The 115,343-nt window shown below is 41.0% G+C and carries 99 protein-coding genes, 12 tRNA genes and 3 pseudogenes (1 of these 114 running past the window's edge); 69 read left to right on the top strand and 45 right to left on the bottom strand.

The window, feature by feature from the left end:
* The coding region (locus MF4642_RS17320; RefSeq protein ID WP_413772799.1) for an IS3 family transposase at positions 1-115 on the top strand (115 nt) is incomplete at its 5' end.
* 1 nt (position 116) lies between these two features.
* Here MF4642_RS17320 and MF4642_RS17325 read toward each other — a convergent pair.
* Both MF4642_RS17325 and metG read right to left on the bottom strand, forming a co-directional pair.
* Positions 117-422 carry an AAA family ATPase gene (locus MF4642_RS17325; RefSeq protein WP_078425382.1) on the bottom strand — a complete coding sequence of 102 codons (306 nt, stop codon included), beginning with the start codon at positions 420-422 and terminating at the stop codon, positions 117-119.
* Positions 423-512: 90 nt separating this feature from the next.
* Positions 513-2,570: a methionine--tRNA ligase gene (gene metG / locus MF4642_RS04040; RefSeq protein WP_078425383.1), complete on the bottom strand. Its 2,058-nt coding sequence runs from the start codon at positions 2,568-2,570 to the stop codon at positions 513-515.
* A 148-nt stretch (positions 2,571-2,718) separates the two neighbouring features.
* On the opposite strand from metG, the gene MF4642_RS04045 reads away from it, so the two are divergent.
* The 3 genes from MF4642_RS04045 (at position 2,719) to MF4642_RS04055 (ending at position 4,890) form a co-directional block, all read left to right on the top strand.
* Positions 2,719-3,423, top strand: a complete 705-nt coding sequence (locus tag MF4642_RS04045) for a hypothetical protein (RefSeq protein WP_078425384.1) — start codon at positions 2,719-2,721, stop codon at positions 3,421-3,423.
* Positions 3,424-3,475: 52 nt separating this feature from the next.
* Positions 3,476-4,276 (top strand): hypothetical protein, encoded by an 801-nt coding sequence (locus MF4642_RS04050; RefSeq protein ID WP_078425385.1) that lies wholly within the window; start codon positions 3,476-3,478, stop codon positions 4,274-4,276.
* A gap of 149 nt (positions 4,277-4,425) precedes the next feature.
* Entirely contained in the window at positions 4,426-4,890 is a 465-nt protein-coding gene (locus MF4642_RS04055) for a hypothetical protein (RefSeq protein WP_004981189.1), read from the top strand.
* 43 nt (positions 4,891-4,933) lie between these two features.
* On the opposite strand, the gene MF4642_RS04060 is transcribed toward MF4642_RS04055, so the two are convergent.
* Positions 4,934-5,263 (bottom strand): hypothetical protein, encoded by a 330-nt coding sequence (locus tag MF4642_RS04060; protein ID WP_078425386.1) that lies wholly within the window; start codon positions 5,261-5,263, stop codon positions 4,934-4,936.
* Between the two features lie 317 nt (positions 5,264-5,580).
* Between MF4642_RS04060 and apbC the strand changes: the two genes are divergently transcribed.
* Positions 5,581-6,858 (top strand): iron-sulfur cluster carrier protein ApbC, encoded by a 1,278-nt coding sequence (gene apbC, locus MF4642_RS04065; protein WP_078425387.1) that lies wholly within the window; start codon positions 5,581-5,583, stop codon positions 6,856-6,858.
* Positions 6,859-6,916: 58 nt separating this feature from the next.
* Here apbC and MF4642_RS04070 read toward each other — a convergent pair whose 3' ends face one another.
* The 3 genes from MF4642_RS04070 to MF4642_RS04080 are packed head-to-tail and all read right to left on the bottom strand — an operon-like array spanning position 6,917 to position 10,406.
* Positions 6,917-8,929 carry a TRAP transporter permease gene (locus MF4642_RS04070; protein ID WP_078425388.1) on the bottom strand — a complete coding sequence of 671 codons (2,013 nt, stop codon included), beginning with the start codon at positions 8,927-8,929 and terminating at the stop codon, positions 6,917-6,919.
* Positions 8,926-9,399, bottom strand: coding sequence for a DUF1850 domain-containing protein (locus MF4642_RS04075; RefSeq protein WP_078425389.1), 474 nt, complete (start codon positions 9,397-9,399; stop codon positions 8,926-8,928). The genes MF4642_RS04070 and MF4642_RS04075 overlap by 4 nt, the downstream gene beginning before the upstream one ends.
* Positions 9,396-10,406, bottom strand: a complete 1,011-nt coding sequence (locus MF4642_RS04080) for a TAXI family TRAP transporter solute-binding subunit (protein WP_005399933.1) — start codon at positions 10,404-10,406, stop codon at positions 9,396-9,398. The genes MF4642_RS04075 and MF4642_RS04080 overlap by 4 nt, the downstream gene beginning before the upstream one ends.
* A 361-nt stretch (positions 10,407-10,767) precedes the next feature.
* Between MF4642_RS04080 and MF4642_RS04085 the strand changes: the two genes are divergently transcribed.
* The 6 genes from MF4642_RS04085 to MF4642_RS04110 all read left to right on the top strand — a co-directional run bounded on the left by MF4642_RS04085 (position 10,768) and on the right by MF4642_RS04110 (position 18,107).
* A complete protein-coding gene (locus MF4642_RS04085; RefSeq protein ID WP_078425390.1) occupies positions 10,768-11,361 on the top strand; it encodes a LysE family translocator in 594 nt (197 codons plus the stop codon).
* A 114-nt stretch (positions 11,362-11,475) separates the two neighbouring features.
* Positions 11,476-12,045 carry a dCTP deaminase gene (gene dcd / locus MF4642_RS04090; RefSeq protein WP_004694514.1) on the top strand — a complete coding sequence of 190 codons (570 nt, stop codon included), beginning with the start codon at positions 11,476-11,478 and terminating at the stop codon, positions 12,043-12,045.
* A gap of 237 nt (positions 12,046-12,282) precedes the next feature.
* Entirely contained in the window at positions 12,283-13,725 is a 1,443-nt protein-coding gene (locus MF4642_RS04095; RefSeq protein WP_078425391.1) for a hypothetical protein, read from the top strand.
* A gap of 9 nt (positions 13,726-13,734) precedes the next feature.
* A complete protein-coding gene (locus MF4642_RS04100) occupies positions 13,735-14,418 on the top strand; it encodes a hypothetical protein (RefSeq protein WP_078425392.1) in 684 nt (227 codons plus the stop codon).
* Positions 14,419-14,444: 26 nt separating this feature from the next.
* A complete protein-coding gene (locus MF4642_RS04105; RefSeq protein ID WP_078425393.1) occupies positions 14,445-16,730 on the top strand; it encodes a DUF6160 family protein in 2,286 nt (761 codons plus the stop codon).
* A gap of 24 nt (positions 16,731-16,754) precedes the next feature.
* A complete protein-coding gene (locus MF4642_RS04110) occupies positions 16,755-18,107 on the top strand; it encodes a hypothetical protein (RefSeq protein WP_078425394.1) in 1,353 nt (450 codons plus the stop codon).
* Between the two features lie 57 nt (positions 18,108-18,164).
* Here the strand turns inward: MF4642_RS04110 and MF4642_RS04115 are convergent, their stop codons facing one another.
* The 4 genes from MF4642_RS04115 to MF4642_RS04130 all read right to left on the bottom strand — a co-directional run bounded on the left by MF4642_RS04115 (position 18,165) and on the right by MF4642_RS04130 (position 24,927).
* Positions 18,165-19,883, bottom strand: coding sequence for a proline--tRNA ligase (locus MF4642_RS04115; protein WP_078425395.1), 1,719 nt, complete (start codon positions 19,881-19,883; stop codon positions 18,165-18,167).
* Between the two features lie 95 nt (positions 19,884-19,978).
* On the bottom strand, positions 19,979-23,083 hold the full coding sequence (locus MF4642_RS04120) for an efflux RND transporter permease subunit (RefSeq protein WP_078425396.1): 3,105 nt from the start codon (positions 23,081-23,083) through the stop codon (positions 19,979-19,981).
* A gap of 20 nt (positions 23,084-23,103) precedes the next feature.
* Entirely contained in the window at positions 23,104-24,231 is a 1,128-nt protein-coding gene (locus MF4642_RS04125) for an efflux RND transporter periplasmic adaptor subunit (RefSeq protein WP_078425397.1), read from the bottom strand.
* Positions 24,232-24,288: 57 nt separating this feature from the next.
* Positions 24,289-24,927 carry a hypothetical protein gene (locus tag MF4642_RS04130; RefSeq protein WP_078425398.1) on the bottom strand — a complete coding sequence of 213 codons (639 nt, stop codon included), beginning with the start codon at positions 24,925-24,927 and terminating at the stop codon, positions 24,289-24,291.
* A 280-nt stretch (positions 24,928-25,207) separates the two neighbouring features.
* Here MF4642_RS04130 and pilG point away from each other — a divergent pair, with 280 nt between their 5' ends.
* From pilG to MF4642_RS04160, 6 genes are all read left to right on the top strand, one after another.
* Complete coding sequence (gene pilG, locus MF4642_RS04135; protein WP_004694493.1) at positions 25,208-25,591, top strand: twitching motility response regulator PilG; 384 nt, start codon at positions 25,208-25,210, stop codon at positions 25,589-25,591.
* A gap of 30 nt (positions 25,592-25,621) precedes the next feature.
* Positions 25,622-25,990, top strand: a complete 369-nt coding sequence (locus tag MF4642_RS04140; protein ID WP_004694491.1) for a response regulator — start codon at positions 25,622-25,624, stop codon at positions 25,988-25,990.
* A gap of 5 nt (positions 25,991-25,995) precedes the next feature.
* The gene (locus tag MF4642_RS04145; RefSeq protein WP_004694490.1) at positions 25,996-26,532 is read left to right on the top strand and encodes a chemotaxis protein CheW; all 537 of its coding nucleotides are present in this window, start codon (positions 25,996-25,998) and stop codon (positions 26,530-26,532) included.
* Positions 26,533-26,582: 50 nt separating this feature from the next.
* Entirely contained in the window at positions 26,583-28,655 is a 2,073-nt protein-coding gene (locus MF4642_RS04150) for a methyl-accepting chemotaxis protein (RefSeq protein WP_005399922.1), read from the top strand.
* 165 nt (positions 28,656-28,820) lie between these two features.
* Positions 28,821-33,299: an Hpt domain-containing protein gene (locus MF4642_RS04155; protein WP_078425399.1), complete on the top strand. Its 4,479-nt coding sequence runs from the start codon at positions 28,821-28,823 to the stop codon at positions 33,297-33,299.
* 4 nt (positions 33,300-33,303) lie between these two features.
* Positions 33,304-33,765 carry a hypothetical protein gene (locus tag MF4642_RS04160; protein WP_078425400.1) on the top strand — a complete coding sequence of 154 codons (462 nt, stop codon included), beginning with the start codon at positions 33,304-33,306 and terminating at the stop codon, positions 33,763-33,765.
* A 59-nt stretch (positions 33,766-33,824) separates the two neighbouring features.
* Here MF4642_RS04160 and dapE read toward each other — a convergent pair whose 3' ends face one another.
* The 3 genes from dapE to MF4642_RS04175 form a co-directional block, all read right to left on the bottom strand.
* Entirely contained in the window at positions 33,825-34,958 is a 1,134-nt protein-coding gene (dapE, locus tag MF4642_RS04165; protein WP_026056444.1) for a succinyl-diaminopimelate desuccinylase, read from the bottom strand.
* A 116-nt stretch (positions 34,959-35,074) separates the two neighbouring features.
* Positions 35,075-35,221, bottom strand: a complete 147-nt coding sequence (locus MF4642_RS04170; RefSeq protein ID WP_010326244.1) for an entericidin A/B family lipoprotein — start codon at positions 35,219-35,221, stop codon at positions 35,075-35,077.
* A gap of 157 nt (positions 35,222-35,378) precedes the next feature.
* Positions 35,379-36,257 carry a DUF1853 family protein gene (locus MF4642_RS04175; RefSeq protein WP_078425401.1) on the bottom strand — a complete coding sequence of 293 codons (879 nt, stop codon included), beginning with the start codon at positions 36,255-36,257 and terminating at the stop codon, positions 35,379-35,381.
* Positions 36,258-36,354: 97 nt separating this feature from the next.
* Here MF4642_RS04175 and MF4642_RS04180 point away from each other — a divergent pair, with 97 nt between their 5' ends.
* The 13 genes from MF4642_RS04180 (at position 36,355) to MF4642_RS04240 (ending at position 39,257) form a co-directional block, all read left to right on the top strand.
* Entirely contained in the window at positions 36,355-36,747 is a 393-nt protein-coding gene (locus tag MF4642_RS04180) for a YbaN family protein (RefSeq protein WP_078425402.1), read from the top strand.
* A complete protein-coding gene (gene elsL, locus MF4642_RS04185) occupies positions 36,747-37,250 on the top strand; it encodes a cell wall-recycling L,D-carboxypeptidase ElsL (RefSeq protein WP_078425403.1) in 504 nt (167 codons plus the stop codon). Before MF4642_RS04180 ends, elsL begins: the two co-directional genes overlap by 1 nt.
* Positions 37,251-37,556: 306 nt before the next feature.
* Positions 37,557-37,632 (top strand) — tRNA-Val (locus tag MF4642_RS04190).
* A 25-nt stretch (positions 37,633-37,657) separates the two neighbouring features.
* Positions 37,658-37,734: transfer RNA gene (locus MF4642_RS04195), tRNA-Asp, on the top strand.
* Between the two features lie 49 nt (positions 37,735-37,783).
* Positions 37,784-37,860: transfer RNA gene (locus MF4642_RS04200), tRNA-Asp, on the top strand.
* A gap of 21 nt (positions 37,861-37,881) precedes the next feature.
* Positions 37,882-37,957: transfer RNA gene (locus MF4642_RS04205), tRNA-Val, on the top strand.
* A 13-nt stretch (positions 37,958-37,970) separates the two neighbouring features.
* Positions 37,971-38,047, top strand: a tRNA-Asp gene (locus MF4642_RS04210).
* A gap of 68 nt (positions 38,048-38,115) precedes the next feature.
* Positions 38,116-38,191 (top strand) — tRNA-Val (locus tag MF4642_RS04215).
* A gap of 11 nt (positions 38,192-38,202) precedes the next feature.
* Positions 38,203-38,279, top strand: a tRNA-Asp gene (locus MF4642_RS04220).
* Positions 38,280-38,343: 64 nt separating this feature from the next.
* Positions 38,344-38,419: transfer RNA gene (locus tag MF4642_RS04225), tRNA-Val, on the top strand.
* Between the two features lie 50 nt (positions 38,420-38,469).
* Positions 38,470-38,546 (top strand) — tRNA-Asp (locus tag MF4642_RS04230).
* 88 nt (positions 38,547-38,634) lie between these two features.
* Positions 38,635-38,710, top strand: a tRNA-Val gene (locus MF4642_RS04235).
* A gap of 85 nt (positions 38,711-38,795) precedes the next feature.
* The gene (locus MF4642_RS04240; protein WP_058952127.1) at positions 38,796-39,257 is read left to right on the top strand and encodes a DUF2750 domain-containing protein; all 462 of its coding nucleotides are present in this window, start codon (positions 38,796-38,798) and stop codon (positions 39,255-39,257) included.
* A gap of 17 nt (positions 39,258-39,274) precedes the next feature.
* Here the strand turns inward: MF4642_RS04240 and MF4642_RS04245 are convergent, their stop codons facing one another.
* The 4 genes from MF4642_RS04245 to yccS all read right to left on the bottom strand — a co-directional run bounded on the left by MF4642_RS04245 (position 39,275) and on the right by yccS (position 45,802).
* Entirely contained in the window at positions 39,275-40,054 is a 780-nt protein-coding gene (locus MF4642_RS04245; protein WP_078425474.1) for a YdcF family protein, read from the bottom strand.
* Positions 40,055-40,149: 95 nt separating this feature from the next.
* Positions 40,150-42,807 carry a PepSY domain-containing protein gene (locus MF4642_RS04250; RefSeq protein ID WP_078425404.1) on the bottom strand — a complete coding sequence of 886 codons (2,658 nt, stop codon included), beginning with the start codon at positions 42,805-42,807 and terminating at the stop codon, positions 40,150-40,152.
* A gap of 174 nt (positions 42,808-42,981) precedes the next feature.
* The gene (locus MF4642_RS04255; protein WP_004981126.1) at positions 42,982-43,542 is read right to left on the bottom strand and encodes a YcxB family protein; all 561 of its coding nucleotides are present in this window, start codon (positions 43,540-43,542) and stop codon (positions 42,982-42,984) included.
* An 85-nt stretch (positions 43,543-43,627) separates the two neighbouring features.
* Positions 43,628-45,802 carry a YccS family putative transporter gene (gene yccS, locus MF4642_RS04260; protein WP_078425475.1) on the bottom strand — a complete coding sequence of 725 codons (2,175 nt, stop codon included), beginning with the start codon at positions 45,800-45,802 and terminating at the stop codon, positions 43,628-43,630.
* 141 nt (positions 45,803-45,943) lie between these two features.
* Here yccS and MF4642_RS04265 point away from each other — a divergent pair.
* Positions 45,944-47,142 (top strand): annotated as a pseudogene (locus MF4642_RS04265) (multidrug effflux MFS transporter).
* A 100-nt stretch (positions 47,143-47,242) separates the two neighbouring features.
* Here MF4642_RS04265 and MF4642_RS17330 read toward each other — a convergent pair.
* Positions 47,243-47,533 (bottom strand): hypothetical protein, encoded by a 291-nt coding sequence (locus MF4642_RS17330; protein WP_153041787.1) that lies wholly within the window; start codon positions 47,531-47,533, stop codon positions 47,243-47,245.
* A 200-nt stretch (positions 47,534-47,733) separates the two neighbouring features.
* Here MF4642_RS17330 and MF4642_RS16855 point away from each other — a divergent pair, with 200 nt between their 5' ends.
* From MF4642_RS16855 to MF4642_RS04285, 4 genes are all read left to right on the top strand, one after another.
* Positions 47,734-47,883, top strand: coding sequence for a hypothetical protein (locus MF4642_RS16855; RefSeq protein ID WP_161489506.1), 150 nt, complete (start codon positions 47,734-47,736; stop codon positions 47,881-47,883).
* Positions 47,884-48,233: 350 nt separating this feature from the next.
* Positions 48,234-49,508, top strand: a complete 1,275-nt coding sequence (locus tag MF4642_RS04275; RefSeq protein WP_078425406.1) for a DcaP family trimeric outer membrane transporter — start codon at positions 48,234-48,236, stop codon at positions 49,506-49,508.
* A 505-nt stretch (positions 49,509-50,013) separates the two neighbouring features.
* Positions 50,014-51,255, top strand: coding sequence for a sodium/glutamate symporter (gene gltS / locus MF4642_RS04280; protein ID WP_078425407.1), 1,242 nt, complete (start codon positions 50,014-50,016; stop codon positions 51,253-51,255).
* 74 nt (positions 51,256-51,329) lie between these two features.
* Entirely contained in the window at positions 51,330-52,805 is a 1,476-nt protein-coding gene (locus tag MF4642_RS04285; protein WP_078388425.1) for an alanine/glycine:cation symporter family protein, read from the top strand.
* 53 nt (positions 52,806-52,858) lie between these two features.
* On the opposite strand, the gene chrA is transcribed toward MF4642_RS04285, so the two are convergent.
* Positions 52,859-54,046 (bottom strand): chromate efflux transporter, encoded by a 1,188-nt coding sequence (chrA, locus tag MF4642_RS04290; protein ID WP_078425408.1) that lies wholly within the window; start codon positions 54,044-54,046, stop codon positions 52,859-52,861.
* A 138-nt stretch (positions 54,047-54,184) separates the two neighbouring features.
* Between chrA and MF4642_RS04295 the strand changes: the two genes are divergently transcribed.
* On the top strand, positions 54,185-55,183 hold the full coding sequence (locus tag MF4642_RS04295) for a patatin-like phospholipase family protein (RefSeq protein WP_078425409.1): 999 nt from the start codon (positions 54,185-54,187) through the stop codon (positions 55,181-55,183).
* Between the two features lie 308 nt (positions 55,184-55,491).
* Positions 55,492-56,013: an acyl-CoA thioesterase gene (locus MF4642_RS04300; RefSeq protein WP_078425410.1), complete on the top strand. Its 522-nt coding sequence runs from the start codon at positions 55,492-55,494 to the stop codon at positions 56,011-56,013.
* Positions 56,014-56,258: 245 nt separating this feature from the next.
* Here MF4642_RS04300 and MF4642_RS04305 read toward each other — a convergent pair whose 3' ends face one another.
* Positions 56,259-56,462, bottom strand: a complete 204-nt coding sequence (locus tag MF4642_RS04305; protein WP_078425411.1) for a hypothetical protein — start codon at positions 56,460-56,462, stop codon at positions 56,259-56,261.
* Positions 56,463-56,937: 475 nt separating this feature from the next.
* Here MF4642_RS04305 and MF4642_RS04310 point away from each other — a divergent pair, with 475 nt between their 5' ends.
* From MF4642_RS04310 to MF4642_RS04325, 4 genes are all read left to right on the top strand, one after another.
* Positions 56,938-57,939, top strand: a complete 1,002-nt coding sequence (locus tag MF4642_RS04310; protein WP_193791707.1) for a CobW family GTP-binding protein — start codon at positions 56,938-56,940, stop codon at positions 57,937-57,939.
* A 71-nt stretch (positions 57,940-58,010) separates the two neighbouring features.
* Positions 58,011-58,571, top strand: a complete 561-nt coding sequence (locus MF4642_RS04315) for a YaeQ family protein (RefSeq protein ID WP_078425413.1) — start codon at positions 58,011-58,013, stop codon at positions 58,569-58,571.
* 19 nt (positions 58,572-58,590) lie between these two features.
* Positions 58,591-58,929, top strand: coding sequence for an FKBP-type peptidyl-prolyl cis-trans isomerase (locus MF4642_RS04320; protein ID WP_078425476.1), 339 nt, complete (start codon positions 58,591-58,593; stop codon positions 58,927-58,929).
* 125 nt (positions 58,930-59,054) lie between these two features.
* Positions 59,055-60,929, top strand: a complete 1,875-nt coding sequence (locus tag MF4642_RS04325) for a diguanylate cyclase (RefSeq protein ID WP_078425414.1) — start codon at positions 59,055-59,057, stop codon at positions 60,927-60,929.
* Between the two features lie 32 nt (positions 60,930-60,961).
* Here MF4642_RS04325 and MF4642_RS04330 read toward each other — a convergent pair whose 3' ends face one another.
* Positions 60,962-61,408: a GNAT family N-acetyltransferase gene (locus MF4642_RS04330; RefSeq protein ID WP_078425415.1), complete on the bottom strand. Its 447-nt coding sequence runs from the start codon at positions 61,406-61,408 to the stop codon at positions 60,962-60,964.
* Between the two features lie 444 nt (positions 61,409-61,852).
* Here MF4642_RS04330 and MF4642_RS04335 point away from each other — a divergent pair, with 444 nt between their 5' ends.
* On the top strand, positions 61,853-62,221 hold the full coding sequence (locus MF4642_RS04335) for a hypothetical protein (RefSeq protein WP_227518514.1): 369 nt from the start codon (positions 61,853-61,855) through the stop codon (positions 62,219-62,221).
* 8 nt (positions 62,222-62,229) lie between these two features.
* On the opposite strand, the gene MF4642_RS04340 is transcribed toward MF4642_RS04335, so the two are convergent.
* The 3 genes from MF4642_RS04340 to MF4642_RS04350 are packed head-to-tail and all read right to left on the bottom strand — an operon-like array spanning position 62,230 to position 64,580.
* Positions 62,230-62,814 carry a TetR/AcrR family transcriptional regulator gene (locus MF4642_RS04340; RefSeq protein WP_078425416.1) on the bottom strand — a complete coding sequence of 195 codons (585 nt, stop codon included), beginning with the start codon at positions 62,812-62,814 and terminating at the stop codon, positions 62,230-62,232.
* 6 nt (positions 62,815-62,820) lie between these two features.
* Positions 62,821-63,729, bottom strand: a complete 909-nt coding sequence (locus MF4642_RS04345) for an alpha/beta fold hydrolase (protein WP_078425417.1) — start codon at positions 63,727-63,729, stop codon at positions 62,821-62,823.
* A gap of 53 nt (positions 63,730-63,782) precedes the next feature.
* Positions 63,783-64,580 (bottom strand): crotonase/enoyl-CoA hydratase family protein, encoded by a 798-nt coding sequence (locus tag MF4642_RS04350; RefSeq protein ID WP_078425418.1) that lies wholly within the window; start codon positions 64,578-64,580, stop codon positions 63,783-63,785.
* A gap of 199 nt (positions 64,581-64,779) precedes the next feature.
* Between MF4642_RS04350 and pnuC the strand changes: the two genes are divergently transcribed.
* From pnuC to MF4642_RS04365, 3 genes are all read left to right on the top strand, one after another.
* The gene (pnuC, locus tag MF4642_RS04355) at positions 64,780-65,355 is read left to right on the top strand and encodes a nicotinamide riboside transporter PnuC (RefSeq protein WP_078425419.1); all 576 of its coding nucleotides are present in this window, start codon (positions 64,780-64,782) and stop codon (positions 65,353-65,355) included.
* Positions 65,356-65,363: 8 nt separating this feature from the next.
* Positions 65,364-65,633 carry a hypothetical protein gene (locus tag MF4642_RS04360; protein ID WP_078425420.1) on the top strand — a complete coding sequence of 90 codons (270 nt, stop codon included), beginning with the start codon at positions 65,364-65,366 and terminating at the stop codon, positions 65,631-65,633.
* Positions 65,634-65,766: 133 nt separating this feature from the next.
* Positions 65,767-66,276, top strand: coding sequence for a DUF2505 family protein (locus MF4642_RS04365; protein WP_078425421.1), 510 nt, complete (start codon positions 65,767-65,769; stop codon positions 66,274-66,276).
* 70 nt (positions 66,277-66,346) lie between these two features.
* Here the strand turns inward: MF4642_RS04365 and MF4642_RS04370 are convergent, their stop codons facing one another.
* Complete coding sequence (locus MF4642_RS04370; protein WP_078425422.1) at positions 66,347-67,624, bottom strand: MFS transporter; 1,278 nt, start codon at positions 67,622-67,624, stop codon at positions 66,347-66,349.
* 214 nt (positions 67,625-67,838) lie between these two features.
* Between MF4642_RS04370 and def the strand changes: the two genes are divergently transcribed.
* Both def and MF4642_RS04380 read left to right on the top strand, forming a co-directional pair.
* The gene (gene def / locus MF4642_RS04375) at positions 67,839-68,324 is read left to right on the top strand and encodes a peptide deformylase (RefSeq protein ID WP_078425423.1); all 486 of its coding nucleotides are present in this window, start codon (positions 67,839-67,841) and stop codon (positions 68,322-68,324) included.
* 144 nt (positions 68,325-68,468) lie between these two features.
* Positions 68,469-68,837 carry a hypothetical protein gene (locus MF4642_RS04380; RefSeq protein WP_078425424.1) on the top strand — a complete coding sequence of 123 codons (369 nt, stop codon included), beginning with the start codon at positions 68,469-68,471 and terminating at the stop codon, positions 68,835-68,837.
* A gap of 170 nt (positions 68,838-69,007) precedes the next feature.
* On the opposite strand, the gene MF4642_RS04385 is transcribed toward MF4642_RS04380, so the two are convergent.
* The 3 genes from MF4642_RS04385 to metH all read right to left on the bottom strand — a co-directional run bounded on the left by MF4642_RS04385 (position 69,008) and on the right by metH (position 74,869).
* Positions 69,008-69,949, bottom strand: coding sequence for a retron St85 family RNA-directed DNA polymerase (locus MF4642_RS04385; protein ID WP_078425425.1), 942 nt, complete (start codon positions 69,947-69,949; stop codon positions 69,008-69,010).
* Complete coding sequence (locus tag MF4642_RS04390) at positions 69,946-70,935, bottom strand: retron St85 family effector protein (RefSeq protein WP_078425426.1); 990 nt, start codon at positions 70,933-70,935, stop codon at positions 69,946-69,948. Before MF4642_RS04390 ends, MF4642_RS04385 begins: the two co-directional genes overlap by 4 nt.
* Positions 70,936-71,182: 247 nt before the next feature.
* Positions 71,183-74,869 (bottom strand): methionine synthase, encoded by a 3,687-nt coding sequence (gene metH / locus MF4642_RS04395; RefSeq protein ID WP_078425427.1) that lies wholly within the window; start codon positions 74,867-74,869, stop codon positions 71,183-71,185.
* 426 nt (positions 74,870-75,295) lie between these two features.
* On the opposite strand from metH, the gene MF4642_RS04400 reads away from it, so the two are divergent.
* Positions 75,296-76,915 carry an inorganic phosphate transporter gene (locus MF4642_RS04400; RefSeq protein ID WP_005399885.1) on the top strand — a complete coding sequence of 540 codons (1,620 nt, stop codon included), beginning with the start codon at positions 75,296-75,298 and terminating at the stop codon, positions 76,913-76,915.
* Positions 76,916-77,002: 87 nt separating this feature from the next.
* Here the strand turns inward: MF4642_RS04400 and MF4642_RS04405 are convergent, their stop codons facing one another.
* The 3 genes and pseudogenes from MF4642_RS04405 to MF4642_RS04415 form a co-directional block, all read right to left on the bottom strand.
* The gene (locus tag MF4642_RS04405) at positions 77,003-78,550 is read right to left on the bottom strand and encodes a hypothetical protein (protein ID WP_078425428.1); all 1,548 of its coding nucleotides are present in this window, start codon (positions 78,548-78,550) and stop codon (positions 77,003-77,005) included.
* A gap of 155 nt (positions 78,551-78,705) precedes the next feature.
* A pseudogene (locus tag MF4642_RS17335) lies at positions 78,706-78,858 on the bottom strand (hypothetical protein); the annotation flags it as partial.
* 139 nt (positions 78,859-78,997) lie between these two features.
* Positions 78,998-79,615, bottom strand: a complete 618-nt coding sequence (locus MF4642_RS04415; protein WP_058869197.1) for a rhomboid family intramembrane serine protease — start codon at positions 79,613-79,615, stop codon at positions 78,998-79,000.
* A 160-nt stretch (positions 79,616-79,775) separates the two neighbouring features.
* Between MF4642_RS04415 and nfuA the strand changes: the two genes are divergently transcribed.
* Entirely contained in the window at positions 79,776-80,414 is a 639-nt protein-coding gene (gene nfuA / locus MF4642_RS04420) for a Fe-S biogenesis protein NfuA (RefSeq protein ID WP_004981041.1), read from the top strand.
* A 174-nt stretch (positions 80,415-80,588) separates the two neighbouring features.
* Positions 80,589-82,658, top strand: a pseudogene (locus MF4642_RS04425) (TonB-dependent receptor domain-containing protein).
* Between the two features lie 49 nt (positions 82,659-82,707).
* Here MF4642_RS04425 and MF4642_RS04430 read toward each other — a convergent pair.
* Positions 82,708-83,709 carry a hypothetical protein gene (locus MF4642_RS04430; RefSeq protein WP_078425430.1) on the bottom strand — a complete coding sequence of 334 codons (1,002 nt, stop codon included), beginning with the start codon at positions 83,707-83,709 and terminating at the stop codon, positions 82,708-82,710.
* 15 nt (positions 83,710-83,724) lie between these two features.
* The gene (locus tag MF4642_RS04435; protein ID WP_078425431.1) at positions 83,725-84,756 is read right to left on the bottom strand and encodes an alpha/beta fold hydrolase; all 1,032 of its coding nucleotides are present in this window, start codon (positions 84,754-84,756) and stop codon (positions 83,725-83,727) included.
* 310 nt (positions 84,757-85,066) lie between these two features.
* On the opposite strand from MF4642_RS04435, the gene MF4642_RS04440 reads away from it, so the two are divergent.
* A complete protein-coding gene (locus MF4642_RS04440) occupies positions 85,067-85,681 on the top strand; it encodes a carbonic anhydrase (protein WP_078425432.1) in 615 nt (204 codons plus the stop codon).
* Between the two features lie 30 nt (positions 85,682-85,711).
* Here MF4642_RS04440 and MF4642_RS04445 read toward each other — a convergent pair whose 3' ends face one another.
* The gene (locus tag MF4642_RS04445; RefSeq protein ID WP_078425433.1) at positions 85,712-86,341 is read right to left on the bottom strand and encodes an arylesterase; all 630 of its coding nucleotides are present in this window, start codon (positions 86,339-86,341) and stop codon (positions 85,712-85,714) included.
* A gap of 23 nt (positions 86,342-86,364) precedes the next feature.
* Here MF4642_RS04445 and MF4642_RS04450 point away from each other — a divergent pair, with 23 nt between their 5' ends.
* On the top strand, positions 86,365-87,093 hold the full coding sequence (locus tag MF4642_RS04450) for an ABC transporter ATP-binding protein (RefSeq protein WP_078425434.1): 729 nt from the start codon (positions 86,365-86,367) through the stop codon (positions 87,091-87,093).
* A 1-nt stretch (position 87,094) separates the two neighbouring features.
* Positions 87,095-89,584: an ABC transporter permease gene (locus tag MF4642_RS04455; protein WP_078425435.1), complete on the top strand. Its 2,490-nt coding sequence runs from the start codon at positions 87,095-87,097 to the stop codon at positions 89,582-89,584.
* Between the two features lie 30 nt (positions 89,585-89,614).
* On the opposite strand, the gene MF4642_RS04460 is transcribed toward MF4642_RS04455, so the two are convergent.
* The gene (locus tag MF4642_RS04460; RefSeq protein WP_078425436.1) at positions 89,615-90,430 is read right to left on the bottom strand and encodes a rhomboid family intramembrane serine protease; all 816 of its coding nucleotides are present in this window, start codon (positions 90,428-90,430) and stop codon (positions 89,615-89,617) included.
* 77 nt (positions 90,431-90,507) lie between these two features.
* Here MF4642_RS04460 and mtgA point away from each other — a divergent pair, with 77 nt between their 5' ends.
* Complete coding sequence (gene mtgA, locus MF4642_RS04465; RefSeq protein ID WP_004694386.1) at positions 90,508-91,182, top strand: monofunctional biosynthetic peptidoglycan transglycosylase; 675 nt, start codon at positions 90,508-90,510, stop codon at positions 91,180-91,182.
* Positions 91,183-91,291: 109 nt separating this feature from the next.
* Complete coding sequence (ppk1, locus tag MF4642_RS04470) at positions 91,292-93,376, top strand: polyphosphate kinase 1 (RefSeq protein WP_078425437.1); 2,085 nt, start codon at positions 91,292-91,294, stop codon at positions 93,374-93,376.
* 87 nt (positions 93,377-93,463) lie between these two features.
* Here the strand turns inward: ppk1 and oxyR are convergent, their stop codons facing one another.
* The 4 genes from oxyR to rubA all read right to left on the bottom strand — a co-directional run bounded on the left by oxyR (position 93,464) and on the right by rubA (position 96,787).
* Entirely contained in the window at positions 93,464-94,366 is a 903-nt protein-coding gene (gene oxyR / locus MF4642_RS04475; RefSeq protein WP_078425438.1) for a LysR family transcriptional regulator OxyR, read from the bottom strand.
* 13 nt (positions 94,367-94,379) lie between these two features.
* Positions 94,380-95,318 (bottom strand): alpha/beta fold hydrolase, encoded by a 939-nt coding sequence (locus MF4642_RS04480; RefSeq protein WP_004694383.1) that lies wholly within the window; start codon positions 95,316-95,318, stop codon positions 94,380-94,382.
* A 57-nt stretch (positions 95,319-95,375) separates the two neighbouring features.
* Positions 95,376-96,554, bottom strand: a complete 1,179-nt coding sequence (locus tag MF4642_RS04485; protein ID WP_005399871.1) for an NAD(P)/FAD-dependent oxidoreductase — start codon at positions 96,552-96,554, stop codon at positions 95,376-95,378.
* A gap of 68 nt (positions 96,555-96,622) precedes the next feature.
* A complete protein-coding gene (rubA, locus tag MF4642_RS04490) occupies positions 96,623-96,787 on the bottom strand; it encodes a rubredoxin RubA (RefSeq protein WP_004694381.1) in 165 nt (54 codons plus the stop codon).
* A gap of 515 nt (positions 96,788-97,302) precedes the next feature.
* Here rubA and MF4642_RS04495 point away from each other — a divergent pair.
* Positions 97,303-97,845, top strand: a complete 543-nt coding sequence (locus MF4642_RS04495) for an adenine phosphoribosyltransferase (protein ID WP_005399870.1) — start codon at positions 97,303-97,305, stop codon at positions 97,843-97,845.
* A 36-nt stretch (positions 97,846-97,881) separates the two neighbouring features.
* Here the strand turns inward: MF4642_RS04495 and MF4642_RS04500 are convergent, their stop codons facing one another.
* A complete protein-coding gene (locus MF4642_RS04500) occupies positions 97,882-98,388 on the bottom strand; it encodes a YqiA/YcfP family alpha/beta fold hydrolase (protein WP_010326266.1) in 507 nt (168 codons plus the stop codon).
* Positions 98,389-98,665: 277 nt separating this feature from the next.
* On the opposite strand from MF4642_RS04500, the gene lysS reads away from it, so the two are divergent.
* The 4 genes from lysS (at position 98,666) to MF4642_RS04520 (ending at position 103,765) form a co-directional block, all read left to right on the top strand.
* The gene (lysS, locus tag MF4642_RS04505; protein ID WP_078425439.1) at positions 98,666-100,192 is read left to right on the top strand and encodes a lysine--tRNA ligase; all 1,527 of its coding nucleotides are present in this window, start codon (positions 98,666-98,668) and stop codon (positions 100,190-100,192) included.
* Positions 100,193-100,678: 486 nt separating this feature from the next.
* On the top strand, positions 100,679-101,593 hold the full coding sequence (gene cysD / locus MF4642_RS04510) for a sulfate adenylyltransferase subunit CysD (protein WP_004694369.1): 915 nt from the start codon (positions 100,679-100,681) through the stop codon (positions 101,591-101,593).
* Between the two features lie 140 nt (positions 101,594-101,733).
* Entirely contained in the window at positions 101,734-103,350 is a 1,617-nt protein-coding gene (cysN, locus tag MF4642_RS04515) for a sulfate adenylyltransferase subunit CysN (RefSeq protein ID WP_078425440.1), read from the top strand.
* Positions 103,351-103,492: 142 nt separating this feature from the next.
* A complete protein-coding gene (locus MF4642_RS04520; protein WP_078425441.1) occupies positions 103,493-103,765 on the top strand; it encodes a hypothetical protein in 273 nt (90 codons plus the stop codon).
* A gap of 119 nt (positions 103,766-103,884) precedes the next feature.
* Here MF4642_RS04520 and MF4642_RS04525 read toward each other — a convergent pair whose 3' ends face one another.
* Positions 103,885-105,048, bottom strand: a complete 1,164-nt coding sequence (locus tag MF4642_RS04525) for a sterol desaturase family protein (protein WP_078425442.1) — start codon at positions 105,046-105,048, stop codon at positions 103,885-103,887.
* Between the two features lie 243 nt (positions 105,049-105,291).
* On the opposite strand from MF4642_RS04525, the gene MF4642_RS04530 reads away from it, so the two are divergent.
* The 6 genes from MF4642_RS04530 to MF4642_RS04555 all read left to right on the top strand — a co-directional run bounded on the left by MF4642_RS04530 (position 105,292) and on the right by MF4642_RS04555 (position 109,112).
* Positions 105,292-105,813, top strand: coding sequence for a PadR family transcriptional regulator (locus MF4642_RS04530; RefSeq protein WP_078425443.1), 522 nt, complete (start codon positions 105,292-105,294; stop codon positions 105,811-105,813).
* Positions 105,814-105,822: 9 nt separating this feature from the next.
* Positions 105,823-106,131, top strand: a complete 309-nt coding sequence (locus tag MF4642_RS04535; RefSeq protein ID WP_078425444.1) for a DUF3861 domain-containing protein — start codon at positions 105,823-105,825, stop codon at positions 106,129-106,131.
* A 22-nt stretch (positions 106,132-106,153) separates the two neighbouring features.
* Positions 106,154-106,414 carry a DUF2798 domain-containing protein gene (locus MF4642_RS04540; protein WP_004694355.1) on the top strand — a complete coding sequence of 87 codons (261 nt, stop codon included), beginning with the start codon at positions 106,154-106,156 and terminating at the stop codon, positions 106,412-106,414.
* A gap of 219 nt (positions 106,415-106,633) precedes the next feature.
* Positions 106,634-107,626, top strand: coding sequence for an NAD(P)H-quinone oxidoreductase (locus tag MF4642_RS04545; protein ID WP_078425445.1), 993 nt, complete (start codon positions 106,634-106,636; stop codon positions 107,624-107,626).
* 233 nt (positions 107,627-107,859) lie between these two features.
* Positions 107,860-108,060, top strand: coding sequence for a hypothetical protein (locus MF4642_RS04550; protein WP_078425446.1), 201 nt, complete (start codon positions 107,860-107,862; stop codon positions 108,058-108,060).
* A gap of 146 nt (positions 108,061-108,206) precedes the next feature.
* A complete protein-coding gene (locus tag MF4642_RS04555; RefSeq protein ID WP_078425447.1) occupies positions 108,207-109,112 on the top strand; it encodes a helix-turn-helix transcriptional regulator in 906 nt (301 codons plus the stop codon).
* A gap of 139 nt (positions 109,113-109,251) precedes the next feature.
* Here the strand turns inward: MF4642_RS04555 and MF4642_RS04560 are convergent.
* Together MF4642_RS04560 and MF4642_RS04565 are read right to left on the bottom strand one after the other, a co-directional pair.
* Positions 109,252-109,337: transfer RNA gene (locus tag MF4642_RS04560), tRNA-Leu, on the bottom strand.
* A 10-nt stretch (positions 109,338-109,347) separates the two neighbouring features.
* Positions 109,348-109,421: transfer RNA gene (locus MF4642_RS04565), tRNA-Cys, on the bottom strand.
* Between the two features lie 152 nt (positions 109,422-109,573).
* Between MF4642_RS04565 and folD the strand changes: the two genes are divergently transcribed.
* A complete protein-coding gene (gene folD, locus MF4642_RS04570) occupies positions 109,574-110,422 on the top strand; it encodes a bifunctional methylenetetrahydrofolate dehydrogenase/methenyltetrahydrofolate cyclohydrolase FolD (RefSeq protein ID WP_010326278.1) in 849 nt (282 codons plus the stop codon).
* Between the two features lie 250 nt (positions 110,423-110,672).
* Positions 110,673-111,359, top strand: a complete 687-nt coding sequence (locus tag MF4642_RS04575; RefSeq protein WP_078425448.1) for a class I SAM-dependent methyltransferase — start codon at positions 110,673-110,675, stop codon at positions 111,357-111,359.
* 25 nt (positions 111,360-111,384) lie between these two features.
* Here the strand turns inward: MF4642_RS04575 and MF4642_RS04580 are convergent, their stop codons facing one another.
* Together MF4642_RS04580 and MF4642_RS04585 are read right to left on the bottom strand one after the other, a co-directional pair.
* On the bottom strand, positions 111,385-111,813 hold the full coding sequence (locus MF4642_RS04580; RefSeq protein ID WP_078425449.1) for a hypothetical protein: 429 nt from the start codon (positions 111,811-111,813) through the stop codon (positions 111,385-111,387).
* A 171-nt stretch (positions 111,814-111,984) separates the two neighbouring features.
* Entirely contained in the window at positions 111,985-113,304 is a 1,320-nt protein-coding gene (locus MF4642_RS04585; protein WP_004694344.1) for an MFS transporter, read from the bottom strand.
* 537 nt (positions 113,305-113,841) lie between these two features.
* Here MF4642_RS04585 and glpD point away from each other — a divergent pair.
* On the top strand, positions 113,842-115,343 hold the 5' portion of the coding sequence (gene glpD, locus MF4642_RS04590; RefSeq protein WP_078425450.1) for a glycerol-3-phosphate dehydrogenase. 16 nt of this gene lie beyond the right edge of the window; 1,502 of the gene's 1,518 nt are visible here — the first part of the coding sequence; its start codon is at positions 113,842-113,844; its stop codon lies beyond the right edge, outside the window.

Raw genomic sequence — 115,343 nt, forward strand, 5'->3', positions numbered from 1 at the left:
CTGGGTATATTGGTTCAATAAAAAGCGTGTACACAGTGCACTGGGTTATGTATCGCCTTTTGAGTTTGAAGCAATGTACTATGATAAGATTAACCCGTTAGGTCAGGTGGCCTAACTTAAATAAAAAAGCCTCCGACAAACCCGGTACGGTTCAGAGAGCTCCAAGTATTTCTCTCTAAATTTCCATTGTTAGGATTTCTACGCATAAAGTTCAAGTGACTACATGCTAGAGCCATTAAAATGGTTGTTTTTCCTGAGCGATTTGTACCAGAGATAATAGAAATGGGATGTTGAAAATCTATTTTTAAATGGGGTATATGTCTGAATCTTTGAAACTCTAAGTTTTTTAAGAAAAATGGATATAAGTTATGATCATCAATATTTATGTTAGAAAAAAAATCAAGATTGGAATTAGTATTCATTTTAAAATGGACAAACAGAATTTTTGTATAGATTACTTTAATTTTAATAAAAACATAAGCCCTAACAGCTAGTTAGGGCTCATTTACGTCTTAAGACACTTTATCGCCAGCTTTAGCACCTGATTCAGGTGAAATCACCCAAACACCTTCGCCATTACCTGCGGCAAGTACCATACCATTTGAAATACCAAAACGCATTTTACGAGGTGCAAGGTTAGCCACCATCACCACTAATTTACCTTTTAAGTCTTCTGGTTGGTAAAACTCACGAATACCACTGAATACATTACGCGGTTCAGCTTCACCGACATTTAAAGTCAATTGAAGAAGTTTGTCCGAGCCTTCAACGTGACCTGCATCTAAAACCTCAGCAACACGAAGGTCAACTTTCATAAAGTCTTCAATGCCGATCACTTCTGCCTCGCCAACTTTTGGCTCAGGCTTAGTCGAAGCTTTCTTTTCTTTCTTCTTCTCAACTTTTACAGGTTCAGCCGCAGCCGCTAAAGAGTCTTTAGAAGCATCGACCATTGCAGCAACAGCTTTCGGGTCTACACGTTGCATTAAAGGTTGGAACAATGCAATTTCATGATCAACCAATGCAGTTTGAGCAGAAGCAAAGTCAAAGCGGTCTAGTTTTAAGAACGCTTGCACTTGAGCCGCTAAGGTTGGAAGGACTGGTGCTAAATACACTGCCAATTGACGGAATAGGTTAATTCCTACCGAACAAACATTGTGTACTTGTTGTTCTTCGCCTTCAACTTTTGCTAAAGCCCAAGGTTTTTTCTCATCGATATATTGATTCGCTTTATCTGCAAGCGCCATGATTTCACGAATAGCTGCAGAAAATTCGCGTGCTTCATAGGCTTTCGCAATTGAGTCGCCTGCATCAATAAAGCTTTGAACTAATTCAGGCTCTGCACAAGTTGCTGATAATTTATTATCAAACTTGGTGTTGATGAATTTTGCACAACGGCTGGCAATATTCACTACTTTACCAACCAAATCTGAGTTTACTTTCTGAACGAAATCATCCAAGTTTAGATCAGAGTCTTCAACTTTATCAGACAGTTTAGACGCGAAGTAGTAACGTAAATATTCAGGGTTTAAGTGCTCTAAATAGGTTTCAGCTTTGATGAATGTACCGCGAGACTTCGACATCTTCTGACCATTCACCGTCAAGAAACCGTTGACGAATAAACCTGATGGCGTACGGTAGTTTGCACCTTCAAGCATTGCAGGCCAGAACAGCGCGTGGAAGTAAACGATGTCTTTACCAATGAAGTGATAGACTTCTTTGTCAGAGTCTTTTTTCCAAAAGTCGTCAAAACTTAAATCAGGACGTTTAGCTTTGATGTAGTTTTCAAAACTCGACATATAACCAATCGGTGCGTCTACCCAAACATAGAAATACTTGTTTGGCGCATCTGGAATTTCAAAACCGAAATACGGCGCATCACGTGAAATATCCCAGTCTGATAAACCCGCTTCAAACCATTCATCCAGTTTGTTGGCAATTGAGACAGGTAAGCGACCTTGGTCACGTGTCCATTTTTGCAAATATTCTGAGAAATTCGGTAGTTTAAAGAAGTAATGATCTGAAGATTTTTCTACAGGCGTCGCACCACTTAAAGTTGATTTTGGGTTTAAAAGCTCAGTTGCATTGTATGTTGTACCGCAGACTTCACACGCATCGCCATATTGATCTTCCGACTTACATTTCGGGCACGTGCCTTTAATGAAACGATCCGATAAGAACATGCCTTTTTCAGGGTCAAAAAGCTGGTTGACAGGACGAATTGCAATATTGCCTGCTTCACGGTTTTTCACATAAATTTCAGAAGCACGAGAGCGGTTTTCATCACTATGCGTTGAATCATAATGGTCGAAATGCACACCGAAACCATCAAAATCACGGATGTGTTCTTTTTGTACGTTGGCAATTTGATCTTCAGGTGAAATACCATTGGCTTCGGCACGTAGCATGATGGCTGTACCGTGAGCATCATCCGCACATACATAAGTCACATCGTGTCCCATTGCACGCATGGCACGAACCCAAATATCTGCTTGGATATAACCGAGTAAGTGTCCCATATGGATGGGACCATTGGCGTATGGTAGGGCGTTAGTGACTAAAATATTACGCACGGATATGACTCTCTCATTCGTATTTTATATAAGGTCAACGATTTTACCTTAGATAGCCGCGACTTGCACAAGTGAATCGGTGAAAAGTTTTCAAACTTATAAGATTGTTGGCTACAATCACGAGAGTTTAATCTTTTGAATAGTCCTTATGCGTATACAAGAAATAAAACAATATAGAAATAATCGAGTAGAAAGAGGGGCAGAACCCATAAAAAATTTCTGTAATGTATGTATAGAATGTTCTACCGCCAGTGAGCAATTATTAGAAAGTAATTATGAAAACGAATTTAGTCATTTAATTGAAAGATCAATTGTCATATCGTTTATAAGTGCAGTAGAGGTCTACTATAAGGATATAGTGGATACAATTTTTAGACTTTGCCATTCTGAATTTATCAAAGAGCCATTGAAGCACATTCATCAAAATAAATATGATATTAATGAATTGGTTGATATGCATGTGAATATGATTCATCCATGTGAACTTGTAACAAATGGTTTGTCTTTTCAAAATATTGAAAGTATAGAGAGAGTTTTTTCTAAATTTTTAAAAAAAGGTTTTTGGAGTTCTTTAAATGGTATGCAATTTAGATTCAAAAATATGCCTGAAAAAATAGCCATTTACGAAGATAAGTACCTCCAATCTCTAAAATTTTTATTTAATTTACGACATGAGCTTGTACATGACGCAGCTAAACGAAAGTTTATAGATTTTAATTTGATTGAACATATTGATAATGCAAGTTTTTGTATTATGTTTTCTAATATAGTTTTACTAAATATGATTAATGAAAATATAGATCCTGAATTAGAGCTTGATAAATTAAAAAACAATAAATTAAATAGTCTATGATTTCAAAAGTTTTCTTTTTTAACCTCTTAAGAATATTAAAGAGTATCAATTTATGATCGATGATGATTTTGATTTCGACCAACCCGTGACCCGAATTCCGCAAAATCCACAAGCGACTAAACTACTGGGCAATCGACTTTTACAACAAGCTGAACAATACCTTGCTTCAATGGGTAGTCGACCACATGCACAATTGGTCGAGTCGCTCCGTCAGCTTGAGTCTGAAGATCCGTACTTTGCAGTCATGGCCGATCAGCTTGAGTATGAAAGTGATGAACCAATGGCCAATGACGTGCTCAATCTGTTGTATTTCTGGCAAATAGCCCATGAAAAAGAGGCGAATATTGCTGAGTTTCAATTGCCTAATTTAATCCAAACAGACTATTTCCAAACGACTTTGCTTGACGCTTACGACGCGATGGATTTGGGGACGTTCCAAGCCCAGCGCCGTTCTGTGATGGAAGAAACCTTAAAGCTATATCAACAGCAGTGTTATGCAGGTTGTATTACGGTGCTCTATGGTCAAATTGAAGGCATTCTTACGGATACTTTGATTGAGCATGGCTATTTACAACACAATCAAACCAAGTTTATTGATGTCTACAAAATAGTGCCCGGACTCAAAGGCCATGAAGTGAAAAGCCTATGGCATAAGGTCAAAATTGCCAGTGAAATCAATCCGTATTTTCTGAGCCTTGAAGCATTGAAAATGGATGCGAGTTCTAGTGTCACCGCCACTCGTCATAATATGGTACACGGTGCGGACGTGATCCATTTCACGCAAGCACGCAGTTTCATTTTGTTTATTTGGCTGTTTGCAGTTATCAGTTTTATCAGTACGTTAAAGCGTTAGTCACTGCCGTTGAGTGGTACAGGATGGTGTTTAAATTGATGCATCCTGTACAGCTATTGTTTCCAAATGATGCAAATGACGTCAGCACTTAAAAAGCAAGGTATAACTCTTAGTTAAGCAAAATTTTAAATACGAAAGAGGGCTGTGACATGACGAATGACAATAAACTCGATGATTTAAAAACCAAAGCGACTGAGTTGGGCGAAGACTTGAAGTTGAAAGCTCAAGCGGCAAAACTTGAAGGCGAGAAAGTGCTGGAAGATGTCAAACATCAGGCTACTGAAGCCAAGCTTGATGCTGAAAAGCAGCTGACTGACTTAAAGCAGAACGCAGCAGAAAGTAAAGCCGAAGGCGATGCAGCTTTTGAGCAAAAGTTGGAGTCTGCACAAGCCAAAGCCGAGCATGCGAAACAAGTCGCACAGGAGAAATTGGATCACTTTAAAGTTGAAGCAGGGCATAAACTGGATGAGGCAAAACTTAAAGCTACTGAGTTAAAGCATGAGGCTGAAATTAAACTGGAAGAATTTAAGGTGCAAGCCACTGAAAAGTTTGACGAGTTGAAAAAGAAAGCCACAGAAACACTGCAAAAGTTTAAAAAAGACGACCAAGCTTAATCCGTCTGAAATGGCGAATGTTGGCCTTAAATGTTCGCTAATACTATGGCGTAGACTGTGTACTGAGTGCAGGGTCTGCGTCCAAGTTAAACCACATGATGCTCTGAATTTGATTGTTTACGGTGCGGATGGTGTAACGATAGTTTGCAATTTCATATACATATACCGTCTCTAGTGGGCTATTCGGCACACTGCTGATTGGGGTAGAGGACATAGAAATTGGCGATAAATCGATTTTTTTCTGCATGTCTTGAACTTGATCACCGATAGTCACCGTTTGACCCGTAGGGGTTTTAAATGAATTGGTTGATGTATCTGCAAAACTAAAGCTAGATATGGTGCAAGCTAAAACAACCACGGCCCAAAGTTTCATTTTTTTCTCCCCCAAATCGCGTCAAGATAGAACAATAGAATATAGATATTTTGCTATGCAATAACATCACCTTAAATGGGGAGATTGGATTTTATTTACAATTCTTTACGTTCAAATTTGATCCAATTCACCGATTTTATTTTTTCAGTTAGCTTAAGCGACTAAGCTTCGCCCTTTGATATTCAGCGTATAAAACCAACTAAAAAGCTAGGAATACTAAATTTCATGGCATAATCCATAAATACTGAACTTAACCTAAGTTCGTTTTGTGGTTAAACTATAGCATTCAGCTGAATACTCGAATTTGGAGTACATATATGTCGTGGCTTTCTTCTCTTAAATCAGTTTTTTCTCCTGCGCAGGAGGTAAAGGAAGAAGAAATCCAAACAGTACTGCAAAACTATATCTTGCCCAATTCAAACCATGCGTTGAAAGACCGCATTACTCAAGTGAATGTGCAGGGCAATATTCTGCAAATTACCATCAATACTTTTCCTGCCGAAGCCGATGATTTACAAAAGATTCATGATGATTTGGCGGTTGCGCTTGAAGCATGCGGTATCAAAGAATTAAACATGCATGTGATTCAACAAAAAACGGGACATAAAGAAAAGTCCGGTGGCTGTGGACATCAGCATGCTGAAGGTGAGAGCTGTTCAAGCCAAGCAAAAGAGGCTGCACCGAAAAGCAATTTACCCCCAGTGATTGATGCTTCAGGCTCAGCAGCCCAAGCTGCTGCACAACCCGTTGAAACTGATCCAAACAATCCACCCATTCAAAAAGCAGCGCCACAACAACGTGATGTGCCGAAGCATCCGCGTATTCAAAATGTGATTTTGGTGTCCTCGGGTAAGGGCGGCGTGGGCAAATCCACCACTACGGTAAACCTTGCACTTGCTTTGCAAAAGCTCGGCTTAAAAGTTGGGGTCTTAGATGCGGACATTTATGGTCCAAGTATTCCGACCATGTTGGGCAATGCGGGCAAAACGCCGATGATTGAAGCGGAAAATTTTGTACCCTTAGATGCCTATGGTTTGGCAGTGTTATCGATTGGGCATTTAACAGGTGATCATAATACTCCTGTGGCTTGGCGTGGGCCGAAAGCGACAGGGGCGTTGATGCAACTGTTCAATCAAACCTTATGGCCTGATTTAGATGTCTTGATGATTGATATGCCACCGGGTACAGGTGATATTCAGTTGACCCTTGCGCAGCGTATTCCTGTGACAGGTGCGGTGATTGTAACCACCCCGCAAAATGTGGCACTTATGGATGCGACCAAAGGCATTGAGCTATTTAACCGCGTACACATTCCAGTCATGGGAGTTGTGGAAAATATGTCGACCCATATTTGCTCAAATTGTGGATTTGAAGAGCAAATTTTTGGTACGGGTGGCGGTGATAAACTGTCGGAGCAATATGCTATTCCGCTTTTGGGACGTTTGCCTTTAAATGTCCAAATCCGTGAAAATGCAGATGCGGGTAAGCCTTCTGTTTTAGTGGAAGACAGTGCAGCAGACAGCTATATGCAAATTGCTGAAAAAATTGCAGCCGCACTGCCTCAGGCTGAAAAAGACCAGACCCGTATTTTCTAAATCAGCCATAAATGAAAAAAAGCCCAACACATTAAGCTGGGCTTTTTTTTTTGCTTTTTTAGGACAGTGAATAGGACTGATTTTGTTTTTTGGCTTGCATAATATTAATGCTGATGGCGATCACCACCATCACAATCCCAATAATATCAGTCACAGTTTCAGGGATAATCATACATAAAGCACCTGCACCTAAGAAAATTCGCCAGAACCAGTTCAAACCAACTTTAAAGTAACCTTCAACTGCAGCACCCAGCGCCAAAATACCGACTACTGAGGTAAAGACAATACTCACAATAGTTGTCCATGCAGGAAAAGCAAATTCACGTGCGTTGACTGCGACATTGGCTGTATCAATCATCAGCATGGCAGGGTTATAGACGAACAGGAACGGGACAATGAAACCCGCTAAAGAAAGTTTCAAGGCTTGGAAGCCCGTACGCATTGGGTCGCCCCCTGCGATTCCCGCACCTGCAAAGGCGGCTAAGGCGACAGGGGGAGTAATATTGGCAAAAAGACCAAAGTAGAACACAAACATATGCGCCACCAGCGTGGGAATATCAAAGTTTGCCAAAGCAGGTGCAGCCATAGTCGCGGTAATGATATAGGCTGGAATCGAAGGAAGTCCCATACCTAAAATCATCGATGCAATCATGGTAAAGAACAGCGTTAAAAATAGGCTGCCTGCACCGATGCTCATAATCGAGGAGGTCATGACAGAGCCAAAGCTGGTCAGGCTCACTACACCAATAATAATCCCCACCACAGCACAGGCTGCCATGACTGAAAGGGATTGTTTTGCACCATCGGCGAGCGCTTCTAATATTTCTTTGAAGCCCATACGGGTCGATTTTCGGAAACTCGCTACAATCACAGTTAAGACAATGGTGTAGACCGCGGCATAACTGACAGGAATGGATTGAAAGAGGAAAAATACCAAAGCCACGATCGGAATAAGCAAGTGCCCTCGCTGCTTTAGTACATCTTTAACCCGTGGCAAATCCGCTTTCGGTACACCTTTTAAATTGTCTTTACCAGCACGGAAATGAACCTGCGCCATCACGCCTAAATAGTACAGCAAAGCTGGAAGGGTGGCTGCAAGGGCAATGGTGCCATAACTGACACCCGTGGTTTCAGCCATAATGAAGGCACTGGCTCCCATCACAGGGGGTAAAATTTGTCCACCTACAGAAGCGCTGGCTTCAACAGCACCTGCAAAATTTTTGTGGTAGCCAATTTTTTTCATCAGGGGAATGGTGAATGAACCAGTACCTACGACATTGGCCACCGCTGTGCCATTAATACTGCCCATAAATCCACTGGAAATGACAGCAACTTTTGCAGGGCCACCTTGTTTATGTCCCGCAAGTGCCATCGCAAGATCATTAAACAATTTGCCCATGCCTGATTTCGCCAGAAAAGCACCAAACAAAATAAACAGAAAAATGAAAGTGACTGAAGCACCGATTGCGGAAGAATAAAGTCCTTCGGTTTTTAAATACATTTGCCCGAAAATATCACTAATACTATATGGACGCGTCAATAAACGATCAGGGACCCAGTCATAGTGGCTAAAAAACGGGTAAGACAGAAAAGCTAAACCTAAAATAGGCAGCATCCATCCCATAACCCGCCGAGCGCCTTCAACCACCAGCACCACGGCTAAAATGGCAAAAACAATATCTAAAGTGTTTGGAATACCCCCACGCGTGGTCATAATGGCTTGATATTCTTTCCAAAGGTATAAAAAGGTTGCTAAAGAGGCTAAGGCAAGTAACCAATCCAACCAAGGGATGCTTTGTCGTGAACTGGACTGACGCGCAGGATAAAGTAGAAAGATCAAAACCAAACCAATAGCGACATGGGCGGAACGTTGAATCAGTTCGGGTAGTGGATTAAAGGTAATAAATAAATGAAATAAGGAATAGAAAATAGCAATCGCCGCTATGAACCATGCTACAGATTTGTTGCTTGGGGAACGAGTCACTGACTCACGATCAAATTTTTCTAAAATGGCTTGTTGTTGCTGCTCATCTAATTGTTCCGGGACAACTTTTTCTTCATTTTGAGTCATCGGCATTCTCCGATCTGCCATGCTTTCCACAAGGGCTGTTGTTGTGCTGTAATTTGCACCAAGGTGTAATCTGGATATTGTTGAAAAATGGGCCAGACGCTCTGGTGAATGATGATACTGCCTTGCATATTCTTGGAAATGATCCAGTTGATTTGATCAATGCGCCGATTAACTTTCATTCTGACCATACCGTCTTTTTGAAAGATGATGGGGTAGTCATTCGGTGTGCCTGCACCGAAAGAAATCAGGTCGGTGTAGCGCAATATAAAGTGCTGTTGCTCCCGTTGATAGTTTTCAATCCAACGGGTTTTTTCAACTGAATGTTTCCACTGCAAATTAAATTGTGCTGTTGAAATTCGACACTGCATTTGAGCAACAGTCACTTCGCTATAGCGAACAGGCAAGAACAGCAGCCCGCATAAACCGAGTAGAAAAAGTGCAGTAAACACTGCACTTTTTTTCAGCTTCATTTTTTCGCTGCGAGTTCGTCGTAATAACGTTTAGCCCCAGGGTGTAGCGGAGCAACCACGCCTTTTTGAGCCGTTTCCAGATTAATTTCTGTCGCTGCCTGATGTGAGTTGGCCAATTGTCCTAAACTATCAAAGAAGGTTTTGGTCAGTTTATAGACATCATCCTCAGAAAGATCGGAACGTACCACTAAAGCATTCATAATGGCCGCAGTTGGAATATCTTCTGCATTGCCATAAGTGCCTTTCGGAATATTCAGAGATAGGAAATAGGTTTGGTTTTTGGCGATTTGTTTCACTTTCGCAGGATCGATCCCAACCAGTTGTAAATCGAAACCTTGTTGCAGTTCCATCAAGGATGAGTTGGGGATACCACTGGTTAAGAATGCAGCGTCAATTTTTCCACCCTTTAAAGCATCCGCGGCTTCTGCATAGCCTAGATAATCGACCTTCACGTCATTATAAGTAATACCAAAACCATTTAAGAGGGTGCGCGCATTAACTTCAACCCCTGAGTTTTGGGCACCGACAGCAATACGCTTACCTTTTAAGTCTTCAAGCTTTTTAATGCCTGATTTTTTTGAGGCCACAATTTGCACATAGTTGGGATAGAGTGCCGCAATTTGTTGGACATTATCAATTTTCCCACTGGCAAAACTGCCAGTGCCATTTAGTGCTTCGGTTAAGCTGTCACTCATGACAAAAGCCATTTCAACTTTTTTCTGTTTGAGTAAGTTAAGATTTTCTACCGATGCGCCTGTGGTTTGGGTTTTTGAATTTACACCGTAGGTTTTATTATAAATTTCAGCCAAACTGGTGCCAATCACGTTGTATGGGCCAGATGCACCACCTGTCGCTATGTTGACAAATTTACTTTGGAGTTTGTTGGATGCTTGTGCACTGGTTTCAGTTTGAGCATCGCCTGAAGTCGTGGTTTTATTGTCACTTGAGCATGCTCCTAGACCCGCAAGTGCAATTGAAAGTAGCGTGAGTTGAGTCCATTTTTTCATATACTTTTCCTCGTTTTATTATCTTCAAAGCCATTCACTTGGCTCTTTTATCCTTGACTTAGCGTGATCAGATTGATGAATAAAAATACGCATGTTTTAAAAAGTAACTGATTAAAAATCATTTGAATAGTTTTTTTTCATTAGGCATGTCTATTTGATTTATAAAATCATTGATTTGAAAAAAGAATAAAGCATGTGGCGTCATTTTTATGAATGCTAGATTGGGTAAGGGTCTTATACGTTATTTATGTTAAGTATTGAATGAAAATTAAAAAAACTGTTATCACGGTTCACTAAATTTGATTGCTTTCAGCATGGCAAGTCATTACGCTTATAGTTATATATATGTGGGTCTGTGAATATGGTCACTTGGTTTTTTATTGGTTTAGTGATAACCATTCTTTTAACTCCAGGACCGACCAATACCTTACTTGCCTCTTCGGGCATTCAAGTCGGTATTCGTAAATCATTGCGTCTCATTCCTGCAGAAGCTTTTGGTTATCTCATTTCAATCACGGCATGGGGCTTCCTCATTGGAAAAGTGTCGACACACTTACCTTTATTGCCGATCATTTTAAAATTATTCAGCGCTAGCTACATCCTTTATTTGGCCATCAAATTATGGCGTACAGCCGATGCTGAAGTGAGTTTTAATCAACCGACTATTCGGGCGCGTGAACTGTTTTTGGCAACATTGTTGAACCCTAAAGCATTATTGTTTGCTTCAGCTATTTTCCCGACTATTGCGTGGACAAAACTGGATTATTATCTGTCACATATGTCGCTGTTTTTGGTTTTGATTGTTCCAATTGCTTTCTTTTGGACTTTTATCGGGTCAATTTTAGCGAGCAATAAAATTCGTTGGCTGAACCAATCTAACCTGCAAAAAACAGCATCACTGGTTTTGATGAGTTTTTCGATTCCACTGAGCTATTCTGCGATTTTAAGCTTTTAATTTAGTAATTAAAGACAGAAATTTTGCGAACTTAAACGCGCTTATTTTCATTGAAAGCGATTTCAGTTAAAGTACAACGCAATTATTGAAATTAAGCTTTTTTGGAAAGAATAAATGGCTATTAAGTCCGATCGTTGGATTCGCGAAATGAGCGAAAAACACGGCATGATCGAACCGTATGCAGAAAACCAAGTTCGTTTAGATGAAAATGGTCAAAAACTCATTTCTTATGGCGTGTCGAGCTATGGTTATGACGTTCGTTGTGCACGTGAGTTTAAAGTTTTTACCAATGTTCACTCGGCAATTGTAGATCCAAAAAACTTTGATGATAAAAGTTTTATCGACATTGAAGCTGATGTTTGTATTATTCCGCCAAACTCATTTGCTTTAGCACGTACCGTTGAATATTTCCGTATTCCACGTAATGTGTTGACTGTGTGTTTGGGTAAATCGACCTATGCACGTTGCGGTATTATCGTAAACGTCACACCACTTGAGCCTGAGTGGGAAGGTCATGTTACTTTAGAGTTCTCGAACACAACCAATCTTCCTGCACGTATTTATGCAGGTGAGGGTGTTGCACAAATGTTGTTCTTCGAATCTGACGAAGTGTGTGAAACATCGTATAAAGACCGTGGTGGTAAGTACCAAGGTCAAACAGGTGTAACTTTACCGAAGACCTAAGTTTTTGATATTTAAGAAAGCGGATCATTGATCCGCTTTTTTTATGTCAATTCATTCATCGGAAAATAAATATTATCGGACAGTTGGTTTTGCATTTGTGCTGAGTTTCAGCATAATAAATTGTGAATTAGAGTGCTTTGGTTGACGCAAATAAAAATTATAGTGCGCAGAGTAGAATGCCAAGCAAAGGATGCAGTACATAAAGATGCGGAGCATCAAATAATAAGGATGGTCGAGATGACGAATCGTATATATCCCGCAGGATTGAAAAAATCCTGTTTAGCTAGTCTTGTCGGACTCATGCTTGCGCAGTCTACATTTGCCCTTGAGTCACTTTCCGATGAATATCTAGCGGATACTACAGGTGAAGGCATTGCTTTACTTCCTGAAAACTTCAAGATGGTGTTCCAAGGGGTCAATGATCTCTCCACGGCATCTAGCTACAACCGTGGCGTGGCCAATCCACAACAATACGACACGGGTTTCATTCGTATTATTCCTGTGGGTGAGAACTATTCCAAGTATACCGACGCAGATGATCTGAGCACGAAACGAACCAAAGCAGACATCTTTATTTATGGTTTAGCGCTTTCGCGGTCTGATAATAATGCCAATAGCCGTTTCAGTAATCAGGGCTTCACATGGGGAAGCGATGTTAATCCTTGGTTATTTCGCGCTGGCACAGCCACGGGGATTAAACAGTTTCATCAGTCGAATGCAAGTTCAGATGTAAGTTTTCTAGGGCTGGAAGCGCCTTTAGCAACGGTTGTAGCGAGTGACACAGATAATAATATTAAATTAGGTCTATGGTGGGATGCTTTTTCGCGTAGCTGGAATTCCCAAAATAAAGTGGACCCTATCACTGGTGCACCAACAACAACCAACGCGGCAGCAGATCCTGATTTAAGTTTAAATCAAAGAATACGTTTACAGGCGGTTGCCAATGGATTGAGTTTAAATGGCTCACAGGTGCGTATGTTTCAAACTCAAGCATCTACCTTAGACCAGCAAAATAAAACCTTTGGGATGGCAGCCTTACTTCGGATCAATACCAATGATGATCCATCTGGATTGGTCTATGCCAACAACGACGCAAATAAAGCGCTATTGAATGCTAAAGTCCTTCGACTGAGCACAGCTGCGACCAACGACGGTACGGCAGTCACACCCGCATTAGATCGTTCATTGGCTCCAATTTTTGATGCTAGCGAGGGACTTTATTTATACAGCCCAAATATTAACTTGGTCTTGGGTAATATGTATCAGCCTTTTGTTGTAGGTTCGGAAGGACGCAATATTATTCTTGAAGTCACGCGTATTCCGAATGTGCCTGAGATTTATAAGCAGATTTATACCTACTATCCAGATGTACAAGGTGGAAACAATGCTGACTATAAAGGATCAACTTGTAATGTGGCCTATTGTGGTTCGAATTTTGTTCAAACTGGGACAGGGAGTACCGCAATTCAGTACCAAGGGAATAACGCAACACATAGCAGTATTTCGATTGGTAGCGTGACACGAGACCCGACCACCAATACGCTCAAAGCCAATACGGCAACACAATCTACTGGTGTGGTATTCCGGGGAACTGGGACAGCTGTTCCTGTGAATCTCGGTTCAGTTGCTATAGATGGTGTATTGATCCAACACTTAAAAATTAAGACCACAGGGTTATAGGATACTGACATGATAAAAAAATTATGTGTAACCATGTTGATGTCGGTATCCATGTTGTCTCAAGCGGGTTTGGTAGATTTGGATAATAAGGAACTGGTCGGTGTGACTGGACAGGGTGGTGCAGATTTGAGCTTAACCCTATCGATCAACCACCAATATGCCAATGATATGAGTTTAAATACGATTTCTAGGACCAATGGTGTAGATGCAAATGGGCGAGCTATTGTCACTGAAGCCTATTATCAAATGCGTGCAAATCAAGATTGCGCTTTATTAGAACTGTGTCGTATCGCCATTTCCCCAAATAATCATAAGGAAAATGGGCAAAGAAAATGGCTGGTGTTTAAACAGTTCCAAGGCACCATGCAAATTGATAAATTTTCGCTGGAAGGTACCACAATTCTGAATAAAGAAGGTAAGCCACAAACTGCGATGCTGTTAAAATTTTTCGATGATAAACCCCTTAAAATTCGTAACTTAGGTTTTGCCAGCCTTTCAGTAGAAAGTGGTGAAAATGGATATTTCAATACCTCAACGTATAACAATTATGGTACGAGTAAAACTGTACCCACTTTTGATAAAGGTCAAGAACAAGGTTTTATGGGCTTAAATGTTCACGGAAACTTACATCTGGATGGAAATCTAAAAATCTTTAGCTATAACTGCTCGGGCACTGCGGGTAGCCGCTGTTAGACACATAGTTTCAAAAGGATATTGAGATGCATAAAATAATAAAACTAAACCTTCTGACACTGTGTATCTGCGCAGCGAATCAAAGTTATGCATTACAAGCTTTGAATGATCAGATTTTAAGTGATGTAACGGGTCAAGATGGTATTTCAATTACCCATGAAGCTTCAAAAGTTGACATTAAACAATTGAATTGGGTCGATCCAGCGGAAGTCGGAAAAACACCGATTAAACTGGGTTTACATAATATTGACGTTAAAACGGCGACTGGTTATAACAACATTAAAACCAAACTCGATTTTGATGTGGGAACAACACAATTAGCCAATGGTACGCAAGGGGTTGGCATTCAGCTCTCTGCCAGTGTGTCACCTTTTACCGCAACGGCTGCCCAAATCATGCTGATGTGTTCACCAAATTGTGCAACGGGTGAAACGGATCAAAATTTAGGAAGTTTTAAGCTTTCAACTATTTCACCTTTTGAAGTGTATTTGGCAACGACGAATGGGCTGTTCAACCGCGACTCAAAGGTGCATTTAGATTTTAAATTGCAGAATGCGAGCATTAGCTATGGACAAAATAATCAAGATTTAACATTAAAAGATTTCAATTTCAATTTATCTGCTGATGGATACCTCTATATCGATGAAACGGAAGGTGTAGTTCTCACCTCAAAGGGTAGTGTTGGCGATAATATTGTTGTTTTAGGTCGAGTGGAAGATAAGACAGATGTACATGACAGCCGTGTAGGCAATGCCACAAATCCGGGGTTAAACGTCGATTTACGTTATGGCTCAGCAAACTCGACTCACCGGAACTTAATTCGGATAGGGGCATCGGGTGCATTAACCAATGGCAAGATCGCGTTAAATGCTGACCAGACTGGTGTTGCTAAGTTTAATACGGTCAACCGTGTTAACGGTAATGTTCAAGAAAATGAGGTGGTTGCATCTGCAGGTTATGGTTTTAAGAATGCTGGCGGCTTACATTTAAATGTATCGGCTGACTTTACCCGTGCAGGGAATAGTTTGCTTGGTGCTAGCACACCAACAACGTTTGAATTAGGACACACTGGTACAGGCAGTTACGCCATCGAGTTTTCAAATTTATCACCGCTCAATGTACGTACTTCCACTGACCCCAATTCAGCAATAAACAGTCAAAATGCCTATATTGATTTTGGCCAGATTTATATCAATAACATTCGCACTAACTCAATGGGTTTTGTGGTCAATGACCAAATTAAGACGATATTGGGTGCACAAAACTATGAGCTGATTTATAACCCATCACCAACGGGCAATGCTTCAAATATGGCTTTTATTGCTGTACGTGGGCTCGATTTTCAAGCCATTGCACGCAAAGCCCGCTTTATTTCAGATAATTCGATTGCAGTAAACAATACTAACGAAGGGACATGGGGCTTAGGTATTCCGATTTATAACCTGAATGCCAATGCTGCATTTTTTGCCAAGAAATACACCAATACCGCTGGAACGGTGAAGGATGGCTTGGGCTATGATATCGCGGTATCAACCGATGGTTATGGTGAAGATAGTCAAGGCAACCCGAAAACAACGTCGATTATCGTCATTGATGGTGCGATGAGTAAGCATGGCGAAGAAGTTAACTACTATACAGGCTTACGTAATATTGACTCATATTTTAAAGCCAATGGTGTGATTGGCTTTAATGAAAATGAAATCTATATCAAAGCCGATAGCTTATTGTTTGCTGCGAATGCGGAAATCGCAATCGGGCAGCTTCCAGGTGCACTGTATAATTGTCCAGCAGGGGTAAATAGTTGTGCCAAAGAAGTCGTGCCGATTAATAACTTTGCCAAAAAAGATGATGTTCTCGCATCGATTGCTTTTATGTTAGATGGTAAAGGCGAACTCTTTATTATTCCTGGGCTTGAGGCTGTAGGCGGGACACCACAAAGCAACTATTTGTCATTTAAATCCAATTTTGAGTTTAATACGTTGAGTAGCACAGACCTGAGTAATGAAAGTAAAAAAGGAAGTTTTATTAGCTTAAGTAATACCGATAGCAATGGAACCACAACAAAAACCTCAAGTTTTAACTTGAACAAAATGCAAGGTCACTTAGGTTTGAATGGGAAAATTCATATGCAAAAGGACTCAGTTGTCATAGACAATCAAGTGCAATTTAACCATAAGGCATTAGCAGGGGGACAAGGGACTGCTTTTAGAACGGAGGTTGCATTGTCTCCAACGGGTACCATGCAGAAGGTTGCAGATATTGCCATTACGGGTGGGGCTATGCGTAGCACATTAGGGATTACGCCGCGTTAAAAAGAATGACAAGGAATAAATAAAATGAATAAGTCTTTAATTTCAATTCTAATCACAGCAACATTAGGCTTGAGTCAAAGTTATGCGATGACCGCTTTAAATGACGAGGAGTTGTCAGAAGTTGAAGGTCAGTCTTTGATGAACCTAGAGTTCCAGCAGGGGACAAATACAACCGATGCACAAGGGAAAACATATAACCAATCAAACATTGGTTTTTATAAGTTGGCCCTAAGTGCAGAATTGGAGCTGAATGCCAATATTAAAAAGCTTCAATTGGGATGTGGTGGCGACAACAATTCCATTCGAGCCAACAGTTGTGATATTGATATTGATCATATTGGTTTAAGTGGACTACCTGATGATCCGAACTATACATCGGATCAGCGTGCAGCAACTTCAGCATTAATCACAAACCCGTTCATTCAGTTTGCTATTAAAAATCCGACTTCAGCCGCAACACGTGAGGTGTTAGGCTTTCGTGTCAGTGCTGAAAAGATTAAAGGTTTGATGACTTTGGGCACTAATAATGATGTTGATGCAAATAATAATGCGATACCCAATGGAATTAATACCTTTAGTGGTTATATGAAAACCAAGACGGCATCTGGCACAGCAGTAACAGCAGCTCGTAACATGACTTATGCGGATACAGGCTTAACTATTAATGGGGCAGTTTCAGGTCGTTTATTCGGAAGTAGTTCTGGTACAACTTGCGTAGGTGGTTTCTTAGACCCTTGTCACGATATTTCCTACTCATCTGATACTTATAATTTAAGTTTATCTTCTACTTCTGCTCCTTTTACGATTAATTCGACAGTTGTGTCGGGGACTCGAATGAAGGATGTAACTTTAAAAGGGACGGGTACTGTTGGGCAAATTGATTTTAGTGGACAATTAACAGCTAAAGTACTCGGTTTCTTAAACTTAGATAAACAAGTGTCCGGCAATATTACTGGGCTTAAAACAGATATCACTGTGAACCAAAGTTTAGGCTTAATTCATGCACTGTATTTAAACAACCCAGCATCATTATCCTTGCAGTCCCAAGATATTTTATGGACGGGTGCTGCGGTTGGTGCGAATAAAGGTTGGTGGCTGGCAATGGAAGATGAAGTCGAACTGGGTAGCTTAAGCCCAACGACCAAAGTGGCAATTACCAATGAAGTCTTAAAACAAACCATTGCAGGTATTAATAAAGATCTAACGGACAATCCTCGAAATTGCGGTAATCTTTTAACAGGATGTGTCGGTGGTTCTGCCTTAGTTGTTGGGAATGTTCCAATGAATACGACGACTTTGGATTTTCCACTGACCAATTTAAGCTTACAAGGGCAAAACTTTAGATCAAACTGTTACGGTGGTTTAAAATTCTGCTAATTAAATTTTCATAAAAAATCCCGCGATATACGCGGGATTTTTTTAATCTAAAATGAATTATTTTGCAATTTTCGCCAATAACTCTTCTTTAGAAATGTTTACAGATTCAGCATCACGACGGCCTTTATATTCAAAAGTACCTGTATCCAAGCCTTTCTCACCAATCACAGTACGGTGAGGAATACCTGTAAGCTCAAGGTCTGAGAATTTCACGCCTGGACGTTCGTTACGATCATCCAGTAAAACATCATAACCTGCTGCCGTAAGTTCAGCATACAGTGCTTCAGCTGCTTCCAAAGTGCGTGGAGACTTATGTGCATTCATCGGCACAATGGCAACTTCAAACGGTGCAATTGCCATAGGCCAAATAATGCCTTTTTCGTCAAAGTTTTGCTCAATTGCAGAGGCAACTACACGTGTTACACCAATACCGTAACAACCCATGGTTACAGTAAATGGCTTACCATCTTCACCTAAAACTTTACAACCCAAAGCTTCTGAATACTTTTGACCGAGTTGGAAAATATGCCCAACTTCGATACCACGTTTAATTTGCAGTGTACCTTTACCGTCTGGAGACGGATCACCCTCAACCACATTACGTAAGTCGTAGACTTCGGTAAACTGTGCATCACGTTCCCAGTTTAGACCAGTCACGTGTTTATCAACCTCATTTGCACCCGCAACAAAGTCAGACAGTACCGATGCAGCACGGTCGGCAATGACCGTTAAGCCTTTTTCTACCAAGCCTTGTGGTCCACAGAAACCAGCGGTTAAACCCAGTGCAGCAAGTTGTTCTTCTGTTGCAAAAGTTAATGGTGATGCAATGCGCGGATGCTTCTCGGCTTTAATTTCATTTAGCTCATGATCGCCACGTAAGAACAATGCCACTACCGGTGTTGCTTGGCCTTCTTCGGCTGCAATACCTTGCACTAACAAGGCTTTTACAGAGTGTGCAGGATCAGATTTTAAGAAGTTAGAGACATCTGCAATGGTTTTTTGATTTGGTGTATCGACCACTTCTAATGCTTTGGTTGGCGCTGCACGTTCACCGACTAAAATGGCCTCAGCCATTTCAATATTTGCCGCATAGTCAGATTCAGTCGAGAAGGCGATATCATCTTCACCACTTGATGCTAACACGTGGAATTCATGTGAGCCTGAACCACCAATTGAACCTGTATCGGCTTGTACTGGACGGAAATCTAAACCTAAACGGCTAAAGATTTTGCAGTACGCGCCGTACATGATGTCATAGGTTTCTTGCAGTGATTCTTGGTTTGCGTGGAAAGAATAAGCATCTTTCATGATGAATTCACGTGAACGCATTACACCGAAACGTGGACGAATTTCATCACGGAATTTGGTTTGTACTTGATAGAAGTTTGCAGGCAATTGTTTATAGCTTTTGAGTTCATTGCGCGCAAGATCGGTAATAACTTCTTCGTGGGTAGGACCAAGTACGAAAGGGTTGCCATGGCGGTCTTTAAAACGAAGCAATTCAGGGCCGTATTGGACATATCGACCAGATTCTTCCCATAAAGACGCTGGCTGAGTTACGGGCATCAGGACTTCGAGTGAACCCGCATTGTTCATTTCTTCATGAACGATCGCTGCAACTTTATTTAATACGCGAACGCCCATCGGCAGCCAAGTATATAAACCTGAAGCCAATTTACGAATCATCCCAGCACGTAGCATTAGTTGATGTGAAATCACTTCTGCGTCATTTGGGGTTTCTCTTAACGTTGCAAATAAAAAGCGACTCGCGCGCATGGAAACTGTCCTAAAATTTTAAACTTTGAAAGTCAAAGATTATACGATAAAAAATGAGGAGGCATGTCGACACCACCTCAGAAAAATGTCGATTATTATGACATGATTTTACGTACTTGACGCAGCATAAAGTTCTTAAAGTCATCTAAATAGGTGAAGATCACAGGAACTACCACCAAGGTCAGCAGTGTCGATGTAATGACACCGCCAATCACTGCATGTGCCATCGGTGCGCTTTGTTCACCACCTTCACCTAGCCCTAAAGCCAGAGGTACCATGCCCATCACCATAGCGCTGGTAGTCATCAAAATAGGGCGTAGACGTGTTTTACCCGCTTCAATAATCGCTTGATAACGATCAACGCCGTGATCCATGGCTTTTTTAATGAAATCGATCAATAGAATTGCATTCTTGGTCACCAGCCCCATCAACATGATAATACCGATAATAGAAAACAAGTTCATAGTGGAGTTAAATAAGAAGAGCGCTAAAAATACCCCTATCAGCGATAACGGAAGGGAAGCCATAATCGCCGCAGGGTGAATAAGACTATTAAACTGAGAACCTAGCACAATATAAATAAACACAATCGATAAGGTGATAGCGGTCATGGCATAGCCTGCGGATTCAGCCATGTCTTTGTTTGAACCTTGTGTGTCAAAGCTATAACCTACAGGAAGGTCAAAGTTGTCTTCAATTTTTTTAATATCTGCACCAATATCACCTGCAGGACGACCCGCGGTGTTGGCTTCAACTAAGACTTCCCTTGCTAGATCGCGACGATTAATCTGCGATGCCCCCAGACTTTGCTCTAAATGCGCAACGCTAGAAAGGGGAATTAATACAGCTTGACCATTGGCATCTGTTTTTTGCGATGTGAGGTAAAGGTTTTGTACATCACTAGGTAAGCTACGCGCATTTTCAGTTAGGCGCAGGTTAACGTCATAGGTTTCGCCTTTGTCGTCTTGCCATGTGGTGACATCATCGCCTGCAATCAATGGACGAATGACATTGGCAATTTGGTTGACCGATAGGCCTAAATCGCTGGCTAAGACCCGATTAATATGCACACCTAAAGTCGGTTTAGGAGCTTTAAGTGAGCTTTCTAAGTCGACAATGCCTTTGACTTGTGCAATTTTTGCCATAAAGCGGTCTGAAATTTTTTGCAATTCGGCTAAGTCTGGACCTTTGATGGAAATCATCACTGGCTTTTGTCCGCCCGATACCGTTTCATCTGCGGAGGCAATTGAGGTCACGGTAATGCCACCCACTTGTTGTAGGCGTTGGCGGAATTCATTGTTTAAGTCGGTTAAGCTTTTCTTGCGTTCTGTACGTGGTGTAACGGTTACGCGAATACTGACATGGTTTTTACCACGATCCGTAACACCATTAATCACGGCATAGGTTGCTCGAACGTCAGGGTGCTGCTGAATAATTTTATCGACTTGCAGCAGTTTGGCTTGTGAATATTCCAAAGATGCATCGACAGGTGTTTCAAACTTAATCCGGATCTCACCTTTATCTGGAACAGGGACAAACTCTGTTCCAATTAGTTTAGATAAGCCTAATGCACCGAATAGCGAAGCCACAGCAACCATGAGGGTGATGAGTCGGAAGCGTAGAGCAAGCTTGAGTAATTTCTCATAGCCATGGCTGAGATTATCTAGTTTGCCAGAAATCCAATTAAAGAAACGTTTGACTCGATTGGGTGGTTTATGTGGATTATGCTTTTCAGCCCAATGTGCAGATAGCATTGGATCTAAAGTAAAGCTGACAAACATGGAGATCAGCACAGCAGTACTGACGGTTACGCCAAACTGATAGAAAAAGCGCCCGATAATACCGCCCATAAATGCCACAGGTAAGAACACCGCAACAATGGTTAAGGTGGTGGCTAAAACAGCGAGTCCAATTTCTTTGGTGCCATCAAGGGCTGCTGTGACAGGGTCTTTGCCCATGTCTGAATGTCGCACAATATTTTCACGGACTACAATCGCATCATCAATCAGTAGACCAATACTGAGTGATAGTGCCAGTAAGGTCATCATATTGATGCTAAAGCCAAAGATCCAAATAAACGTCAGAGTGCCAAGGAGGGCAATCGGTAACGTCATGCCTGTAATGGCGGTGGAACGGAATGAGCCTAAAAACAGCAGGACAATCAAAACGGCAAGAGCTGCACCTTCAATAATGGTACGTGCAACATCGGTGATGCTGTTACGAATGCCTTTGGATGAATCTACCACGACTTTTGCTGTGGTGCCTTCAGGTAACTGTTTTTGAATATCTGCTAAGGTCTCATAAGTGCCGTCGACCACGTCAATCACATTTGAATCGGAACTGCGTAAAATATCAATCGCAACCGCGGTTTTACCATCTAAATAGGCACTTGACTCAAGTTCGGCTTGGCTGTCTGAAATGCTTGCAACTTGACGTAAATAAATCGGTACACCATTTTTATTGGCAATCACCAAATCGCCGAAGGCTAAAGGATGAATCACTTTAGACTTAATTTCGACCACAAGTTCACTGTTACCATGTTTCAACGTTCCACCCGGAACCTCGACATTTTCAGCTTTTAGCGTGTTGATGATCTGGTCAATACCAATCCCAAAACTTTGTAATTTGTGGGGTTCAATCTGTATGCGAATTTGTCGCTTGGCATCACCCAATAAGTTGACTGTCCCGACACCAGAAACGGTTCTAAACTGTGGAACAATGCGCTGATCCAAATAAGAACTGAGCGCTTTCAGTGACATGTTTTGTGATTCAAATACAATTGACATCACGGCATTGGCAGAAGGATCGTAACGTTCAACGATCGGGTCTTGAATTTCGTCTCGAAATTGAGCGGTGACAGGTGCAATTTTATCGCGGACATCTTGCGCGGCTATAGCAGAAGAAACATCGAGATCAAACTCAGCAATAATGGTCGATAAGCCTTCGCTAGATTGTGAAATGACCTGTTTTAAACCTGAAATGGTATTGATTTGATCTTCCATTTTCTTGGTAATTTCAGACTCCACCGTTTCAGGCGATGCTCCTGGATATGTGGTATACACCACCACGAAGGGGAAATCGACATCAGGAAACTCCTCAACTCCCATTCTTTGCCAAGAGGCTAAGCCTAAAACCATCAGACAGAACATCATCATGATGGTAAAAACAGGATATTTCACACTAATACGGGTTAACCACATAGCAACAACCTTGTCTTATTTTATGGATTAATTGTCACCATTTGATGCAAATCTTTTTCATTAAACTTTATACGACTGATGCTGTCGCCGGTTTGTAGTCCCTGTACCACAGCACTGTTGTTGCTATAGCGTTGTTCCAATACTTTTATGTGAACACGTTCAATTTTATTGTGGCGAATCACCCAAACATAAGGTGAATTTTGTATATTTTGAATGGTATCAAGTGGGATAATTTGCCCTGAGATGGACTGTGAACCAAGTATGTCTCCCTCTACAAAGGTCCCAATACTCAATGAATTAATACTTTCAATTGGCTGAGCAAAGAACTCAATTTGACGGCTTGCGGGGTCTGCAATCGGAGAAATACGAGTAAGTTTGGCTGTCAGTTTTTGGGGATTGCCTTGCAGCCGATATTCAATTTTTTCTCCCAAACTTAAAGCTGCTTGTAGATCACTTGGAATTTTGGCCTGTATTTCTAAATGACTCGGGTCAATGATTTCAAATAGAGTTTGTCCTGCGGATACTGTTTGTCCGGGTTCTACCTGACGTTGAGTAATAACTCCTGAAATCGGGCTTAAAATAGTGCCATCGCGATCCGCTTTTTCGGCAATATCAACATTGGCTTGTTGCGCATGAACATTTTCTAATTGAGCTTGATAGTCCACAAGGCTTTGTTCATATTCCACTTTAGAAATAAAGCCCTGATCGAGTAAACGTTTTTTTCTTTGAACCATGCTTTTTGCAAGATTGGCTTGGGCTTGGGTTGATGCAAGATTGGCTTGAGCTTGGGCAAGACGCGCAGCATTATCTTGATTGTTCAATCGAACCAGTACTTGCCCTTTCTGAACAGCTTGTCCAACTTGAGCGGAGACGGCGGTGGCTGTCGCTGTCACTTGAGCCTGAATGGAACTTTGATTGACGGCTCGAATGGTGCCAGTAAAGGCTGTACGTTGGATAGAAGGCCCTTCTTGGAACTGGACCAAGTCTTCTGCGATCAGCTCGATTTTAGCTGTAGATGAAGTCGGAGATGTGGCCTCGTCTTGTTTTTGGCAGGCCGAGAGGAGTAAGCACAAACACAGCGGACTGAGTTTAAAAATAGGGAGCACTTGGCGGCTTAATTTAGTTTTTATACATGGTGCAGCCTGCATTGAGTCAAATCCTTTGGTCTAGCGGCGAATGTCAGCACACTGTAAATAAGACGCAGATTATTCAAGTGTTTTTAAACGAGCAATAATTCTGTCGTATTCAGCCTTGGTATTACGATAGTGACTTTGTAACGATTGTATTTGCTCTTTTTTCATCACAATATTTTTGGAATTGTAATCAATCATATCTTGGAGTAGTTTCGGATTGCTTTTGCCTTTACGCATGTTCTCTTTTTCTTGGCGTAAGAATCCAATGCGGTCATTCTGTAATTGTTTTAATTCATCTTGCTGAAACTTAATCTGTTTTAAGATATAGGAAAGGGCAGTATTGCGTTTTTGAGTGGCGACTTGGCTGTTGGTATAAGCACGTTTTAATTTAAGATCTGACTCGCGTTGCTTGGCTGCTGCTGCACGTTGCGGCGCATATTGCGCATCTTTTTCTGCGTTGTATGGACGAGCCCGTTGAATCACTTGCATGTTGCTATCGAGTGCTTCATAACCATAACGAATATGGTTGGGGGTGACACTACTACTGACGTTCGCGATGCCTTTACTGTCGTAATATCGATACCAGACCGCTTTAGGTGGATCGGCCATAATCGAGATGGTCTGCAAACTTAGCAAAGCCAGCAAAATGACTTTCGCAGTCATCCTTTTTTTCACGATCAAAGCAAGTTTGTGATTAAACTCCCTAAGCATCGATACCCCCAGTTTAAAGTTGACTAAATTACTTATTTACAAGCAATAAATAGTGCTATATTAGTCCTAAATTTAGGAATAAAAAATATAATCAGTCAAAAAAAAATCGACGGGTATAGGAAAGTGTGAAGCCGTTCTTAAAAAGAAGATGAAGTGTGGTTTTATGCGGAAACTGTTCGTTGAAAATATAAGTAAATATATGTTAAAAGTGTACGTAACTTGTAAAGCGTCTACGAATCTGTTTCTACAAACATTCTAAAAATGGGAAGGGTCATATTAAATGGACGATAAATTCCAGAATCTAAAAGTAATGGTCATTGATGATTCAAAAACCATTCGTCGCACAGCTGAAACATTATTGCAACGTGAAGGTTGTGAAGTGGTGACTGCAGTCGATGGTTTTGACGCATTGTCAAAAATTGCTCAAGCCAATCCTGATATCGTATTTGTCGACATTATGATGCCACGACTAGATGGTTATCAAACGTGTGCATTAATCAAAAATTCACAAAATTATCAAAATATTCCTGTCGTAATGCTCTCTAGCAAAGATGGTCTATTTGACCAAGCCAAAGGGCGTGTTGTCGGTTCAGATGAATATTTAACAAAGCCGTTTAGTAAAGATGAATTATTAAATGCGATTCGTAATCACGTTTCAGCATAAATAATATAAGTGTAATTGGGGGAAAAAATTATGGCGCGTATTTTAATTGTGGATGACTCACCTACAGAGACATTCCGCTTTAAAGAAATTTTGGGGAAACACGGTTTTGAAGTGATTGAAGCGTCGAATGGTGCCGATGGTGTAACCATGGCTCAAGCTGAACTTCCTGATCTTGTTTTGATGGATGTGGTGATGCCAGGCGTTAATGGCTTTCAAGCAACCCGTCAAATTGCGCGTGGCGCAACAACAAAACACATTCCCGTAGTGATCGTCAGTACTAAAGATCAGGCTACAGACCGTGTATGGGGTAAGCGTCAAGGTGCGTGTGATTATTTAACCAAGCCTGTTGATGAAAACCAACTGATTGATGTGATTAAGCAACACCTGAACGCAGGATAAGCTCTATGGCAGCAAATGGATTTATCGAATTACTTCGACTTGCTAAACGTGGTAATAAAAACTACGTTTCAAACGAAAATGAGGTAAACCGCTGGTCGGGCATTGCTTTTGAGATGATGGGGCAATATTTCGTTGCGCCATTAGGTGAAGTTGCAGAGGTAATTTATCCTCCGAAATATACCTTAGTGCCAAATACTCAACCTTGGGTTGTGGGTTTGGCCAATATTCGGGGACGTTTACTTTCTGTTGCCGATTTAGCGCACTATGTATCAGGGCATCGTAGTGCGTATTCACCAACTCAAAAAGTACTCTGTATTAGTCACAATGACCACTATGTCGGTTTAGTTGTAGATCAGGTTCTGGGGATTCAGCACTTTAATAAGAAGAGTTTCTTTTCTAAACATGAAGATTTAGATCGGAATTTAAAAGAATATTGCCAAGGGTATTTTCACCAACACAACCAACAATGGCATGTTTTCTTATTCAGTCGCTTATTAGACAATCCAAAGTATATGAACGCATCTATAAAATTTATAAATTAATATCATTGTCGCGCGCGAAATTATAAGGGCGTAAATCGGGGAGAAGCTGCATGGGCTTTAAACTTAAAAAGAAAAATACGGATGGAAGCAGTAACCGCTCAGGTGGAAATGCTTTAGTAGCAAAACTTCAATCACAGACGGAACAGTTTTCACGTGTATTTGGTGATAGTGAAAAGTCCAAGCCATTAATTTTGGGTGCGGCATTTTGTATCGTACTGGCAATTTTCTTATTGTTGTACCTATTCTATAGCGTACCTCGAAATAACGAATTCACCCGTAGCTTGGGTGATTTACGTCTTTTATCACAAACGATTTCGCGTCAGGCAACTGAAGCAACAGCATCAGGTACACCTGAAGCCATTAAAAAACTAACAGAATCACAAAAATCTTTTGCTGAAAACTTAGAAACAGTAAAAGATATTCACGCGAGTACAGATGCACTGCGTGAAGTAGATGCGCAGTGGAAAAAAGTTTCTGAAAATATTGATTTAATTGCGTCACAACAAAAAATCATTAACCAACTCTACGATACCAACATTGCGATTAGTGAAAGTATTCCGGGGATTCAGGCCGAATACAACTTAATGGTTGACCAAATGGCACGTCAAAATGTGCCAGCTAACCAAGTCGTAATTGCAAAAAACCAAGTATTCATTGCGGAACGTATTTTACGTTCAATTGGTTCGGTATTAACCGGTTCAGACAACTCGCGTGAATCTGCGGATGACTTTAGCTCAGATACAGAAACCTTCGCGTCATACTTAAACGCACAGTTAAATGGCAGTGCGGATTTAGGTGTAGAGCGTATTAATGACCCTGAAATGCGTGACTCTTTAACCAGTATTCAATCTGAATATGATGATGTACTGAAGTCAGCAGCAGCAACCGTCTTAAAGAACTCATCACAAATCGTTAAAGTACGCCAAGCGTCATCATCGATTTTTGAACAGTCGGATGCTTTGTTAAGCAATTTGAACAAATTGTCAGGTGGTACAGGTTTAGCGATTGCAATTCCTGCCTTAGGTCTAATTCTAGCCCTGATTGCCTTCTTATTCTGTGTATTTAAATTACTTGTACTTCGTGGCGAATCAGATAAAAAACGTGTATCTCGTCTACAAGATGAATATGACCGTAACCAAAACGCGATTTTACGTTTACTGGATGAGATTGCCGATCTTGCAGATGGTGACTTGCGTTCATATGCTACGGTATCTGAAGACTTCACGGGTGCAATTGCCGACTCGATTAACTTCGCAATTGACCAATTGCGTGACCTTGTATCGCGTATTACTGAAACCTCTCAAGAGGTTGCACAATATACGGCAAGTACGCAGGGGATTACCAACCAGTTAGCCGAAGCATCTGAACACCAAGCGCAAGAAATTGCGGGTGCATCTGCCGCGATTAACGAAATGGCAATGTCAATTGACCAAGTATCTTCAAACGCTGAAGAATCTGCGGTGGTAGCGGAACGTTCAGTAAAAATTGCTGCAAATGGCGCGAATGTTGTAAACCGTTCAATTGAAGGTATGGATATCATTCGTGAGCAGATTCAAGAAACCTCTAAACGTATTAAACGTTTGGGTGAATCTTCACAAGAGATTGGTAACATCGTTGCCTTGATTAACGATATTGCCGACCAAACGAACATCTTGGCTTTAAACGCAGCGATCCAAGCATCGATGGCAGGTGAAGCAGGTCGTGGTTTCGCCGTGGTTGCGGATGAAGTACAGCGTCTTGCAGAGCGTTCAGCTTCAGCAACCAAACAGATTGAAACACTGGTGAAAACCATTCAGACCGACACCAACGAAGCTGTAATTTCGATGGAACAAACCACGTCTGAAGTTGTACGCGGTGCGAACTTATCTAAGGATGCGGGTGTTGCGCTAGATGAGATTCAAAACGTATCGGGTAATTTGGCGAAATTGATTGCAAACATTTCGGATGCAGCAAAGCTACAATCCGCGTCTGCAGGTCATATTGCAACTACGATGAATGTCGTACAAGAAATTACCTCACAAACCACCACTGCGACGTTCGATACAGCACGTTCAGTCTCTGAACTTGCGAACATGGCGGAAGCGTTACGTGAGTCTGTAACAGACTTTAAACTGCCTGATTAAGCGCTTGCTTCGGGGGAGGTATGCTGCTCATCGCTTGAGTAGCATACCAAAATCAGGATACACATCAACTCAATTAGCTTGAGCAAAAAGACTGGTTTGGGATGATGGTTATAATGAAGTTTATGCACCTTTTTTGGGTAGCTGACAACGCAAGAAGCCTTAGCTATGAAAGAAATATTAAAACATTTAGTTGAAACGACAACGCTTCCGGAAGATAGTTATCTAGATCAAGATGCAGAAATTCTTGAAATTTTTGTTGAAGAAATTGAAGAAATCTTCGTTGAGTTAGATCCATTATTTGAAAAGTGGTACGCTGAACCGACCCATCAAGAAACCTTATTGAGCATACGTCGTCACTTCCATACCTTAAAAGGCTCTGGTCGTATGGTGGGGGCAAAGTCAGCAGGTGAAACAGCATGGGCGGTTGAAGATACCTTAAATCGTGTGATTTCAGGGGCTGTGCCTCTCACGGCAACGGTTCAAAAATTCGCTAAAACAGTATTCAAACTGTATCAATTTAAACTGTATCCGATATTCAAAGCGGTACAGGAAATTGATCTTGATCTTCGTCCATTGGTTTTAATTGGACAACAATTACAACAAAATCAAAGTTTAGAACCTGCTCTAGAAGAGTTGCTACAACTGTCTAATCATCTAAATAGTAATGATGTCGTGACGGGATTAGAGCTGAGAGATATCGAAGTGGCTGAATCTGAGCCGCAAGTTGCAGACGCATCTGAACAGGATGATCAAGTACATGATGTCCTTGAAGAAACTTTAGCGATCTTCATTGAAGAGGCGGAAGATCATTTAGCGACTATCGACCACTTCTTAAATGCAGATGAAGCCAAAGTACAAGATTACAATGGTTTAATCCGTGCTTTACATACATTGCGCGGTAGTTCGTCTATGGCGCAAATTGAGCATGTCTTTAATGCCAGCTCAAAAGTCGAAAATCTATTTAAAACCTTGGTTCAAGAAGAGATCGTTTCTACCTCGAAGGAAATCTCGTTACTCACCCAATATGCTGAATTTGTACGTGACTATTTACACGTGCTTGGGCGTGGTACGAACGAACAGCTTGACGTGATTTACGCCACGTTCACTACGGCTTGGGATAACTATGGTTTCAGTATTGAAGACGTAGCTGATGAGCTAAACCCACAAGGTATGGTCTCGAAGCTGATCGAGTTAAATATTGACCTGTTGCTTGATGCCGAGTTTGAGTTTGATCAGCGTGCTAAAGTTGAATATCCAGACTATATTCAGCACTTAGGTGAACAAGCAAAACAATTGCTGGAATTCACCAATAACCGTGCTGCTCAAGGAATTCATGATTTTACTTTTGAGCTATATGCAGGTTATCAAGCCTTACTGGAAAAGCCTGAATTACTCAATGTAGATTATGCATACGAGTTATTTGGTCAGGCACATCAAGAATTTATCCATTTATTTGACACTTTAGCTGCGGGTCAGCGTGTCATTCTGACTGAAGAAGTGCATAAAGTTCTGAATGAATTAATGGCCTTCGTACAGCAAGATGTTGAATCGACTTCGACGACGGTAACTGAACCTGTTGCTGAGGCTATTGTTTCTAGAAATACTTTACAACCAAGCCTTGATCTTGCGCAGATTTCGCAGCAAATTGCATCGGATCATCAGTACAAGCAATCGAATACGGCCAATACCAATTTTGATGATGATTTGCTTGATATCTTCTTGGAAGAAGCTGAAGAATTATTGATGGGGATGGATCAGGATCTTAATACTTGGTCTAAAAATGGCAATGATACCGCGGCACTCAATAATTTAATGCGTTATTTGCACACCTTAAAAGGTGGTGCCAATATGATTTCTGCACCTTTTATTGGTTCGATTGCACACGAATTAGAGTCTATTTATGAGCGTGTGATTCGTCAGCAAATAGCCACAACGCCACAGTTGATCAGCATCATTCGCTTAGTACAGGATGACGTCGCAGACCGAATTCAGGTCATTCGTACCGATAAGGTTGATTATCCAGCAACAGCGACGATCAAGGTACTGCATAACATTCAGAGCTTAGTTGAGGGTACGACTGTTACAACTACAGTATCCGAGCCTTTAGTTGAAGCGTTTGTTGCGGCAGTTGAAGAACCTTTATCTAATATAGATAGAACGATTGAAGCTGAGGCAGCTGCGGTTGAGTCAGCAACTGCGATTGAAGAGCCGAGTGTAGTTGATAACACTGACGTTACTGTCGTTGAACAGCTGGATACTCCGTCACTTGTCCAAGAAGAAGCAGTCAGCGCTGTTGAAGAAGCAGCTAGTCTTTTATCAATTGTTGAAGAAACCTTCTTGGAAGAAGCTGAAGAAATTTTAGCGACTACGGATGGCTTACTGAAACAGTGGACTGAACAACGTAGTGACCGTAGTGTGTTACTACAATTGCAACGTGCTGCGCACAGCTTAAAAGGCGGCGCGCGTATGGCGGAGAATGAACCCGTTGGTGCGATTGCTTATGAACTAGAAACCACATTTGAGCAATTTGCTGTACATAATTTCAGTTCAAACGTGTATGACCCATTATTGCAAACTGCATTTGAATGGTTAAAACAAGCCATCTTCAAACGTGATTTCAGTAATTATGATGGTTTGAAAAATAGCTTAGCATCTATTGATTATGTGGATGTGATTGCGCAATTACCGACGCGTGTAACTCAAATTGATTTACTCAATGCGGTACCAAGTTTTGAGTTTGTGCAGGGTGATGGTACGGAGCCGCCAGCAATGCTGGGTGAGTGGAAAGAAACGACTCACTTGGATGGCGGTAATGAGATGATCCGTATTTCAGCTGATTTGGTTGAAAAAATGATCGACCTATCAGGTGAAAATGCAATTAACCGTTCACGTATTGAAATGGATTTAGGTCAACTCGGCAATACGTTGAACGAGATGGAGCTTGCAATTAAGCGTTTGGCAGATCAGTTACGTCGAATGGAAGGCGAGCTTGAGAGTCAAATTATTGCGAAGCATGGTTCTGAAAACTCGCGCTACGCAGACTTTGACCCCTTGGAAATGGACCAATATTCATCGCTGAATCAATTGTCTAAATCCTTAGCCGAATCAGCTTCGGATTTGGTCGACTTTAAGAGCACTTTGGCTGAGAAAATTCGTGATGCGGAAGGCTTGTTATTACAACAATCCCGTATTCAAGCAGAGATTCAAGAAAGCTTAATGCGGACACGTTTGGTACCGTTCTCCCGTATGTTGCCGCGTTTGCAGCGTATTGTGCGTCAGACTGCATCAACCTTGAACCGTCCAACGGAACTGGTCGTCCATAACACAGAAGGTGAATTAGACCGTACGATTCTTGAACGTTTGGTTACGCCGTTTGAGCATATGCTACGTAACGCAATCGACCACGGTATTGAAGATGCGGAACAACGTAGTGCTGCGAAAAAATCAGCGACAGGCCAAATTGAACTGAACATTAGTCGTCAAGGTACAGATGTTATCGTCAGCTTTAAAGATGATGGTAAGGGTATTGATGAAAGCACGATTAAAGCGAAAGCGCTAAACTTAGGTTTAATTAAATCCGATCAAGTGCTAGACAAACAAGAAATCTTACAGTTTATTTTCCATCCGGGTTTTAGTACGGCCAAAGAAGTGACGCAAATTTCTGGACGTGGTGTTGGTCTTGATGTGGTACAAAGTGAAATTAAAGCACTGGGTGGACATGTCACGGTTGAATCGGAAATTGGATTCGGTACGACCTTCATTATTCGCGTACCGACTACGGTAGCGGTTAGTGATGCGTTGATGGTGAAAGCTGGTGATCAACAATATGCGATTCCATTGGCGCAGATTGATCGTATTGTGCGTATTGCTCCAACAGCATTGGATCACTATTTCCACAGCAAAGATGACCAATTCAAAATTGATGGTGTGAGTTATAAACTGCGCTATTTATCTGAGTTTTTATCTAATCAGCCGATTCCGCGTTTGAGTAATATTGGACATTCATTGCCGGTGTTATTGATTAAAGGCAATAGTGGACAAACCATTGCATTATTAGTCGATCAGCTCATTGGTTCACGTGCGCAAATTGTAGTGAAGCCGGTTGGACAACAGTTTGCCAGCATTGGTGCAATTGCGGGTGCAACGATTTTGGGTGATGGCCATGTGTGCTTGATTTTAGATGGTCAGAACATTGCACGTCAGATTTTAAGTACCAAGCGTGTGACGCATGCTGCTGATCATCGTGATTTTGGTCGTCATCAGGATACGCGTCGTTTAGTGATGATTGTGGATGACTCAGTTACGGTTCGTAAGGTCACATCGCGCTTATTAGAGCGCCAAGGCTTTGATATTGTGACAGCAAAAGATGGTGTCGATGCGATGGAGCAGCTTGAGAGTGTTAAACCAGACTTGATGTTGCTAGATATTGAAATGCCACGTATGGATGGTTTTGAAGTAACGAACTTGGTTCGTCACCACGAAATTCACCAGAACTTGCCGATTATTATGATTACATCGCGTACGGGTGAAAAACACCGTGAACGTGCTTTCAGCTTGGGCGTGACACACTACATGGGCAAACCATTCCAAGAGGCAGAATTACTTGCCAACATTCAGCAGTTATTGGCTGAAAAGCAGGGGTAAATAAATGAATGCAAATGTTTCAAAGAGCATGAATGAGCAAATCAGTCAGCAAGAATTGCAATACCTGATTACGGTATCAACAGGTTTTATTGATGCTTATATTATTGAGTGTCATGGTAAAAACCCCATGCTCTTGCCGCAAAATATTGTTCTGTCTGCGCTCGACAGCGATACGCAAGTGAAAACGGTGGAATGGCACGATCTTCATCTGCCTGTTTATGCCATCAACCGTCCAGACCAAATGGAAGGGGTGGCGCTGGTGATTGAAGGGGATGATGCTTCTCAGCGCTTTGCTTTGATGTGTAATGAAATGCCGAAGTCAATTCGTTTGCGTATTTCTGAAATTGTTGATGATGAAAGCCCTGTGAATGATCCCACCATTTTCCAGCTGGTGCGTATGGGTGATAAGACTTACCACGTACCGAATTTAAATAAAATTCAGGCGAGTTTAGGTCTTTCTACTTAAGTTTGAATGCAATAAAAAAGGAACTCAATTTAGTTCCTTTTTTATATGGATTTGTACGCTTATGCCAAAAGACCTTCTAAAATTTGTTCGTAAATTTCAGCAAGCGGTTCAAGATCAGCGACATTTACATGTTCATCAATTTGATGGATGCTGGCATTGAGAACACCAAGTTCAAGTACTTGAGCACCTGTAGGAGCAATAAAGCGACCATCAGATGTTCCTCCTGAGGTTGAAAGCTCAGTTTCTACACCAGTCACATTACGAATGGCATTTTTAGCCGCATTGACTAACTCACCTACCGGCGTCAGGAAAGGTAAGCCTGAGTGTGTCCATTTAATGTCGTAGACTAAACCATGACGATCCAAAATTTCTAAAACACGTGCTTTTAATTCTTCAGCGGTCAATTCAGTTGAATAACGGAAGTTGAAAGTCACGGTCATGGTGCCTGGAACGACATTGGTTGCCCCTGTACCAGCTTGAATATTTGACACTTGGAAAGACGTCGCAGGGAAGTATTCGTTGCCTTGATCCCAAACCGTATCACAAAGTTCAGCAACGGCTTTAGACGCCATGTGAATTGGGTTAATGGCCAAGTGTGGATAAGCCACGTGACCTTGTTTTCCTTTCACTGTCAGTACTGCATTGAGTGAACCACGACGACCATTTTTAACAATATCACCCAGTTGATGGGTACTTGAAGGTTCACCCACCAAACACCACTTCATTTTTTCATTACGGGCTTCGAGTGTTTCGATCACTTTGACTGTGCCATTGATCGATGGCCCTTCTTCATCTGAGGTGATGAGGAACGCGATTGAGCCTTTATGATTTGGGTGTTTTGCAACAAAGCGCTCAGAAGCAACCACCATTGCAGCCAAGGCAGTTTTCATGTCTGCGCTGCCACGACCATAAAGTTTGCCATCACGAATTTCAGGGGCAAATGGGTCTGAGTTCCAAGCATCTAAATTACCTGTAGGAACGACATCGGTATGACCCGCAAAGCAGAATACAGGTGCTTCAGTACCTTTTCGTGCCCATAGATTATCAACATCATCAAAGCGCATAGACTCAATGTTGAAACCAATTTTTTTTAAACGTTCAGCCATAATATTTTGACAGTTGTGGTCCACAGGTGTAACCGATGGCTGACGTAAAAGTTGGAGGCTTAAATCGAGAGTAGCAGAAGAGGTCATGCGCATTTCAAAGTCAATAAAACAGTCGGCACTATAATAGGCGATTAATCTCTGGAATGCGAAACTTAGCAATAAAAAAACCTTATCTATTGATAAGGTTTTTATGCAAATATTAACTACTTGCGGATTTCATCTTGGGTTTTTTCAGCGGTATGTGATACAGCATTACCTGCTGAAGAGACATCTTTACCCATACCTTTGACGGTATTACAGCCTGTTAAAACAAAAAGCATCACTAGTGAACTTAAAACAATTTTTTTCATCGCTGTCTCCAAAATTTTTAGTGTATTCATCAAATGATTTTGTTCTGATGTTGTTTAAGATTAAAAAATAAACACTTTAAACAATAGCATCGTTTTACAGGAGATGAGTAAGCGTATGTTGCGTTATGTATTTTTGTATAAACTAACTTCTGCAAAATCAAGTTAAAATCAAATTTGGATTTCGGTACATATAAAACTGATTGTTTTGATTTTGTAAGTACAGGCCATTGGTCCACCAATGTGCATTTTCGCTGCTGACTTCCGCATTTGGGCAAATCCACTCTTGACGCTGTAGGCGATAGTAATTTAAGTCGGTCGTTGGAATGATGTTACCCCAAATACCTAGTCGACGGTCAGGATTGAGCCAATGGGGGAGGGAGTATTGGTTTAAAGCATCAACTGCTGTGAAACCATTTATTATGGGGAGAAAGAGTTGTCCCTTTAAAACGGCAAAGCGCGTTTGAATGTCTGTGTCTAAAGCTTGCTGGAATTGGAACTGTTTATGGGTAAAGTGTTTTAGTTTTCGGTTTAAAGTATCGGTACGATTCAACCCATACCATGTGGTTAAGCTCAGATCTGTTTCACCCAAATAATATTTCAACGCGACTTCCCAATGCTCGATTTGATTGGTTTCGGTATTTTTAATTAAAAAGTCCAGCTCACCTGTAGTCCGTGCCCCATCAATGATTTGGATACTATGACCCAATAATTCATAAGCATGATAGCGATGATCCAGTAACCAAAACCACATGAACATTTCAAAGCGCAGACCCAGGCGGGTACTTTTCAGTTGAGCCATAAAGTCTTCGAGTTCTTTCGGGTCTTGATCGAGCTGTTTAAGGCGAGGTAAATAGATGGAAAAGTGCTGTTGCCAGATTTGTGAGGGATGAAAATGAAAAGCATGTTGTATATCGAGCTCTAACGGCAACGCAGACAAAATGTTTGGACTTGCTACAGCAAAAGCCAACTGGCGAAGCAATGGATGTTTGAATTGGAGCCAAGGTTCGAACAACTGATGCTGTGAAATGAGATGCATGTGAGTGCCTTAAAAAAGAAGCTAAATATGCAGAAGGACAACGGATAAAATTAAAAAACACTTTATACTACCGCAATTCGGTGCTTAGGAAAGTGGTATGAAAACGTTGTTTTGGCGTTGTTTAGTGGTGATCTTTGTCATCCTAGGCTTTATCGGTGCACTGTTGCCGGGTATGCCAACCACTGTTTTTCTGATCTCGGCAGCTTGGGCTGCGTCTAAAGGTTGGCCACAAATGGATGCTTGGTTACTCAACCATCCTAAATATGGCGCAACGTTAAGAGCATGGCGTGCCAATGGCACTGTACCACGTAAAGCGAAATGGTTTGCCAGTATCATGATGTTGATCAGTGGACTGATCATGCTACTGACCAATGCACCATTTTTAGTGAAATTATTTACCAATACCACCATGCTGCTTGTCGCAATATGGTTATGGTTACGTCCAGAACCCAATATATCAATAGATAAAAAACAAATAGAGGACAATTGATGTCTTATGTAATTGCTGATGCAGACGTCTTGATTGATCTGGCTGAACAGACTCTAACGCTGCCTAAAAAGAATAAATTTTATCTGATCTCGTCAGGGAAAAATGGTATTGGCGAAACTGAAAATAGTGGTAAAACGCCGCGAGGTTGGCATCTGGTTGCTGAGAAGCATGGTGCTGAGCAACCGCAAAATGCCGTTTTTATTGCTCGAAAGCCTACAGGTGAAGTATACGACACCGATTTAGCCAAGCAGTTTCCTGAACGTGACTGGATTTTGTCTCGGATTTTATGGCTGAGTGGTTTAGAAGAGGGCTTCAATCGCGGGGAAGGCTGCGATACCTATCAACGTTATATCTATATTCATGGAACACCAGATAGTGAACCAATGGGGATGCCGATGTCGCATGGCTGTATTCGTATGCGTAATACGGATGTCATAGAGTTATTTGAACTAATTGATTGCAATGCGCTGGTTTATATTTCCGAACATAAACTTGAACTCTAAAAATAGATGTTAAAAAATGTGCAAGCTTATTTTATTGAGTATTCAACGCTGTAATTTAAAATATGAATATTGAGTAGAAGAAGGGGATTAGTCATAGAAAATGTGTATTTTGAGGAAAAGAAATTTAGCGAATAATCATTTTAATTTTCGCAAATATGTTAAATAACATACAGAAAATACTTGTTTTTATACCATTTGACCTATTTTTTAATCACTCGATTGCAAAAAAGCGAAAACAAGCCGAAAAGCGTTTGACAGCCTGTAAAGATTCTCTATAATGCACCTCACAAACGATAAAGACGTTAAGGGCGCTTAGCTCAGTTGGTAGAGCGTCTGCCTTACAAGCAGAATGTCGGCGGTTCGATCCCGTCAGCGCCCACCAAGCCTTTACGTTAAAGATCTTACGTGCAGCGGTAGTTCAGTTGGTTAGAATACCGGCCTGTCACGCCGGGGGTCGCGGGTTCGAGCCCCGTCCGCTGCGCCACTTAAGATTTTTAATATTGTTTGTACCACATTAGTGACTTTGTGTAAGTGCAGCGGTAGTTCAGTTGGTTAGAATACCGGCCTGTCACGCCGGGGGTCGCGGGTTCGAGCCCCGTCCGCTGCGCCATTTATACAGAATCCTTAATGAGGGCGCTTAGCTCAGTTGGTAGAGCGTCTGCCTTACAAGCAGAATGTCGGCGGTTCGATCCCGTCAGCGCCCACCAGATTTTTTGCGATGCAGCGGTAGTTCAGTTGGTTAGAATACCGGCCTGTCACGCCGGGGGTCGCGGGTTCGAGCCCCGTCCGCTGCGCCATTCAAAGAATCGATTAAATTTAAGTTCCTGAGCTTAGGTTTAAAAACTAAGACTGACAATCTTAATCAGGGCGCTTAGCTCAGTTGGTAGAGCGTCTGCCTTACAAGCAGAATGTCGGCGGTTCGATCCCGTCAGCGCCCACCATATTTTACGACGCAGCGGTAGTTCAGTTGGTTAGAATACCGGCCTGTCACGCCGGGGGTCGCGGGTTCGAGCCCCGTCCGCTGCGCCATTTAAAATATAAATTTAAGTCCCTGAGCTTAAATTTGAACACTAAGACTGACAATCTTAAATCAGGGCGCTTAGCTCAGTTGGTAGAGCGTCTGCCTTACAAGCAGAATGTCGGCGGTTCGATCCCGTCAGCGCCCACCATATTCAAGCTGTAAAGCTTAATGACCCTAATTGCATTCGCAATTACCGTTGCAGCGGTAGTTCAGTTGGTTAGAATACCGGCCTGTCACGCCGGGGGTCGCGGGTTCGAGCCCCGTCCGCTGCGCCATTTTCTAGATCCCTTGTGCTAGTAAATGGAATCAAGCAAGATTTCTTTCTTGCATCATAAAAATAGCGACGCTATTTTTATTTCTCAAGGGCGCTTAGCTCAGTTGGTAGAGCGTCTGCCTTACAAGCAGAATGTCGGCGGTTCGATCCCGTCAGCGCCCACCATATTCCCTTGTCGTAAAAGCCTTGCTTATCTCAAGCTGTTTTCATAAACTTCTGTGCAATAATAATTTTAAAATATGACAGATTTATGAGAAACCCATATCAACGCAAAGCTGCGTCTAAAAATCAAAATATTGCTTACGATCCTCTTGAAATCTATCGTCTTTTTATCGAAACTATCGTGCATCAAGGTCATGTTATAGCCTTATATCAAGATGGCTGGGCTTTATGTGCTACGCCGACTGGACAACGTTCTTTTGCGATGTGGCAGAGTAAAGGTTTAGCGCAGCTTTTGGTAAAAGATAATTGGGCGGGCTACGAAATCCAGAGTATTGGTCTCAGCGATTTAGTCGAAAAAGTGATTCCATTCTTACGTTCAGAAAAAACTACGGTCTCTATGAACTTAAGCCCCGAAGGGCAAAATGTCTTGGTTGCACCAGAAAAATTGTTATTAGATATCAAAAACTATTTATATCAATTTTCAATGCAGAAACCTGAATTATTTAAGCAATTACAATTACCATCGCCACGGACAATCCGTCTTCATTAATTCATGAGGATTTTATTTTAGTATTCATTGAGTAGCCAACCACTCCAATATGCAAAATACTCACGTAACCATGCATTATAGCGAGTGGCAAGAGGTGTCTGAGCGCTGATCATGATAGGCATTTGATAACCCTGACGTATGGCTATAGCACGGCTACGGGGGATATGAAAATCGCTGGTCACAATAGCAATCGGTTGCTGTAGGGAAATATGCTGCTTGGCTAAAATCTTTTTACTATTGATCAGATTTAACTCGGTACTGGTACTTTGATCTTCGGTGTAAATACGCTGTGCTGGGATATGGTGTACATCAATCAGATATTGTCGCATTGCTTCAGCTTCACTATTTTTTTGCTGAAAGGATAGGCCGCCACTGACGACCATAATGCTGTTGGGATGTAGCTTGGCATAGCTTGCCGCTTGATCTAAACGGCTGGCCAATGTTGGACTCGGTTTGCCATGCTTCAGACCACTGCCAAGAATTACAATAGCGGGTGCAGCGACATGAGGGGTATTTTGTTGATTTGAAAACCCTAAAAAGACGAAGAAAATAACTAAGCTAAAAACCCAAACAAAGAAAATCGCCCAAGCCCAACGCCATATTGATTGTCTGGTTGTATTGGTTTGAATATAGGCGATAAGCTTAGGATAAGCGAGTGCATAAATGATCAGGCCTAGTCCAATCAATAAGGGCAAGAGGGTGCCAAAATTAAAGCGTAGTTGTAAAACAAAATACAAGCCGTCTGCGAACAGTAATGACCCGATAATAAAACTAATGACTCTTTTTGATTTTTGCATACAAGCTTGTGGGTTATCGTTTGCATGAATTCTAGCAAATTTACGCATGAAAAAACCGAGCACTGTGGCTCGGTTTTTTTACTTGCGCTTAGTGTTTAGTAAACATCACGACGGTAACGACCTTCTTGACGTAATTGATCTAATTTTTCTTCGCCTAAGATTTCAATTAGGGCAGTATCGACATCGCTCGCCATACCATTAATGCTACCGCAGACATAAATTACGGCACCATTTTCAACCCATGTTTTAAGCTCTGTAGCTTGTTCACGCAGTTTATGGTGTACATAAACTTTCTCTGCTTGATCTCGTGAGAACGCTAAATCTAAGCGTTGTAGCATGCCTGTAGTTTGCCACGCTTCAATCGTACTTTGATAGAAGAAATCATGTTCACGTTGACGCTCACCAAAGATCAACCAGTTTTGCGTATAGTCTAGGCGGGTACGTGCATGGAGTAGACTCATTAAACCAGCGATGCCTGTGCCGTTTCCAATACAAATGATAGGACGGTTGTCATTGATCAAGTGGAAAGATTCATTGGTACGAATACGTAGTGCGATAGGTTGCTGAAGCTCGGCATGTTGGGTTAACCAACCAGAACCTAAGCCCAGTTCACCTTCTGAATCTTGCTGTTGGCGTACGACCAAACGTAACACTTGTTGAGTCGGTACACTTGCAATCGAGTATTCACGTGTAGGTAAAGGGCTCAACTGTTCCAGTAAATGTTCCAAATTGGCAAAAGGCTCAATCTCTGTGTTGAGGTTCTTATCCCAAAGCGCTTGCTCAATTGAAATGGCTAAAGACTCAACGATGCTCTGTGCTGCAATGTGATGCTTTTGCATAAAGGCTTGGATACGTGCGGTGCTGTTACCTGGCTGAACTTCAGCAATGTCACCCGCTTGCCATGTTGCATCGAAGTTGGTTTTGAGCTCAATATTATAAGCATGTGCTCCGACACTATTTGGATTGAGTACTTCACGTTGTGCCAGATTCCATTGATCAAAGGTTTTGTCAATATTCATGGCTTGAAGCTCAAGTTTGGTTGCAGAGGCAAGAGCACTGTTCCAACGTTGAATATCATTGTTATCTGCGTTGTTGACTTCAATCGTTTCAAACAAAGCATGTGCGCCATTGGCTTTTAACCAACGGTCAATACGATGTCCAAAACTACAATAGGAATCAGGGTATTCTTGAGAGCCTAAAGCCAACACGGCATAGTGAAGGTGTGACAAATCCAAAGTTGTATTTAAAAATTTCTTTTCAAAACTACTGGCTAAGTCAGGTGCTTCACCTGTGCCATAGGTACTTGCGACAAAAAGCACTTGTTCGGCAGCTTTTAAGTCATCTTGCGTTAAGTGTTGCACAGCTTTAACGCTTACAGGTTGTCTTGCTTCTTGTAAGCTGGTTGCAGTACGCCAAGCGATTTGCTCAGAAACACCTGTTTGTGTTGCATAAGCAATGAGCCATGGTTTCGCATGTGGATCGACCGGAACATTCAACGCTCCACCACGAGCTTGCTGAGTGAGTTTCTTTTGCTTACGACGTTTGAGATATAGCATCCAACCCGTTATAAAGAACAGTGGCATCATCAGTGATGCAAGCATGGCAAAGAATTGATAAATTGGGCCAAAGAAGCTACCACGGTGCACAGGAAGCATACTGCTCATGATTTTTTCATTCAGCTTCTTCTGCTCATACAACTCCATTTTTTCAATTTGTGAAGTTTGATAGTTGAAGACCGCTGAGTTTCGCGCCCGCTCATGCTGTGGAATTGCATCTACAAATGAAAGCTCAAGTGTACCATCAGGCTTTTTCGGAATATTTAGGGTCAGGGTTGAATAGTCCCGACCCACTTGTGCGTTAAATCCTGTCCATGTTTGGGTTAAAGCAATTTGTACTTGTTCTGGAGATAAGCCTTTACGCTCACTATGTTGTTCACCTTGGCCACGTGCAGTGTGCTCACCTTGTGGGCCGCCACGACCTTGTTCACGTGATTCTCCACCACGAGCACCAGCCTGTTCGCCACGTGGGCCTTGAGCTGTACCAGCATTTGGACGGGGTCCTTCTTGCATTTGGGCTTGTGGGCGCTCAACACCAAGAACTTTAAACATGCCATCACGCCACCAATCATAAGACCAGTACAGTCCTGTACAGGCCAAGATCAGATAAAAGATCACCACCCAAGTACCAACAACAGCATGCAAATCCCAAATGAAGTTACGTCCTTTCAATTTAGGTTTAATAAAAAACCATTGTTTGATGGAATGACGTTTGGGCCAACGTAAGTACAGGCCACTCAATACAAAGAAAATAAGCATGAGGGTACAAGCGCCAGTAATTTGTTTACCGACAGGACCGACAGTTAAATTACGGTGCAACTGTTGAATAAAGTTAAAAAACTCACGGCCTTTAACTTCGGGTAAGACTTCAGCAGTATACGGGTTCACCATCATGTTATAACCACGACGTGCGCCTTCTTTCTCGATATTGACCGTACTTGAAGTGGTTGACTCTTGAGCAATCGTAATACTATTGATTTTGATGGCAGGATCTTGTTTTTGGAAATGTAGATACAGCTCAGCAGGGGTTAATTTATTGTTTTGTGTTGCTTGAACGGTATAGCTATCTGGGTTCATCCATTTTAAGATTTGTTGTTCATAAGAATAGATGGCCCCTGTGACGCCCATAAGCGACAGGATAAGACCCGCAGTGATTCCCAAAAACCAATGCACTTGGAAAAATGTTTTTTTAAACATGGCGATACTTAATGGTGAGCGATTTGTTGTGCGGAAATTATACCTGAAGATTGAGAAGATAATATGGATTTAGAAATTAATATTTATTCTCATTATCATTTGTATTCGAGAGTTTAGGATATAAAAAAACCTCCAAAAGTTGGAGGTTTTTTTTACAGAAGAGAAAGGCAGGACTTAAAGTGGCTGCGCTTCACCGACTGTTTCTTTTAAATGTTTACGAATCGTATTAAACGAGAAGTTTTTGCTATCCATGCGTTTTGGCAGAATGTAAGCCCCTTCTTGGCCTTTCACTTTGAATTTAATCAACAAAAACTCAGGTGTGTTATACCATTCGTAGATGTCTTTCCAACCGATCGCACCGACACCTTCTTGCATGCCCATTTGCTGGCGCATAATCAGACCATGAGGTTGTACGCCTAAACGAATGCCTTTAATTTCCTGAACTGGAAACTCATTCATTTTGCGTTTCACATACCATTCTAAGCCGAATTTACGGACTAAAAGGTAAACCACGACGCAGGCGATTGCGACCCAACAAAAGATGGTTGAATAATTTTTGAGTAAAATTAGGCCAAGAATCGAAAGGGCTGTAACGACAGCCATGATGATCCAAGCTTTCATGCTAATTTTGTTTGTGCTACGCCAAATTTTTAATTGAGCATCGCGTTGTTCAGCTTCAGTGATTTCATAGGTCACAGGCTGTAAAGTATAAGCGTATAAATTTTTCGCGGTCATAGTGAAAGTAACAGATTTAAAACTGCAAAAAGTTTAGCATCATTTAGAGCATTTCAGTGAGTATATTGTTCCAAAATCACCCAAATTATAATGAAGCCAGTTCTGTGGCCTCATGATCCCGTTCGTGGCTTAAACTTTGCTTCAAACGACTGAACTGATTCAAGATGCTAAACATCAAGGAAAGCTGTTGTAAAATAATCAATGCCTTCTGATCTTCCTCATTATTTTGGCTTAAACGCTGACGTATGGTCTGTAGCATATTTTGCGCAGTTAAATCAGGCATTTCATCCCGCAGTAGCGCACCTTGGATATTGTCAAAAGCGCGATCCATCAATTCTAAAATTTCTGGGTCGTCAATTTTTTCGCGATGAGCCCCCAAAGCTGCAATATAGCTAATAAAAGTATGATTGAGACACAAGAACTCAAACGCCAAGCTCTTTTGCATTGGGTCAAAATCGGGCTCGGTGGCTAAAGTGGAAATGAGTGAAGCAACTTCGGCATCGGTATTGTGTGCCGCACGACGGACCACGCGATAATTCAGGCCATTGTTGCGTCCAGACTTATACTGCTCAATCACCTCAGCCAAATAATCACATTGTGCGGAAAGCGAACGATAAATTGTGCGGGGGAGGCGACGGAACTTCCAGTCAGGGAAAATGAAACTCACGCCTAACCATGCCAGACCACAGCCAATTAAGGTATCCATCATGCGCGGAAGGGCAGCTTCATATCCCATACCATCTAAGTTGAAATTAATCAGCGCCAAGATAGTAATGAAAGCGGTGGCTTGAGCGTATTGTTTACTGCGAAGCTCAAAGAAAAGTACCCCGCTGATAACCAATACGAGAAGTTGTCCTTCAATCGAAGGTACAAAGTACAATACGGCATACCCTAAAATGATTCCGACCAACGTCCCTACGATACGTAAACGTAAACGACGTTTGGTTGCGTTGAAATTGGGCTGACTGACAAATAGTGCTGTCAGTAGAATCCAGTACCCATATTCAATGTTGGTGACTTGGACAAAGATATATCCAACTAATAGTACGATAGACAGACGAATCGCGTGTCTAAATAAAACCGACTCGGGGGTGAGATGTTGTTTAATCCGAACTTTAATGTCATCCCAGCCTTTCAGGTCATCATCTTTGAGCTGGCTTTCGATATGCTTAGCTTTATCGAGTTTAATATTGCGTTCAGTCTCTAAGTTACGTAGCTGTGCATCAATCGACTTTAAGTTTTGATACAGTGAAAACAGAGCATTGACCCAAATTTGGTCATATTGTTGTTCGTCTCTGAGCTTTTCTAATGATAAACGGAGGTTTTCAAAAGCATGTTTAAAGCGTTTATTGTGGGTATAGGTTTGACGGTTTAAAATGCTGCTGCTTAAGTCCTTACAGGCTTTAGCTTGTATAGATAAGATTCGTTGAAAGCGGAATAAAATATCGCTGTGTTGAAAAATTTTCGCCAGTTTTTGATAGTCAATATGTGCTGAATCTGCACGTTCATGAATATCTTGTGCCACAAAATAATATTGCAGACTGCGACGGGTATCTCGTTGTCCACGGTCACCTTTTAAACGGGTGAGTAGGGCGGTTTTCATGTCGTTGAAAATTGCAATTAATTTACCATTTTCCAACGACAGTTCAATCATACTCTGTTGATAGCTGTTAGCTGTCATATCGACATCAAACAGGTTGGATTTGGCAAACAGAAAATCGGCGAGTGAGGAATAACACTTCGATAGATTGTCCTGCACCTGACGCACGGGAAAGAGCAGAAAACTGATGGTTGAAATAATACTATACCAAATTGCTCCAATCACCAGCAGAGACGGTTGTGTATACCAGTTGTCAAAAAGCCCGACGCCAAGCATGGAGTAAACGGAAACCACTAAGCAACCGTAGGAAATGATGGCATAACGACGTCCCAGTGAGCCCAGTAAAATCAGACCAATACACGAAACGATTAGCCCCAGTGCGAATAAAATTGGGTGTGGAAATAAAAAGTATATCGACGTTGCGGTAATGAAAAAGCCAATATAGGTAAAAATTAAATTCATGATTCGCACGGAAAAGCGGTCATCAATATCACTTAAACCCGCAGCAACTGCACCGAGTGTCAGCGGAATAGTTGCCAGTTGAAAACCCATAAAATATGGAACAAAAGCCGTCCCTGCAAAAGTAATGACCATGCGGAGGTTATACATGAAGGTTGTATTATAAGTAGCCTGTTTTAGACTCGTCAGCCATGCTTTCAAAGGGCACCTTTGTTTGTCGCTTAGGGTTGGACAATTTTCAAATATGAGAATATGTGAAATTTCACCTGCTCTGCTATAAATCATACTATGGAGCGTGTAAACTTGTCTGCAAACTCTCCTTCCAAAACATAAATTAATCCTATGTCGACTACACAGGAAAAAGCGGTCTATTCCAACGCTTGGATTCTCTTACTTGCCTCACTGACTGCGCTTGGTCCACTGTCTATTGATATGTATTTACCCGCTTTGCCACAAATGGCAGATGATTTCGGGGTAAGCACACAAATGGTGGCCAACAGCTTACCTGCGTACTTCTTAGGCTTGGCGATTGGACAACTGGGCCAGTAAGTGACCGTATTGGGCGGAAAAAACCGCTGTATTTTGGACTGAGTCTCTACATTATTGCCAGTTTACTGTGTGTGTTTGCAAACAGTGAGTGGAGTCTCATTGCCGCTCGAGTTTTGCAAGCCTTAGGCGGTTGTGTGGGCGTGGTGATTGCTCGAGCTGCGATTCGCGACCGTTTAGATATGCAAGCCTCCGCCCAAGCATTTGCCAGTATGATGATCGTGACCACCATCGCGCCGATTATTGCACCGAGTTTAGGTGCGCTGGTACTGAGTTTCAGTAGTTGGCATAGTATTTTCGGCTTTTTGATGGTCGTTGGTTTGGGAAGCCTGTGCTGTGTACATTTTTTCTTTGAAGAAACTTTAGATCCGAAGCGTCGTTTAAAGCTTAACTTTAATCAAGTTTTAAATCTCTACGGGGCGATTCTGCAAGATTCGAGCTTTAGACGCCCGATGTTTGTTGGATGCTTTGCTGGGGCTGTACTCTTTTGTTATATCAGTGCTTCTGCTGCCATTCTGATGGATGGTTATGGCTTAAATCAGCAAGTTTTTGCCTATGCCTTTGGTGCCAATGCAGTTGGGATTATGCTGTTCTCGACTTTAAATAAACGTCTGGTACAAAGGTTAAGTGTTTTTCAGCGCTTAAAATTAGGCAGTTTTTTGCAGTTGGCTGGTGTGGGGCTGCTGTTGGTAGCGGGTAGCATGACGCATGCGCCCTTATATATCGTTTGCGCAGGGATGTTTCTCGCTGTCGCAGCAATCGGCTTTACAGGGCCAAATGCCATGGCGATTGCAATGTCTGAGCAGGGTGCACGGGCAGGAACGGCTAGTGCGATTATGGGCAGCATGCAATTTGGTTGTGGTCTACTTTGTGGTGTGATTCTTAATTTTCTACTCTGGTCAGCACTTTTGAATATGGCCATTGTGATGGCTATTTTTGTGGCTTTGGCTTTGTATTATGTGTTTAAGCTTGAGCACGAAAAGTCTAAAAATTGAAGTTGTGACTATATAAAAAAAAGAGACTTATTTTAGTCTCTTTCGTTATTTAAATGAATACGTTAAATCGCACTGATTGTTTAAGATTACTGCAAAATCTTCAACTGGCACGAGTGGTGTTATAAAGCGATTGACGATCTGCCCAGGATCCGCATAACCCATCGTCATGCTGCAACCAATTCTTCATCCTGTTCAACACGATCACATGAAAATGATTCCATACGGCTTGTGGGCAAGCGTATATGTCTCGTGCTTTGGCTGTAATCATGGTCTTTTGTATCATCATGGCACTATCCATTTTTGTGCTGATGCCCATGGCTAGATTGACGGTGAAGAATAGTTCGACAGGTGCATCAAAAAATTGATCATTCCGCAGTTGCTGCTGTGCCATTTTCTATTTTTCACCTTTTTGAATTTTAAGCAAGCCATACAAGCCCCAACCATTTTCACTGCGGTGTTCAATAAAAGGCGAAATCCATTTTTCTGGATAATATGCAAAAGTTTCTTATTATTAGATGTTTTTTCAGGATGTTCAGACGGTCTAAATTGAGTTTGACGAGTTTGCTCAAACATTTTGTTAGGAGTTTTCCTATGAGCACATCTATTTGCCATAACCGTGTATTCGTGCTTGCGGATATTTTATTTATCATGCGCAATAATCGTCTGAATAGTTGGGGTTTTTTGGTGCAAAGGTGTGATTTTGACCCATCACTGAGCATAGGTGGTTATCGATTAGACTAAGACTTTAGTTATAAGAAAAAAGTATAGATATCAAATAAAACTCAGTCTATATTTAAGAAAATATGAAGAATTGTTACTTAATTATTGCAAAAGTTTGTCTAAATTGTAATTTGATGCTTCAAAGCCAATCGCGAATAACATCAATTATAGTTCAAAATTGATGGCATTAGACTTTAGTGGCAAGAGTAATAAAAGGTCATATCTTAAAACATCGAAATGTGCGATTTTTCATCTTTATAAGATTACTTTGCATATGAAAAGACCAAAACGGAGTGGTCTTTTGTGCAAAAAATTTTACTGAAATGGAATTTTTGATTCACCACTAACAATGTAATAAAGGAAGTTTGTGTATGCGTTTAGCCCTCAATAAAAAGCCATTTATCGCTCAAAGCCTAGCACTTAGTGTGGCTGCTCTGATGATGACAACAACTCATGCTGCAACTAAAGAACAACAAGAACTCGCTCAGTTACGTGCCGAAGTTGCTGAATTAAAAGCTTTAATGCAACAACAGCAACAAGTTCAACAACAACAAGCTGTTCAGATTCAACAAGTGAAAGCACAGCCAGCTCCTGTAAAAGCTGAATCTCCACTGTCTTCGTTTAAATCTAAGTCTGGCGCAGACATTAACCTATATGGTTTTGTTCGTGGCGATGCAAACTACATTATTGAAGGTGCGGACGACGACTTCAACAAAGTTTCAAGCTCTAAAGAAGATGTAAAAGACAAACTTCGTGCAACAGCGAAAACTACACGCTTAGGTTTAGATTTCAATACCAATGTTGGTGGCGACAACAAACTTGGCGGTAAAGTAGAAGTTGACTTTGCAAGTAGCGATAATGATAAAAGTGAAAATCTTCGTATCCGTCATGCATATTTAACCTATAACAACTGGTTATTTGGTCAAACCACATCTAACTTCCTGTCTAACCATGCACCAGAAATGATTGACTTCGCCACCAACGTGGGTGGCGGTACAGTACGTATTCCACAAGTACGTTATGGCTTTAATTTAGCACCTGCAACGAAACTATTCATTGCTGCGGAAGAAGGAAATGGTAGTGGTACTGGTGGTATTAAATATAGCGTACCGAACCTAACTGCGAAATTAACGCAAGGTTTTGCTGATGGCAAAGGCTCTGTATCTGCTCGTGCTTTAGTTGAAAATTATAAATCGGCTGATGACTCTGATACAGCTTGGGGCTTAGCTGCTGGTGTAAACTATCAAGTAATGGACCCACTAAAACTAAGTGCTGATGTGTCTTATGTACAGGGCAATAGCAACTATTTATACGGAAGCAATACAGCATTTTATGTAAATCCAGTAAATGGCAATATCGAGCAAAATGAAGCGTTTGGTGTACAAGTCGGTGGTACGTATAAATTCAACGAGAAATTACGTTCGACTTTAGCCTATGGCGCACTCTTTGCAGATGATGGTACTGATTACGCGCGTATAAATGATGCTGCAAATGAAGAAGTTTACCAAGCATGGATTAACTTCATCTATTCACCAGTTAAGCCGTTGGACTTAGGTGTTGAATATATCAATGGTAAACGTGATACCTTTGCTGGCGATAGCTACAAAGACAACCGTGTTGGCTTAATGGCGAAATACAGCTTCTAATCATGTGATGAAATAGTTGTAGTTTAAAAAACAGGAGCTTTAGGCTCCTGTTTTGTTTGAGTCGAGAAATTTATACACACTAAATACATTTTGAATATAGACTTAAGTATTGGGTCAGAAAAAAATAAGTGAAATAGTTGGAAACTATTGTAAAAAAATAAAGATTATCTATAAAAAATCTGCATAATGTCCGTCTTTCGCCCATGTTGTGCATTTATTGCTTGTTTTTAAAGCAATATGGGGCGGTTTTGTGATTTTTTTCAAAAACCGTATCTGTGTCCAAACATTATTGGGCATTACGTTATTTCAGTTTACTCATCGTGTAGAACTGAACATGTTATGCATCAGATCGCTTAGTTTGTTACCAATTTACCCATTGCCTGAATTTCCATACGCAAGACTGAGTTTGTCTCAGATTTACGAAATATCTCTTGAAGTATCAATGGATTCGGTGGCTTATTAGCCAGATAACAAAATCTAAGCATCCGCTTTATGGACAATTGTCATGGAATTTACTTTTAACGCTTTTTATACCTTGATTGCAGCCGTCATCGTTTTGTTACTTGGCCGCTTCTTGGTAAATAAAATTGGTTTCTTGAAACGCTACAACATTCCTGAGCCTGTCGCAGGTGGTTTAGTTGCAGCGATTATCTCCTTGGTTGTGCATAGTCTTTGGGGCTATAGCATCACGACCAGTAGCGAATTGCAAACAAGCTTTATGCTGATTTTCTTTTCCTCAATTGGTTTAAGTGCAAACTTTGCCAAATTGCGTGAGGGCGGGATCGGTCTGGTTATTTTCTTGATGGCTGTCGCATCATTTATTGTGGTGCAAAACTTTGTCGGCATTAGCCTTGCAACTTTATTGGGTATTGACCCACTTATTGGTTTGATTGCAGGTTCAATTACCTTAACTGGTGGTCATGGTACTGCGGGTGCTTGGGGTGAAATTTTAGAAGTTAAGCATGGTATCCAAGGTGCATTAGCTTTGGGTATGGCGAGTGCGACATTTGGTTTGATTATTGGTGGTTTGATTGGTGGTCCTTTAGCGAAGTTACTTATTAACCGCTATCAATTGGCAACGCCTCGCAGCAATGAACAAATTGAAAAGAGTGATAACACGCCACTGACTGATATTAATTCAACAGAATATGTACCGTTTGAATATCCACATCGTGTGCGTTTAATCACTGCGGATAATGCGATTACGACATTAGGTTTGTTTGCAGGCTGTTTGGCTTTTGCTGACTTTATGACCGGCCATATGAAAGGCACAATGCTTGAGTTACCGACTTTTGTTTGGGCGCTTGCAGGTGGTGTGATTTTACGTAATGTGTTGGAAGGTATTTTCAAAGTTCAAATCTTTGACCGTGCGATTGATGTATTTGGTAATGCATCACTGTCGTTGTACCTTGCGATGGCTTTGCTTTCATTGAAATTATGGCAATTGGCTGACCTTGCTGGTCCGCTTGTGGTGATTTTAGGTGCACAAATGATTACGATGGGCTTGTATGCTGCATTTGTAACATTCCGTGTGATGGGTAAAAACTACGATGCTGCGGTGTTATCTGCGGGTCACTGTGGATTTGGTATGGGTGCAACCCCGACTGCGGTTGCAAACATGCAGGCGATTACCAACATGTATGGTCCTTCGCACAAGGCATTCTTGATTGTGCCTTTATGCGGCGCATTCTTTGTAGACTTGATTAACGTGGCTGTCATTCAGTCTATTTTGCAATATTTTAACTAATTGAAAATGCAATTTGCCCTAGGAAACTAGGGCTTTTTTGCTTTCAGGTCTCTCGCAATAATTAGGATATCGAGATGAATGATCAATTAAATGAAACATTACTCGGGTGGGTGAATACCCTGAATGGACCTCTGTGGGACTTTTTGGTGATTTTCCTCGTTGCGGTCGGTTTGTTTTACACGCTAATTACGGGTGCAGTACAGGTTCGCTTATTTTTGCACAGCATTAAGGTCATGAAATCAAGCCGTAAGGAATGTGATGATGATCATGGCATTACACCTTTTCAGGCTTTTGTCACTGGGCTTGCTAGTCGTGTAGGTGTAGGTAATGTTGCGGGCGTTGCGATCGCAATTGCGATTGGTGGACCGGGTGCAGTATTTTGGATGTGGGTCACTGCATTTTTAGGCATGAGTTCGGCTTTTGTTGAGTCATCTCTAGCGCAGTTATTTAAGGTGCGCGACCAAGAAAATAAACAGTTCCGTGGTGGACCTGCCTACTATATTACCCAAGGCCTGAAACAAAAATGGTTGGGTGTAGTCTTTGCTGTTGCGCTTATTTCAACCTATGGTTTTGTGTTTAACGCAGTACAAGCCAATGCAATTACAGGTGCAACAGCACATGCATGGGGATGGGATAAAGCTAATTTGGCATTTGAGCTCGGTGGCATTCATATTGTGGTGTCTTGGGTTGGACTAGGTCTAGTCTTGCTGACCGCAATGATTATCTTTGGTGGGATTAAACGTATTGCCAAAGTGGCAGAAAGTTTTGTGCCATTGATGGCTTTGTTGTATTTGGCTGTTGCTTTATATATCGCCGTAATTAATTACGCTATTTTACCCGATATCTTCCAGCTCATTTTCTCTAAAGCTTTTGAGTTTGAAGCCGCTGCTGGTGGTTTCTTCGGTGCAATGGTTTCTATGGCAATGATGATGGGGATTAAACGTGGTTTATTCTCTAATGAAGCAGGTATGGGTTCAGCACCGAATGCGGCAGCTGCATCGGATGTAAAGCACCCTGTAAACCAAGGTTTGGTACAAATGCTTGGTGTATTTGTGGATACCTTCGTGGTGTGTTCATGTACAGCGATTATTATTTTGGCCTCAGGACTTTATCATGATGCGGGCTTTGAAGGCGTAGCGCTCACCCAAATGGCTTTAGAGAGCCAAATTGGTTCTTGGGGTGATGACTTCCTTGCAACGATTTTGTTCATGTTTGCCTTTTCATCAGTCATTGGTAACTATGCTTATGCTGAAGGGAATGTGCAATTTATCAATAACAATGCCAAGGTGATGTTCGTCTTCCGTATCTTTGTTTTGATTATGGTATATCTCGGTTCAGTGATGAGCGTGCCTCTCATTTGGAACACTGCGGATTTGTTCATGGGTATCATGGCCACCATTAACTTGTTTGCTATTTTGCTTTTAACACCATTCTTATTGATGCTGTTAAAAGACTATTTGGCACAGCTGAAACAAGGTGTGAAAGAGCCTGTGTTTAAATTGGATAATCATCCTAAATTTAAAGACAAAGTGAAATCAGATATTTGGTAATTATTTAGTACATAAAAAAGCCTCTACATTGATAGGGGCTTTTTTATGGCTATTTAGCCGCTAAAGTAAAAGAACAGCTGATAGAGTGCAAAACTTAAAATCAGGCTTAGCCAAATCGGGAGTTTGGTTCGAAGCATTAAAATAACAGCGATTACAAAAACTAAGTCAGTCCAATGCTTGAAATAACTTTGTCCCATTTGTATCACTAAACACAGCAGTAAACTTACCACTGCAGCATTGATCCCAATCACTGCTTTTCGTATCGCAGCTTGCTGCATAAGCCAAGACCAATAGGGCAAGGTTGCAAAGATTAAAAAGAATGAGGGCAGAAAGATTGCTAAAGTGGCTAGAATCGCATTCAGCCAAACAAAGGGCGTTAAAGGCAGTAAAGCACCTAAGTAACTGGCGAAACTAAATAAGGGGCCGGGCATGAGTTGAGCCAGCGCATAACCTAAGTCAAATTGTTCGGCAGATAAAATATGGCTGACGACGAAGTCCTGATGTAAAAGTGGCAAAATAATATGCCCGCCGCCAAAAACCAAAGATGCAGCTTGATAAAAACTAAACAGGCTCTGTGAGAAGAGTGAAGAAGATGAATGCCACAATATAAAAACTACAAAAGGCAAAACAAAGGCAATCAGCCAAAGATAAGCCTGCTTTGCATGGACTTTTGCTTTTAAGCCGCTGTCTTGGAGCTTTGATGTCGAATCTGCTGCAAAATAAATACCGACCAGAGCTGCAACTAAGATGATGATAACTTGGCTGAACGACCATGGTACAAAGTAAAGAAACAAGGTGCTAAGTAACATCAGCACATATTGCCAAATAGTTTTGCAGAAACTTGTCAACATTTGCCAAAAGGCCCAGACAACTACAGCAAAAACGATCAACTGAATGCTATGTAGTGTCATCAAACTGAGTTGATTGAAGTACTGCTGACCCAACATAGCAAGACCTGCCATGAGAAGCATAGACGGTAAGGTAAAGCCGAGCCACGCCGCGCACGCACCGCGGTAGCCTTGCAGTTGATAACCAATGGCAATACCCACTTGGCTGCTGGTCGGTCCTGGGAGCAATTGTGCGAGAGCAACCAACTGGGCATATTCAGCATCACTCAACCACCGAAGTTGTTGTACAAAATGTCGGTGAAAAAACACCAAATGAGCAGCAGGGCCACCAAAAGACAAGCAGCCCAATTTTAAAAAATGCAGAAAGATGCGAATGAGCTGCTGAGTGTGCATGTTGAATTATGCTGAAAAATTGAAACAGATTATAATAGAGAAATATGACGCTTTTACGAAAAACAACAGTACTTGGACTGCTGATTTTCATACACTATGCTGCTGGAAAACTTCGCGCTATCTCAACCTCGGTGAATCATGTTAAACATTAAACTTAGCCTTATGTCGTTTACATTGCTCGCTTTAGCAGGCTGTCAAAGCATGCCCAAAGTGGCTCAAGAAACGCCAAATCAGGCTTTTTCAGCCGAAACTGAGTCAGGTGAAGCCCAAGAGCGACTCAACCAGATCAATTTTAAACAGCTCAAAAAAGAACAGAACCGTCCAATTATTGCCTTGGTGTTGGGGAGTGGTGGTGCACGTGGTTATGCACATATTGGCGCAATTCAAGTCTTAGAGCAGTCGGGGATTCGTCCCGACTTTATCGTGGGAACCAGTGCTGGCAGTATCGTCGGATCACTGTATGCAAGTGGTAAAAATGCCAATCAAATTCGTGAGATTGCGCTGAATATGAAAGCCAATGATGTGCGCGATATTCGTTTGGACATGAAAGGTTTCTTTGATGGTCAAAAAGTTGAAGACTATGTCAATGAGCAAGTGAACGACATTCCACTTCAACGCTTACCTATCCCGATGTATGTGGTGGCCACGCAGTTAAAAGAAGGCAAAAAAGTCGTCTTTAACTATGGCAATACTGGTCAAGCAGTTCGAGCATCGGTGTCGATCCCGAGTATGTTTATTCCCACTAAAATTGGTGCTGATGAATATGTGGATGGCGGTTTAGTCAGTCCCGTGCCTGTTGATGTGGCACGTAAGTTAGGGGCGGATATTATTATCGCGGTCGATATTCTGGCGCAGCCAATGTATACCGAAACCTCAAATGTTTGGGGGCTGTTTAACCAAAATATCAATATTATGCAAAAGAACCTTGCACAAATTGAGCTGAAAAATGCTGATATTGTGATTCAGCCAGACTTACGTGAGAAAGTACATATTTTTGATATGAGTGGACGTGAGTTGACCATGCAAGCTGGGGTCGATGCAACCGTTGCGCAGTTAGGACAGATTCAAAAAGTTTTTGCGCAGAAAAATTATAAGCAGAAATTGAATATTCAAAGTATTCAAGCACGAACGCATTGATCACGCGTGATTTCAAAATAAAAGCCTGAATGGACTGGACTAGTATGTGTTTCTATAACTCGAAATACAGCCAATCAGGCTAAAAGCCATTTATATGCTGTGAAAATATCACAGCGACAATGTTTTTGAATAAATTAAAATTTAAAGAAGGCCTATAGATTCAAAAGCTTAGTCTTCTTTATATATATTTTTTTGAATGATAGTCAAATCACTATAAATAATAATGATGGTTTTGTTACCAAATTTAGCGTTCAAAACCGATATAATAAATGTCACATATCCTATTATCTTACCAATTAGAGAACGCGATGTCCCCATTAGATCAAATTGCTGCGGCTGCGGATGACCAGTCTGAACTCACTATGTCGGTCTTAATGACACCTGATATGGCGAATTTTTCAGGAAATGTGCATGGTGGCACCATTTTGAAACTGTTAGACCAAGTGGCATATGCGTGTGCAAGTCGTTTTTCAGGAAGTTATGTGGTGACCTTATCGGTTGATAAAGTTAATTTTAAAGAGCCGATTCATGTCGGCGAGTTAGTGACTTTCTTGGCAAGTGTGAACCATGTCGGTCGTACTTCAATGGAAATTGGTATTCGTGTTGAAGCACAAAATATTCAAAAGCGTACAATACGCCATACCAATAGCTGTTACTTCACCATGGTTGCGGTAGATGAAAATGGTAAGCCAAAACAAATTCCTGCATTGAATTTGGACAATGACTGGAAGCGTTGTCGTTTTGAAGCGGCAGAACAACGTAAAGTCGCGCGCTTACAAGAAAACCACCATCCTTCGTGCAGTATTTATAAAAAAGCATCGCATAGTTAAGTTTTAAAAAACGATCTCCTGTATAGGGGATCTTTTTTTATGTCTGACGTTGATGTTTTGAATAGAAGCTTATATGGGAAAACTACGCAAATTTGGCTTTTTGCACCTGTTGATCTCGAACTTCTATAGTCCATGCGCATAAATAAAAAGAAACCAAGACAGGATATATCTTGGTTTCAAGTGACGCTAAAAAGTTGTTGCGATCCAGCAGGAGAGTAAAGCCACTGGATCTCTCAATATTTCAATTATTTAGCGGCTTTTTCTTGATTCGGTTGTTCTGCTGATGCTTCCGAAGCAGGTGCATTTGCACTTAAGTCTGTAGTTTCAGCTTTTTCTTGGGTTGATACCACAACTTTGTCTTCTTGAGCTGGTGCTTGTTGAGGTGCAGCAAAAGTTGCAAAGCTCGCAGCTGTTAAAGATGTTGCAATAATTAAGTGTGAAAGTTTCATGGTTTTGGCATCCTTATATTTTATAGATAAAAATAGTTCAGACTGATCATCACATCAATTTGAACTGAGCTTCATGCTATCGCCTGAATATCTGCGGTTCAATCGAAGCAACAATGTGAAAAGTACACATTACCTAAAACTACAGATGATGAAAAAATAGTGAGCTTTAAGTAACAAGTAGAAGTTTTTTGTGAATAGATTGAGAGGGAGTGAGGAATTAATGATCAATATGGATGTTTGAAAACTCACATAAACTGTACAAAGCATGCGAATTAAGTGCAGAAGCTTAATTTTGGTTCTGAGTAAAATGTAAGTAAGTTTGTCCAATAGGGGTATAGATGAATGAAATGTCAGCCAATTGAATGCTGATTGTTCGATGCCATGGGTTTGAGATGATAAAGTTGGCTATTTAAATTAAGATGGATGTCTATTTTATTGTGCTGTTTTTGTCATATTCCATGCTAGGTATAAAATTTTGAAACTGATGTCGATGCCGCAGGCGGTTCCTACGCATATTATTTCGGGCTTTCTTGGTGCAGGTAAAACCACTTTGCTCATGCATTTGTTAGCTCAGAAACCGGAACATGAAGTTTGGGCGGTACTGATGAATGAGTTTGGGCAAATTGGCGTAGATCAACAGCTCATGCCACAAACGGAAGGCTATGCGGTGAAAGAATTACTCGGTGGTTGTTTATGTTGTAGCAGCCAACTACCGATGCAAATTGCACTGTCTCGTTTGCTTTCAGAACAAAAGCCTGATCGGCTGTTTATTGAACCCACAGGCTTGGGACATCCAGCGCAGTTATTGGAGCAACTGACCGAGCCACATTGGCACTCGACCCTGCACATGCGTGCGCCGATCACCGTGCTGGATGGTTCGCGTTTACATGATCATGCATGGACAGCACAAAATCTCTATCAGGATCAATTGAAAGCGGCGCAGATTGTGGTGGTTTCGCATCTAGCTCATATGCAAAAAACAGATCAAGATGCTCTTGAAAAACTGCAAACCGAATATCAGCCTTATGCTCAGCAGTGGCTGATGGCAGAGCAGGGCAAGATTGAGCTTGCGCAAATCGATTTTGAGTACATCGGAACAAAACGATTCAAGCAGCCTTTACTGAACGTTCAGCAACAGTTGAAAGCGACTCAACAAGATTTTCCCGAGATTAAACAGTTGCCGTATCACTATGTAGAAACGGCGCAAGGTTATAGTGTTGCAGGTTGGAAAATGCCGAAGCGTTGGGTTTTTGACTTTTACGATTTACTCGATTTGCTTTGCGAACAGCAAGATTGGCGACGGATTAAAGGAATTTTCCATACCAATCAGGGGTGGAAGGCATTTAATTTCAATCCTGAACAATTTAACTATCAAGATGTTGAAGAAGGGATTGATAACCGAGTTGAATTGATTGTTCAAAATGAAAGAGATTGGATAAGGTTTGAAAGTGCACTTTTTGCATGCCGCATTGAGTAATGACTTAAATTGTTTTAAGCAAAAAAAGCCGAAATCTTATATGCTAGTCGGCAAATTTGAGGATGGTATGTATGGCGCTTAAAGCTACAATTTATAAGGCAGATTTGAATATTGCCAATATGGATGTCCACCAATATGGGGACTATCAACTGACTTTGGCATTGCATCCTTCAGAAACCATTGAGCGTTTGATGGTGCGTTTGTTAGCGTTTGCACGTTTTGCGGATGAAGCTTTAGAGTTTACCAAAGACTTATTTGAAACCAATGAGCCTGCGCTGTGGGAAAAGGACCTCACGGGTCAGTTGGTGAAATGGATTGAAGTGGGCAGCCCAGACGAAGATAAAGTGAAAAAAGCCAGTGCACGTTGTAAGCAAGTGGCGATTGTCACTTATGGCACAGCGGTCGATGAATGGTATAAGCGCAACAGTAAGTTGAAGACATTGAACAATGTTGAAATTTGGCAGTTGTCAACTGCAAGTACTGAAGCAGTTCAGGCCCTGTGTGAGCGTACCATGCAACTTCAGTTGAATGTGATGGATGGTGAGTGGACCTTAATTGGTGACCATGCACAAGCCATTATTGAATGGACGAAATTGCAAGAAGCATGCAGTTTAACTAGATTTATTGATTGAACAGGTTGGGGGCGAAAACATGAGCGCAGAATTAGATATTATTGATTTGGTTGTCGGTGAAGGTAAAGAAGCGGTTAAAGGTGCTTTAATCACCACGCATTATACGGGTTGGTTAGAAGATGGAACCAAATTTGACTCATCTTTAGACCGCGGGAACTACTTTGAAACTGTGATTGGGACAGGCCGTGTCATTAAAGGTTGGGACCAAGGGATTATGGGCATGAAAGTGGGTGGTAAACGTAAACTCATCGTGCCATCACATTTGGCTTATGGTGAGCGTAAAATGGGCAATATTATTCCTGCCAATTCAAATTTGATTTTTGAAATTGAATTATATGATGTAAAAACACGTGATTAATCAAAATTAGTGATAATGAATCAATTACAAGGACGTATTTGATTCATTTGTAAAAACACTTGGTTTTTAAGAAAAACATTTGTAGATTAATCCTTAGCAGAGCGTATTTAAGGGAAGAGTCGCTTTTGTATAGCTCATTGAGTAAACAGCCGTTTATCTGGTTTATTCTCAGCTGTTTGCTGGTTTTAAGTTTGATACCTTCGACGTGGGCACAATATGAAGCTGAGCCCACGCAGTATTATTTGCATCAAAAAAATGTCAATGACATTCAATTCACCGAACAAACCACCAGTTATTTAAAAGGTACATGGTCTTATTATGACCAAGAGCTGATTTCTCAGCCTAATCGTAAACTCCCTTCTAAAACTACCGAATTGCCAATTTCATTTCAAGAACTTACAGGCAGTAATACGGGTTATGGGACTTTTGTCGGTCATTTCAAAATTCCGGATGAATTTATTGGCCGAAGGCTAGCCATTCATATCCCCAATCAAAATTGTGCTTATCGGGTTTATCTCAATGGCGATTTTTTAGTTCGTTTAGGGGATGTCGCGGATAATGCGGGAGCACAGCAAACAGAAAATGCACCGCGGATTGCTTATTTTGTCCCTGACAGCCCCTATTTTACTTTAAGTATACAAGCCTCAAACTTTAACAATTTACGCGGCGGCCTTGAAAGCCCCATGCATATTGGCATTGCTAAAACGATTAATCGACATTATCAGCAACTGATGATGAGTATCGCCATGATCTGTGGCGTGGTGTTTGGTGTAGGAATGTTCACCACCATGTTCTCGATGTTCCGTGGTTCAGATGAACGGAATAGTAAAAGTATTTTTGTTTTTGGTATTTTTATTTTATTTCTTGCCTTACATAATCTTTTTACTGCGCCATATGCTTATACGACCTTCCTAGATATCAACTGGTTGTGGGGCATACGTTTAGAATATTTATTTATCTATTTAGCGGTCATATTTTTTTTGAGCTATATGTATTTGCTTAATCAGTACTATTTACAGCGTTGGATTTATACCGTTTCCATTTTGGTTTTGACCTTGAATATCGTCATTACCTTGTTATCCGAGCAAGTTGTTTTTGAGCAGCTGGCTTTTTATAGCGCATTTTTCAGTATTGTTATTTTGCTTAATTTTGCCTATGGTTTTTACCTTACTTTAAAGACCAAACAAAAATATTCGAAAATCAATTTATACGCCGTGGTATTGCTGTGTATATCGGTCATTCATGACTTTTTACTAACGCTACATGTGATTGATTCTATTCATCTATCTTTTATCTCTACCAGTCTGTATGCACTTTTGGTGATGTTCCGACAATCACGTAACTATGCTTATCAGACTTACCATACCGAACGTTTAAATAATAATTTAATTGAATTGAATGATTCTTTAGAGCAAAAAGTGCAACAGCGCACCTCTCAATTACATGACTTAAATGAAAAACTCGAATATCAAATTCAAATTGATGCCTTAACAGGCGCCTATAATCGGCGTGCATTGAATCAGGAAATTCAGCAGCGCTTTATTGAAACACAACAAAATAGTCATGCAACTTTGGTTTTTGCCATGATGGATGTCGATTATTTCAAAAATTATAATGATTTCTATGGGCACCTAAAGGGCGATGAAGTTCTGCAAAATCTGGTCAAAGTGATTGGTGCAGTACTGCCACATAATGCCTACTTAGCACGCTATGGTGGGGAAGAGTTTGCCATTGTTTTATATAATGTCCCAATTGCGATTATTAGTCAGATTATGCAAACCGTTTTAGATGCAGTGCGTAGTGCGCGCTTTGAGCATCATAACCGCCTAGATGGCAAAGATTATGTAACTTTGAGTATGGGGGTGTCGTGGATGGATCATGAAACGATTTATGCCAATATTCATGACCTTATGAAAGCGGCCGATTTAAAGCTTTATCAAGCCAAAGAAGCGGGCCGTGATCAGATGAAAATGCCCAATGAATCCTATGAAAATGAGTGAATTTAGTTGAGTCATACTTCTGTTAATAAACCTTAGGATAAGAGTTTAACCATGGTCACCATTTTGGGATTTGGAATGTCTTGGACATGGATTTGAAAGCCATGTTTTTGATAAAAAGAGCATGCTGTTTGGGTGCTTTCTAAACTCATTTGGTGAATTTTTTTACGTTTAAGATGTTCAATAGCGGTTTCTAATAAGGCTTTCCCAATACCGCGCTGTTGTTCAGCGGATGAAATATAATTGAGTAAAATACGACCTTGATCACTGACCATAATAAAACCCACTACGTGCTGATTGAGTACATAAACCCAGCTGTCGTTATAGTGCATCCACATAATCAGGTTGGATTGGGTTTTATTTTCTAGCCAAATTTGAATCGTACTTTCATGGCGATGATGGTCTTTGATACATGATCGAATACTGTCGTGCACGACATTTAAAATTTCAGGAATGTCCTGAAGTTGGGCTGCCCGTATCATCTTTTCTTCTTAGAGCTATAGAAACAGCTATTTCATGCTAGCGACTGTATTTATTAAATTGAATTACTGTTAGTACGGATGTAACTTTGTTGTTCAATCGCACTAAGTTAATTATTTTTTATAGTGATTTTGTGAGTGAAAAATCACATATCGTGATGCCTTTCACGTTTGTGCGAATATGTGTTGAATCACTTGAATTGGTCTGAGAATCAATACCCAATTACAAGTCATCGAATTGAGCATTTGAGTTCATACGTAGTCTGTTTTAATTAATTTGGTGTTTATTTGAGCGATAATGCTGTATTTTAAAAGGGAATATTGGTTACGAGAGCAGGGCATGGCGACATTTTTACTGATGATTTGCATACTCATTGCTTTGGTTGCGGCATCTATTATTGTAATCAAAATTCAAAAAAAGCACCGCTTTCTGAAGCGACAAAAAAAGTGGTTGAATCGGAAGCAGCATCTGTGCAAATGGCAACGCATACCAATAGAGCACCTCAGGTTGAGCGTGTTATTGAAGTTGATGCTTATGAACAAGAGCTGTTCGATGACGTGGCGACTCTATTTTTAGATCAAGCGATATTGCTCACGGTCGAAGAAGATGCAACGTTAATGCAAAGCACATTATTGGTCAAAATGCCTGCGAAAACCCAGACGCAAATTCGCAAAATGGATTTAAATGAATGGTCTATTTTTTGGAGCTTTTATGATCAGTCGCTTGAATATTATGTAAGTCGTTATGGCATGTTTTATACGCATATTGACCGCAGTGGATGCGAGCATAAAAAAAGCTATCGTACTCGGGATTGATCTCTTGCTTAAGCCTCCACAGCGTCCATCACAGCTATGGATAACTGCTTAAGAATTCTTTCTGCAACATGAGTTAGATAGAAGTCATCCTGTTTTAAGCGTGTCATTAAGATTGCCCCCTCATAATCGGCAACACTGATTTTGGCCAGTACCTCAGCTTGAGCAATAGGCATGACTTGCTGAAAGTAGTGTAACAACGCCAGCTCCCAATCTTGAAAAATCGACTGAATTTTGAGATGAATTTGTTCGGATAAATGCGGGATTTCCAAAGACAGCATTCCGACTAAGCAACCTTGAACACCCGCACTAAAAAAGCGGACAGCTTGCTGGTGCAAGTGTTCAAAGCGAACGCAATACTCTAAGTGCGTATCACACAAAATGCTGAACAATTTATGGTTTAAGTATTGCTGGCTGACTTGCAAAATATCTAAAACCAAAGCTTCTTTATTGGGATAATAATAATAAAATGCTGCTTTACTGAGCCCACAAGACTTTGCCAATAAATCCATACTGGTGCCTGCATAACCATGGGTTTTAAAGGTTTGCATGCAGTGCAACTGGATTTGTTCTTTACTCAGTTTTTGTGGGCGCATAGAGCTTTAACGTTCCGTAGTGGTTGGTGAGGATAAATAGCCATTGAAAGTGTTCAGCATATCTTCCCAGATGGCTTCGGCCCCTTGGCGGAAATATCCCATGTGTCCAATTTCTTTTAAGCCATAGTCACTGGCTTCAATATTGAGGTAATGCATGTTCGCATGCCGATAATGCTGCATAAATGCATGCCTTGAGTTCGGTAAAGCCCAGTCATCATCCAGTGCTGAAACAGCATAGATTGGAGTTTTGACCTGTGCATATTGTTCCAGTAAGTGTTGTTGCTCGGGATCTGCAAAAAAGTAGGTCGGATTTTTACACCATTTTCGCCACTGTGTGTAGACATCTACAGGTAAATCGGTGCCCATTTTCAGCAGGCTCCAAGGCAGATAGCCCTTTAGTGCAACCATCGGCGGGAAAATAATATTCCACATCACATGCACTTTCATTTTCTCCCGAAACGGCATATAGCCATGCCAGCCTGCACCCGTGCCAAAGCAATACATCGCAGTGACTTGGTCATGGTTGTGGGTTAAACCGAGTGCTTGGCCTCCATAAGAGTGTCCAACCACAAAAATAGGTTTGCCATCTTTGCGGATAGAGTCAATAGCAGCCGACAAGTCTAGCTGTCCCCAGTCCAAATAGGACATGCCGAAACCTTTGAGTTGTTTCGGTGCAGAAAGCCCCACACCACGATAATCAAAAGTTAGGACTTGATAACCTAGAGCTACTGCATACTCGGCAAAGCGGCGATAAAACTGCTGTGGTACACCTGTTGCACTGGCAACAATAATGTTGGCTTTGATCGGCTCAGATGAGGAATAACGTGTACCAACGAGTACATAACCATCGGTTGCTGAAAATTTTACAGTTTGTTTCTCAATTTGGGTCGAAACTAAATGGGCGGTGGCTTGCATTATCATTTCTTCTTTTTTGTTAAATCCTAAAGTCGATTCCAGATTTCTGGGCTTTACTGTCCTTTAAACTGAGCAGGGCGGCGTTGCAGCATTGCCATGACACCTTCTTGGACATCTTGGGTTTTGAGTAGTGGGCTGAGGTGCTCTTGTAAATGTGCAAAGGCATATTCTGCGCCGTGCTGTACGGCTTGTTGCGCAGAAGCCAGCGTGGCTTGAACGGCGAGTGGAGCAGCATGTGCAATTGATTCTGCAAGGGCCAATGCTCGTTCTAATGCAGCATTTGGCGTGGATGCTTCTACGACTTCGGTAATTAAATTGAGATCGAAAGCTACTTGCGCATTGAAGCTGTCACCTGTGAGTAGATAGCGCATAGCCTTGTTCCAACCCGCCGCTTGTACAAAGCGAACCGTTGCACCGCCAAAGGGTAAAATGCCGCGCTGTACTTCCATTTGGGCAAATTGTGTATTGGCATCGGCAATAACCACATCGGCATTGAGCATCAGTTCAATTCCCGCGGTAAAGCAAAAGCCTTGGACTGCCACAACCACGGGTTTGGTACGAGGTCTGGAGCTGGTGCCCCAAGGGTTAATTTGTGTCGCGGGAAAGTCGAAAACGCCTGCAGTGAGTTTGGGTTGCAACTCAACCAAATCAAGCCCAGCAGTAAAATGTTCTCCGTGCGCAAAAATTACAGCACAGCGCAGTGAAGGATCATCCTCATATTCGGTAAGGGCCAGTGATAAGTCATGAATCATATGACTATCGAAAGCATTGCGCTTGGCTGCGCGATCTAAACCAATTAAAAATAATGAACCGCGAACTTCGCGACTGACACGACCTTGTTGTTCTGACATTTTGATTATTCCTGCATCGTTTTATAAGTTTTTAAACGATTGTTCGAAAACTGTCAAAACTTATGCGTATCTATTCTGTGACTTGACGGTTTGATCTGATGCCCCGAAAAAAAATCGACGTTTAGATTGAGTGGAATTGTCTTGCCTTTATTGAGTTTTTTTTCATAATAGCAGCACTTCTTTGAATACCAGTTGAACCATGTCTAGCCTTGAAATATTTGCAGTCATCATTAGCTTAATCGGGGTGACGTTGACCATTAAGCGCAATATGTGGTGTTGGTGGTTTAACTTCGCTGCTTTCTTGTTATATGCCTATTTGTTTTATACCTATAAGTTGTATGGCGAAACCATTTTGCAGTTTTTCTTTGTGGTGGTGAACTTTTATGGTTTTTATCACTGGTTTAAAGGTAAACAACAAGATCATGACATTCGAATTGAACCGATTACAGCTCGGCAAGTGATTTTGCAAATGTTGCTTGCCGCTGCGGCTGGTGCAGTATTTGGTCTGAGCTTAAAGTATTTGACCGATGCTGATGTACCGCTATTGGATGCGCAGCTCGCAGCGTTTAGTCTATTGGCGACCTATTGGACCAGTCGTAAACATATTGCGACATGGGTGTTGTGGGTATTTGTCGATATTGTTTATGTCGGTATGTTTATCTATAAAGATTTGTTCCTAACCGCGGCTTTATATGCAGGCTTTGTTGGCTTGGCGGCTTTTGGCTGGTGGCAATGGACTCAGGTACGTCATAAACAACAGCTGAAAAGTGTATAGGATGGGTAGTGTTGATTGATTTTAAACAAATACAATTGGCTCAATTTGAGTCGGTCATTGAACGGTTAAAAGGAAGTCCACAGCAATATTTGGACTTTGCTTCGGTTGCTGATTTTTATCAGGCCACTTGGCTGGGGGATTTACGCAGTAGTGCAAGTTGGGCGGTTACAGGACTGGATGATGGGGCCGAGCATTTTGATATTCGCTTGGCCTGTTTTGAGCGCGTGGTTTTTATTCATATTGCAGATGATATTGTCATACAGAATGGCGCACATTGAAATCTAGATCACGGTATAGTCGGTGCTGGAACATCGTCTATATTTGACCTTTCTACAGGATGACGAGATCCAGTTTTCAGTCCTGATCAGGGCATGGATGTTTACAAAAACAAAAAATAAAGGATTTAATATTATGGCACATCAGTTTGTAGTCAATGCCACCATCAAAGGTGTTTCATTGGATGACTTCCGTCGACTCGCAGCCGATATTAGCTTACATGAAAATGTTTGTCGTCGTATTCCCGGTGAGAAGTTGGAAATTTTGGAGTCGAATAAAGTCGGCGATATTTATACCCTCAAGCGCGCGTATAATTTGGATGTCAATATTCCTGATATTGCGAAGAAATTTCTAAAAGATGCCTTTCGCTTACAACGTACCGACGTCAGCAATTTAGTTGTATTGAGCTCGGAAGTCCGTTTAGACCCCAACTTACCTTTAGAAGCCGTGTGCCAACGTAGTGTATCGGGTAATGATAAGCAGATTCACTTTCAACTGGAATGGACGGTAAAAGTGAAAGTGCCATTAATTGGCGGTATGTTAGAAAAACATGCTGAAGGTGAAATCCGTAAGTTTAGCCAAATCGAGCTGGATATTGTGGAAGATGAACTGCGTCAAAATCTGCATGCAGAAACTTTAAGCTAAAGGCTTTGACCTCATGTTTTCAAAGTAGCTTGCATAAAAAGAAACCCTTCGATTGAAGGGTTTTATCATTTTAGTGCTTCGTCTCGAACCGAGTTCGATAAACCAGAGCTGTGAAGAAGCAAACCAAACAGACCAGCCAAATATAATACATCGCGCCAATGTTGCTATAGAGACTGAGCCATTGAACCAAAGGCAGTGTGATGCCTCCTGCAATGGCATAGGCGACATTGTAGGAAAACGAAATGCCCGAAAAGCGGATTGGAGCAGGGAACATTTTGACCATGCTATAGGACACAAGCCCTACCGTGCCTGAAAAGAATCCCAAAAGCATATACAGTGCAAACACCGTAGTTGGACTGACCGCACCTAAACTGTGATAGAAAATGGTTGCGATAGCGGCGACACCGAGCGAGCCAAAAATCAAGACCTTGGCTGCACCAAAACGATCGGCTAAGGTCCCAGCGAGTATACATCCCAACATTTGCATGATGATCGCAGCACTTTGCATTTGAAAAGCATCGCTACGTTCAAAACCAAAGGCACCCGTCAGTAAGTTTGGCATGGCTAAAATCAGAACCACTACACAAGCAGTTAAGAACCAAGTCAAGAGCATACCAATCACAACGGCGGTTTTATGACGGGCTAAGACTTGTTTCACCGGCATTTCTTTAGACAGCTCTTTACGTGTTTGCATGGTTTTGAATACAGGTGTTTCTTTCAAATAACTGCGTAAATACAAGGCCACTAAGCCAAAAATACCACCCACAATAAAGGGAATGCGCCATGCCCAATCATGTACAGATGTTTCACTAAACTGAAGAGAAATGAACAGTGACATTAAAGCACCGAGCAAGATGCCGAGTGACAAACCTGCGGTAAGTAAGCCATTGGCAAAACCAATTTTTTCAGCAGGAACATGCTCAGAAACAAAGGTCCATGCCGCTGGAATTTCTCCACCAATTGCAATGCCTTGTACCACCCGCATAAGGAGCAAAAGCAGCGGTGCAGTATAACCAATCGTTTCAAAAGTTGGCATAACCCCGATCATGAGGGTAGGTAAAGCCATGAGCAAAATAGATAAACTAAAGAGACGCTTGCGCCCGATGAGGTCGCCAAAGTGCGCCATGACTACACCGCCAAGTGGACGGAAGAAGTAACCTGCGGCAAAAATACCGTAAGTATTCAGCATGGCCCAAAATGGGCTGAGCCCTGCGGGAAAGAACAACTCAGAAATAATTTTGGCGTAAAAAACATAAATAACAAAGTCATAGAACTCAAGTGCACCACCGAGTGATGACAGCCCAAGGGTACGTTTGTCTTCTCTGGTCAAACGTGGTGTTGCATCCATGCGTATATTTCCAAAGCTGAATAAAGGTTTATATTTGATTTTAAAGAAGTCTTTTTTGAATGAATAATCAATCTTTCTTTACTGGGGCTGAACTAAAAATTATACATGAATCAACATAGTTGATTTGACGGTCAACGTAAATATATAACGCAGGCGAGATAAAAAGCTTATGATATAAAAAGAATAAATAGGTATAAAAATTTAGGATTTGTGTATGAGTGTCATTTTACCTGTTGCACAACGTGGTGAAGATATTTTAAGACTCAAAGCTGCTCGCGTCGCAGATGCAGAATTTAATAGCGACTGGCTCATGCAGTTGGCCTCGGCCATGATTGCGACCATGTTAGAGCGGAGCGGTGTGGGCATTGCTGCACCACAAGTCTATATTTCAAAGCGGGTTATTATTGTGGCTTCACGGCCAAATTTACGCTATCCCGATGCACCTGAGATGGATGCAGTGGTGATGGTGAATCCTGAGATTTTGGAGTTTTCCCAAGCAACTTGTTTGGGAGAAGAGGGTTGTTTGAGTGTTCCTGATCAACGTGGAGTGGTTGAACGTGCACAAGTAGTAAAAGTACGTTATTACACTTTACAAGGTGAAATTGTCGAAAAAACTTTTGAAGGTTTTCCTGCCCGTATCGTTCAGCATGAAGTCGATCATTTGGATGGTGTGTTGTTTGTAGAGCGAATGTCTACTTAAAAGTGGAAATTAATGAAGCCTTATAATAAAAATATAAAACAGCTATCTGCTGATAAATATACTAAACTCAACCAATAGAATTGATTAAACCGGATGTCGAATATTTCTTCGTATTTTATCACATCACACGTTAGGAGCGTTTCAATGAAAAAAATATACCTCATATTAGCTTTAATTGTGTATATGTTGTTGAATCCTTTGACTGCTTTTGCTGAGTCTATTGAATCAAATGAGGTGATGGATATTTTTATTGGGACGTTGGAAGTTAAAAACAAGAAAGTGATTTTGACTCGTTGTGATATTAGTAGAAATATATATGAACTAAAAGATGCTGAATGGAGTGATGAAAAAGCAGTATCAGACTTTTTATCTAAGGAAAAGGATATGGTAAAACCTGTATATGCTGAAGTTATTGGTGCTTATAGAGGTGATGGAAATAAGAATATGCTTTTAGTTGATTCGATTAGTGATATTACAGAAAGAAAAAGCTGTCATTTAAAAGATTTATTCTAAATTTTAATCTGTATCAAGTGGTTTTTGTTTGGAAACAGGAATTGGAGTCTCTTCTTGCAAAATGTAGCTTCTCACCTTTAGGAAAGAGGGATTTAATGATGGTATTGGATTCTCGTTACTCTTTACTTTTTAACGGAGAGAGTATTAAGAGAGTTGATTGAAAATCTCTCTTATTTATATTTAAGTATTTTATAGATGGTGTCTTTACCATATTTTTTTTCAAATTGTTCCTTTAATTGAGGTCTAATATGAAAAGCAAATGATAATTGACCTTTTAGCTTGAAAATTTCATTAGTATCTTTTATTTTGTTGTTTTTAAAATGGTGTATTTTTGAAGATAATAAACGTTTATTGTTGCTACCAATTGATATACTACCATCATTTGTAATAGTAATACCTGTTACATTACGGTGATATGCCTTGCTAATATATTTAGTTTTATTTGAGTTTAATTTTATACTTTCTCCAAACTCTTCTAATAGTATTTTTTTAATTATTAAAGGAAAATTTAGTTCATAGAAGTTCTTAGAGGAAGATATTGTAATATCATCTGCATATCTTGAATATGCACAGTCATATTGCTTGCACACTTCAACAATCTTATTGTCAAAATTGTACATGATAAAGTTTGACAATAAGGGAGAAGATGGAGCACCAATACTTAACTTGAGACCATCTTTTCTTGTTTCTTTCCAAAAAAATAGATTGCTAACCAACTCTTCATTTTTACTTGAAACAGAAATATTTGTTTTTCGAATTTGCTCTAACAATATTTTAGGTGTTATAGAGTTGAAAAAATTTGATAAATCCGTTTTGAGAATAAATTTAGAATTTTGATGAATCATAGCATTATTCTTGATGCTACGGTTTTTAGTATATGCAAAAGCTAAATCATGGATTGGTAAAATTGGTTCAAGCAATTTTAAAGCTGAACGTTGTAATAGTTTGACTTCCTTAGATGGCTGAGCAATTTTACGTTTGTTTTTACCATCTTTTTTTAAAATTTCGTAAGTTTTATATCTATGAGGTGCTGTATTTACGAACGATATAATATTTTCCTCACCAAGAGGGAATTCAATATTTAAAAATTTAAGTAGGTTTAACTCAATCATTGATTGTCACCCCCAATAATTTGTTTGATTTTCTCAAAAACTTGTTTACGTTTTCTGTCGGATTCAAAATGAGAAATTTTACTTAAACTTAACTTCATAAAATCAAAAGGTTGAGATTCAGTATTTTTACGTTTCAAATAGACTTTAATTAAATTTGGATTTTTAGGATAGAAATATGTTTTGGAAGAATAATCATAGCAATCTATATAATCTAAACTTCTAAGTAAATAAGTGTAGTTTTCACATATACTCTTTGAGAAATCATCAATATCTAAGATAATTTTTTGTGCTTCCATTAACTCTTTAACTGTAATTGGATAAAAAATTCTAATAAGCTCATAAAGAAGAAAAATATGATGAGAAGAGTTATTCTTATTAAATAAAACTGTTTTACTTCTAGGTAGCATTTCAATCAAATCTTCAGTAATAGTTTGAACTATATCTGATGTGTAGTTCTTCATTGTATTACACCAATCAAAAGTTAAAACAGAATCTTCATTGATGGATTTTAAATATTGTAAAGGACCATAATTAATGAAAGATTCGGTTTGGCGATGTTTGGCTGGAACAACTACCATTAGTTTATTCTTAAGGTGCTCATTGTTTACGAACATTCCTAATTCTACGAGTGCTCCCTCACTTTCTAAGAAAATTAATACGTGACTAGAAATTTGAGCGATATCATTTTCAAAATCTAATAAATTTGTATATTTTCCAACTTGAATATAATTATAAAAATCTTCAGCTAAATGAATATTTTCACAAATTATGTTTTTTTTTGAATTTTTAACATGAAAAATATTATCGCAAAAAAATTTACGTAGGCTTTGAAATTTTTTTTGGAAATCATCGCTTTCACTTTTGTATTGATCTACATATTCAAGCTGACCACCGCATACAAAAATAATAGGCTTATCAATGCTGATTTTAAATCTATCAACACCCCAAGTATCAATTTGACTTAATATAAAATATTCGAATGACATAAGAAAATTATTATTAATAAAAGAGAGGTGAGCTTTAACTCACCTCTCAGATCTCTTTACTCAGGATAGCGTTAGATGAATTTCTAAGCTCCTTTAGGTGCGCAGAAATTCATCTAACGCAAGCCTAAATTTCTCACAATAACATTAGTTTAGCGAAACGCTAAACTTTTATAAAACTACCCAAAATAGTTCGTTTTATAAAAAGGCTAAAGAGAATATACCTTTAATATTACATAACCTCAAAGATTTAAGCAATCGAATCATCTAAATTCGGTGCTAACCAACGCTTCGCTACATCCAGTGTCCAACCTTTACGCTTTGCATAATCCTCAAGCTGATCCTGAGAAATCTTGCCCACATTAAAGTATTCACTTTCAGGGTGCGAATAATAGAAACCACTGACAGAGGAAGGTGGCATCATCGCAAAGTGTTCAGTCAGTTTCGTACCGATTTTTTCTTCAGAACCTAACCAGTCAAACAACACCGCTTTTTCAGAATGCTCTGGACAAGCAGGGTAACCTGGCGCAGGACGAATACCAACATACTTCTCTTTGATCAATTCTTCATTGCCCAAAGTCTCATCGGCTTTATAGCCCCAAAACTCTTTACGGATACGCTCATGCAAATGCTCCGCAAATGCTTCGGCAAAACGATCCGCTAAAGACTGAATCAAGATTGCAGAGTAATCATCACCTTTGGCTTTATATTCATTCGCCAATTCCTCCGCACCAAAGATCGATACCGTGAAACCACCAAGATAATCGGTATTGTCTTTAGAAGTGCTAATAAAGTCGGCTAAAGATAAATTCGGCTTACCCGTGACTTTGTCAGACTGCTGACGTAGGTGCTCAAAAGTATGCGTTACAGTTTGACCTGCTTCATCAAATACGCTGACGGTATCTGCACCTGTACGTTGTGCAGGGTATAAACCAAACACAGCACGTGCATCGAAACGATTATTCTCGATAATGTCTTTCAACATGATTTGTGCTTGATTGTACAAATCAGTCGCGGCTTCACCCACCACTTCATCTTCTAGAATTTTCGGGAATTTACCTGCCAAGCTCCAAGAAATAAAGAATGGTGTCCAGTCAAAATATTCCACCAATGTTGCAAGTGGGTAGTTGGTGAGGACATGTGTACCCATCGTATTTGGAATTGGCGGTACATAATTCGCATCCACTTTAAAGCCATTTTCAATCGATTCGGCATAGCTGAGCTTCGCTGCTTTCGGCTGTTTATTCGCTAAACGTTCACGAATCTTGGCATATTCAGCACGATGCTCTGCAATAAAGTTACCACGCATTTCTTTAGACAGTAGGGTAGTCGCTACACCCACTGCACGAGAGGCATCTGCTACATAAATTACCGCATCATTTGAATATTGTGGGTCAATTTTAACCGCGGTATGGGCTTTCGATGTGGTTGCACCACCAATCAGTAAAGGAATGGTAAAACCTTTACGCTGCATTTCTTTGGCAACAAACACCATTTCATCCAAAGATGGGGTGATCAAACCAGATAAACCGATGATGTCACATTTCTCATCAATCGCAGTTTGTAGGATTTTTTCCGCAGGCACCATCACGCCAAGGTCAACAATGTCATAACCATTACAGCCCAAGACTACGCCCACGATGTTTTTACCAATATCGTGTACATCGCCTTTTACGGTCGCCATCAGGACTTTACCTTTAGACTGGCTACCGGTTTTTTCAGCTTCGATGTACGGGTTTAACCACGCTACGGCTTGCTTCATCACACGCGCAGATTTCACCACTTGCGGCAGGAACATTTTGCCCGAACCGAACAGGTCGCCGACCACGTTCATGCCATCCATCAATGCGCCTTCAATCACATCGAGTGGACGTTTGGCTTTTAAACGGGCTTCTTCAGTATCTTCATCAATATAAGTGGTGATGCCTTTAACCAGTGCATACTCAAGACGCTTTTCAACGGATTCATTACGCCATTCTAGGTTTTCAGCTTCGCGCTGCGCGCCACTATGACCACGGAATTTTTCTGCCACTTCAAGCAATTTTTCTGTGGCGTTTTGGCCTGATTCACCTTGGTTTTGATTCAGAACAACATCTTCAACCGCATCTTTCAGTTCTTTTGGAATATCATCATAAATCGCCATTTGACCAGCGTTTACGATACCCATAGTCATGCCTTGTTTAATGGCATAGTAAAGGAACACAGAGTGAATCGCTTCACGTACAGGCTCATTACCACGGAATGAGAACGATACGTTGGATACACCACCTGAGATCATGGCATGCGGTAAGTTCTGTTTGATCCAACCTGTAGCTTCAATAAAATCGACGCCATAGTTGTTGTGTTCTTCGATCCCTGTTGCCACGGCAAACACGTTCGGGTCAAAAATAATATCTTCGGCAGGGAAGCCAACATCATTGACTAAAACATCATAAGAACGTTTACAGATTTCACGCTTGCGTTTTGCGGTATCTGCCTGACCTGTTTCATCAAAGGCCATAACAATGATCGCAGCACCGTACTGACGGCATAAACGCGCTTTTTCGACAAACTCGTCATAACCTTCTTTTAAGGAAATCGAGTTGACGACTGGCTTACCTTGTACGCATTTCAAACCAGCTTCAATGATTTCCCATTTTGATGAGTCAATCATGATGGGCACACGAGAAATATCAGGCTCAGATGCAACCAGATTCAGGAAATGCACCATCGCATTTTGCGAATCGAGCATCCCTTCATCCATGTTAATGTCGATGATTTGTGCGCCTGCTTCAACCTGTTGCTGGGCAACCTCTAGGGCTTCAGCAAATTTTTCTTCACGGATTAAGCGTAGGAATTTTTTTGAACCCGTGACGTTGGTCCGTTCACCGACGTTCACAAACAATGAATCTGCAGTAATGTTAAATGGTTCTAAACCACTGAGACGACATGCAGGTCTGGTTTCTGGAATGTGACGTGGTTGAATGTCTTTAACAGCATTGTAAATGGCACGAATATGATCAGGCGTTGTGCCACAGCAACCACCTGTAATATTGATCAAACCACTTTCTGCAAATTCTTTAATGAAGGCTGCAGTTTGCTCTGGGGTTTCATCATATTCACCAAAGGCATTTGGTAAACCTGCGTTTGGATGGGCAGAAACAAAGGTATCTGCAACATCAGCAATGGTTTTTACATGCGGGCGCATGGCATCTGCACCCAAGGCACAGTTAAAACCAATTGAGAGTAAGTCACCATGACGCACCGAGTTCCAGAACGCTTCCGCAGTTTGACCTGTTAAGGTACGACCTGATGCATCGGTAATGGTGCCCGAGATCATGAGAGGAAGTTCACGACCAAGTTGTTTGAACACTTCTTTCACCGCAAAGATTGCGGCTTTACAGTTTAAGGTATCGAACACGGTTTCAATCAAGAGAATGTCTGCACCGCCCTCGATCAAGGCATGCGTAGCTTCTATATAGTTTTCTTTCAGTTCATCAAAGGTAATGTTACGGAAGGCAGGGTCATTTACATTGGGTGAAATTGAACAAGTACGTGAAGTCGGACCAAGTACACCAGCAACAAAGCGAGGTTTGTCTGGGGTTGAATATTTGTCACATGCCGCACGTGCTAGACGAGCTGCTTCACGGTTAATCTCGGGAACAAGGTCTTCCATGTGATAGTCTGACATTGAAACACGTGTGCCATTGAAGCTGTTGGTTTCAATAATGTCTGCACCTGCATCGAGGTAAGCTTCATGAATGCCTTGAATAATTTGCGGCTGAGTCAGTACCAATAGGTCATTGTTACCTTTGAGGTCAGAAGCCCAATCTACAAAGCGTTCGCCACGATAATCTTCTTCTTCGAGCTTGTGACGCTGAATCATGGTACCCATCGCACCATCGATAATAAGGATGCGCTCGGCAAGAAGTGCTTTTAAGGTGGCAAGTGTAGACATTCAAAACTCACAAACAGGTTTTCAAAACGTGCAATATTTTAGCAGAAAAGCAGATCGATTGATGCCTAATTCAAGTGGTATTGGCTATATGGCAAATAAAAAAGGCTGATTTAGCTTTAGTTTTCACGAAAGTGAAATATAGACCCGCTATGTTAATAGATCAGAAGAAATAGAGATGAAAAATATTGATTGGAGCAGATTGTTACAGACAGCACAGCCAAATGTAAGAAAATAATTCAGCGTAATCCGCACCGAAAAGTTAAATTTTGAGCCAGCACAGTGCGTTCAAGGCTTATAAGCGATTTACTGCTGATCTAAAATAAGCCAATTATGAAAAAATTGGCTTCATGTGACACGCATTTGTCATATAATTGTCACAATTAAATTGAACAATAGGGGATATTGATATCCTCTTTAGCCGTCTGCATGAATTCTAATATTCCTCCCGTCCAAGATCAGGTGCACGTGACACAGGTCAAGTCGACGAATGTGCACGTACCTACACCGAAATTTTTTATGCCGGTGTTTTTAACGGTCATTATTTCAACGCTAATTTATATTGGCTTTCAGCTTTCTGCTGACTTATCGCATGTTCCTGCACTGAATCTTTACTCTTTAATTCTTTTAGCGACGGCGTTGTTCATTGCTTTGGGTTTTGAGTTTGTAAATGGCTTCCACGACACTGCCAATGCGGTTGCAACGGTCATTTATACCAATGCACTGTCTGCGCCTGTTGCGGTGATGTGGGCTGGTTTCTGTAACTTCCTTGGGGTTATGGTCGCAAGTGGCGCAGTGGCTTACGGTATTATTGCGTTGCTGCCCGTTGAGTTGATTATGAATGTCAGCTCAGGCGCAGGTTTTGCCATGGTGTTTGCCATGTTGATTGCTGCGATTTTGTGGAACTTGGGCACATGGTTCTTGGGTATTCCAGCATCAAGTTCACACACTTTGATTGGTTCAATCTTGGGTGTGGGCATCATGAACTACCTGATGCATTCAGGCAGTGGTGCTTCGGGTGTCGATATGGATCAGGTGATTAAGGTCGGTAAAGCTTTACTGTTTTCACCTATGATCGGTTTTGCTTTTGCAGCAGTGTTGTTCTTATTGGTGAAAAAAATCTTTAAGAAACAACTGGAACTGTTCCAACCACCTGAAGGCAACAAACCACCACCTCCACTGATTCGTGCCATTTTGATTTTTACTTGCACAGGTGTAAGTTTTGCGCACGGTTCAAATGACGGTCAAAAAGGTATGGGTCTAATCATGCTGATTTTGATTGGTATTGTGCCTTTGGCTTATTCTTTAAATAAGAATTTAGATTCACAGCACATTCAGTCATTTGCTCAACTTTCAGATCAAACTGCGGCTGTGATTTATCCGAATCATAACGATATTGCAGATGAAAAAGCCCGTACGGTGATCACGCAATATATTCAAACCAAAGAAATGACCCCAGAAGTCGTACCTGCTTTAGCCAGTTTGACAGATCATTTGGGTGAGCGTGTTGGCCATTATGGAGATCTTAAAGATATTCCTGAAGCTGAAGTTTCTGCACTACGTAATGACATGTACTTAAGCACGACAGCGTTCAAACGTTTGGATAAAGCGGATCAATTGCCAGCGATGTCGGAAGCGGGCAAAAAGACAGTAAAAGAATATCGTAGTAACCTTGATTCATTCTTGCAGTACATCCCAACATGGGTGAAAGTGGCTGTGGCATTGGCTTTAGGTCTAGGTACGATGGTCGGTTGGAAGCGTATTGTGGTGACTGTAGGTGAGCGTATTGGTAAAAACCATATGACTTATGGTCAGGGCATGTCAGCAGAATTGGTGGCGATGACTACGATTGCAGCTGCGGATGGCTTTGGTATGCCAGTATCGACCACACACGTATTGAACTCTGCGGTAGCAGGGACCATGGTGGCGAATAAGTCAGGTCTGAATTTTGCAACAGTGAGAACCATTCTTTCGGCTTGGATCTTTACCTTACCAGCCACGATCTGTTTATCAGGTGGTTTGTTCTGGTTGTTCCTACAGTTCGTTTAATTTGATGCGTAAAAACCAATGATAAAAAAACGCTACCTAAGGTAGCGTTTTTTAGCTCTGTATTTTATGAACGATGCTGTTCATATTTTACTTTTTGAACTTCGCCCAGACTTTGTCTAAAGGTAGTTTATCTGCGGCAAAGCCATAAAGTGCTGCAAAGGGCAGTGCAGTACGTGCTAAATAAGCTACACGCCATAAGCCACCGTGATTGGCGCCGTGCATCATCAGTTCTAAAGGATGTTCAAGTTTGACCTCTGGGTTAGCTACAGACTCAGGATTACGGAGATCATGGATCCATAAAGCCGCCATAATGGCATTGGTGGTTGCTGGCTTAAAGGCTTCAACATCAAACAAGCTCGCCCCATTAAATGCGGCTTTGAGCAGTGGATTTTTGGTGACAGAATGCGTGGTGGTTGATGGTGCAATGTTGATGCTGACTCGCTGACCTTCTGATCGAGCAAGTGTTGCACGCCACTGTTGAATACGTTTAGCCAATGCATAGTTCGGCCCTTGCTCAATCACTAAACAGTCGGTGATGCCGTAAGACTTGTTATTATCCGACTCGACGAGGTCATGTAGGTTTTTCTTAAAGAACAGTTGCCCACTGAGGGTTGAAATACTTTTACTGATCATCTGCTGAGTTTTAGAACGACCACTGAACTTTTGCTCAGATGCTTTAATGACTTCTTCAGGTACGGCATAGACATCGGTAGGTGTACACATATACATCAAACTGGTATCTGCTTTTTGCGCACTGACATATTGCATAATCGCATCCATTGCAACAGAAACACGGACATGCTTTTCACCATCCAAATACGCAATCGCGGCCAAATCTAACTGATGTGGGTTTTGTACCAACCATTGTGCAATTTCAGGCACTTGTGTCAGTAAGTTCGCACCAAGTTTTTCTTTAAGCACAGACACAGGTGTTTCCGCGCTCAAAGCTTCAACCGATGGGGCATATAACGTGGCATTGCCGTGTTGAATGGTGCCTAAAATTTTGCCCCATACACGGCTATTCGGTAAATCAACTGCCACAATATTGGCTTTCCATTGGGCTAACCATGTGAGTGGACCCGCTTCAGATGCCGCACCGAACAAAACCATAGTGCGGTCAGATAAATCAAACCATTCAGGATGTTCCACACAGGCAATCAATGCTTCAGCGTGACTGGGTTCAATCACACCTGCATCTAACCACGTTTGGATTTGTGCGAGTAAGGCATCACCCCTGAGCTGTTGGCCTTTATAAGGCACTGACCACTCAGGTGCAACATCACTTTCACCTTTGAGTTTGATGGTGTGTAGCGGTGTGGTTTTAAGTGACATCACATCTTTGAGTAGATGTTTTTGCCCATTCCGATAAAACTCAAACACATTATGTGCTTTGTTAAGTCCATCTTGTGCTATTTGAATCGGTGCAATTTGATTACGAATCCCAAATTCAACTAAGGATTTAAAATAGCGTGGATATTGTTTACGCCAGTTCTTTTCTGTAAGTGCGGCCACAGAGGTTTGGTGATCAACATTGGCTAAGGCCTCTGCAATAATCTCTTTCCCTGTACGTGAGGTACTAATTTTTTGTGTTTTCGAGTAAATTGGAAATTGAAGACCATCTAAGGGATTGGACATGCAAGAAATCTCACTGGCATTTGCTATTTATATACAGTTGTAAACATTATCTATGCCAAATCAAATTACTGCTTGGCATTTCATGCCAAATTTATGTAAAAATATATGTAATAAAAAAGCCTTCTGAATAGAAGGCTTTTGAGTTTAGCAGCGACCTTTTTGGCCTGTCCTAGTGGGCAGAAATCGCTTTGGCCATGAGGATAATAAGAACGATCATCGACGATGATACTCCCTTCAGGAGTGTGTACCGCACAGGCTGTAAAACTGAGACTGATCATCAAGGTTGCCAATATAGACATTATTTTTATCGCAATTTCCTTGGTTTATAGTTGTCCTGATGTTCATTGTAAAAATCAGGACCACCCATTGCTTAGAAAAATGTTACTGAGCCTATATGCGTATGGATGCAATCCATGTGCAATCCATGTGCAATCTAGGCGTTCGGCTTTAAATAGGTAACTGGGTTAATTTGTTCAGAAAGTGTGGAATAAGACGCGGCTCTAAAATTAAGGTCATGATGACCCCATAAGCAGCTCCCCAAAGATGGGCGCTATGATTGATGTTGGAGTTGCCTTTTTTACCTGACCAGATGCTATATGCCACGTACAACACTGCAAAAATAATCGCAGGTACGGGAATAAAAAACACAAAAATTAGCTTCCAAGGTTCAAACAACACATAAGCGAACAATACCGCAGAGACCGCACCAGAAGCACCAAGGCTTGCCCAGCGCACATCATTCTTATGTTTTAAATAACTTGGTAAAATGGCAAAAATTAAGCCACCCAGATAAAACAAAACAAAACCTAACTCATAGAAGTATTGACGGTAAAAACTTTCAATAATGCTACCAAAGAAAAACAAGGTGAACATATTGAACAGGAGATGCATACCATCGGCATGAATAAAGCCATGTGTAATAAAACGATCGTATTGTCCACGTTGCATCGCAGGAGGCCAGAAAATCAGACGGTTCATCACGTTCTGATTTGAAAATGCCACCATAGAAATAATGACTGTAATAATAATGATCGTAACTGTATGATTAAAAGGTAAATCCAACATTTCTGAGATGTTCTGCATATAACTATCTTGTGGTCATAATGCCATTAAATTGAGCGAAAAGATGAACTTTCACAATAAATCCGACAATTTTGGTTGATTTTTTTTAATTACCCCGCATCTTCAGTTAAAATAGCAACTTCAGCTTGAGGAAATGATTGTTATGTCGACTGAGAACAGCAGCACTGCAGTTGCAGAGGAAATTCCAAACTTATTGATTACTCCGACTGCACAAGAGTATTTACGTGATTTATTAGAAAAACAAAATACACCGGGCATTGCTGTACGTGTATTTGTTGAAAATCCGGGTACACCACGTGCTGAATGTTGTATGGCATATAGTGCGCCTGAAGAAGTGATCCCAACTGATTACCGTCAAGATTATCCAGACTTTCCTGCGTATATCGACACACCGTCTATTCCATATTTATTAGATGCGGTGATTGATTACAATAAAGACCGTTTTGGTGGGCAGTTGACATTCCGTGCACCAAACTCGAAAGTACCACGCGTCGGTCCTGATGCATCGATTGAAGAGCGTATTACTTATATTCTTCAGTCTGAAATTAACCCTGGTCTAGCAGGGCATGGTGGTAACTGTGCATTGGTTGAAGTAGTTGAAGATGAAGAACATGGTTTAACGGCTGTACTGAAATTCGGTGGTGGTTGCCAAGGTTGTTCAGCAATTGACGTCACCTTGAAACAGGGTGTTGAAACGACCCTGCAACAACACATTCCTGAGTTACGTCGTGTGATTGACCAGACGGATCATACGCAGGCTGAAGGCGCGTACTTCAAATAAATTTGAATCCACTTTACCAAATAACCTCCTTAAATTAGGGGGTTATATTTTATCTAAAGCTAAAATGTAATTGAGAATAATTATCAATATTTATTGCAATATGTTTATCGTTTGTTAAAATGCCCTACGAAATTTACACAATCTCTCCTTTTTTTGTATTTAGGTGTATGCGTTATGGGTAAAAATCTGACGAGATCAACTTTGGCTTTAGCGGTTGTAGGGGCAATGAGTTCATTTGCGATGGCAAATGACGTTGTGGAAACCACAAAAGAGAAAGAAGCAACACAATTACAGACGATTGTATTAACAGCTGAGGAACAGGTTAAACAGTCCCTAGGCGCATCTATTATTACGGATAAAGATTTAGAAAAATTACCAGTTGTAAATGATATTTCTGAATATGTACGTCGGATGCCTGGCGTAAATTTAACAGGCAATAGTGCAACGGGACAACGTGGTAATAACCGCCAAATTGATATTCGAGGAATGTCTTCGAATTACACCTTGTTCTTAGTCGATGGAAAGCGTCAATATTCTAAAGACGTTAACCCAAATGGCGATGACTACGGTATGGAGAAAAATATTCTTCCTCCAGTTGCATCCATTGAGCGAATTGAAATTATCCGTGGTCCAGCATCTACATTGTATGGTTCTGATGCTATGGGTGGCGTGATTAATATTATTACTAAAAAAGTGACGGATGTTTGGACTGGGAATGTTGAGTTAGGCACAACTATTCAGGATAAAAATAATTCTGGAGACATTCGTAATGGTTCTGTTTATTTAGCAGGGCCGATTATTCAAGATAAAGTTGGCTTGCAGTTAGGTCTAAATCGTTTAGAGAGAAAAGAAGACTCTTATTTAGGTGGTTTTACAGGCCATACAACGGAAAGTTTAAATTCACGTTTAACTTATGTGCTTAATGATCAACACGACTTAGCTGTAGAGGCAAATTTCTTCACACAAGAGTCTGAGGCTAAGGCAGGTAAAACGGTTGCGGCAACAGGTACTGACTCTGTAAGTCGAAATATACGTAGTGTTTATGCCTTAACGCATAATGGGCGATATACTGATAATTTGGATAGTAAATCTTATATTCAATATGAAAATTCTAAAAACCCAGATCGTGAAAATACAGTCGTGGGAACGAAGGGAATTGATTTAGAAACATGGACTGCAAATACACAGTGGAATTGGTTGTTAGGTAATCATACACTGGCTTTTGGTGGGTATTATAAAGATGAAAGTTTGTTAGATCGAGCAACAAACCGAAATCCGTTGGTTCCAGAGTTTGATGAATTGACACGCTGGTCAGCTGCTGCATTCTTAGAAGACACATGGAGTTTAACCGATCGTTTTAATTTAACGCTTGGGGCTCGTTATGACTATGATGAACTATATCAAGGAAATATTTCTCCGAGAGTTTATGGTGTTTATAACTTTACTGACCAATTTACCGTGAAGGGTGGGGTTTCTACAGGTTATAAACAACCAGATATTCGTTCTGTGACTGACGGCTTCTATAGTGTGACAGGAGGAAGTGGTTCTCCAACAACAACGGGTCGAGGAATTATTAAAGCAAATCCAGACCTAGAACCAGAATCAACTGTTACTTCAGAATTAGGTTTTTACTGGAACAATGATTACGTTAATACCTCTATTACAGGTTATTTAACTCAGTTTAAAGATCGAATTGAAGAAATTCGTGAATGTGATTCAACGGGTAATGCTGACTACAACCGTAATGATGTTTCAACGTGGAAATGTTCTGAAAACGGTATTCCATTTGCATTTATCAGCACACGTGAAAACATTGGTAAAGCTGAGTTACGTGGTGTAGAGGTGACATTTGATGCCAAATTAGCTGAATATACAACCTTAACTGCAAATTATACGTTTACAGATACAGAAATTAAATCAGGTTAATTTAAAGGGCAGCCTTTAAATGGCATGCCTGAACATGTATTTAATGTAACAGTAGATCATGACTTAACCGATGCTTTGAATATTTGGAGCCGATTACATGTGCGCGGAGAAACTACACCGTATTTAGGTCGTTCAAGTATGTCTGACCCAATTCCTGGATATAACTTCCTCGATGTTGGTTTTAACTATAAATTTTCACCAAACTTGAAAGGTAAATTTGGTGTTTATAATGTGTTAGATGAAACTGCACAGAATGCTGATGGCGAGCAAACTTTAGATGGTCGTCGCTATGGTGTAAGTTTTGTTGCTAATTTCTAATACATAGAAATTAGAATTAAAGACCCGTTTCTTCAACGGGTCTTTTTATTTAGGGGATTAAAATACTCTGTGCTTGGTCAGAATAATAAAACTGTTCTAAATAATAGCGTGCTCGATCACGTAAGTAATCAGAACGAATGAGCTCTTGAATAATAGGGTTCAACAAATCTTGAAGTTGATTTTGGACTAAGGCTTCGTCGATATTTAAGTCGCGTAGTAGTAAATCAAGAGAAAGTTCTTGGTTGCGAATGTACCAAGCGTAAACACCATCATGCACCTGTTGCTGCAGATAGTCGGTTTGACGCATATGCTCCCAAATTTCGTGCCCCATAGCGACAGTTTGAGGCAAGTCCTGCACTTCAATATAATTTTTCAAAACTGATAAAGGCATATCTTTGATTTTGTGCCAGAGGTTGGCTTGAAAATGATATAGCTTTTCATCATTAAAGTTTTGATTTAACACTTGTTCACTCATTTGACTGAGTTTTAAGATGTTCTTTTGTAAATAATGCCCAATAGTGTCATTTAGGTTTGAGTCTGTGACGGTTTCCAGTACGGACTTGCCCATTTTCATAAAACTAGAAACACCTGGCACACGTTTAGTCATCACTGAGTTGTTCAAATAGTCTTGAATCGAGTGCTGAATCAGCTGGGTAATCATGGCCGAAAAAGCTGGGTTATTTACCACAGTTTTAATTAGGCGCTGACGATGCCCACTTTTACTCGCGACATACTGCGCAATTTTGTCGATGGTAAGTACAGGAATCACATCGGCAACTTTGGTTGATTCATTGATGGGATGAATCAAGGCAAATTTAATATGTTCAGCAATTTGTGAAATCAGATACTCGGTCGCAGGTGTGGCTAGGACTTGTTTTTGCAACAGCGCATTGATGTCTTCAAAGCTCCATAGTTGCTGCAAAGTTTGTTTTCTAAACCATTGATAAAAGAGGGTGAATTCATTTTGTACGGTACTTGCTTGCGAAAACTCATGATCTAAAAAATTAAGATGAGCTTCAATGAGCTGCTCAATCATAGGGTGTTTCTGCATACGTACTCAACAAAATTAATTTAGTGGAATCAGTTTATCAGCCAATGGATTTTTTAACTTTTGTGTTTTTGCAAGAAAAGGCAGGTAGTGCTGTGCAACTGCTTGTTCTGCTTCCAAAAGTGGCATATGACCAACATTGTTAAGGATGACAGGAGCTTCAGCACGTTTCAATAAAGATTTGAGCTCATTCGCCACTTCGACATTAATAATTTTGTCCTGCTTACCCCACAAAATGAGGGTGGGTGCTTCAATATTTCGGGTCACTCGAGCAAAGGAGTCAGTGGTATAAATTCGGTTCAAGGTCACCAATTGATCAATCACTTTACTGTTTTTTTCAGCCTGAGTAATTAACTGTTTTTCTTGGGCGCGTTTTAAATAATAGGGCATTTTGATTGGGGTTTGCATGACACGTTGCATTACATCATCAAAATCGCCCGGCTTGCTCACAATCAAGTGCTTTAAATATTGAGGGTCTTTGGCATAGTTGGTGTTGGCGTTTTTATAAATGCCCGCACTGTTCAATAAAAACAAACTTTGCGTGTCAAAAGGGTATTGTGCGGCATATAGAGTTGCAATTGAACCACCAATGGAATGTCCTGCAACATTCAGCTTATCTTGTATATGAATAGCTTCAACAAAACGACGGAGTCGCTCTGTGACATTTGGCATAGAGAGATCAAAATCATCTGGGACTTTGGTGTCGCCGTTGGTTGGAAGGTCAGGGATAACCACGTGGTAATAAGGCGTTAGAAACTGTGCTACACGGTTCCAATTGTCTCGATTTCCAGCAAAACCATGAATCAGCAAAATCGTTGGCTTATCAACGGCACCGCCTTCGTTATAGCTCCAAACGATATCATCCACTTTAAGTGTTTTGGTTTTTAAGCCGGCGGTGACGCGTTCTTGTAGAAGGTAGCTTTGTAAACTGAGTTTGTCTTTGATGATGGTATTTTCGACCGCATGGCTGGCGAAAGGAAATGACAAAGCTAAGGCGAATAGACCGGCCTTTAAACTTTGTTTCAAGACGGATTTTGAGCGCATCATCATGGTTCATCCTTAAACGGAGATGAATGAAAAAACTGACCGAATAAGATAAAAATGCTCTGATTTTGAATGGTTTTTATGTTTATTTACAGGTCTGTTTGATTCTAATAGCTTTCATGCAAATGTCATTAATTATTTATTTGAAAGGATATACTGCATTTGGATAAAGTGTGAACTGCATAACGATTTGTTTGAGATAAAATGCAAATTTAAAATTAAGCAAAAAAAGAAGTCGCTATGTTTTTTGCAAGTGACAATCAATTTCGCTGGGATTAAACTAGTCCAACTTAATAACAACCGAGTGGGAAAGGGAATGCTAACAGCTCAAGAAGCTTTAAGCCGTCTAAAACAAGGTAACCAACGTTTTGTAGCGGGTGAGACAACCCACCATAAGCAATTGTCTCACCAAGCACGAGCAGAGATGGCGGAAGACCAAAATCCATTTGCCATTGTACTCGGATGTTCCGATTCTCGTGTGCCTGCAGAAATGGTCTTTGACCAAGGTTTGGGTGATCTGTTTGTTATTCGTGTTGCAGGAAATGTGGTTGCACCTTCGCAAGTTGGCAGTGTTGAATTTGCGGCTGAGCGTTATGACTGTGCAGTAGTTGTGGTACTTGGTCATAGTCACTGTGGTGCGATTCAAGCCACCATTGACACCCTGATGAACCCAGATAGCCCACCATCTGCAAACTTGATGTCGATTGTAAACCGTGTCCGTCCTTCGGTTGAAACCTTGATGCAAACTGAACTGAAACATGACTTATACAAACTGTCTAAACACGCAGTACGTTCAAATGTATTTGCCTCTGTAAATCAGTTACGTCATGGCTCAGCTGTGCTTGAAAGCTTGATTGCCAAAGGCAAGTTACAAGTGGTTGGCGCTGAGTACTCACTTGAAAGTGGTGAAGTGGTTTTTTTTGACTTCTGATCAGCGGATATGATCAGAATAAAAGGCGCTTTATAAAGCGCCTTTTATATAGGGATAAGCTAAATTTAATAAAATAGCTTGTGCCTTGCCATTTGGATGGACCAAGTCTTTTTGCATCAGGCTTTTATTTCCCGCTACACCTTCCAAGAAGAAGGGCAGTAATTTCACTTTGTATTGTTGACTAACCACTTTGTAATTATTTTCAAATGCCTTGCTATAGGCTGTGCCATAGTTTGGTGGCATTTTCATTCCCAAGACAACCACGGTGGCATTGGCTTTTTGACTCTGTTGAATCAGTTGCACTAAATTTTTTTGAATCATCTGAGGGGGTTGACCACGCAGCCCATCATTCCCGCCAAGCTCAATCACCACCACATTTGGCTTATGCGTTTGCAACAGTTTGGGTAAACGAGCCAAAGCGCCACTGGTGGTTTCACCACTCACACTGGCATTGACCACTTTGTGTTGTTTCGGATACTGTTGGTCTAACCGTTTTTGCAGTAAATTTACCCATGCTTGCTGTGGTTCTATGCCATAACCTGCACTAATGCTATCTCCTAAAACCATCACGGTTTTTGCAAAAACCCAAGTGGGGCTTAGGCACAGTGCAAGCAAAACCAAGTATGAACTGATACGTTTTTTAAATTTGCGATTTTGCATGAATATTTGCATATAGGGATGTTATGACCCAAGTTCATAGTGATGTAAGCATCATGCCACAAGTGATTATTTCTGCCCAGCAACTGACACAAAAGATTAAACTTCCGCAAAAAGAACTGACCATTTTCTCAGATTTGAGTCTGAGCATATTAGCAGGTGAACAAGTCGCAATTACAGGACGTTCAGGTTCAGGAAAGTCTACCTTACTGGGTATTTTGGCGACCTTAGATCAGGCTAGCGGTGGTGAGTTAATCGTTTGTGGTGAAAGTATTTCCAAGCTCAATGAAGAACAGCGTGCACAGGTGCGTTTAAAGCATATTGGCTTTGTGTTTCAGTCCTTTCAACTGCTACCACACCTGACTGCTGTTGAAAATGTGATGCTGCCGTTACGGCTTCATCCATCATTTAACTTCGCTGAAGCGGAGCAACGTGCTTTGAGTTTGTTGCAAAAGGTTGGATTAGAGCGACAGGCCACCCAAACACCGAAGGTACTTTCGGGTGGGGAGCAGCAGCGCGTCGCAATTGCCCGTGCGCTGATTGCTGAACCAAAAATTATCTTTGCCGATGAACCAACAGGAAACTTAGACAGTCAAACTGCGCGAGAAATTGAGCAACTATTGTTTCAATTGAACCGTGAGTTGGGTACGACCCTCATTTTAGTGACGCATGACCATACGCTTGCAGAACAGTGCCAGCGTCATTTTGAATTACTCGATGGTCAGTTGATCGAACATCCTCAAACGGGAGGATAAAATGAATTCTCTATTTCAGCCCTTACTGAAGCAAAGTTTTAAAAGTAGCGGTGTGTATTTATTGATTATTGCGTTGATTCTCGCGATCAGTGCAACGACCGCGCTGAAGTTTAGTAATGAGCAAATTCAAAATGCTGTAGCTCTGCAAGCCGCTGAGATGCTAGCAGGGGACTTGGTTTTAACGGACAGCCAAAAACTCGACCCGAAATGGAAAGCACAAGCGACAGCTCTTAATTTAAAACAATCCGAAGTCACTGTCTTTAGTTCAATGGCATATACCGATGATCAGTTTGTTATGGTCAATGTCAAAGCCATCGATCAAGCTTTTCCTCTGCGTGGAGAGTTACGTATTCAGCCAGTTGCGAAGCACATTGCCTCGGGTGAAGTTTGGTTGAGTCAGCGTGCTAAGGATTTGCTACAGGTTAAACTGGGCGATCAGCTGAATATTGCAGACGGTACTTTCAAGGTGACAGGCTTGATTGAGCATGACTCCAATCAAGAGTTGGGCTTTTCAGGTTTCTCGCCAACGGTGATTATTTCTGAAACGGATATTGCTAAGACCAATGCCATACAAGTCGGTAGTCGCATTGACTATCGTCTACTGATGGCAGGTACAGCACAAAATACTCAGCAGTTTGAAGCAAATTTTAAGAAGCAAAATGCAGCACCTATGGACGTAGATGCGACAGCTCAAAGTCCTAATGCGGAAGAACCACAAAACAGCTTACGCCTACGCAATGCCAGTGAGGGCAATACCCGTTTAATGAAACCAATTGCAAATTTGGACACTTTTTTGCAGTTGGCGAATATTTTAACGATTTTGCTGTGTGGAATTGCGATTGCTCTGACCAGTCAGCGCTTTGTACAACAAAACCAAGACCATATTGCGCTATTGCGTTGTATGGGGGCGGCGAAGTCACAAATTCTCTGGGCTTACCTCAGCTTGTTGGGTGTGGTGTTCTTGCTTGCCATGCTGGTCGGGAGTGTCGTGGGTGTCGGGCTGGGTTATGGCCTGTTACAGTTGATGTTACAACTGATTCCACACTTAAGTATTGCGTTTTCAGCGTGGGATATACTGCTCGGGCCGATTCCGATTGCTATGTTGACCAGTGCAGTAGTGCTATTGGGTTTTGTCTTGCCGAGTTTTTGGGAACTGTTGAATACCCCACCGATCCGTGTCATTCGCAGTCAAGAAAAATCAGTTTCGTCTATGTTTTGGATGTTACTTGCAGGCACGGCAAGTCTGGTATTATTTAGTATTGTTCTGACTGAAAACATGGTGCTGACAGCCATGGTGATTGGGGCAATTATTATTCTATGTGCAGTGTTATACGTTGTGGTCTGGCTGAGTTTGAAGTTCCTGCGCGGCTTGAAAAATGCGGTTTCTGCCTATGTCCGTACGCCTTACCAAACTGCGTTTCAGATTACCGCTTTGGCTTTAGGACTCAGTTTAATTACGGTTTTAGCCGTGCTACGAACCGATTTGTTAGAACGTTGGCAACAGCAAATTCCTATAGGAACGCCGAATCAGTTTGTATATGGTTTACCGCCTTTTGACATGCCTGAGTTAAAAGCGAAAATTGAACAAAACCATTGGAACAGTACGCCGCTCTATCCGAATATTCGAGGTAGACTGATTGCCAAAAATGGACAGCCTTTTGCTGCGGATTTGGTGAAGCAAAATAATTCCTTACGTCGCGAGCTAAATTTAACCCAAGCAGACCGTTATCCTAAAGACAATGTAATTGTCTCTGGAGTATCAAAACTGACAGCAAAAGGGCAAGTTTCGGTGGAAGCCAACACCGCAACAGAGCTTGGGATAAAAGTGGGGGATCAACTGACCTTTAGCTTACCAGAGGGTGTGATTCATGCCAAAGTGGCAAATTTAAGAAGCGTGGAATGGGAAAGTTTTAGCCCAAACTTCTTCTTTATTTTTGCGCCCCAAACTATGGATGAAAATGCGGGCAGTTATTTGGGCAGTTTCTATGTGCCTGAGTCAGACAAAGCGAAATTGGTCAGTATCATTCAACAATTTTCCAACACTGTCTTTATTGATGTCAGTTTAATTTTAGACGAAATTAAGCGCATTGTTACGGTGCTGGTGCAGATTGTCACGATCCTTGCAGTTTTAGTGAGTATTTCAGGTATTCTGGTTTTAATTGCTTGCCTGAACTTACTGATGGATGAGCGTAAACGTGAAGTGGCGTTATTACGTTCATTTGGTGGTTCCAAGCAAAAACTCAGAACCATGCTCAGTCTAGAAATTGGCTTTATTGGTTTTATGGCAGGTGTGGTTTCTTGTTTGTTTGCCGAAGCGATAAGTGCGGTAGCATGTTATCGCATGGGATTAGCCATTCAGCCGCACTGGGAAATCTGGCTCATTTTACCACTGTTTATGACCTTACTCTGCGCGCTGATTGGGCGTTATCGCTTAAGTTATCTCAGTGATATTCCACCTTTACAAAGTTTGAGAGAGATCAATCAATCGTGATTGGTCTCTTAATACGTTAAGTGTTGAATCTTAGAAATTGAGCTGTTGACGCATCATCATTAACACTTCTGACCATAAGGGTTGAATATAGACCACAAGGTTTTGGCAGTGTAAGTAAAACCAATACGAACCGCAGGCTGCCAAAACAAGGCTCAGCGGCATAATCCAACGCTGCTGCGTCTTTTGGGAGAGATACCAAAGTGCCGCCAAAACAGCACCCATCAACATGCCGCCAATATGTGCGGCATTATTAATACCTGAAATCATAAAGCCCATGGCTAAGTTGATTCCCATCACGATGAGTAAAGTCTTTTTATCTAAAATAAAACGTTGCTGTGGGAGCATCGGCAGTAGCGATAGAACCGTCAGTGCTGCCCCAAGTCCCATGACGGCACCTGAAGCCCCTGCACCGACACGAGGCAAGAGTTCAGGGTTTGCTAACCCAATACGAATCAGTTCATAACTGTCTTGAATGGCGATATAACCACTGAGCAAGCTACCCATGAGACCAGCAAGAACATATAGCGCAAGAAAATAGACACGTCCAAACATTTGCTCCAGCACACTGCCAAAAATATACAGTGCCCACATGTTCAACATGAGGTGAACCAAGCCAAAATGAAAGAACATACTGCTCAATAAACGCATCGGTTCAGTCAAGAAGGTGAGCGGTGCATAGTCTGCTCCCCAGTGTATAGCATCAGCCGTACTTGGATTGCTGACATCCATGCCATGCAGGACTTGCCAAAAAAACAGCCCAACATTCACGGCAATAATGACGGCGGTAATCCACCATAAATGTACGTCGAATTTTGTTTTGATTTGCGGAGGTGTAAGCTCGGTCATGCTATTCTTGCTAAAATTTTGCTATATTTGCCCAAGCTTAGCATGAATAAAAATGATTTTTGGAGTAAGCCACTGGCATGAAAGCTTTTATTGTTCGTAGTTTGTTAGTCGTTGTCAGCTTCGTGCTTTTGGTACAGTTGTGGATTTTTGCAAGCCTAGCGTGGTGGCGTTACAAGCCAGTGGAAACCACCATGTTTATGCGGATTGATTATTGGTCTGAGCCATCTAAACCCATTCAACATGAATGGCGTGATTATGACGAGATCAGTGAGTACATGAAAAAAGCCATTGTTGCGGCTGAAGATGGCAAATTTATGCAACATCATGGTTTTGACTGGGATGGGATTCAAGCAGCGCTTGAACGTAATAATGACACGGGCAAAGTGGTCGCGGGCGGTTCAACAATTTCTCAGCAATTGGCCAAAAACTTATTTTTATATAACAAGCGTTCATTCATTCGTAAAGGTCAGGAAGCTGTTGCAACTTGGATGATGGAACGGATGTGGAGCAAAGAACGCATCTTAGAGGTATATCTGAACTCGGTGGAGTTTGGCGATAATATCTATGGCGTCGAAGCTGCGACCCAACACTACTTTGGTAAAAGTTCACGTAGCTTAAGCCGAGAGCAGGCGGTCTTTTTAGCGGCTATTTTACCCAATCCGAAATACTACCAAGACCATCAAAATGACCGTAAGTTGCAAAACCGTGAGCGCATGATTCGAAAGTATATGCGCTATAGCGATATCCCTTAATTTGATTGATGTGAAAAAGCCCAAATTTATGGGCTTTTTTTATGAAATTGTCACAAAATTGAAGCATACTTATCATGATAAAACGCATTCAAATAATTAAAGGTTAGCTATGAATACGGCAGCAAGCACATCTCCGATACTACAACCTGAATACGCATATAACGATCGCTATATTAACCGTGAGTTATCGATATTAGATTTCCATTTACGTGTATTGGAACAAGCCGTAGATCCTTTACATCCGCTGTTAGAACGGATGAATTTCTTACTGATTTTTTCACGTAACTTAGATGAGTTCTTTGAAATTCGTGTTGCGGGCGTCATGGAACAGTTGGATCTGGGTAATGAAAGCCGCAGCCCCGATGGCTTAACCCCACGCCAAGTCCTCGACCAAATTTCGCAAACCGCACATGCCGCAATTGAACGTCAGTATCGTATTCTCAATGATGAAATTCTGCCGAAACTACGTGAGGAAGACATTTGTTTCTTACGCCGTGGGGAACTGACACCTGCACAGTCTTCATGGGTGAAGAAATATTTCCAAGAACAGGTCGCACCTGTCTTAACACCGATTAGCCTTGACCCTGCGCACCCATTTCCGCGTTTAGTGAATAAAAGTCTCAACTTTATTGTGACTTTGGAAGGGAAAGACGCATTTGGTCGTCAGATTGATTTGGCCGTTGTGCCTGCACCACGTTCATTGCCACGTGTGGTTCGTCTACCTGATGAACTCACAGGTGGAAAAGAGCATCATGTGATGCTTTCAGCCATTATCCATGAGCATGTTTCTGACTTGTTCCCAGGGATGACAGCGACAGGCTGTTATCAGTTCCGTGTCACACGGAATGCTGATTTAGCACTCAATGAAGATGTGGAAGACTTAGCCAAAGCACTCAAAGGTGAGTTAAGTTCTCGTCGTTTCGGACGTGCAGTACGTTTGGAAGTTACACAAAACTGTCCAGAACATATTTATAACTACTTGCTAGATGAATTTGATCTGCATCAGGAGCAGTTGTATAAAGTCGAAGGACCTGTGAATTTGGCACGTTTATTGTCCAATTTTAAACGTCCACATCTACGGTATGACGCACATATTCCTGTTATTCCTAAAGTGTTGAAAAAGTCGGAAAGCATGTTCTCTGCAATGCAGAAGCAGGATATTTTACTACATCATCCGTTTGAGTCTTTCGCACCTGTGATTAACTTGTTGCGTGAAGCGGCACGTGACCCACAAGTGTTGGCAATTAAGCAAACCCTCTATCGCAGTGGTGCAGACTCTGAAATTGTACAAGTCCTAGCAGAAGCGGCGCGTAATGGTAAAGAAGTTACCGCGGTGATTGAGCTGCGTGCGCGTTTTGATGAAGAGTCAAATATCGAAGTGGCAAATGTGCTACAAGAAGCGGGTGCTGTGGTTGTTTACGGCATTGTGGGCTATAAAACTCATGCCAAAATGATTCTTGTGGTACGCCGTGAAAATAATAAACTCGTTCGTTATGTACATTTGGGAACGGGTAACTATCATGCGGGTAATGCGCGTATTTATACCGACTATGGCTTGCTCACGACCGATAAAGAGTTGTGTGAAGATGTACACCGTATTTTCCAAGAATTGACAGGTATGGGGAAAATGGCGAAGCTGAAAAAGCTACTTCATGCGCCGTTTACGCTCCATGCACAACTGATCAATTTTATTGATGATGAAATTGCCAATGCCAAAGCGGGCAAGAAAGCGCAGATTATTGTGAAAGTAAATGCACTAACTGAAGTGCAACTGATCAACAAGCTATATGAGGCATCACAGGCAGGTGTACAAATTGATCTCATTATTCGTTCAATTTGTTGTCTACGCCCGGGCTTGCCAGGGCTTTCGGAAAACATTCGTGTACGTTCGATCGTGGGGCGTTTCTTAGAACATACCCGTGTTTTCTATTTTAGTAATAATGGCGATGCGCGTATTTATGGTTCAAGTGCTGATTGGATGGATCGAAATCTATTTAATCGTGTTGAGGCCTGTTTCCCAATTGAGGATCCTGCTTTGAAAAAACGTATTTATCAGCAAGGGTTGTTGACCTATTTGCAGGATAATCAACAAGCTTGGTTACTACAGGGTGATGGAACTTGGCTTCGTGCGACGCTAGCTGAAGGCGAAACCGAGCATAATGCACAGCGTTATTTGCTAGATGTGATTAAATAACTTTAGGGATTGTGCTTGAGTCTACTAAAGATTTAGGCACAAAAAAAGGAGTCATGTTTGACTCCTTTTTTATGCACAAAAATAAGCTTAGTGCAGATCTTGAGTAATTTTTTTCAGGATTTGTAATAGCACATCAAATTCGCTTTGTAGTGGGGTGCTTTTACGTGTCACCAAAGCCAAGATACGGCTTGGAGCAGCTTCAATTTGTTTGACCATCAAATCTGGATTCGCTTTAATCATATTGGTATGAATTGCGATTTCAGGTAATAAGGTAAAACCAAGATTAGCCGATACCATTTCCACAAGGGTGGGTAAAGAACTCGCTTTTAAACGATGATCGTTTTTACGCTCACCAATTGGGCAGACACTTAGCGTATGGTCACGTAAGCAGTGGCCTTCTTCAAGCAACATTAAGCGTGAAAGGTCTAAGTCATCCAGCGATTTGGCTTGGCTTGCGATATCTGATTTATTGCAGACCAAAAACAAACTTTCTTTTGCGACTTCAGCAACTTTTAAGCCACGTGTATCAAAAGGTAGAGCCAAAACGACCATGTCTAAATTGCCATGTTCGAGTTTTTCTACAATTTTCTCACTTTGCGCTTCGTGTAAATGTAGTTGAATTTTAGGGAGTTGCTTATGCACTTCATCTAACAATTGCGCCAGAATAAATGGCGCAATGGTTGGAATAACACCTAGATGTAAATCACCAGTTAAAGGCTCGCTCATTTCTCGGCTTAAACGCATCAGGTCTTGAGCATCTGCCAGTAGAACACGAGCACGAGCAACGACTTGCTCGCCTAGAGGAGTTAAGCGCACATTTTGGCGATCACGCTCTACAAGTACGCCACCGAGTAGGCGTTCAAGCTCCATAATCCCGCCCGACAAAGTCGATTGGGTTACAAATGAACGGCGTGCAGCTTCAGTAAAATGCAGCGTTTCTGACAGTGTAACGAGATATGACAGCTGTCTTAAGGATGGTAATGCAGCCATAGTGTCCTAATGATTATGATTTAAAGTGTTGTGCAAATAATTCGCTAAGATTTGGAATGAAGTGCGGTGGGATATCATGCCCCATTCCATCAATTAATTCAAATTTAGCACCCATAATTGCCTTTGCAACGGCCTTTCCGTGACTAGGCGGGAGTAAACGGTCTCGCGAACCGTGTACCACAAGGGTCGGTTGTTGAATCTGTTTGTCCAGTTGCAATAAAGAACCTGTACATAATATTGCTAAAAACTGTTGAAGTACACCCGCAGGGTAATAACTTCGGCGATATAATTTGCGAGAAGTCTGAATTGACTCGATTGGATTGTGATAATCAGGCGAGCCAATGATCTTAAACACTTTCAAAGAGTGGCTCACAATTCCTTCTTCATCGGTCGATTCAGGTCGACCAATTAGACTAAAGAGTTGCTTTGGAAAAGGCGGCGGCAGTAAAGGTTGGTTGTTACTGGTGAACATTAGGCCGAGCTTTTTGACCTTCTGTGGATGACGCGCTGCTAGAATTTGCCCAATCATACCACCCATGGATGCACCAATCACATAACTTTCATCTAAACCTAAACGGTCTAAAAGCAGTGCCACATCGTCAGCCATGTCGTATAAGTCATAAGGTGCACCACGGTTATCTAAACCTAAAGCAAAACGCCCCATCAGTTTGAGGGTGTTTAAGCGGGGACCTTGATGTTTAATTTTTGAAGATAAACCAATATCGCGGTTATCAAAGCGAATGATACGAAAACCTTGATCAATCAGAGATTTACAGAAGAAATCAGGCCAAAATAACAGCTGTGCTCCTAAGCCCATGATCAAAACAATGGTCGGATGATGGTCTTCGCCACCGATTTCGACATGGAGTTCAATACCATTGCCTAAGTCGACTTTGGTTTCGCGCATAAAAGAGGTATAGGGTGAAAGATTATATTGGAGTGCGCTATTCATTATTGTAATCCTCACATAAAGGACATCTATTGTTATAAATGTCCTTTTATTTAAACTCTAAACCTGTGCTGGAATCAAGTCTGGAACCAGTTTTGTTAATGCTAAACGTTGTTTCGCTGCGGTTGCACCGAGCAGTACGAAGCCGCGAAGTGTACCTTGACTGTCTAGGGCTTTGGCAATCATGCCATCGTCTAATTCCTCAGTTTCCCAGTTCACCTCTGCATCGATTGGCGCAGGCAAAACAGTGAGCGGCGCAGCCGGTGTTTTAACTGCTACAGGCATAGCAGGGTAATGCACCGCAGTGGTCTCGCCATTTAAGGTTTTGGCTAAAGCACGTGCTTGCTGCATGATCGGCATGACATAAGGCAGCAAGAGTCCGTTCACTTCAGCACAATCTCCGACCGCGTAGATATGCGGCTGATTGGTCTCAAGTTGTGCATTGGTCAAAATCCCACGACTGGTTTGAATATCTGCTTCTTTTGCAAGGGAAATGCTTGGTTGTAAGCCAATCGCAGATAACACTACATCTGCGACCAAAGACTGACCATTGGCTAAGGTCACAACATAGTCACCATTTTCAATTTTAGACACTTTTTCAACTGTGGTGCCAAGGACAAAATGAATACCCGTTGCTTCAAGGTTTTCTTTAAAGGCACTTGAAACATGCGCTGGCAATAAACGACCCAAAGGCTGGTTTGCCAAGTCGATGACGGTAGCTTGATGGCCTGTATGTTGTAAATCATTGGCAAATTCGCAGCCGATGAGACCAGCACCTAAAATGACTACGCGTTTGTCTGCACGTTTTTCAAGTTCTGCGCGGAAGGTTTTATAGTCGTCTAGATTGTTTACAACTTGAATGTCATTGCTTCCATCACCTGCAATGGCTAAGCGAATTGGGTTTGCTCCTACCGCTAAAACCAATTGAGAGTAGGGCTGTGTAGATTCAGCTCCATCTTTAATAACGGTTAACTGCTGTTGTTCAGCATGAATCTCTTTCACCCAAGTATGCGTGGCAATTTGCATTTTCAGTTGTGTTGCCATTTTCTCTGCATCACCCAAAGCAATCTGTTCAGGCGCTTTGTTGGCAACAAAGGCATTGGACAATGTTGGTTTGGCATAATTAGTCGCATCATCTGCACATAGCATAAGCAGCTCTTGTTCAGGGTTCAGCTTGCGAAATTCACGTGCTACAGCATAGCCTGCCATACCTGAGCCAATGATGACGATGGGATGCATAAGCTTCTCCAGAGATTATTTTAAAGACGTAAAAAAAGACCATGCTGCATGGTCTTTAACACTATGAATTAGATTTCAACCATTTCAAAATCGATTTTTGACACGCCACAATCTGGGCAAGTCCAATCGTCAGGGATATCGTCCCATTTCGTTCCCGCCACGATGCCATCTTGTGGCCAACCTTCTGCTTCGTCATAAATCCATCCACAAACGATGCATTGATACTTCTTCATTTGACTCTCCAAAACGCTGAACAAGAAAGGGTTCAGCAAAATAATCCATTACGCAAGCTGCTATTCATCTGAGTGGTTAGCATACTTCGCTAACCTAAATTTTTACGCAGTTCTAATACGAATGTAAAGTAAATATCGAAGTTTAATGATTGAATCTATCTGCTAAAAGCGATGATCAGGACAAAACGTATCATTTAAAACCAGATCGTATTTGGCAAAAGTGTGAAAGATATAGATGATTGCAAGTCAAAAAGCTGTGTTTTTTCAATCAGCTGGTCTTTTAAAATCCTTAAAAATATAGACTATGGTCGTGATGCAAATGTAGAATTAAATTGCTATTTTATCATTGAGTACATCTATACCTAATATTTATTAAATAAATGATTTAATTAAAAACAATAGCTTACACAAATATTTGGGTTGTTCAGTCGGCTGCATGGCCAGTACTTGACTGTTTTTTTAACAGATAAAGCTGTAAAATTCATCTATTCCTTTTCAAATTTTATTGATCTCCTATGAACAACTTGTCTACAACGTTGTGGTCGCACATTCGTACGGTCCAAGATTTTCCAAAACCTGGGATTTGCTTCTTCGATTTAACACCATTGTTTATGAGCAATATTGAGCCTTTAACCGATGCGTTAATTGCAAGTATTCCTGCTGAACAGTTGGCGGAAGTAGACAGTTTTGTTGCTGTAGAAGCGCGTGGCTTTGTCCTTGCGAGCTTATTGGCACAGCGTTTAGGTAAAGGTTTATTGTTGGTGCGTAAAGCGGGCAAGCTGCCACCACCAGTGGTGGGCGTGGGTTATAGTTTGGAATATGGTTTAGACCGCTTAGAAATGGCAGCCAATACCCCATCGCAAAAAGTGATTATTGTAGATGACGTTTTAGCGACAGGTGGGACATTAAAAGCCGTTAATCAGCTGGTGGCAAAATGTAATCATGAAGTGCTCGGTGCTAGTATTTTTCTTGATTTGCCTGATTTGCATGCTGACTTAGGTTTAAAGATTTGGTCAGTGTTAGATGACAAATCGAAACCAGAATCTGTTGCTGCATAAGCACATTAAAAAGCCTTGGGACATCCAAGGCTTTTTTTATTTATATAAATATTGTTGTTCTAGATGTTCAATCAGTTGATTAATATTTTCAGGTTTAAGTAGTCGGTGATGCCCACCTTCAACCGCTTGAATTAACATATAATTTTCTAAAATTTCCTGTGCCGCATACATATCGATCAATTCATCTCCCAACTCTAAATAGGCCACTTGCGGTACATTGTGATCTAAGTCAGTATCATTAATGCTCGGGTAATCATCGCGAAAGTCAGGGGCTAAGCGTGGGTTGGCAATCACACACGGAATTTGATGCAGCAGCGACATTTTTAATGCCCAATATGCACCAATACAATGTCCAACAATAATTTCAGGTTTTATTTTTTCAATAATATCGTCGTAGAAACTGGCTACGGTAGAAAAATTGAGATAGCGATAATCGATATCGATACAAAATTTCTGCTTTGCATCAATGGCATGGAACTTAGTGGACTCGCGCGAGGAGTCTAATCCATGCAAAAACAAAATTTTAGATTCGCATCTGCTCATGATTAATCATTCAATTAAAAAAATAAATTATTTTATGAGTGGAGAAAAGTTTACTTTTCCACGATTTATAATGTCCATTGTAGAGGGATTAACCGTGAAATGAAGTTAGCTTTTGGTCTAAGAAATAGACAGACCTTTTATACGGTGGGCGTCTTAGCTCTGAAATAAACAGGATGTATACTTTTTTATATGCCGCGTGGTTTTTGATGATGCTCATTCGTCTGGAATTCTGCTATGCTATGCAACTTCCGTTTTTTAATACATATACGAGGCAGAGATGACGCAACAAAACGCTCAATCGACTTCTGAACAAGCCATTTCCGAAAACGATTTAATTGCACAGCGTCATGCCAAGTTAAAGCAGATTGAAGATCAAGCCAAACAAACGGGCACTAGCCCATGGCCAAACACGTTTAAACGTGAACATTATGCGCAAGACTTACAAGATCAATTTGCAGACAAAAGCAAAGAAGAAATTGAAGCAGCAGAGCATGTTTATGTGTCTGTAGCGGGTCGTGTGATGTTGAACCGTGGTTCATTCATCGTGATCCAAGATATGACGGGTCGTATCCAGTTATATGTAGCACGTAAAGAATTAGCACCAGAAACTTTAGAAACCATTAAGAGCTTAGATCTTGGCGATATTATCGCGGTGAAAGGTTATATCGGTCGTTCAGGTAAAGGTGACCTTTATGTGCATATCGAACATTTTGAGCTTTTAACCAAGTCGCTTCGTCCACTTCCAGATAAATTCCATGGTCTAAACGATACTGAAGTTAAATATCGTAAGCGTTATCTTGACCTGATTGTGAACGAAGAAACACGTAAGACTTTTGAAATCCGTGCCAAAGTGGTTTCAGGCATTCGTGCGTTCTTAACTGAACAGCGCTTCATGGAAGTAGAAACACCTATGATGCATGTGATTCCGGGTGGAGCATCAGCGCGTCCATTTGAAACACATCATAATGCTTTGGATATGCCGCTTTTCTTACGTATTGCACCTGAGCTTTACTTAAAACGTTTGGTGGTTGGTGGTTTTGAGCGTGTGTTTGAAATTAACCGTAACTTCCGTAACGAAGGTATTTCGACGCGTCACAACCCAGAATTCACCATGATTGAATTCTATCAAGCTTATGCAGACTATAAAGACTTGATGGAACTTACCGAAAATATGATTGAACGCTTAGCGCTGGACATCTTGGGTTCAACCGATGTGCCTTATGGTGAAGAAGTTTATAGCTTCAAAGGTCCATTCAAGAAAATTTCGATGTTTGATGCCATTCTTGCACACAACCCACAGTTCACGCCTGAAAATGTCAATGACCGTGAATTCTTGGCAAAATTTGTGCAAGAAGAGCTGAAAGAACAGGTAAAACCAGGTTTTGGTCTGGGCAAACTTCAAACCATCGTATTTGAAGAAACTGTTGAAACTCAGCTACGTCAACCGACTTTCATTACGGAATATCCAGCTGAAACTTCGCCATTGGCACGTCGTAATGATCATAATCCGCACATCACTGACCGTTTTGAGTTCTTTATTGGTGGTCGTGAACTTGCGAATGGTTTCTCAGAGTTGAATGACCCGATTGACCAAGCTGAACGTTTCCAAGCTCAGGTTTCAGAAAAAGACGCAGGTGATGATGAAGCAATGCACTACGATGCAGACTTTGTTGAAGCACTTGAGTACGGCTTACCGCCGACAGCGGGTGAGGGTATCGGTATTGACCGTTTAGTTATGTTATTCGCTAATGCAGCAAGTATTCGTGATGTGATTTTGTTCCCACACATGCGTCATAAAAACTAAGTTGATATGAACATAAAAGCCCGCATTATTGCGGGTTTTTTATGTTTTACAGATTAATCTAGAAATAATTGGAATCCAAACTTTGGGTTATCATGTTGATATATACAATCAACAAGCTGTTCTGTATTGAGTGTTATTTTTAGTATTCTAGGTTGCGAGTTTGGTAAGTCATATACATAGAACCTAAATGAAACCGACTTTAGGTATTTGTAAATGTATTGCCAAGCAGAAACATAGATGAAAAATCGAAGCATGGAAGGGTGAACAGGCTGAATACTCTGAGTGAAGTTGATGTAATATTTGAGTTTATTTAGTGATATATGATCATTGAATAAAACTTATAGAGCTTATCAATTTTGTTTTATATGAGGTTTTTGCATATAAATATAATAAAACAAGCAATAGTGTGTATAACTAAATCTTTATAATGAATATATATTTTTAAAAGTGTAATAAGTACACGATTTTTGTGAGTTGGTGCTGTCAATGTCATTAAATGAGGAAAGACTTACTCATCTTAAACAGCTTGAAGCTGAGAGTATTCATATTATCCGCGAAGTAGCTGCTGAGTTTGAAAACCCAGTGATGCTTTATTCTATTGGTAAGGATTCAGCAGTCATGCTGCATCTGGCGTTAAAAGCGTTCTATCCTGCCAAGCTTCCATTTCCGCTTCTACATGTAGATACGGGCTGGAAATTTAAAGACATGATTGCTTTCCGCGACAACATGGCAAAAACCCATGGCTTTGATTTGATCGTACATCAAAACAAAGAAGGGAAAGATGCGGGCATTAACCCATTTGATCATGGTAGCTCAAAATATACCGACATCATGAAAACTCAAGGCTTAAAACAAGCGCTTGATAAATACGGTTTTGATGCGGCATTTGGTGGTGCACGTCGTGATGAAGAAAAATCACGTGCGAAAGAACGTGTCTATTCATTCCGTGACTCGAAACACCGTTGGGACCCAAAAAACCAACGTCCTGAACTTTGGAATCTTTACAACGGTAAAGTGAACAAAGGTGAAAGTATTCGTGTGTTCCCACTATCAAACTGGACTGAGCTTGATATTTGGCAATATATCTACTTGGAAAGTATTCCATTGGTTCCACTTTATTTAGCTGCAGAACGTCCTGTGGTTGAGCGTAGTGGCACCCTGATTATGGTTGATGATGAACGTATGCCTTTAAAAGAAGGCGAAGTTCCACAAATGAAATCGGTACGCTTCCGTACACTTGGTTGTTACCCACTTACGGGTGCAGTTGAGTCAACGGCAAATACCTTACCTGAAATTATCCAAGAAATGTTGCTTGCAACCAGCTCTGAACGTCAAGGTCGTATGATTGACCATGATGAGGCGGGCTCAATGGAGAAGAAAAAGCAAGAAGGTTATTTCTAAAATCTCCCCCTAACCCCTCTTTAGTAAAGAGGGGAGAACTCCCGAAAAAAATGGAGGAAAGTCCTCCTTTATCAAAGGAGGATTTAGGTAGATTTGAAGATTAAAAACCGATTTCTAAAGAATATGTGGAGTTTTGAGCAATGTCTCATCAATCAGAACTGATTAGCCAAGATATCTTGGGCTATCTAAAACAACATGAAAATAAAGACTTATTGCGTTTTCTGACTTGCGGTAACGTCGATGATGGTAAGTCAACTTTAATTGGCCGTTTGCTTTACGATTCAAAATTGATTTATGAAGATCAATTGCAAGCAGTAACTCGTGACTCTAAAAAAGTCGGTACGACAGGCGATGCACCTGACTTGGCACTCCTTGTCGATGGTCTACAAGCTGAACGTGAGCAGGGTATTACCATTGATGTGGCTTATCGTTATTTTTCAACTGAGAAACGTAAGTTCATCATCGCTGACACACCGGGACATGAGCAATACACGCGTAACATGGCAACGGGTGCGTCGACTTGTGACCTTGCGATTATCTTGATTGATGCGCGTTATGGTGTACAAACTCAGACACGTCGTCATACTTATATTGCAAGCTTACTGGGCATTAAGAACATTATTGTTGCAATTAACAAAATGGACTTGGTTGAATTTTCTGAAGCGCGCTTCAATGAAATTCAGACGGAGTATGCAGGTTTTGTGGCGCAATTGGGTGACCGTAAGCCAAACAACATTATCTTTACGCCTATTTCAGCATTGAATGGTGATAACGTTGTCAATAAATCACCAAATACGCCATGGTATACAGGCGAAACGTTGATGGGTACGCTTGAGTCTGTGGAAATTAACCGCAATTCAGTGACCAACGATTTCCGTTTCCCTGTGCAATATGTGAACCGTCCAAACCTCGACTTCCGTGGTTTCTGCGGTACGGTTGCGTTGGGTGATGTATCGGTAGGTGATAAAATCGTGGCTTTACCATCAGGTAAGTCATCGACCATCAAAGAAATTGTCACTTATGATGGTAATTTAGAGCGTGCCGTTGCAGGTCAAGCAGTAACGTTGACGCTGAATGACGAAATTGATATTTCGCGTGGTAACGTGCTTGTACGTGCGGATCAAGCTGCGCCAGAAATTTCACGTTCGGTCAATACCACTGTGGTTTGGATGGCAGATCAACCGCTGGTGATTGGTAAGTTGTATAACTTAAAAGTGGGTACGCAAACTGTTCCTGCAAAAGTCACTGCAATTAACTACCGTACCAATGTCAATACATTGGAAAAGGTACAAGTCGATAGCCTTGAGCTGAACGCCATTGCTAATGTTACCGTTGAGTTTGATGCGCCTGTGGTATTTGATCGCTACCAAGACAGCCGTTATACAGGTTCGTTTATCTTCATCGACCGTTTAAACAACGTGACGATTGGTGCGGGTATGGTGGAAGAGTCTGTGGAATGGTCTGCGTATAGCAACCCTGTCACAGCGGAAGACCGTGCTGCACGTTTAGGTCAAAAACCTGCTGCGGTAACTGTCTCTGCGAAAGCTCTAGAAAATGCACAAGCACTTGAAAACTTGTTGATTCAACAAGGTGTAGTTGCGATTGCGAAAGCGGGTCTAACTGCTGATCAGGTTGCACTAGTACGTGAAACAGGTGTGGTTGTGGTGACTGACCTTGTCGATGGGACAGATGTCGCATTCACTCAAGATGCAGTTGAAGAGCTAGCTGATAAAATTGTTGAATTGGTTCGCCTATAAGAGATTGAGCTGATTTGAAGGAACCCACCATAAGGTGGGTTTTTTATTTCTATATTAGATGGATAAATATTATTCAAATAAATAATGTGATATTTCAATAAAAATTCAGTGCTATAGAATGCCTCTTTTGTAGAGGGGTATTATGAAAAAAATATTATTATTTATTGGTTTAACTTTAACTTTTGCTGCTGATGCTAAACAGGCTACGCAAAGTGATGAAGCGATTAAGACGAAAATTATTCAACAATCGATACAAGAGTATTCGGGAAATTGTCCTTGTCCTTACAATACTGCAAGAAATGGAAGTCGGTGTGGTAAACGTAGTGCTTACAATCGAGTCGGTGGTGCTGCGCCACTGTGTTATCCAGAAGACGTGAGTGATCGTATGGTCAAAGAATTTAAAGGACGAGCGTAATTTAAGTTCGATTTACAAGGCTTGGAAAATGAAAGAAAACCTGCGGAGATACAGGTTTTCTATTTTGGTGAGGGATTAGACAAGCTTTAATTATTGAGATTGTTAATCGATTGGTTTTGTTAGGAAGTCTCATTATCTTTGTTTAAGCGCTTTTTCAGTTTATTCACATAACGTTTAAATGGCCAAGTAAACTGCTTCACAAAACTGTTTGGAATTTTATAGCCGATTGTGCCATATACACTGGCCAAATGATTAGGCATGTAAATCGATTTAAAAATCACGTCATAAAGTGGAATAAAGGCTGCATAATTTTTATCAATCGCAGGCTTTTCAGAAGAATGATGCCAATGGTGAAACTCAGGTGTTGCGATCAGCCAGCGCAGATAGGGAAAGCGAAAACGCACGTTGGAGTGAATAAAAATGGCATGGAAAGAAATAAAGACCAAATAAGCAAAGACCGCAGACGTATGAAAACCTAACAAGAAAATTGGTAAGGTTGCGATAAAACGGGTCATTAATACTTCAACAATGTGTAAGCGTGAAGAGGCTAGCCAGTCCATTTGTTCCGTTGAATGGTGAATGGCATGAAAGCGCCATAAAAAATTCACTTCATGCATCGCACGGTGTAACCAATAGGTGGTGAAGTCCACCACAATTAATAACTCAATAAACTGTAACCAAATCGGTTGTACCTGCACATAGGGCACAATCGGGTTATTGGGAATATGCGTGATCCAATACTGAATAGGCATGACCGTTAAAAACGAAAAAAGCTGAATGCCAATATGGCTAAACATGAAATATTTCATGTCTGTGACCCAGCCAACGCGCAGAATTTTCTGTTCAGTGTTTTTTGCAAAGAATCCTTCAAGCGGAATAAAGACTAAAGCAAGGATGATTAAAGTAATAACGAAATAATCAAAACCTGCATAAAAGGGTAGAGCAGGCAATGTCGGTGTTTTGATCAGCCCGCAGCCTAAAACAGCTGCTAAAATGGTGATACACAAACCATAAAAACCATATTTATTCTGTTTAATGATCGCACTATAGGTGCCAAAACCAGCACTGAGGACGATACCGAACAGTAAGCTATAGTAGAAAACATCATAGTGTTTGCTATACAGCGGACGTAGTTCTGGCGTGGTGAGCACAGTGGGAAATAAAAAACATAAAGCAGCAAAAATGCCCAAAAGGCCTAAGGAAACAGAAAGAAATGCACTGATCTTGCCTTGCCCAGCATTGAGTTGTAGGTTTTCAAATTTTTTTCTGAGTTGATCTGTCATTTTAATTTAATTCTGAATTTTAGGAGTTTTGTCAGAGTTCACTTGAGGGGGGTGAACGTGAAAACAGAGGTTAAATTTTAGCGGTATTGCAACTGTTCAGCAATCTTATCTAAAAATATCAAGTAATCCTTCACGGTTACCTATTTGATCTTAAATTTTGATGTTCTAGTTCAGGATTTGAGGTTGCAATCGTTAAAAAACAAATTAAGATATATCTTAATAATTTAAAGATGTATCTTACTTATGTCTAAAGCACAAAAAGTTGAACCCTTTGCTCATTTGGAAATAGCGCCAGTGTTACGTAAACAGCGCCTATTTGAAACGGGTCAGATGAAACTTTTAGCCTTACATCTCATTTCATTCGCGCCTAAATATGGCTATGACCTTATTAAAGAGGTGGGTGAAATTGTGGGAGGAGGCTATTGCCCAAGTGCAGGAACGATCTATCCAACCTTGAATTATTTGGAAGAGCAACAGTTTGTTCATGTAGCGTTAGATGGCGCTGAACGTAAGCAATACCGTATAACAACCTTGGGTTTGAAGCATCTTGAGGCTGAGCAAGCAAATGTGGAAAAGATTTTATCTCGTTTCGACACGCGTAAACAAATTCAAAATAATGAACAATATCTTGATATTAAACGTGCGATGGAAAACCTCAAAGCTTCTTTAAAGCTCAAGATCCAATACAGTGAGCTGAGCCCTAAACAAATTCGTGCTATTGCAGAACAAATCGATCAAGCAGCAGTGAATATTGCACGTCTCTAGGAAAACAGAATGAAACAACATACTTATGAAGTCACACTCAAACACATTGCAGATGCTCAAGGCAACCCGTCGAACTATACAGATACTTTGAGTTTTAACAGCTATAACCACGACGATATTTTTAACGTATTACAGGTGAGTCAAAACAGTCAAATACTGGATGATGAAGCAGCGAAATCATTTACTGTTGGTTTAAAGCTCTTTAGTGAGGTGATGCTAGAGCATAAAAACCTTCCACTCTTTAAAGATTTTATGCCCCATTTTGGACAGTTTATGAAAGCTTTAAAACAAACCGTTAAAACGCCAAGCCAAAGCTAATTTTTATTTACTCAGGTCGATTATGTTCAACACGCTCCCCAAAATTCATATCAAACATTTAAATTGGTTAATGCCGTTATTACTTTCAGGCCTGATGAGTGGTTCTATTTCTGGTTTTAACTTACTGTTAAATAAAGGCTTAGTGCATAATTTTTTCCATCTTTGGCTCAAAAGCTGGAGTCTATCTTGGCTGATTGCATTTCCTCTGATTATGGTGTTTTTGCCTTTGGTTCGTAAATTTCTAATGCAGTTTGTGTCTTTGCCTGATCAGCCACGCAACTGAATACTTGTGCTTTTTATCTGGACCTAATGGTTCTAGGTGATGTTTGAGAGGGATGTCGAGAGCAGTCGCAGCTTGCTTTTTTTATCAATGATCAGCGCTATCGCGCAGCAAAATAGGCTTCAGACTATACATAAGTACGGTGTTATTCATTTCAATTTATTTCTATGATCAAATAGGTCTATGAAACTTGAAAAATATCGCAAGAGTTAGGAATAAATCATGTCACAAACAACGATGCAACAGGTCATTATTACAGAGCCGGGTGGTGTGGATAAGCTGGCATATGAAACAGTGACTATCCCTGAAGCAAAAGCAGACGAGGTTTTGGTTAAAGTCCATGCGTTTGGTATTAACCGTCCAGATATTTTACAGCGTCAAGGTTTATATCCAATGCCGCCTGGGGTAACGCAAGTGCCAGGACTTGAGGTTGCAGGTGAGGTCGTTGCAATTGGAGCTGAAGTTACACAGTTTAAATTGGGCGATAAAGTTTGTGGTTTGACCAATGGTGGTGGTTATGCCGAGTATTGTGTAGTTCCACAAAGTCAAACTTTACATATTCCAGAAAATGTAAGTTTTGTGGAAGCGGCGGCTATTCCTGAAACTTTTTTCACGGTCTGGGCGAATGTGTTCCAAATGGGTAAAGCTAAAGCAGGGGAAGTGGTGTTAGTACATGGTGGAACCAGTGGTATTGGCACCACGGCACTCATGTTATGTAAAGCATTGGGCATTAAAACCTTTGCAACCGTTGGCAGCGATGAAAAAGTACAAGCCATTGCAAATTTGACAGATGCCATCAATTATAAAACCCAAGACTTTGAACACCTGATCAATGAGAAAACGGATAATGCGGGTGTTGATGTTATTTTAGATATGGTGGGTGCACCGTATTTAGAAAAAAATTTGAACTTGCTCCGCCGCGATGGACGTTTGGTTTATATTGCCTTTTTAGGGGGGGCAAAAGCCAAAGAGGTTAAGTTGGGGCAAATTATGATGAAGCGCTTAACCATTACAGGCTCGACCATGCGTGCACGAAATACCGCTGAGAAAGCGGAGATTGCACAAGGTTTACAAGATCATGTAGCACCGCTATGGGCCAAAGGTGAGTGCTTGCCAATGATTTATCAAACTTTTGAGTTCGATCAGATTCAAGCAGCACATGCGTGCATGGATACGGGTGAGCACGTGGGTAAAGTTGTGGTAAAAATTCTGTAATATTTCTATAGTATAAAAAGTAGAGCTGACCTAGTGTCAGCTTTTTTTTGCCTAAAATTTTGCCAAAAAATAAAAATAATGTACTGAAAATAGAAAATAATTTAACAAAGATTAAAAAAATAATAACTGTTCGACACAACCTGTCAAAACTGTGGTGTAAATTTTCAACTAAATTTAAACCTGACAAATTTACGTGGTTTTAAATGAAAAATAAAACAGAAAAGAGGGTTGTCATGAAAATTTTATCGACATCATATACACATGCACATGGTTTCCGTGCGCTCAAGCGCTTGCATAACGCGGTTATCTATAATAGTGTTTTACCTGATGAGTTACACAAGTTGTATAAAGCCTTAATTCATTTTGAGCGCTATATAGAGCGATTAGCGCATCAGCAAACCGCTGTAAAGAAGAAGAAATCTAACAAACATTGATCACTTTTGTTGATAAAAACATGACATAGCTTGAAAGCTAATCGTTTGTCTTTTACTTAATATTATTCAGTGACTTATATTGAATATAATGCTTAGGCATTTAACTATAAATAAAGACACAACATTGATTGTGCAGCGAGGGCAATATGAAGCGTAAAGCTTCAACACATGAACGCCTTGCGGAGCGTTTAGCAAATATTTTGACTAAATTAAATACTGGATATCAATTAGGGGTTGCAGAACTAGCACATGAATTTCAGGTGAGTACGCGAACGATAGAGCGAGATTTTGATCGTCTCAATACGTATTTGCCTTTACTTCAAGATGAATATACCAAGAAGTACTTTTTAGATCCGGTTTATCTTGGACGCTTTAAGCTACAAGACATTCAAAACTTTGCGCAGCTTTCTGGGATCAGTGAGCTCTATCCATCTCTAGATATGTCTTTTCTACGTGGTCTGCTTGATGAGCGTGCGAATCAAGTGTTCTCTGCCAAAGGTTATTATTATGAAAATGCACAGCAATTTGCTGAACATTTTCAGGTTTTTGCGGGCGCGATTCATAAGCGTCAAAAAATCAGTTTTATTTATAATGATCGTTTGCGCCATGTTGACCCGTATCGTTTAATTCATCATCAGGGAAGTTGGTATTTGGCTGCAGCTGTAGCTGATGAATTACGTGCTTATCGTTTAAGTAAAATAGATCAAGTCGTTCTACATGAGACGGAGCTTTTCGAGCACCATTTAGAGGTTTTAACCCAATTAGAACTGAGTGATGGGATTTGGTTTGCAAAGCATAAGCAAACCGTGAAAATATCGGTTCGGCCTGAAGTTGCCTTATATTTTAAGCAACGTCTGTTATTGCCAGAGCAACAAATCGTACTAGAAGATGTAGCGGGTGGCTTGTTAATTGACTGCCAAATTTGCCATGAAATGCAACTTTTACCTTTGGTGCGTTATTGGATTCCATACATTAAAATTATTGAGCCAGCTCATTTTCAAGAAAAATTAGAACAAGATCTGCAACATTATTTATTACCATCCTTATCGTGATAAACAAATGAGATATTATTTTTAAGAGAGTCAAATGTGCTCTCTTTTTTTGTGCATTACATTATGCTTTTTCTGTAGGCATAAAAAAACCAGCTTAACGCTGGGTTCTTTATATGCACCATACTTAGAACTATAAGTATGGTGCCCGAGGCCAGACTCGAACTGGCACGCTTTGTGGGCGGGGGATTTTAAATCCCCTGTGTCTACCGATTTCACCACTCGGGCTTTAACAAGATGGAGGCGGAGGTCGGAATCGAACCGGCGTCCACGGAGTTGCAGTCCGCTGCATGACCACTCTGCCACCCCGCCGCGTCTTGTTGATGCGTATATTAGCAAGCTCTGAAAAAAAAACAATAGTGCTTTCATTCGTATGCGCATAAAAACAGCATATAGCGAAAAATATTTAAAATTATCATGTATTATGTGCAAAATTGATTCATATCAACACTTGGAGATGTGCCGTGGCATTAGTTTTAGATGGTCGTGCATTGGCAAAACAAATTGAAGCTGACTTGTTAACTCGGGTTGAAGCGCTCAAAGCAAAATCAGGTCGTACCCCAATTCTTGCGACTATTTTGGTGGGTGACGATGGCGCATCTGCAACTTATGTACGTATGAAAGGAAATGCCTGTCGTCGTGTTGGTATGGACTCACTTAAAGTTGAACTGCCAAAAGAGACCACCACTGAACAATTGTTGGCAGAAATTGAAAAACTGAATGCAAATCCTGATGTTCACGGTATTTTGCTTCAACATCCAGTGCCTGAACAAATTGATGAGCGTGCATGTTTTGATGCAATTTCTCTTGCAAAAGATGTGGATGGCGTAACGTGTCTCGGTTTTGGTCGTATGGCTATGGGTGAGGCAGCATATGGTTCTGCGACACCTGCAGGTATTATGACTATTTTGCAAGAAAACAATATTGAAATTGCTGGAAAGCATGCTGTTGTTGTAGGTCGTTCTGCAATTTTAGGTAAGCCAATGGCTGCGATGTTACTTCAAGCCAATGCAACCGTAACGATCTGTCACTCACGTACTCAAAACTTAGCTGACTTTGTAAAGCAAGCCGATATTATCGTGGGTGCGGTTGGTAAGGCTGAATTGATTCAAAAAGATTGGATTAAACAAGGTGCAGTAGTTGTTGATGCTGGTTTCCATCCACGTGATGGTGGTGGTGTAGGCGACATTCAATTGGTTGGTATTGAAGAGGTGGCTTCTGCGTATACGCCAGTTCCAGGTGGCGTGGGCCCAATGACGATTACGACACTAATTCGTCAAACGGTTGAAGCAGCTGAGAAAGCTTTAGGTTAATTTGATTGATATGAGTCATGACGGAGTCTTTTCGTTGTCACTATTGATGTAAGTAGCTCGTATGTTACTTTTGTTTCGGCAAAAGTAACCAAAACCAGTGCCATCTACAGAACTCGACATATTTAATCGTTGATTTAATATGTCGCAGAAACATTAATTATTTAATGATGGTCTGCCTTAAACAGCTGTAGATGGCATATCATGTATCAAATTATTGTTGTAAATTCTAATAAGTTTTCAAGGCTTATCTATGAGCTGTACTTTTCAATTTCCTCCAGCACCTAAACATTTGCTAAACGCCTTGCATGAAGTGATTCCACGCTGTGAATTGCTTGCGCAACAGCTTCCTGAAACATCTATTTCTTTGTGGCTCATTCCTCCCGTATTTCCAACCGATAAACTGGATGATGAAATTATTCGCCGTATTTGGAATGAAACACCATATTGGATCTTTTGTTGGGCTTCAGGTCTAGCCATGGCGCAGTGGTTACTGGAAGAGCCTCATCATGTCAAAGATAAGGTAGTGTTGGATTTTGGCGCAGGTTCAGGTGTGGTGGCGATTGCAGCCAAAATGGCGGGCGCAAAACGTGTGATTTGTTGCGATATTGATGCAGTTAGTTTAGATGCTTGCCGTGCCAATGCAGAACTTAATAATGTAGAGCTAGAGTATTTGGATGACTTGTATCAATCTGAACAGGTCGATGTTCTATTGGCTGCTGATGTTTTATATGATCAATGCAATCGTTTCTTTTTAGATGAATTTTTAAAGTTTGCACCTGAAGTTTGGGTGGCGGATAGTCGTGTTAAAAATTTTAGCCATCCGAAGTACATGAAGCTTGATGAGCGTAGTGCCACAACTTGGCCAGATCTAGATGAGTCACCAGAGTTTCGTAATGTGAGTTTTTATCGAACTTTAGAGACTCAAAAAGGGCACTAAGCCCTTTTTTATATATCAGAAGGTCTTAAGAGCAGGTATAGCGTACAACATGTAGTGTGCTTGGGCGTGCTTCAAGTGACTCACGTGTTGCAATGTTCTCACCTTGGTGTAAGTCGGGTGTATTGCTTAAACCGAAAGTGGCACGGGTTTGACCAATTTGGCGGCCATATTCGGGAACATCCGCTGCGGTGTTAGGAATTTCATTAATACTTAAAATCGCCAATTTATAATTCTTTTGTGAACCTAAAACTTTTTGGCAAGCACGTTGTAATTTGTTTTCATCGAGTTGCTGATTTTTACGAGCAGCAAGCGTATAAGCAAGGGTAGCACTCGATTCGGATTGATGTTCAATTTGATAGCCAACATTGCCATTGTATTGGCGAGGCGTGCTTTGACATGCAGATACTGCTAAAACGATACAGCTTAAGCCTAAAAGTTTATACGTATTTTTCATATAAAAAGTTCCTAACATTATTCTTGTTCTTAGTATGCCATACGCAGGTGTAATTCACGATATTTCAATCAATCAAGTTTCGGCAAAAAATTGATCAGACATAAAAAATGCCTTCATTCGAGAAGGCATTTTTTATGTCTAGCTTATTAACTTACACACTTACTTTAAGCATCAATGATCGGTAATCATACTGTGCTTTTTGGTGTCTTTCATAAAGATGTAAGTCAGTAGAGATAAACCAATCATGAAGGTGATGTAGTAAAAGAAGTAGTTTTCATGTCCTGCATTTTTAAAACTCAACGCTACAAGCTCTGCTGTGCCACCAAAGATGGTATTTGCAATCGCATAAGGTAGGGCAACCCCTAGTGCACGAATATGTGCTGGAAAGAGCTCTGCTTTGACTACGGCATTAATTGCGGTATAACCCGTTACAATTACCATACCGCTCATACATAGCATGAATGCGGTTGTTGGGCTGCTGGTTGAGCCTAGACCATTGAAAATTGGAATTGTGAATAGCACACCCAATACACCAAAAGTGATCATAATTGGTTTACGACCAATTTTATCAGACAGTGCGCCCACCACAGGTTGTAATAGCATGAAGACAAAGATTGCTGCTGTGGTGATCTCTGTGGCTGTGGTTTTCTCAAAACCTGAGGTGTTGACTAAGTATTTTTGTAAATACGTGGTAAAGGTGTTGAATGCTAGTGTTCCACCCGCAGTTAGCATAATCACAGTGAATGCTTGCTTTGGATATTTGGTAAATAAAGCAAGTGCGCTAGATTTTGGGCCACCATTTTTAGCCTGTTCTTGTGCATCTTTTGAAGATTGGGTTTCAACCAAACCACGACGAATCCAGAACACCACAATGGCAAGTACAGCACCAATGAAGAAGGGAATACGCCAGCCCCATTCAGATAACTGTGCTTCGCTCATGGTGCGTTGTAAAATGATCAGCACACACAGCGCCAAGAGCTGACCTGAAATGAGAGTCACATACTGAAAACTAGAGAAGAAACCACGATGGTTTTTTCCAGCCATTTCCGTTAAATAGGTTGCGCTTGAACCGTACTCTCCACCAACACTTAAACCTTGCAATAAACGGGCAAAGAGTAATAAGGCAGGTGCGAGCATACCCACACTGGCATAGGTAGGTGCACAGGCAATAATCAAAGATCCCACACACATTAAAGATACAGACAGGGTAAGACCTGATTTACGTCCTTTACGGTCTGCATAGATTCCCATGATCCACGCGCCAATAGGACGCATCAGGAAGCCCAGTGCAAAGACGGCTGCAGCTTGTAAGAGTTTTACCGTGTCATCCCCTTCAGGGAAAAACTGTGGCGCGAAATATAAGGTAAATGCGGCATAGACATACCAGTCATACCATTCAACTAAGTTGCCAGCTGAACCACCGAGAATCGATTTTAAACGGGTTTTTTTATCGATGCTTACTGGAGCAGTTTGGGGAGATAGATCAGTCACAAAAATTTCCCAAGGAGAAGTTCGGAAAATACATCTTTTAACTTTTTAAATAGAAAAAGTTAAAACAATATATTTTAAGATTAAACAAAAAATTCTGTTTCGTTATACGCCCCTTATTCTTGGACTTCATTCGACTTTAGTCTAAATTCTGGTATGATTTATATGCTGTTAAGTTTTTCTAATGAATATCTTTATTTTAATGGGAAATTATCATTTTACTTATCTAGAACAAACCCTTGTTATTTTTCAATGTGTGAATAGTCAATTAAAATACAAGGGGTTATAGTGCTTTTTAATTTTATGGTGAATGTTGATTTTTAGAAAGGAAATTGTTTTTTAGCATGGAAATTAGTCGATTTTTCACTGAATAGTCAAAATTAAAAATTAAATTCTAAAAATAGATGCGGTTATTAATTTATTTAGAGTAACGAATTTTCTCTGATTTGACTGGCTTTGGAATATGACAAGGTTGGATTTTGATGTTAAGTTTAGGGTGAAGAACAAAAATAACACAATAACTCAATGAGAGAGGTGAATATGCAAGACACAGATGCCATTTATGATATTGCCGTTGTGGGCGCGGGCATCAATGGGGTGGGCATTGCAAATGATGCTGTAGGGCGTGGTTTAAGTGTTTTCGTCTGTGAAAAAGATGACTTAGCCAGTCATACGTCTTCAGCCAGTAGTAAGCTCATTCATGGTGGATTGCGTTATCTCGAACAAAAAGAATTTCGTTTAGTACGTGAAGCGCTATTAGAGCGTGAAGTCCTGTTAAAAAAAGCCCCACACTTGATCCATCCTATGCGTTTTATTATGCCGCATTTGCCTTATTTGCGCCCTGCATGGCTAATTCGTTCAGGCTTATTTATCTATGACTATTTGGCAAAACGAGAAACATTAGAGGGTTCAGAGCTTGTTCATTTTAATGTCGACAGTCCCTTAAAAGACACCATTAAACGTGGATTCGAATATTCAGATTGTACTGTGGATGATGCGCGTTTGGTGGTAGTTAATGCAATCCAAGCACATGAGCTAGGGGCTCAAATTCGGACACAAACGCGATGCATTTCTGCGGTTCAGCAGGAGGGTGTGTGGTGCCTAACGTTGGAGCATCAAAAACGACATTACCAAATTAAAGCTCGAACTTTAGTTAATGCAACTGGTGCATGGGTCACAGATTTTATTCAACAGCAACTGTCCCAAACCCCAAAGGCAGGCATTCGATTGGTTCAGGGCAGTCATATCATTGTGAAGCGTTTATACCCTGAACAGCATGCGTTTATTTTACAAAATGACGATCAACGAATTGTGTTTGTAATTCCTTATTTAGATGAATACAGCCTGATTGGTACCACGGACGTAGAGTTTGAGGGTGATGCAAATCATGTCAATATTACCGAGCAGGAAACGGCTTATTTGATTGATGTGATTAATGACCATTTCAAGCTTCAATTACAGCAAGGAGATGTGATGTCAAGCTTTGCAGGCGTAAGGGCGCTGTATGATGATGCAAGTACCCAAGCCTCTAAAGTGACACGTGATTATGTACTGGCGATGTCTAAGCCTGTTGCACATGAAGCGCCATTGTTATCTGTTTATGGTGGAAAGCTAACGACTTATCGCAAGTTGGCGGAAGCGGCTTTGCTACAGCTGAAACGTTATTTTCCACACATGAAAGCGGAATGGACGGCTGAGGCAAAACTCCCAGGTGCGGAAGGTTTTAGTTCAGTCGAGGTTTTATGTGCAGAGTTGATGCATGAAATCAAAGGGCTAGAGTCTCAAACAGCGCATCGTTGGGCAAACAGTTATGGTAGTCGAGTGTGGCATATGCTCGGTGAGAACAAAGATGTACAAACTTTTGGGCAGTCTTTTGGCCATGGTTTGTATCAGCAAGAAGTGGATTATGTGGTGAAACGTGAGTGGGCTGTCAGCAGTGAAGATATTTTAAAACGACGGACTAAACTGTATTTAAAATTTGATGCACTAGAAACTCAAGCTTTAGACATCTACTTGCAGGATTTACACCTGCGTCGTATGCA

The sequence above is a fragment of the Acinetobacter sp. MF4642 genome (genome assembly GCF_002018925.1).
Taxonomy (GTDB): Bacteria; Pseudomonadota; Gammaproteobacteria; order Pseudomonadales; family Moraxellaceae; genus Acinetobacter; species Acinetobacter johnsonii.

Excerpts from the sequence above, each read along its gene's own strand:
- pnuC (WP_078425419.1), top strand. The coding sequence starts at position 64,780 with ATGTCTAGCCTTGAAATATTTGCAGTCATCATTAGCTTAATCGGGGTG.
- MF4642_RS04105 (WP_078425393.1), top strand. The coding sequence starts at position 14,445 with ATGCATAAAATAATAAAACTAAACCTTCTGACACTGTGTATCTGCGCA.
- MF4642_RS04435 (WP_078425431.1), bottom strand. The coding sequence starts at position 84,756 with ATGATGATGCGCTCAAAATCCGTCTTGAAACAAAGTTTAAAGGCCGGT.
- MF4642_RS04060 (WP_078425386.1), bottom strand. The coding sequence starts at position 5,263 with ATGAAACTTTGGGCCGTGGTTGTTTTAGCTTGCACCATATCTAGCTTT.
- MF4642_RS04500 (WP_010326266.1), bottom strand. The coding sequence starts at position 98,388 with ATGAGCAGATGCGAATCTAAAATTTTGTTTTTGCATGGATTAGACTCC.
- MF4642_RS04240 (WP_058952127.1), top strand. The coding sequence starts at position 38,796 with ATGAGAAACCCATATCAACGCAAAGCTGCGTCTAAAAATCAAAATATT.
- MF4642_RS04100 (WP_078425392.1), top strand. The coding sequence starts at position 13,735 with ATGATAAAAAAATTATGTGTAACCATGTTGATGTCGGTATCCATGTTG.
- chrA (WP_078425408.1), bottom strand. The coding sequence starts at position 54,046 with ATGCACACTCAGCAGCTCATTCGCATCTTTCTGCATTTTTTAAAATTG.
- MF4642_RS04445 (WP_078425433.1), bottom strand. The coding sequence starts at position 86,341 with ATGCAAAATCGCAAATTTAAAAAACGTATCAGTTCATACTTGGTTTTG.
- ppk1 (WP_078425437.1), top strand. The coding sequence starts at position 91,292 with ATGAATACGGCAGCAAGCACATCTCCGATACTACAACCTGAATACGCA.
- MF4642_RS04455 (WP_078425435.1), top strand. The coding sequence starts at position 87,095 with ATGAATTCTCTATTTCAGCCCTTACTGAAGCAAAGTTTTAAAAGTAGC.
- MF4642_RS04530 (WP_078425443.1), top strand. The coding sequence starts at position 105,292 with ATGTCTAAAGCACAAAAAGTTGAACCCTTTGCTCATTTGGAAATAGCG.
- MF4642_RS04050 (WP_078425385.1), top strand. The coding sequence starts at position 3,476 with ATGATCGATGATGATTTTGATTTCGACCAACCCGTGACCCGAATTCCG.
- MF4642_RS04120 (WP_078425396.1), bottom strand. The coding sequence starts at position 23,083 with ATGTGGTTAACCCGTATTAGTGTGAAATATCCTGTTTTTACCATCATG.
- dcd (WP_004694514.1), top strand. The coding sequence starts at position 11,476 with ATGGCTATTAAGTCCGATCGTTGGATTCGCGAAATGAGCGAAAAACAC.
- MF4642_RS04305 (WP_078425411.1), bottom strand. The coding sequence starts at position 56,462 with ATGAAACTTTCACACTTAATTATTGCAACATCTTTAACAGCTGCGAGC.
- MF4642_RS04075 (WP_078425389.1), bottom strand. The coding sequence starts at position 9,399 with ATGAAGCTGAAAAAAAGTGCAGTGTTTACTGCACTTTTTCTACTCGGT.
- MF4642_RS04380 (WP_078425424.1), top strand. The coding sequence starts at position 68,469 with ATGAAAAAAATATACCTCATATTAGCTTTAATTGTGTATATGTTGTTG.
- MF4642_RS04350 (WP_078425418.1), bottom strand. The coding sequence starts at position 64,580 with ATGTCAGAACAACAAGGTCGTGTCAGTCGCGAAGTTCGCGGTTCATTA.
- MF4642_RS04540 (WP_004694355.1), top strand. The coding sequence starts at position 106,154 with ATGTTCAACACGCTCCCCAAAATTCATATCAAACATTTAAATTGGTTA.
- MF4642_RS04340 (WP_078425416.1), bottom strand. The coding sequence starts at position 62,814 with ATGCGCCCACAAAAACTGAGTAAAGAACAAATCCAGTTGCACTGCATG.
- MF4642_RS04110 (WP_078425394.1), top strand. The coding sequence starts at position 16,755 with ATGAATAAGTCTTTAATTTCAATTCTAATCACAGCAACATTAGGCTTG.
- MF4642_RS04550 (WP_078425446.1), top strand. The coding sequence starts at position 107,860 with ATGAAAATTTTATCGACATCATATACACATGCACATGGTTTCCGTGCG.
- MF4642_RS16855 (WP_161489506.1), top strand. The coding sequence starts at position 47,734 with ATGAGCACATCTATTTGCCATAACCGTGTATTCGTGCTTGCGGATATT.
- MF4642_RS04275 (WP_078425406.1), top strand. The coding sequence starts at position 48,234 with ATGCGTTTAGCCCTCAATAAAAAGCCATTTATCGCTCAAAGCCTAGCA.
- MF4642_RS04300 (WP_078425410.1), top strand. The coding sequence starts at position 55,492 with ATGTCCCCATTAGATCAAATTGCTGCGGCTGCGGATGACCAGTCTGAA.
- MF4642_RS04535 (WP_078425444.1), top strand. The coding sequence starts at position 105,823 with ATGAAACAACATACTTATGAAGTCACACTCAAACACATTGCAGATGCT.
- oxyR (WP_078425438.1), bottom strand. The coding sequence starts at position 94,366 with ATGGCTGCATTACCATCCTTAAGACAGCTGTCATATCTCGTTACACTG.
- MF4642_RS04520 (WP_078425441.1), top strand. The coding sequence starts at position 103,493 with ATGAAAAAAATATTATTATTTATTGGTTTAACTTTAACTTTTGCTGCT.
- MF4642_RS04125 (WP_078425397.1), bottom strand. The coding sequence starts at position 24,231 with ATGCAGGCTGCACCATGTATAAAAACTAAATTAAGCCGCCAAGTGCTC.
- MF4642_RS04245 (WP_078425474.1), bottom strand. The coding sequence starts at position 40,054 with ATGCAAAAATCAAAAAGAGTCATTAGTTTTATTATCGGGTCATTACTG.
- MF4642_RS04175 (WP_078425401.1), bottom strand. The coding sequence starts at position 36,257 with ATGCATCTCATTTCACAGCATCAGTTGTTCGAACCTTGGCTCCAATTC.
- MF4642_RS04580 (WP_078425449.1), bottom strand. The coding sequence starts at position 111,813 with ATGAAAAATACGTATAAACTTTTAGGCTTAAGCTGTATCGTTTTAGCA.
- MF4642_RS04315 (WP_078425413.1), top strand. The coding sequence starts at position 58,011 with ATGGCGCTTAAAGCTACAATTTATAAGGCAGATTTGAATATTGCCAAT.
- metH (WP_078425427.1), bottom strand. The coding sequence starts at position 74,869 with ATGTCTACACTTGCCACCTTAAAAGCACTTCTTGCCGAGCGCATCCTT.
- MF4642_RS04085 (WP_078425390.1), top strand. The coding sequence starts at position 10,768 with ATGGTCACTTGGTTTTTTATTGGTTTAGTGATAACCATTCTTTTAACT.
- MF4642_RS04140 (WP_004694491.1), top strand. The coding sequence starts at position 25,622 with ATGGCGCGTATTTTAATTGTGGATGACTCACCTACAGAGACATTCCGC.
- MF4642_RS04430 (WP_078425430.1), bottom strand. The coding sequence starts at position 83,709 with ATGCAGAAACACCCTATGATTGAGCAGCTCATTGAAGCTCATCTTAAT.
- MF4642_RS04460 (WP_078425436.1), bottom strand. The coding sequence starts at position 90,430 with ATGACCGAGCTTACACCTCCGCAAATCAAAACAAAATTCGACGTACAT.
- MF4642_RS17325 (WP_078425382.1), bottom strand. The coding sequence starts at position 422 with ATGAATACTAATTCCAATCTTGATTTTTTTTCTAACATAAATATTGAT.
- MF4642_RS04480 (WP_004694383.1), bottom strand. The coding sequence starts at position 95,318 with ATGAATAGCGCACTCCAATATAATCTTTCACCCTATACCTCTTTTATG.
- MF4642_RS04255 (WP_004981126.1), bottom strand. The coding sequence starts at position 43,542 with ATGACCGCGAAAAATTTATACGCTTATACTTTACAGCCTGTGACCTAT.
- MF4642_RS04370 (WP_078425422.1), bottom strand. The coding sequence starts at position 67,624 with ATGGATGCAACACCACGTTTGACCAGAGAAGACAAACGTACCCTTGGG.
- MF4642_RS04390 (WP_078425426.1), bottom strand. The coding sequence starts at position 70,935 with ATGTCATTCGAATATTTTATATTAAGTCAAATTGATACTTGGGGTGTT.
- MF4642_RS04250 (WP_078425404.1), bottom strand. The coding sequence starts at position 42,807 with ATGTTTAAAAAAACATTTTTCCAAGTGCATTGGTTTTTGGGAATCACT.
- nfuA (WP_004981041.1), top strand. The coding sequence starts at position 79,776 with ATGTCGACTGAGAACAGCAGCACTGCAGTTGCAGAGGAAATTCCAAAC.
- MF4642_RS04450 (WP_078425434.1), top strand. The coding sequence starts at position 86,365 with ATGACCCAAGTTCATAGTGATGTAAGCATCATGCCACAAGTGATTATT.
- MF4642_RS04415 (WP_058869197.1), bottom strand. The coding sequence starts at position 79,615 with ATGTTGGATTTACCTTTTAATCATACAGTTACGATCATTATTATTACA.
- MF4642_RS04145 (WP_004694490.1), top strand. The coding sequence starts at position 25,996 with ATGGCAGCAAATGGATTTATCGAATTACTTCGACTTGCTAAACGTGGT.
- MF4642_RS04495 (WP_005399870.1), top strand. The coding sequence starts at position 97,303 with ATGAACAACTTGTCTACAACGTTGTGGTCGCACATTCGTACGGTCCAA.
- MF4642_RS04345 (WP_078425417.1), bottom strand. The coding sequence starts at position 63,729 with ATGCAAGCCACCGCCCATTTAGTTTCGACCCAAATTGAGAAACAAACT.
- MF4642_RS17330 (WP_153041787.1), bottom strand. The coding sequence starts at position 47,533 with ATGGCACAGCAGCAACTGCGGAATGATCAATTTTTTGATGCACCTGTC.
- def (WP_078425423.1), top strand. The coding sequence starts at position 67,839 with ATGAGTGTCATTTTACCTGTTGCACAACGTGGTGAAGATATTTTAAGA.
- lysS (WP_078425439.1), top strand. The coding sequence starts at position 98,666 with ATGACGCAACAAAACGCTCAATCGACTTCTGAACAAGCCATTTCCGAA.
- dapE (WP_026056444.1), bottom strand. The coding sequence starts at position 34,958 with ATGACCTCTTCTGCTACTCTCGATTTAAGCCTCCAACTTTTACGTCAG.
- rubA (WP_004694381.1), bottom strand. The coding sequence starts at position 96,787 with ATGAAGAAGTATCAATGCATCGTTTGTGGATGGATTTATGACGAAGCA.
- MF4642_RS04440 (WP_078425432.1), top strand. The coding sequence starts at position 85,067 with ATGCTAACAGCTCAAGAAGCTTTAAGCCGTCTAAAACAAGGTAACCAA.
- apbC (WP_078425387.1), top strand. The coding sequence starts at position 5,581 with ATGTCGTGGCTTTCTTCTCTTAAATCAGTTTTTTCTCCTGCGCAGGAG.
- MF4642_RS04485 (WP_005399871.1), bottom strand. The coding sequence starts at position 96,554 with ATGCATCCCATCGTCATCATTGGCTCAGGTATGGCAGGCTATGCTGTA.
- MF4642_RS04545 (WP_078425445.1), top strand. The coding sequence starts at position 106,634 with ATGTCACAAACAACGATGCAACAGGTCATTATTACAGAGCCGGGTGGT.
- MF4642_RS04400 (WP_005399885.1), top strand. The coding sequence starts at position 75,296 with ATGAATTCTAATATTCCTCCCGTCCAAGATCAGGTGCACGTGACACAG.
- MF4642_RS04330 (WP_078425415.1), bottom strand. The coding sequence starts at position 61,408 with ATGATACGGGCAGCCCAACTTCAGGACATTCCTGAAATTTTAAATGTC.
- MF4642_RS04295 (WP_078425409.1), top strand. The coding sequence starts at position 54,185 with ATGTTAAACATTAAACTTAGCCTTATGTCGTTTACATTGCTCGCTTTA.
- MF4642_RS04405 (WP_078425428.1), bottom strand. The coding sequence starts at position 78,550 with ATGTCCAATCCCTTAGATGGTCTTCAATTTCCAATTTACTCGAAAACA.
- elsL (WP_078425403.1), top strand. The coding sequence starts at position 36,747 with ATGTCTTATGTAATTGCTGATGCAGACGTCTTGATTGATCTGGCTGAA.
- MF4642_RS04070 (WP_078425388.1), bottom strand. The coding sequence starts at position 8,929 with ATGACTCAAAATGAAGAAAAAGTTGTCCCGGAACAATTAGATGAGCAG.
- MF4642_RS04055 (WP_004981189.1), top strand. The coding sequence starts at position 4,426 with ATGACGAATGACAATAAACTCGATGATTTAAAAACCAAAGCGACTGAG.
- MF4642_RS04160 (WP_078425400.1), top strand. The coding sequence starts at position 33,304 with ATGAATGCAAATGTTTCAAAGAGCATGAATGAGCAAATCAGTCAGCAA.
- MF4642_RS04045 (WP_078425384.1), top strand. The coding sequence starts at position 2,719 with ATGCGTATACAAGAAATAAAACAATATAGAAATAATCGAGTAGAAAGA.
- MF4642_RS04320 (WP_078425476.1), top strand. The coding sequence starts at position 58,591 with ATGAGCGCAGAATTAGATATTATTGATTTGGTTGTCGGTGAAGGTAAA.
- MF4642_RS04130 (WP_078425398.1), bottom strand. The coding sequence starts at position 24,927 with ATGCTTAGGGAGTTTAATCACAAACTTGCTTTGATCGTGAAAAAAAGG.
- MF4642_RS04155 (WP_078425399.1), top strand. The coding sequence starts at position 28,821 with ATGAAAGAAATATTAAAACATTTAGTTGAAACGACAACGCTTCCGGAA.
- MF4642_RS04170 (WP_010326244.1), bottom strand. The coding sequence starts at position 35,221 with ATGAAAAAAATTGTTTTAAGTTCACTAGTGATGCTTTTTGTTTTAACA.
- MF4642_RS04095 (WP_078425391.1), top strand. The coding sequence starts at position 12,283 with ATGACGAATCGTATATATCCCGCAGGATTGAAAAAATCCTGTTTAGCT.
- MF4642_RS04115 (WP_078425395.1), bottom strand. The coding sequence starts at position 19,883 with ATGCGCGCGAGTCGCTTTTTATTTGCAACGTTAAGAGAAACCCCAAAT.
- MF4642_RS04285 (WP_078388425.1), top strand. The coding sequence starts at position 51,330 with ATGAATGATCAATTAAATGAAACATTACTCGGGTGGGTGAATACCCTG.
- MF4642_RS04575 (WP_078425448.1), top strand. The coding sequence starts at position 110,673 with ATGAGCTGTACTTTTCAATTTCCTCCAGCACCTAAACATTTGCTAAAC.
- MF4642_RS04180 (WP_078425402.1), top strand. The coding sequence starts at position 36,355 with ATGAAAACGTTGTTTTGGCGTTGTTTAGTGGTGATCTTTGTCATCCTA.
- cysD (WP_004694369.1), top strand. The coding sequence starts at position 100,679 with ATGTCATTAAATGAGGAAAGACTTACTCATCTTAAACAGCTTGAAGCT.
- MF4642_RS04080 (WP_005399933.1), bottom strand. The coding sequence starts at position 10,406 with ATGAAAAAATGGACTCAACTCACGCTACTTTCAATTGCACTTGCGGGT.
- MF4642_RS04525 (WP_078425442.1), bottom strand. The coding sequence starts at position 105,048 with ATGACAGATCAACTCAGAAAAAAATTTGAAAACCTACAACTCAATGCT.
- MF4642_RS04385 (WP_078425425.1), bottom strand. The coding sequence starts at position 69,949 with ATGATTGAGTTAAACCTACTTAAATTTTTAAATATTGAATTCCCTCTT.
- pilG (WP_004694493.1), top strand. The coding sequence starts at position 25,208 with ATGGACGATAAATTCCAGAATCTAAAAGTAATGGTCATTGATGATTCA.
- MF4642_RS04365 (WP_078425421.1), top strand. The coding sequence starts at position 65,767 with ATGGCACATCAGTTTGTAGTCAATGCCACCATCAAAGGTGTTTCATTG.
- mtgA (WP_004694386.1), top strand. The coding sequence starts at position 90,508 with ATGAAAGCTTTTATTGTTCGTAGTTTGTTAGTCGTTGTCAGCTTCGTG.
- cysN (WP_078425440.1), top strand. The coding sequence starts at position 101,734 with ATGTCTCATCAATCAGAACTGATTAGCCAAGATATCTTGGGCTATCTA.
- gltS (WP_078425407.1), top strand. The coding sequence starts at position 50,014 with ATGGAATTTACTTTTAACGCTTTTTATACCTTGATTGCAGCCGTCATC.
- MF4642_RS04150 (WP_005399922.1), top strand. The coding sequence starts at position 26,583 with ATGGGCTTTAAACTTAAAAAGAAAAATACGGATGGAAGCAGTAACCGC.
- MF4642_RS04555 (WP_078425447.1), top strand. The coding sequence starts at position 108,207 with ATGAAGCGTAAAGCTTCAACACATGAACGCCTTGCGGAGCGTTTAGCA.